Source organism: Buchnera aphidicola str. APS (Acyrthosiphon pisum), from assembly GCF_000009605.1.
In the GTDB taxonomy this organism is placed as follows: domain Bacteria; phylum Pseudomonadota; class Gammaproteobacteria; order Enterobacterales; family Enterobacteriaceae; genus Buchnera; species Buchnera aphidicola_I.
In genome coordinates this window covers 230,685-346,027 of sequence record NC_002528.1, presented here as the reverse complement: position 1 = coordinate 346,027, position 115,343 = coordinate 230,685, and the positions used below count along the sequence as shown (strand labels likewise).

Annotated in this window: 97 protein-coding genes, 3 tRNA genes, 1 rRNA gene and 5 pseudogenes (2 of these 106 cut by a window edge); 53 read left to right on the top strand and 53 right to left on the bottom strand. The window is 26.2% G+C overall.

Features of this window, described 5'->3' with window-relative positions; all coding sequences use genetic code 11:
• From serC to tpiA, 7 genes are all read left to right on the top strand, one after another.
• Positions 1 to 962 carry the 3' portion of a 3-phosphoserine/phosphohydroxythreonine transaminase gene (serC, locus tag BU_RS01655; protein ID WP_009874266.1) on the top strand. 124 nt of this gene lie to the left of the window's left edge, so the window shows 962 of its 1,086 coding nt (coding positions 125-1,086); its start codon lies off the left edge, out of view; it ends in the stop codon at positions 960 to 962.
• 66 nt (positions 963 to 1,028) lie between these two features.
• Complete coding sequence (aroA, locus tag BU_RS01650; RefSeq protein ID WP_009874265.1) at positions 1,029 to 2,312, top strand: 3-phosphoshikimate 1-carboxyvinyltransferase; 1,284 nt, start codon at positions 1,029 to 1,031, stop codon at positions 2,310 to 2,312.
• Positions 2,313 to 2,367: 55 nt separating this feature from the next.
• Complete coding sequence (locus BU_RS03225) at positions 2,368 to 2,622, top strand: (d)CMP kinase (protein ID WP_164927334.1); 255 nt, start codon at positions 2,368 to 2,370, stop codon at positions 2,620 to 2,622.
• Positions 2,623 to 2,636: 14 nt separating this feature from the next.
• The gene (locus BU_RS03220) at positions 2,637 to 3,023 is read left to right on the top strand and encodes a (d)CMP kinase (protein WP_014498899.1); all 387 of its coding nucleotides are present in this window, start codon (positions 2,637 to 2,639) and stop codon (positions 3,021 to 3,023) included.
• A gap of 127 nt (positions 3,024 to 3,150) precedes the next feature.
• On the top strand, positions 3,151 to 4,827 hold the full coding sequence (rpsA, locus tag BU_RS01635) for a 30S ribosomal protein S1 (RefSeq protein ID WP_009874262.1): 1,677 nt from the start codon (positions 3,151 to 3,153) through the stop codon (positions 4,825 to 4,827).
• Between the two features lie 95 nt (positions 4,828 to 4,922).
• Positions 4,923 to 5,207 (top strand): integration host factor subunit beta, encoded by a 285-nt coding sequence (gene ihfB, locus BU_RS01630; protein WP_009874261.1) that lies wholly within the window; start codon positions 4,923 to 4,925, stop codon positions 5,205 to 5,207.
• A gap of 98 nt (positions 5,208 to 5,305) precedes the next feature.
• Positions 5,306 to 6,073 (top strand): triose-phosphate isomerase, encoded by a 768-nt coding sequence (tpiA, locus tag BU_RS01625; protein ID WP_009874260.1) that lies wholly within the window; start codon positions 5,306 to 5,308, stop codon positions 6,071 to 6,073.
• Between the two features lie 8 nt (positions 6,074 to 6,081).
• On the opposite strand, the gene BU_RS01620 is transcribed toward tpiA, so the two are convergent.
• The 7 genes from BU_RS01620 to phrB form a co-directional block, all read right to left on the bottom strand.
• Positions 6,082 to 6,873: an MIP/aquaporin family protein gene (locus tag BU_RS01620; protein ID WP_010896060.1), complete on the bottom strand. Its 792-nt coding sequence runs from the start codon at positions 6,871 to 6,873 to the stop codon at positions 6,082 to 6,084.
• A gap of 65 nt (positions 6,874 to 6,938) precedes the next feature.
• A complete protein-coding gene (pfkA, locus tag BU_RS01615; protein ID WP_009874258.1) occupies positions 6,939 to 7,901 on the bottom strand; it encodes a 6-phosphofructokinase in 963 nt (320 codons plus the stop codon).
• Positions 7,902 to 8,084: 183 nt separating this feature from the next.
• Positions 8,085 to 8,780 (bottom strand): 2,3-diphosphoglycerate-dependent phosphoglycerate mutase, encoded by a 696-nt coding sequence (gene gpmA / locus BU_RS01610; RefSeq protein ID WP_010896059.1) that lies wholly within the window; start codon positions 8,778 to 8,780, stop codon positions 8,085 to 8,087.
• A 97-nt stretch (positions 8,781 to 8,877) separates the two neighbouring features.
• The gene (sucB, locus tag BU_RS01605) at positions 8,878 to 10,140 is read right to left on the bottom strand and encodes a dihydrolipoyllysine-residue succinyltransferase (protein WP_010896058.1); all 1,263 of its coding nucleotides are present in this window, start codon (positions 10,138 to 10,140) and stop codon (positions 8,878 to 8,880) included.
• A gap of 15 nt (positions 10,141 to 10,155) precedes the next feature.
• Complete coding sequence (locus BU_RS01600) at positions 10,156 to 12,885, bottom strand: 2-oxoglutarate dehydrogenase E1 component (RefSeq protein WP_010896057.1); 2,730 nt, start codon at positions 12,883 to 12,885, stop codon at positions 10,156 to 10,158.
• A gap of 124 nt (positions 12,886 to 13,009) precedes the next feature.
• Positions 13,010 to 13,753 (bottom strand): Nif3-like dinuclear metal center hexameric protein, encoded by a 744-nt coding sequence (locus BU_RS01595; RefSeq protein ID WP_009874254.1) that lies wholly within the window; start codon positions 13,751 to 13,753, stop codon positions 13,010 to 13,012.
• Positions 13,750 to 15,201 carry a deoxyribodipyrimidine photo-lyase gene (gene phrB, locus BU_RS01590; RefSeq protein ID WP_010896056.1) on the bottom strand — a complete coding sequence of 484 codons (1,452 nt, stop codon included), beginning with the start codon at positions 15,199 to 15,201 and terminating at the stop codon, positions 13,750 to 13,752. Before phrB ends, BU_RS01595 begins: the two co-directional genes overlap by 4 nt.
• A 206-nt stretch (positions 15,202 to 15,407) precedes the next feature.
• Here phrB and fldA point away from each other — a divergent pair, with 206 nt between their 5' ends.
• A complete protein-coding gene (fldA, locus tag BU_RS01585; RefSeq protein ID WP_009874252.1) occupies positions 15,408 to 15,923 on the top strand; it encodes a flavodoxin FldA in 516 nt (171 codons plus the stop codon).
• Between the two features lie 330 nt (positions 15,924 to 16,253).
• Here fldA and gap read toward each other — a convergent pair whose 3' ends face one another.
• The 5 genes from gap to BU_RS01565 form a co-directional block, all read right to left on the bottom strand.
• Positions 16,254 to 17,252, bottom strand: coding sequence for a type I glyceraldehyde-3-phosphate dehydrogenase (gap, locus tag BU_RS01580; protein ID WP_009874251.1), 999 nt, complete (start codon positions 17,250 to 17,252; stop codon positions 16,254 to 16,256).
• A gap of 81 nt (positions 17,253 to 17,333) precedes the next feature.
• Positions 17,334 to 17,957, bottom strand: a complete 624-nt coding sequence (locus tag BU_RS03195; protein WP_226988354.1) for an FtsX-like permease family protein — start codon at positions 17,955 to 17,957, stop codon at positions 17,334 to 17,336.
• 203 nt (positions 17,958 to 18,160) lie between these two features.
• Positions 18,161 to 18,571 (bottom strand): hypothetical protein, encoded by a 411-nt coding sequence (locus tag BU_RS03190; protein ID WP_231834384.1) that lies wholly within the window; start codon positions 18,569 to 18,571, stop codon positions 18,161 to 18,163.
• 17 nt (positions 18,572 to 18,588) lie between these two features.
• Entirely contained in the window at positions 18,589 to 19,275 is a 687-nt protein-coding gene (gene lolD, locus BU_RS01570; RefSeq protein WP_010896054.1) for a lipoprotein-releasing ABC transporter ATP-binding protein LolD, read from the bottom strand.
• Positions 19,268 to 20,467: a lipoprotein-releasing ABC transporter permease subunit gene (locus tag BU_RS01565; RefSeq protein WP_009874249.1), complete on the bottom strand. Its 1,200-nt coding sequence runs from the start codon at positions 20,465 to 20,467 to the stop codon at positions 19,268 to 19,270. Before BU_RS01565 ends, lolD begins: the two co-directional genes overlap by 8 nt.
• A gap of 474 nt (positions 20,468 to 20,941) precedes the next feature.
• On the opposite strand from BU_RS01565, the gene mfd reads away from it, so the two are divergent.
• Together mfd and pgl are read left to right on the top strand one after the other, a co-directional pair.
• Positions 20,942 to 23,380, top strand: a complete 2,439-nt coding sequence (gene mfd / locus BU_RS01560) for a transcription-repair coupling factor (RefSeq protein ID WP_010896053.1) — start codon at positions 20,942 to 20,944, stop codon at positions 23,378 to 23,380.
• Positions 23,381 to 23,503: 123 nt separating this feature from the next.
• Positions 23,504 to 24,508 (top strand): 6-phosphogluconolactonase, encoded by a 1,005-nt coding sequence (pgl, locus tag BU_RS01555; protein ID WP_010896052.1) that lies wholly within the window; start codon positions 23,504 to 23,506, stop codon positions 24,506 to 24,508.
• A gap of 8 nt (positions 24,509 to 24,516) precedes the next feature.
• Here the strand turns inward: pgl and bioA are convergent, their stop codons facing one another.
• Positions 24,517 to 25,803, bottom strand: a complete 1,287-nt coding sequence (gene bioA / locus BU_RS01550) for an adenosylmethionine--8-amino-7-oxononanoate transaminase (protein WP_009874246.1) — start codon at positions 25,801 to 25,803, stop codon at positions 24,517 to 24,519.
• A 78-nt stretch (positions 25,804 to 25,881) separates the two neighbouring features.
• On the opposite strand from bioA, the gene bioB reads away from it, so the two are divergent.
• Both bioB and bioD read left to right on the top strand, forming a co-directional pair.
• Positions 25,882 to 26,913 (top strand): biotin synthase BioB, encoded by a 1,032-nt coding sequence (gene bioB / locus BU_RS01545; RefSeq protein WP_010896051.1) that lies wholly within the window; start codon positions 25,882 to 25,884, stop codon positions 26,911 to 26,913.
• A 364-nt stretch (positions 26,914 to 27,277) separates the two neighbouring features.
• Positions 27,278 to 27,952: a dethiobiotin synthase gene (bioD, locus tag BU_RS01540; protein ID WP_010896050.1), complete on the top strand. Its 675-nt coding sequence runs from the start codon at positions 27,278 to 27,280 to the stop codon at positions 27,950 to 27,952.
• An 87-nt stretch (positions 27,953 to 28,039) separates the two neighbouring features.
• On the opposite strand, the gene glyA is transcribed toward bioD, so the two are convergent.
• The 4 genes from glyA to BU_RS01520 are packed head-to-tail and all read right to left on the bottom strand — an operon-like array spanning position 28,040 to position 32,898.
• Complete coding sequence (gene glyA / locus BU_RS01535) at positions 28,040 to 29,293, bottom strand: serine hydroxymethyltransferase (protein WP_010896049.1); 1,254 nt, start codon at positions 29,291 to 29,293, stop codon at positions 28,040 to 28,042.
• Positions 29,294 to 29,352: 59 nt separating this feature from the next.
• Positions 29,353 to 30,624, bottom strand: coding sequence for a histidine--tRNA ligase (gene hisS / locus BU_RS01530; protein ID WP_010896048.1), 1,272 nt, complete (start codon positions 30,622 to 30,624; stop codon positions 29,353 to 29,355).
• Positions 30,625 to 30,649: 25 nt separating this feature from the next.
• Positions 30,650 to 31,756 carry a flavodoxin-dependent (E)-4-hydroxy-3-methylbut-2-enyl-diphosphate synthase gene (gene ispG / locus BU_RS01525; protein ID WP_010896047.1) on the bottom strand — a complete coding sequence of 369 codons (1,107 nt, stop codon included), beginning with the start codon at positions 31,754 to 31,756 and terminating at the stop codon, positions 30,650 to 30,652.
• A gap of 50 nt (positions 31,757 to 31,806) precedes the next feature.
• Entirely contained in the window at positions 31,807 to 32,898 is a 1,092-nt protein-coding gene (locus BU_RS01520; protein WP_009874240.1) for a bifunctional tRNA (adenosine(37)-C2)-methyltransferase TrmG/ribosomal RNA large subunit methyltransferase RlmN, read from the bottom strand.
• Positions 32,899 to 33,144: 246 nt separating this feature from the next.
• Here BU_RS01520 and BU_RS01515 point away from each other — a divergent pair, with 246 nt between their 5' ends.
• A complete protein-coding gene (locus BU_RS01515; protein WP_009874239.1) occupies positions 33,145 to 33,945 on the top strand; it encodes an inositol monophosphatase family protein in 801 nt (266 codons plus the stop codon).
• Positions 33,946 to 33,997: 52 nt separating this feature from the next.
• Here BU_RS01515 and topA read toward each other — a convergent pair whose 3' ends face one another.
• The 4 genes from topA to BU_RS01495 all read right to left on the bottom strand — a co-directional run bounded on the left by topA (position 33,998) and on the right by BU_RS01495 (position 39,459).
• Positions 33,998 to 36,583 (bottom strand): type I DNA topoisomerase, encoded by a 2,586-nt coding sequence (topA, locus tag BU_RS01510; RefSeq protein ID WP_010896046.1) that lies wholly within the window; start codon positions 36,581 to 36,583, stop codon positions 33,998 to 34,000.
• An 86-nt stretch (positions 36,584 to 36,669) separates the two neighbouring features.
• Positions 36,670 to 37,680 carry a protease SohB gene (gene sohB, locus BU_RS01505; RefSeq protein ID WP_010896045.1) on the bottom strand — a complete coding sequence of 337 codons (1,011 nt, stop codon included), beginning with the start codon at positions 37,678 to 37,680 and terminating at the stop codon, positions 36,670 to 36,672.
• 74 nt (positions 37,681 to 37,754) lie between these two features.
• The gene (gene rluB, locus BU_RS01500) at positions 37,755 to 38,507 is read right to left on the bottom strand and encodes a 23S rRNA pseudouridine(2605) synthase RluB (RefSeq protein ID WP_010896044.1); all 753 of its coding nucleotides are present in this window, start codon (positions 38,505 to 38,507) and stop codon (positions 37,755 to 37,757) included.
• A 28-nt stretch (positions 38,508 to 38,535) separates the two neighbouring features.
• Entirely contained in the window at positions 38,536 to 39,459 is a 924-nt protein-coding gene (locus tag BU_RS01495; protein ID WP_010896043.1) for a DMT family transporter, read from the bottom strand.
• Positions 39,460 to 39,693: 234 nt separating this feature from the next.
• On the opposite strand from BU_RS01495, the gene trpD reads away from it, so the two are divergent.
• The 9 genes and pseudogenes from trpD to BU_RS01450 all read left to right on the top strand — a co-directional run bounded on the left by trpD (position 39,694) and on the right by BU_RS01450 (position 48,543).
• The gene (gene trpD, locus BU_RS01490) at positions 39,694 to 40,722 is read left to right on the top strand and encodes an anthranilate phosphoribosyltransferase (protein WP_009874234.1); all 1,029 of its coding nucleotides are present in this window, start codon (positions 39,694 to 39,696) and stop codon (positions 40,720 to 40,722) included.
• A complete protein-coding gene (trpCF, locus tag BU_RS01485) occupies positions 40,703 to 42,064 on the top strand; it encodes a bifunctional indole-3-glycerol-phosphate synthase TrpC/phosphoribosylanthranilate isomerase TrpF (RefSeq protein ID WP_010896042.1) in 1,362 nt (453 codons plus the stop codon). Before trpD ends, trpCF begins: the two co-directional genes overlap by 20 nt.
• Before the next feature lie 37 nt (positions 42,065 to 42,101).
• Positions 42,102 to 43,312, top strand: a pseudogene (gene trpB, locus BU_RS01480) (tryptophan synthase subunit beta).
• A complete protein-coding gene (gene trpA, locus BU_RS01475) occupies positions 43,287 to 44,096 on the top strand; it encodes a tryptophan synthase subunit alpha (protein WP_009874231.1) in 810 nt (269 codons plus the stop codon). The pseudogene trpB and the gene trpA overlap by 26 nt, the downstream one beginning before the upstream one ends.
• A gap of 104 nt (positions 44,097 to 44,200) precedes the next feature.
• Positions 44,201 to 44,944 (top strand): YciC family protein, encoded by a 744-nt coding sequence (locus BU_RS01470; protein ID WP_010896040.1) that lies wholly within the window; start codon positions 44,201 to 44,203, stop codon positions 44,942 to 44,944.
• Positions 44,945 to 44,971: 27 nt separating this feature from the next.
• Entirely contained in the window at positions 44,972 to 45,505 is a 534-nt protein-coding gene (locus tag BU_RS01465) for a septation protein A (protein WP_010896039.1), read from the top strand.
• Positions 45,506 to 45,541: 36 nt separating this feature from the next.
• A complete protein-coding gene (gene yciA / locus BU_RS01460) occupies positions 45,542 to 45,949 on the top strand; it encodes an acyl-CoA thioester hydrolase YciA (RefSeq protein WP_009874228.1) in 408 nt (135 codons plus the stop codon).
• 380 nt (positions 45,950 to 46,329) lie between these two features.
• A complete protein-coding gene (gene cls / locus BU_RS01455) occupies positions 46,330 to 47,790 on the top strand; it encodes a cardiolipin synthase (RefSeq protein WP_010896038.1) in 1,461 nt (486 codons plus the stop codon).
• Between the two features lie 345 nt (positions 47,791 to 48,135).
• Entirely contained in the window at positions 48,136 to 48,543 is a 408-nt protein-coding gene (locus BU_RS01450) for an H-NS family nucleoid-associated regulatory protein (protein ID WP_009874226.1), read from the top strand.
• 103 nt (positions 48,544 to 48,646) lie between these two features.
• Here BU_RS01450 and ribA read toward each other — a convergent pair whose 3' ends face one another.
• The 11 genes from ribA to mnmA all read right to left on the bottom strand — a co-directional run bounded on the left by ribA (position 48,647) and on the right by mnmA (position 59,520).
• On the bottom strand, positions 48,647 to 49,231 hold the full coding sequence (gene ribA / locus BU_RS01445) for a GTP cyclohydrolase II (protein ID WP_009874225.1): 585 nt from the start codon (positions 49,229 to 49,231) through the stop codon (positions 48,647 to 48,649).
• A gap of 47 nt (positions 49,232 to 49,278) precedes the next feature.
• Entirely contained in the window at positions 49,279 to 49,989 is a 711-nt protein-coding gene (gene pyrF / locus BU_RS01440) for an orotidine-5'-phosphate decarboxylase (protein WP_010896037.1), read from the bottom strand.
• A gap of 104 nt (positions 49,990 to 50,093) precedes the next feature.
• Positions 50,094 to 51,065 (bottom strand): lipoyl synthase, encoded by a 972-nt coding sequence (gene lipA / locus BU_RS01435; protein WP_010896036.1) that lies wholly within the window; start codon positions 51,063 to 51,065, stop codon positions 50,094 to 50,096.
• 118 nt (positions 51,066 to 51,183) lie between these two features.
• On the bottom strand, positions 51,184 to 51,819 hold the full coding sequence (gene lipB, locus BU_RS01430) for a lipoyl(octanoyl) transferase LipB (RefSeq protein WP_009874222.1): 636 nt from the start codon (positions 51,817 to 51,819) through the stop codon (positions 51,184 to 51,186).
• A 37-nt stretch (positions 51,820 to 51,856) separates the two neighbouring features.
• Complete coding sequence (locus tag BU_RS01425; RefSeq protein WP_010896035.1) at positions 51,857 to 52,504, bottom strand: YchE family NAAT transporter; 648 nt, start codon at positions 52,502 to 52,504, stop codon at positions 51,857 to 51,859.
• Positions 52,505 to 52,612: 108 nt separating this feature from the next.
• Positions 52,613 to 54,562 (bottom strand): exoribonuclease II, encoded by a 1,950-nt coding sequence (gene rnb, locus BU_RS01420; RefSeq protein ID WP_010896034.1) that lies wholly within the window; start codon positions 54,560 to 54,562, stop codon positions 52,613 to 52,615.
• 186 nt (positions 54,563 to 54,748) lie between these two features.
• The gene (locus BU_RS01415; protein WP_010896033.1) at positions 54,749 to 55,531 is read right to left on the bottom strand and encodes an enoyl-ACP reductase; all 783 of its coding nucleotides are present in this window, start codon (positions 55,529 to 55,531) and stop codon (positions 54,749 to 54,751) included.
• Between the two features lie 113 nt (positions 55,532 to 55,644).
• A complete protein-coding gene (locus BU_RS01410) occupies positions 55,645 to 56,235 on the bottom strand; it encodes a transglycosylase SLT domain-containing protein (protein ID WP_231834388.1) in 591 nt (196 codons plus the stop codon).
• Positions 56,236 to 56,333: 98 nt separating this feature from the next.
• Positions 56,334 to 57,704, bottom strand: coding sequence for an adenylosuccinate lyase (gene purB, locus BU_RS01405; RefSeq protein ID WP_009874217.1), 1,371 nt, complete (start codon positions 57,702 to 57,704; stop codon positions 56,334 to 56,336).
• A 38-nt stretch (positions 57,705 to 57,742) separates the two neighbouring features.
• A complete protein-coding gene (hflD, locus tag BU_RS01400) occupies positions 57,743 to 58,378 on the bottom strand; it encodes a high frequency lysogenization protein HflD (RefSeq protein ID WP_009874216.1) in 636 nt (211 codons plus the stop codon).
• A gap of 35 nt (positions 58,379 to 58,413) precedes the next feature.
• Positions 58,414 to 59,520: a tRNA 2-thiouridine(34) synthase MnmA gene (mnmA, locus tag BU_RS01395; protein ID WP_010896031.1), complete on the bottom strand. Its 1,107-nt coding sequence runs from the start codon at positions 59,518 to 59,520 to the stop codon at positions 58,414 to 58,416.
• 234 nt (positions 59,521 to 59,754) lie between these two features.
• Here mnmA and lepA point away from each other — a divergent pair, with 234 nt between their 5' ends.
• The 5 genes from lepA to acpS all read left to right on the top strand — a co-directional run bounded on the left by lepA (position 59,755) and on the right by acpS (position 64,672).
• On the top strand, positions 59,755 to 61,548 hold the full coding sequence (lepA, locus tag BU_RS01390; protein WP_164927332.1) for a translation elongation factor 4: 1,794 nt from the start codon (positions 59,755 to 59,757) through the stop codon (positions 61,546 to 61,548).
• A gap of 15 nt (positions 61,549 to 61,563) precedes the next feature.
• Positions 61,564 to 62,508: a signal peptidase I gene (lepB, locus tag BU_RS01385; RefSeq protein ID WP_009874213.1), complete on the top strand. Its 945-nt coding sequence runs from the start codon at positions 61,564 to 61,566 to the stop codon at positions 62,506 to 62,508.
• Between the two features lie 130 nt (positions 62,509 to 62,638).
• Positions 62,639 to 63,319: a ribonuclease III gene (gene rnc, locus BU_RS01380; RefSeq protein WP_009874212.1), complete on the top strand. Its 681-nt coding sequence runs from the start codon at positions 62,639 to 62,641 to the stop codon at positions 63,317 to 63,319.
• On the top strand, positions 63,316 to 64,167 hold the full coding sequence (gene era / locus BU_RS01375) for a GTPase Era (RefSeq protein ID WP_010896029.1): 852 nt from the start codon (positions 63,316 to 63,318) through the stop codon (positions 64,165 to 64,167). Before rnc ends, era begins: the two co-directional genes overlap by 4 nt.
• A gap of 124 nt (positions 64,168 to 64,291) precedes the next feature.
• The gene (gene acpS, locus BU_RS01370; protein ID WP_009874210.1) at positions 64,292 to 64,672 is read left to right on the top strand and encodes a holo-ACP synthase; all 381 of its coding nucleotides are present in this window, start codon (positions 64,292 to 64,294) and stop codon (positions 64,670 to 64,672) included.
• Here the strand turns inward: acpS and tadA are convergent, their stop codons facing one another.
• Positions 64,673 to 65,158, bottom strand: coding sequence for a tRNA adenosine(34) deaminase TadA (gene tadA, locus BU_RS01365; RefSeq protein WP_010896028.1), 486 nt, complete (start codon positions 65,156 to 65,158; stop codon positions 64,673 to 64,675).
• Positions 65,159 to 65,166: 8 nt separating this feature from the next.
• The gene (gene smpB / locus BU_RS01360) at positions 65,167 to 65,655 is read right to left on the bottom strand and encodes an SsrA-binding protein SmpB (RefSeq protein ID WP_009874208.1); all 489 of its coding nucleotides are present in this window, start codon (positions 65,653 to 65,655) and stop codon (positions 65,167 to 65,169) included.
• Between the two features lie 93 nt (positions 65,656 to 65,748).
• On the opposite strand from smpB, the gene BU_RS01355 reads away from it, so the two are divergent.
• Entirely contained in the window at positions 65,749 to 66,048 is a 300-nt protein-coding gene (locus BU_RS01355; RefSeq protein ID WP_010896027.1) for an RnfH family protein, read from the top strand.
• A gap of 78 nt (positions 66,049 to 66,126) precedes the next feature.
• Here the strand turns inward: BU_RS01355 and BU_RS01350 are convergent, their stop codons facing one another.
• The 5 genes from BU_RS01350 to dnaQ all read right to left on the bottom strand — a co-directional run bounded on the left by BU_RS01350 (position 66,127) and on the right by dnaQ (position 68,915).
• The gene (locus tag BU_RS01350) at positions 66,127 to 66,711 is read right to left on the bottom strand and encodes a nucleotide exchange factor GrpE (RefSeq protein ID WP_010896026.1); all 585 of its coding nucleotides are present in this window, start codon (positions 66,709 to 66,711) and stop codon (positions 66,127 to 66,129) included.
• A gap of 100 nt (positions 66,712 to 66,811) precedes the next feature.
• The gene (gpt, locus tag BU_RS01345; protein ID WP_009874205.1) at positions 66,812 to 67,288 is read right to left on the bottom strand and encodes a xanthine phosphoribosyltransferase; all 477 of its coding nucleotides are present in this window, start codon (positions 67,286 to 67,288) and stop codon (positions 66,812 to 66,814) included.
• A 106-nt stretch (positions 67,289 to 67,394) separates the two neighbouring features.
• Positions 67,395 to 67,976, bottom strand: coding sequence for a D-sedoheptulose 7-phosphate isomerase (gene lpcA / locus BU_RS01340; protein WP_009874204.1), 582 nt, complete (start codon positions 67,974 to 67,976; stop codon positions 67,395 to 67,397).
• An 80-nt stretch (positions 67,977 to 68,056) separates the two neighbouring features.
• Positions 68,057 to 68,130: transfer RNA gene (locus BU_RS01335), tRNA-Asp, on the bottom strand.
• A 71-nt stretch (positions 68,131 to 68,201) separates the two neighbouring features.
• Entirely contained in the window at positions 68,202 to 68,915 is a 714-nt protein-coding gene (gene dnaQ / locus BU_RS01330) for a DNA polymerase III subunit epsilon (RefSeq protein WP_010896025.1), read from the bottom strand.
• Between the two features lie 52 nt (positions 68,916 to 68,967).
• Here dnaQ and rnhA point away from each other — a divergent pair.
• Positions 68,968 to 69,437 (top strand): annotated as a pseudogene (gene rnhA, locus BU_RS03170) (ribonuclease HI).
• A gap of 40 nt (positions 69,438 to 69,477) precedes the next feature.
• Positions 69,478 to 70,233 (top strand): hydroxyacylglutathione hydrolase, encoded by a 756-nt coding sequence (gene gloB, locus BU_RS01315; RefSeq protein WP_009874200.1) that lies wholly within the window; start codon positions 69,478 to 69,480, stop codon positions 70,231 to 70,233.
• Here the strand turns inward: gloB and BU_RS01310 are convergent.
• From BU_RS01310 to BU_RS01300, 3 genes are all read right to left on the bottom strand, one after another.
• Positions 70,225 to 70,297, bottom strand: a tRNA-Ala gene (locus tag BU_RS01310). The two genes, gloB and BU_RS01310, sit on opposite strands and share 9 nt — an antisense overlap.
• A 14-nt stretch (positions 70,298 to 70,311) precedes the next feature.
• A tRNA-Ile gene (locus tag BU_RS01305) sits at positions 70,312 to 70,388 on the bottom strand.
• Between the two features lie 55 nt (positions 70,389 to 70,443).
• A 16S ribosomal RNA gene (locus tag BU_RS01300) occupies positions 70,444 to 71,991 on the bottom strand.
• Between the two features lie 424 nt (positions 71,992 to 72,415).
• Between BU_RS01300 and argS the strand changes: the two genes are divergently transcribed.
• Positions 72,416 to 74,140, top strand: a complete 1,725-nt coding sequence (gene argS, locus BU_RS01295) for an arginine--tRNA ligase (protein WP_009874199.1) — start codon at positions 72,416 to 72,418, stop codon at positions 74,138 to 74,140.
• Positions 74,141 to 74,263: 123 nt separating this feature from the next.
• On the opposite strand, the gene flhA is transcribed toward argS, so the two are convergent.
• Both flhA and flhB read right to left on the bottom strand, forming a co-directional pair.
• Positions 74,264 to 76,354: a flagellar biosynthesis protein FlhA gene (gene flhA, locus BU_RS01290; protein ID WP_010896024.1), complete on the bottom strand. Its 2,091-nt coding sequence runs from the start codon at positions 76,352 to 76,354 to the stop codon at positions 74,264 to 74,266.
• Positions 76,347 to 77,498 carry a flagellar biosynthesis protein FlhB gene (flhB, locus tag BU_RS01285; protein WP_010896023.1) on the bottom strand — a complete coding sequence of 384 codons (1,152 nt, stop codon included), beginning with the start codon at positions 77,496 to 77,498 and terminating at the stop codon, positions 76,347 to 76,349. Before flhB ends, flhA begins: the two co-directional genes overlap by 8 nt.
• Positions 77,499 to 77,837: 339 nt before the next feature.
• Between flhB and BU_RS01280 the strand changes: the two genes are divergently transcribed.
• Complete coding sequence (locus BU_RS01280; RefSeq protein ID WP_010896022.1) at positions 77,838 to 79,556, top strand: proline--tRNA ligase; 1,719 nt, start codon at positions 77,838 to 77,840, stop codon at positions 79,554 to 79,556.
• A gap of 127 nt (positions 79,557 to 79,683) precedes the next feature.
• Here BU_RS01280 and dnaE read toward each other — a convergent pair whose 3' ends face one another.
• The 8 genes from dnaE to rpsB all read right to left on the bottom strand — a co-directional run bounded on the left by dnaE (position 79,684) and on the right by rpsB (position 90,454).
• Entirely contained in the window at positions 79,684 to 83,169 is a 3,486-nt protein-coding gene (dnaE, locus tag BU_RS01275; RefSeq protein ID WP_010896021.1) for a DNA polymerase III subunit alpha, read from the bottom strand.
• Positions 83,170 to 83,205: 36 nt separating this feature from the next.
• Positions 83,206 to 85,059 (bottom strand): outer membrane protein assembly factor BamA, encoded by a 1,854-nt coding sequence (bamA, locus tag BU_RS01270; protein WP_010896020.1) that lies wholly within the window; start codon positions 85,057 to 85,059, stop codon positions 83,206 to 83,208.
• 233 nt (positions 85,060 to 85,292) lie between these two features.
• The gene (gene uppS / locus BU_RS01265; RefSeq protein WP_010896019.1) at positions 85,293 to 86,048 is read right to left on the bottom strand and encodes a polyprenyl diphosphate synthase; all 756 of its coding nucleotides are present in this window, start codon (positions 86,046 to 86,048) and stop codon (positions 85,293 to 85,295) included.
• A 92-nt stretch (positions 86,049 to 86,140) separates the two neighbouring features.
• A complete protein-coding gene (gene ispC / locus BU_RS01260) occupies positions 86,141 to 87,337 on the bottom strand; it encodes a 1-deoxy-D-xylulose-5-phosphate reductoisomerase (RefSeq protein WP_010896018.1) in 1,197 nt (398 codons plus the stop codon).
• A gap of 82 nt (positions 87,338 to 87,419) precedes the next feature.
• The gene (gene frr / locus BU_RS01255; protein ID WP_010896017.1) at positions 87,420 to 87,977 is read right to left on the bottom strand and encodes a ribosome recycling factor; all 558 of its coding nucleotides are present in this window, start codon (positions 87,975 to 87,977) and stop codon (positions 87,420 to 87,422) included.
• 80 nt (positions 87,978 to 88,057) lie between these two features.
• Positions 88,058 to 88,786, bottom strand: coding sequence for a UMP kinase (gene pyrH / locus BU_RS01250; RefSeq protein ID WP_009874189.1), 729 nt, complete (start codon positions 88,784 to 88,786; stop codon positions 88,058 to 88,060).
• Positions 88,787 to 88,836: 50 nt separating this feature from the next.
• Positions 88,837 to 89,643, bottom strand: a complete 807-nt coding sequence (tsf, locus tag BU_RS01245; protein ID WP_009874188.1) for a translation elongation factor Ts — start codon at positions 89,641 to 89,643, stop codon at positions 88,837 to 88,839.
• A gap of 76 nt (positions 89,644 to 89,719) precedes the next feature.
• On the bottom strand, positions 89,720 to 90,454 hold the full coding sequence (rpsB, locus tag BU_RS01240; RefSeq protein ID WP_009874187.1) for a 30S ribosomal protein S2: 735 nt from the start codon (positions 90,452 to 90,454) through the stop codon (positions 89,720 to 89,722).
• Between the two features lie 262 nt (positions 90,455 to 90,716).
• Here rpsB and map point away from each other — a divergent pair, with 262 nt between their 5' ends.
• Both map and dapD read left to right on the top strand, forming a co-directional pair.
• Positions 90,717 to 91,511: a type I methionyl aminopeptidase gene (gene map, locus BU_RS01235; RefSeq protein ID WP_009874186.1), complete on the top strand. Its 795-nt coding sequence runs from the start codon at positions 90,717 to 90,719 to the stop codon at positions 91,509 to 91,511.
• Between the two features lie 60 nt (positions 91,512 to 91,571).
• Positions 91,572 to 92,396: a 2,3,4,5-tetrahydropyridine-2,6-dicarboxylate N-succinyltransferase gene (gene dapD / locus BU_RS01230; protein WP_009874185.1), complete on the top strand. Its 825-nt coding sequence runs from the start codon at positions 91,572 to 91,574 to the stop codon at positions 92,394 to 92,396.
• Positions 92,397 to 92,439: 43 nt separating this feature from the next.
• Here the strand turns inward: dapD and degP are convergent, their stop codons facing one another.
• The gene (gene degP / locus BU_RS01225) at positions 92,440 to 93,876 is read right to left on the bottom strand and encodes a serine endoprotease DegP (RefSeq protein ID WP_010896016.1); all 1,437 of its coding nucleotides are present in this window, start codon (positions 93,874 to 93,876) and stop codon (positions 92,440 to 92,442) included.
• 271 nt (positions 93,877 to 94,147) lie between these two features.
• Between degP and BU_RS03245 the strand changes: the two are divergent.
• The 19 genes and pseudogenes from BU_RS03245 to speE form a co-directional block, all read left to right on the top strand.
• Positions 94,148 to 95,223, top strand: a pseudogene (locus BU_RS03245) (FAD:protein FMN transferase).
• Positions 95,224 to 95,493: 270 nt separating this feature from the next.
• A complete protein-coding gene (locus BU_RS01210) occupies positions 95,494 to 97,209 on the top strand; it encodes an acetolactate synthase 3 large subunit (RefSeq protein WP_009874182.1) in 1,716 nt (571 codons plus the stop codon).
• Positions 97,210 to 97,213: 4 nt separating this feature from the next.
• Positions 97,214 to 97,690: an acetolactate synthase small subunit gene (gene ilvN, locus BU_RS01205; RefSeq protein WP_010896015.1), complete on the top strand. Its 477-nt coding sequence runs from the start codon at positions 97,214 to 97,216 to the stop codon at positions 97,688 to 97,690.
• 121 nt (positions 97,691 to 97,811) lie between these two features.
• The gene (gene rsmH, locus BU_RS01200) at positions 97,812 to 98,750 is read left to right on the top strand and encodes a 16S rRNA (cytosine(1402)-N(4))-methyltransferase RsmH (RefSeq protein WP_009874180.1); all 939 of its coding nucleotides are present in this window, start codon (positions 97,812 to 97,814) and stop codon (positions 98,748 to 98,750) included.
• A gap of 2 nt (positions 98,751 to 98,752) precedes the next feature.
• Positions 98,753 to 99,006: pseudogene (gene ftsL / locus BU_RS01195) on the top strand (cell division protein FtsL).
• A 64-nt stretch (positions 99,007 to 99,070) separates the two neighbouring features.
• On the top strand, positions 99,071 to 100,810 hold the full coding sequence (gene ftsI / locus BU_RS01190) for a peptidoglycan glycosyltransferase FtsI (protein WP_010896013.1): 1,740 nt from the start codon (positions 99,071 to 99,073) through the stop codon (positions 100,808 to 100,810).
• On the top strand, positions 100,811 to 102,304 hold the full coding sequence (murE, locus tag BU_RS01185; protein ID WP_010896012.1) for a UDP-N-acetylmuramoyl-L-alanyl-D-glutamate--2,6-diaminopimelate ligase: 1,494 nt from the start codon (positions 100,811 to 100,813) through the stop codon (positions 102,302 to 102,304). It begins immediately after the preceding gene.
• Positions 102,301 to 103,668 (top strand): UDP-N-acetylmuramoyl-tripeptide--D-alanyl-D-alanine ligase, encoded by a 1,368-nt coding sequence (murF, locus tag BU_RS01180; RefSeq protein WP_010896011.1) that lies wholly within the window; start codon positions 102,301 to 102,303, stop codon positions 103,666 to 103,668. Before murE ends, murF begins: the two co-directional genes overlap by 4 nt.
• Complete coding sequence (gene mraY, locus BU_RS01175; protein WP_010896010.1) at positions 103,662 to 104,735, top strand: phospho-N-acetylmuramoyl-pentapeptide-transferase; 1,074 nt, start codon at positions 103,662 to 103,664, stop codon at positions 104,733 to 104,735. Before murF ends, mraY begins: the two co-directional genes overlap by 7 nt.
• Positions 104,735 to 106,057 (top strand): UDP-N-acetylmuramoyl-L-alanine--D-glutamate ligase, encoded by a 1,323-nt coding sequence (gene murD, locus BU_RS01170; RefSeq protein ID WP_010896009.1) that lies wholly within the window; start codon positions 104,735 to 104,737, stop codon positions 106,055 to 106,057. Before mraY ends, murD begins: the two co-directional genes overlap by 1 nt.
• Positions 106,058 to 106,095: 38 nt before the next feature.
• Positions 106,096 to 107,253 (top strand): cell division protein FtsW, encoded by a 1,158-nt coding sequence (gene ftsW, locus BU_RS01165; protein WP_407843036.1) that lies wholly within the window; start codon positions 106,096 to 106,098, stop codon positions 107,251 to 107,253.
• Positions 107,250 to 108,314: an undecaprenyldiphospho-muramoylpentapeptide beta-N-acetylglucosaminyltransferase gene (murG, locus tag BU_RS01160; RefSeq protein ID WP_010896008.1), complete on the top strand. Its 1,065-nt coding sequence runs from the start codon at positions 107,250 to 107,252 to the stop codon at positions 108,312 to 108,314. Before ftsW ends, murG begins: the two co-directional genes overlap by 4 nt.
• A 42-nt stretch (positions 108,315 to 108,356) precedes the next feature.
• A complete protein-coding gene (murC, locus tag BU_RS01155) occupies positions 108,357 to 109,811 on the top strand; it encodes a UDP-N-acetylmuramate--L-alanine ligase (protein ID WP_009874172.1) in 1,455 nt (484 codons plus the stop codon).
• A pseudogene (locus BU_RS01150) lies at positions 109,808 to 110,730 on the top strand (D-alanine--D-alanine ligase). The gene murC and the pseudogene BU_RS01150 overlap by 4 nt, the downstream one beginning before the upstream one ends.
• A 195-nt stretch (positions 110,731 to 110,925) precedes the next feature.
• A complete protein-coding gene (gene ftsA / locus BU_RS01145) occupies positions 110,926 to 112,182 on the top strand; it encodes a cell division protein FtsA (protein ID WP_009874171.1) in 1,257 nt (418 codons plus the stop codon).
• A 57-nt stretch (positions 112,183 to 112,239) separates the two neighbouring features.
• Entirely contained in the window at positions 112,240 to 113,394 is a 1,155-nt protein-coding gene (ftsZ, locus tag BU_RS01140; protein ID WP_010896007.1) for a cell division protein FtsZ, read from the top strand.
• Positions 113,395 to 113,627: 233 nt separating this feature from the next.
• Positions 113,628 to 113,972: an iron-sulfur cluster insertion protein ErpA gene (gene erpA, locus BU_RS01135; RefSeq protein WP_010896006.1), complete on the top strand. Its 345-nt coding sequence runs from the start codon at positions 113,628 to 113,630 to the stop codon at positions 113,970 to 113,972.
• 63 nt (positions 113,973 to 114,035) lie between these two features.
• Complete coding sequence (locus tag BU_RS01130) at positions 114,036 to 114,734, top strand: 5'-methylthioadenosine/adenosylhomocysteine nucleosidase (RefSeq protein ID WP_010896005.1); 699 nt, start codon at positions 114,036 to 114,038, stop codon at positions 114,732 to 114,734.
• 275 nt (positions 114,735 to 115,009) lie between these two features.
• A protein-coding gene (gene speE / locus BU_RS01125; RefSeq protein ID WP_009874167.1) for a polyamine aminopropyltransferase crosses the window boundary here: on the top strand, positions 115,010 to 115,343 show its 5' end (the start). 527 nt of this gene lie beyond the right edge of the window; 334 of the gene's 861 nt are visible here — the first part of the coding sequence; its start codon is at positions 115,010 to 115,012; its stop codon lies beyond the right edge, outside the window.

The window sequence follows — 115,343 nt, the reverse complement described above, 5'->3', positions numbered from 1 at the left end:
GTAGTGAAGAATTTATTCAAATGGCTTTAGAAGCTGAAAAAGACTTAAGAGATTTATTAAAAATACCAGATTCTTTTAAAGTATTGTTTTGTCAAGGCGGTGCTAGGGGCCAATTTTCCGCTATTCCAATGAATTTATTGAATAATTTACAGACAGCAGATTATATTAATAGTGGTTATTGGTCAAATTCAGCTTTCATGGAAGCTAAAAAATACTGCACTCCTCGATCTATATTTATCAGAGAAACTAATGGTGTAAAAGAATCCCTTTTACCAATGCATAAATGGAATATTAACGAAAATTCTGCATATATTCATTATTGTCCGAACGAAACAATAGATGGATTATCAATTTATGAAGAGCCGGTCTTTGAAAACAAAATTGTTGTTGGAGACTTTTCATCTTTTATATTATCGCGTTCAATTAACATAAAAAACTATGATCTCATTTATGCAGGTGCTCAAAAAAATATTGGTCCTGCAGGCATAACTATAATTATTATTCGAAAAAATATTATAGGATATTCGTCGAAGATGACTCCTTCGATTTTAGATTATAAAAAAATATCAGACCATCATTCTATGTTCAATACACCACCTACGTTTGCTTGGTATCTATCAGGATTAGTTTTTAAATGGTTAAAAAAACAAGGTGGTTTGAAAGCAATTGAAAAATTAAATAAAAAAAAATCAGATTTATTATACAAAAAAATAGATAATAGTGATTTTTATATAAATAAAATAAATAGTAAACACAGATCACAAATGAATGTTGTTTTTCATCTTGTTAATCCTAAATTAAATTATATTTTTTTAAAAGAAGCTTCTAAAACAGGTTTAAATTATTTAAGAGGGCATAGTATAGTAGGTGGAATGCGTGCATCTCTTTATAATGCTATGCCATTAGAAGGTGTTGAATCTTTAGTAAAATTTATGTCGTATTTTGAAAAGCGATATGGATGAATTATCTCTAGTTTATTTTTTAAAATACTATTTTTGAACTTTAATTAAATAGAGCGTATATTTATCATGCAAAATTCTCTTGATTTAAAACCAATCTCTCATGTAAATGGAACTGTTTGTTTGCCGGGTTCAAAAAGTATTTCGAATAGAGTTTTATTACTTTCTTCAATAGCTAAGGGCACAACATGTTTAACTAATTTACTAAATAGTCATGACACTCAACACATGTTGAATGCTTTAAAAAAACTAGGAGTTAGGTATAATTTATCTGATGATAAAAAAACATGTCATGTTCAAGGAATAGGAGGACCTTTTCATTTATCTGAAGCTATTTCATTGTATTTAGGAAATGCAGGTACTGCTATACGACCTCTTCTTTCTGTATTATCTTTACATAAAAATAACATTTTATTAAATGGCGATGATAGAATGCACGAAAGACCGATTGGAGACCTTGTCGACGCTTTAATACAAGGAGGTGCTGTTATAGAATATAAAAAAAATAAAGGATATCCTCCTATATGTACAAAAGGGGGTTTTTTAGGAGGTTCTATTTTTTTAAATGGGAATATTTCTAGTCAATTTTTAACATCATTATTAATAAGTACTCCTCTTGCTTTAAAAGATACCACAATCTTTATAAAAGGAAATTTAGTTTCTAAACCTTATATTGATATTACATTGAATTTAATTAAAATTTTTGGAGTCAATATTGAACATGATTCTTATAATGTATTCTATATTAAAGGTAAACAACAGTATAAAACACCAGGAAAATATACAATTGAAGGAGATGCTTCTTCAGCTTCTTATTTTTTAGCTGCTGCTGCTATTAAAGGTGGTTCTATTAAAGTTACTGGTGTTGGCAAAAAAAGTATTCAAGGTGATATAGAATTTGCAAATATTCTTGAAAAAATGGGAGCGACAATTTTTTGGGAAGACTATTCTATTACTTGTACCCGTAATAAATTAAACGCAATAGATTTAGATATGAACCATATTCCTGATGCAGCAATGACTGTGGCAATTTTAGCTCTTTTTTCTAAAGGCACGACGATTATTAGAAATATATATAACTGGCGAGTTAAAGAAACTGATCGTTTATCTGCCATGACTATAGAATTAAGAAAGATCGGTGCTATAGTTGAAGAGGGTAGAGACTTTTTATCTATTTCTCCACCTATTTTTTTTCAATACTCTAGTATTGAAACTTATAACGATCATCGCATGGCTATGTGTTTTTCACTTATATCTTTATCTGGAGTAGGTGTCAACATACTTAATCCTAATTGTATTTCAAAAACTTTTCCATCTTATTTTAAAGATTTTTTATCTATCAGTAAAATCTGATGAATTTTTAAAAAAAAATTTTAATACAATTTTTTAATAATAAAAAAATTAAAATATGATAAATCACATTCCTGTTGTCACCATTGACGGCCCTAGTGGTGTTGGCAAAAGCTCTCTTTCTAAAATAATAGCAAATAAATTGAATTGGTCGTTGTTAGAGTCAGGCCAATTTTATAGATTACTAGCATTTTTGGTATTAAATAAAAATATTACTATGATAGAAAAAAATATTGTTAACTTATTAGATAATCTAGATTCCGAATTAATTAAAAAAAAACTATTAATTATTTTTATAAGTCAAAAAATCTAGATATAATTAGTAAAGTGTCTTCTCAATTGTCAGTTTATCCTCGTGTTAGAAAAATTTTACTCAAAAAACAAAGGTTGATGCGATGTATGCCGGGTTTAGTAGCAGAAGGACGTGATATGGGTACAGTAGTATTTCCAGATGCTATAATTAAATTTTTTTTAAATGCTGATTTGGAAGTACGTGTTAAAAGAAGAATGTTAGAATTAAAAAAAAATGGTTATCATGTTGATTTTCAGAAATTATTTATACAAATGAAGACGCGTGATAAACGTGATCAAAATCGATTAATTTCTCCTTTATGCATACCAAAAAATGCTATAATATTAGATTCTACTTATATGAGTTTGTCGGAAGTTATTAAAACTGCCATGGGATATATTATTGAAAAGATAAAAACATGATTAAAAATTAATTTGATATTTTGATATCACACTCTTTAATAAGGATTATTATAAGATATATAAAACAGGCTCATTTTAGCATGAAGTTAAGATGAACGTTCAATAAAAATTTCTCAAAATTATTAATATGAATGAATCTTTTGCTCAATTATTTGAAGAATCGTTAAAAGAAATTAAAACTCGTCCAGGTTCTATTATTCGCGGCACCATCGTCTCTATAGAAAAAGATATGGTTTTAGTTGATGCTGGTCTTAAATCTGAATCTGCTATTCCCGTTGAACAATTTCAAAATTCTCAAGGTTTATTAGATATTCAGGTAGGAGATCAAATTGATGTTGCTTTAGATGCTATTGAAGATGGATTTGGAGAAACACTTTTATCTCGAGAAAAAGCAAAACGTCATGAAGCGTGGTTGATTTTAGAAAAAGCTCATGAAAAATCAGAAACAGTCATTGGAATTATTAATGGTAAAGTTAAAGGTGGCTTTACTGTTGAATTAAATGATATACGTGCATTTTTACCCGGTTCTTTAGTAGATGTTCGTCCAGTGAGAGATACAATACATCTTGAAGGAAAAGAGTTAGAATTTAAAGTAATAAAATTAGATCAAAAGCGTAATAATGTTGTTGTTTCACGTCGTGCTGTAATTGAATCAGAAAACAGTGCCGAAAGAGATCAATTATTAGAAAATTTACAAGAAGGGATGCACGTTAAAGGTATTGTTAAAAATTTAACTGATTATGGAGCTTTTGTAGATCTAGGTGGTGTAGATGGTCTTTTACATATTACTGATATGGCTTGGAAAAGAGTCAAACATCCTAGTGAAATAGTTAATGTAGGTGATGAAATCAATATTAAAATTTTAAAATTTGATAGAGAAAGAACACGCGTATCATTAGGATTAAAACAACTAGGCGAAGATCCATGGATAGCAATCTCTAAACGTTATCCCGAAGAAACAAAATTAAGTGGCCGTGTAACTAATTTAACAGATTATGGTTGTTTTGTAGAAATTGAAGAAGGAGTCGAAGGTCTTGTACATGTTTCTGAAATGGACTGGACTAATAAAAATATTCATCCGTCAAAAGTAGTTACAGTTAATGATGTAGTTGAAGTAATGGTGTTAGATATTGACGAAGAACGTCGTCGCATTTCTCTTGGTTTAAAACAATGTAAAATAAATCCATGGAAAGAGTTTTCTGAAACTCATAAAAAAGGGGTTCATGTTCTTGGAAAAATAAAATCCATTACAGATTTTGGTATTTTTATTGGTTTAAATGGAGGCATTGACGGATTAGTACATTTGTCTGATATTTCTTGGACAATACCTGGTGAAGAAGCAGTTGTAAAATACAAAAAGAATGATGAAATTTCTGCTGTAGTTCTTCAAGTAGATGCAGAAAGAGAACGTATATCTTTAGGGATTAAACAATTAGAAGAAGATCCTTTTAATACATATATTGCAAATCACAAAAAAGGTGCAATTATTACTGGAATAATTAAATCTTTAGATAAAAAAAACATCATTGTAAAACTACCAGAAAATTTAGAAGGTGTAATAAAATTAACTGAAATTACTCGTGTTTATTCTGAAACAATGATCAATAAATTAAAAATTGAAGATAAAATTTTAGTTAAATTATCGAGTTTTGACCGAAAAAATAGAATTATTTATCTTACAATTCATATGATAGATGAAGATGAAAAAAAAGACTTAACAGCACCTTCTAACAATAAAACAAATGACGATTCTTTTTCTAACGTAATGACAGAAGCATTCAAAGCTGCTAAAAATACTGAATAATTAATTTTTCATGGAAAATAAATTATATTATGCAATAATATTTTAAAATAATAAAAAATAAATGAATTTTTAAAATTTATAAATATAGAGGGTTTATGATAAAATCAGAACTATTCGAAAGAATTGCTGAACAAAAAATTAATATTTCAAATAAAATGATAGAGCGTGCTGCAAAAGAAATGTTAGAACACATGATAATATCATTAGCAAATGGAAAAAGAATTGAAATTCGAGGATTTGGTAGCTTTTCTTTACATTATCGATCTTCTCGCATTGGTCGTAATCCTAAGACTGGCAAATCAGTCAAACTAAATGAAAAATATGTACCTTATTTTAAACCAGGAAAAAAATTACGAGATCGAGCAAATATACATAAATAATACTTCTTAATGTATTTTATAATAGAAACTAAGTTTGATATAACTTTTTCATAAAAGAAGCTTAGTTTCTATCATTTAAAAAATCACTAAGGTGAAATATGAAAAAATTCTTCATTACAGCTAACTGGAAATTAAATGGAAATATAAAAATGATTTCTAGTTTTTTCAAATATTTAAAATTATATTCATCAAGTTATTTAGAAAAAAACACTGTTATTATTGCTCCTCCAACTATATATTTAGAACGAGTATGTAAAAATATAAGCAATATGAACATTTTTCTTGGTTCGCAAAACGTAGATATTAATTTAAACGGAGCATTTACCGGTGAAACTTCTATTTTGATGCTGCGAGATATAGGAGTAAAATATGTGATTATAGGGCATTCCGAAAGACGTTTTTTACATCATGAAACTGATGATATCATTGCAAAAAAATTTCATTTAATTAAAAAATCAAATTTAACACCTATATTGTGTGTAGGTGAAACAGAAATAGAAAAAAAACATAATCAAACCGAGCAGGTTATTCAAAGACAATTAAATTTGATATTAAAAAATTTAGGCACATCAGCATTTAAAAATATAATAATTGCCTATGAACCTATTTGGGCCATCGGAACTGGTGTATCAGCAGATCCAGAACATGTTCAACTAATACATGTATTTATAAAAAATTATATTTTAAAATATAGCTCAATCAATAGAAATGATATAATAATTCAATACGGTGGATCTATTAATCATACTAATGTAAAAAAGTTTATTGAACAACCAGACATCAATGGTTTATTAATTGGAAATTCATCTTTAAGTGCTAAAGAATTTTTAGAAATTATAAAAATAGCACACGAACACTATTCATAAAAAAATAATTAACTATTATTGATTAGAGTTTTGTGTATCCAACCACCTAAATTAGCTCCTAAAATAGGACCCATTATTGGTATAAAACAATATAAAATATTATCATTTCCTCCAGTAAAGGAAAAAAGACCCCATCCAGTTAAACTTAGAAGTATTTTCGGACCTAAATCTCGGGCTGGATTTAAACTTATATTATTTAAAGGATTTATAACTAAGTTAATCATGCAGACTAAAAAACCCGTTAAGATAGGTGCTACAGATCTATTATATAAAAAATAATTACTGTTTCTATTATTAAATTCTAATACAATCAGAATAAAAAGTGCAGTTGAAAATATTTCTATTATAAAGTCGTAAATAAAACTATTATTATAGTTCGGATAAACACAAAAAATAGAAGCTAAATTAAGACTTTCCTGAGTTCCTCTTACAACATTATTATTTCTTTCAAATGAAATTAATAAATTATTATAAAGATAATATGTTAGCATCGTAAAAAAAAAAGAACCAAGTGTTTGAGATATGATATACGGTAGGACCTTTCTTTTATTCAATTTGGAAGACAACCAAAAAAAGATAGTAACAGCTGGATTTAAATGAGCTCCAGATATTGAAGAACTAAAATAGATGGCTATAGACACTCCAAAGCCCCAAATACAACTAATTTCAAACTGAGTAAAATTAGCATTTGTTAACTTCGAAGCAGCTAAACATCCTATGCCAAAAAACATTACCAAACCTGTTCCAAAAAACTCCATAAAACATTTTTTTATGATATTTTTTTTTCTATAAATATTCATTTTTTAAAACCTATATTACCTTATTTAAAAACTAGAGCGCCGGTGAAACCGGCACTAATTTTATATTAGTATAACTTTTTAGCAGTAATCAACCAATCTTTTTTAAAAGTACGTTTCATATTTTTTAGTGCGTTTTTTATATCGTTAAAAACCATTTTTTCATTTTGTATTCCAACACATTTTCCCTGATAACCTTTTATTAATAATTCAACTGAATATGCACCCATTCTTGATGCTAATATACGATCATATACTACAGGTGCACCCCCTCTTTGGATATGTCCAAGAATTGTCGCTCTAGTTTCTCGATTAGTTTTTTTTTCAATATATTGTGCTAATTCTTCTACATCACAAATGTATTCAGTTATGGCAACAATAGCATGTTTTTTGCCCTTAGCAATGCCAGCTTGAATCTCGATAACTAGATCTTCTTTTTTATAGTCAATTTCTGGTAAAACAATAAATTCGCATCCACCAGCAATAGCTGCAGCTAATGTTAAATCTCCACAATGTCTACCCATCACCTCTACAATAGAAATACGTTGGTGAGAAGAAGAAGTGTCGCGCAATCGATCAATAGCTTCAACCACTGTTTGTAAAGCTGTAAAATAACCTATTGTATAATCAGTACCTGAAACATCATTATCGATAGTACCTGGAATGCTAATACATGGAATACCCATTTCTGTTAATTTTTGAGCTCCTATATAAGAACCATCACCTCCAATGACAACAAGAGCATCTATTTTTCTTTTTTTTATATTTTGCACTGCAATTGAGCGTATTTTGTCTTGATAAAAACTAGCAAATCTAGCTGACCCTAAAAATGTCCCACCTCTGTTAATCATGTCAGATACACTATATCTATCAAGTTGCACCATACGGTTTTCATATAGACCTAAATATCCATCATAAATTCCAAATACTTCTAATCTTTCACTAAGTGCTGTTCTAACAACCCCTCTAATTGCGGCATTCATCCCTGGAGCATCGCCACCACTAGTTAAAACTCCAATTTTTTTAATCATTAGAACCTCTTGTTTTGATTTTTATAAAATTTTATTTTTTTGTTTTTCATGGATAATGAAATTTTAAAAAATCTATTAAAAATGATTATTTTAAAAATATATTTATATTAATTCATATAAATACAACTAGATAAATTTAGTATCGAAGTATTAAGGAATGTAAAGAAATATTTTTTAATAAAATTATGTTAAATAGTGCCATTTAATTGGATTTTTTTCATTATCGAAATCTAAGATAATGGGTTGTGCAGTAGGAATATTTAAATCCAAAATAGCTTTATTGTCTATTTTATATAAGTGTTGTATCAAGGCACGTAAAGAATTTCCATGCGCTACAATAAGTATTTTTTTATTATTTTTTAATTCTGGATAAACAATTTTGTTCCAATAAGGAATAACTCGTTTTGCAGTTTTTTCTAAGCTCTCTCCTAGAGGGATGTCATGAATATTTAAATGAGAGTAGCGTGGATCGTTTCCTGGAAAGCGTTTATCTTTTATATTAATCTGAGGTGGACTAATATCAAAACTTCTTCTCCATAGAAGAACTTGTTTTTGTCCATATTTCTCAATAACTTCATCTTTATTTAACCCTTCTAATGCACCATAATGTCGTTCGTTTAAACGCCAGGATTTTTTAACTGACAACCAGGTTTGGTTTAATTCATCTAAAATATATTGCAAAGTATGAATTGCTCTTTTTAATAATGATGTATGTGCGCAATCAAAAAAAAATTTTTCTTTTTTTAATAAGATAGCAGCAAATTTAGCTTCATCTTTTCCTTTTTTATCTAATTCAGCATCATGCCAACCAGTAAATTTATTTAATGTATTCCATTCGCTTTGACCATGTCTAATTAAAACTACTTGATTAATTTTCATTTTTCCTCTTTTTTTATATAATAAAAGTACGCTAGTTTGTAAGTAATTTAATGATCGTACTTTTTAAGCGCTATATATTAATTTATTAAAAATAATTCTACACATCAATTGCAATACGATTAAAATCTTCTAATATATTTTTTATATTGATTAAAAAACCGACAGATTCTTTTCCATCTATTAAACGATGATCATAAGATAATGCTAAATACATCATTGGAAGAATTTTAATTTGTCCATTTACAACTACTGGACGTTCTTGAATTACATGCATACCTAATATGGCTGTTTGAGGAGGGTTAATAATAGGAGTCGACATTAAGGAACCAAAAACACCACCATTAGTAATGGTGAAATTGCCACCCATTAATTCTTTTATATTGATTTTATTTTGCAATCCTTTTATAGAAAAATCCTTTATTTTTTTTTCAATTTCTGCCATTGTCATTGTATCAGCATTTCTTATTACCGGAGTAATCAACCCTCTTGGCGTCGAAATAGCAATACTGATGTCGAAATTTTTATAAAAAACTATATCTGTTTGATCTATGTAAGCATTAATTTCTGGAAAATTTTTTAATGCTTGAATGACTGCTTTTACAAAAAAAGACATAAATCCAATTCTAACATTATGTTTTTTTTCAAAATCTTCACCATACTTTTTACGTAAAAGTATGATTGGTTTCATATTTACTTCATGAAAAGTAGTTAGCATAGCTGTATTATTTTTGCTATCTAGTAATCGTTCTGCAATTCTTTGTCGTAATCGAGTCATTTTTACTCGATTCGTAACCTTATTATTATTATTTTTATTATTTTCATTCGCATTAAATATATTATGATTGAATAAAATTTGATTCGATTCTTTTTTTTCTTCTTTTATAATATTTTCAAAATTAGTTTTTTTACTTGTTTCGATCACTTGATTTAAAAAACCATTATTAATATTATGTATTTTGACTGATCGTCTCATAGATGGAGTCAGATGTTTGTGATTATCTTTTAATAAATATTCTATTTCTTTTTTTTCTTCCGTAGTTATATATTTTTCTTCTTTTTTTAATAAATTATCTTCTTTTTCAATAATATGATTATTGGAAAGATGGTTATCAACCACAGTAGATTTGTTTATTTCACCAAGTGTTTGTTGAGATATAACTACTTTCCCTTCTTTTTCTAAAATTGATTGTAATATTCCATCACATGGAGAAGATACTTCTAACATGACTTTATCTGTTTCAATATCAACTATATTATCATCACAGTGAACTGTATCTCCTATTTTTTTGTGCCATTTTACAACTGTTGCATCACTAATAGATTCTGGTAAATCTGGAACAAGAATATTTATTTTTTTCATTCTTTATCCTATTATTTAATTAATATTTAATGCATTATAAATTATTTTTTCTTGTTGTTTTTTGTGGATAGAAATATAACCAACTGCAGGTGAAGCTGAAGAGGAACGACCAATATATTTTAGCGAAGCATCTAACGGTAAAATATTACTTAAACAATCTTTGATATAAAACCACGCACCTTGATTGTACGGTTCTTCTTGACACCATATAAAGTCTTTTATATAAAAATAATTTTTTAATATTTTTAATATTTCTCCTTCAGGAAATGGATATAACTGTTCAATACGAATTAAAATAATAGAATTAATTTTTTTTTCACGACGATTTCGTAATAAATCATAATATATTTTTCCAGAACAAAAAATGAGACGAATTTCTTTTTTATTAACATTATCAACTTCATCTAATATTTTCTGAAATTTACCATAGACAAGATCATCAAAAGAAGAACTAGCCATCGGATTTCTTAATAAAGATTTAGGAGTAAAAATAATTAATGGTTTTAAAATTTTATCAAATATTTGTTTTCGAAAAATATGAAATATTTGTGATGATGTAGTTGGTATACATATTTGCATATTTTCTTCTGCACAAAGCTGAAGAAATCGTTCAATTCTAGAAGATGAATGTTCAGGTCCTTGTCCCTCATAACCATGAGGTAAAAGCACAACTAAATTAGATTTTTTGTTCCATTTTTGTTCACCAGAGCTTATAAACTGATCAATTACTATTTGTGCACCATTAATAAAGTCTCCAAACTGAGCTTCCCAAATAGTAAGTGTATTAGGAGAAGATAAAGAATATCCGTATTCAAAAGCTAAAACGGCTTCTTCTGACAAAACAGAATCCCAAATTTGAAATTTTCCTTGTTTCTTACTAATATTATTCAGTGGGATATAAATAGAACCATTAATTTGATTATGAATAAAAGCATGACGATGAAAAAAAGTCCCTCTACTTACATCTTCTCCTGAAATACGACAGGAAATTCCTTCATTGAGAATTGTTGCATAAGCTAATGTTTCAGCAGCACCCCAGTCAAATAATTTTAATCTTTGAGCCATTTCTAATCTTTCTTCATAGATTTTTTTAACTCTCTGGTGCATTTTTACTGAATCAGGAATTTGGTTGATTAAACAAGCTAAATTTTTTAAATCAGAGAAATTTACATCTTTTTTTATTTTTTTTATCTTTTTTTCTTCTAAAAAAAACTCATTTTTAAAATGTATATTTTTAGATTTTGAGAAAATATAATGACCTTTTTGTAATTTAGATAAATATTGATTCATAATTTCTTGATTTTTTTCAGATGTAATTATTTTTTTAGATATTAAAACATCAGAATATATTGTTCTTGAAGTAGGATGATTTTTTATTTTTTGATACATTATAGGTTGTGTAACAGATGGTTCATCTACTTCATTATGTCCATTGCGTCTATAACACACTAAATCTATAAAAACATCTTTTTTAAATATTTTTCTAAAATGAAGAGCTAATTGAATAGCAAAAATAGATGCTTCTAAATCATCCGCATTAACATGAAATACAGGAGCTTGAATTATTTTAGCCACATCAGTGCAATATTCACTAGAACGAAGATGTTTGGGATTAGAAGTAGTAAAGCCAATTTGATTGTTAATAATAATATGAACTGTGCCTCCTACTTTATAACCTTCTGTTTGAGACATGTTTAATGTTTCTTGTACTACACCTTGACCAATTACAGAAGCATCTCCATGAATACTAATAGGTAAAACTTCATTGTCTATATTTTTCATATTATCAATATAGGATCGAGATATTCCTGAAACAACAGGATTGATTATTTCTAAATGAGATGGATTACATGCCATATGAAAAATTATTTTTTTTTCATATTGAATTTCAGCAGTACCTCCCATATGATATTTAACATCGCCACTTATTTTTTGAAATAGATTTAAATTAGAAAATTCATCAAATAAAACTTTAGGACTTTTGTTTAAAACATTTATCAGTACATTTAATCTACCTCTATGAGCCATGCCCAACACTATTTTGGAAATATTATTTTTTTTTGAAAATCTTATTACTTCATGTAATACAGGAATTAATGTTTCTGCACCTTCTAAAGAAAAACGTTTAGCTCCAGGAAATTTTTTTCCAATATATTTTTCTAAAGTTTCAGCATAAGTTAATTCTTTTAAAAAATTTATTTTTTCTTCTATAGTGAATACATTTTCATTAAAGAAAGATTCTATATGATTGGTAATCCATTGTTTTTCTAATAAATTATTGACATACATATATTCAAAACCAATAGATCCACAGTATTTTTTATATAATATCTTGTATAAACTTATAATGTTAGTTCGAAAATTAGTACAATTTTTAAAATTAATTTCGACAGTTTGCCTTGTTTCTTCTTCTGTAAAATTATAAAACGAAAGATCTAAATCATGAATTTTTGTTCGTTTTTTTAATTTAAGTGGATCAATTAAAGATTGTTGATAGCCTTCTGAACGAAATGCGTGAATCATATGATCTATTTTTTTTATAAGAAGGTATTTATTATTTTTTGTATTATTTCTTTCATAAGTATTTTTTTGTTCCTCAGAAAATTCTAAGAACGCTTTATGCCACATATCGTCAATAGACTGGGCATTTGTTAGAAAACTTTTGTATATTGTTTCTATATAATTTTGGTTTTCTCTAGATAACCAAGAGGAATTTAACCAATATTCTATTTTATTTTTGTCCATAATATTCTTTTAAAAATTATTAAATAAAATGTGATGAAAATTTTAAATAAAAAATATCAAATTAATTCTAATAATAACATTCGCTTCACTGTATTTATCATAATCGCTTTTTTATTTAATAAAATTAAGCGGGATTATAAATATCAATAAAATCAACACATAAATCATACTTTCTCTGCAACCATTCACCTAAAGATTTAACGCCATCTTTTTCGGTAGCATGATGGCCTAAAGAAAAAAAATGAATACCTAATTCTTTAGCAATATGAGTAGTTTCTTCTGAAATTTCACCGGTTAAAAAAGCATCAATTCCAAATGCACATGCTTTTTTAATAAAACCTTGTCCTCGACCACTACACCAAGCAACACGACTAATATACAATGGAGCATTTTCGTATAGATGTATAGGATATTTTTTAAATTTTCTTTCTATTTTATTAGCAAATTCAAAACCTGTCATTTTGTTTTTTGTTGTTCCCCATAAAACATAAGGCAAAATACTACCTTGAATATCAATATTTAATTTTTTAGCGATTTGAGCATTATTTCCTAATTTAGGATGCACATCTAAAGGTAAATGCCAACTGTACAAGTTAATATTATGAGATAATATAGTTTTTAATCGTTGTCTCTGCATGTTATGTATATATTTTGATTCATTTTTCCAAAAATAACCATGATGAACTATTAAAGTATCGGCATTATAAAATAATGCTTTATCTAATAAAGCCTGACAAGCAGTCACCCCTGTAATAATTTTCTTTACTATTTCTGTTCCTTCGATTTGCAAACCATTCGGAACTGTATCTTGATACTGATTAGATAATAATTTTTTATTGATAATATCTTCTAAAAGAAAATTGTTCATGAATTTTTCAGTCCATTTTTATGAAGTTTTAATCGAGCTTGTTTGAATAGCGATAAAGATGTTTTTCTGCTTTCACTATAATTAATAATAGGATTAGGATAATCTATTTTAAAATTTTTTTGTTTTGACCATTCATGTGGTTGATGGATATGATGATTAGGCACGTTTTTTAATTCTGGTATAAACTTCTTTATAAAATTACCCGATTCATCAAAAGTTTTTGATTGATGTAATGGATTAAAAATTCTTATATAAGGTACAGAATCACATCCCACTGACGCTGACCATTGCCATCCTCCATTATTCAGCGCTAAGTCTCCATCGATTAAATTAGATATAAAATGTTCCTCCCCTTCTCGCCAATTAATCAAAAGATTTTTTACTAAAAAACTAGATGTAATCATTCTTAATCTATTATGCATCCATCCTAGTTCGTTTAATTGTCTCATTCCTGCATCTATTATAGGAAAACCTGTATTTCCTTCTTTCCAGGCATTAAAATGTTTTATATTATTTATCCAATGAATTTCTTTTTCCCATGTTACTAATGATTCAGATCTACTAATTTTTGGAAATCCAATTAATAAATGGTAATAAAATTCACGCCATAATATCTGATCAAACCAAGGAGACGTAAGAAGAACATTTAATGGAAGACTGTTTTTTGTTTTTAAAAGCACTTTAAGACAATATCGAGATGATATTATTCCTGCTGATAAATATGGAGACAGCATACTAGTAGCATCTAAAAAGGGATAATCTCGTTTAAGAAAATAATCATTAAATTTATATATACAAAAATTTTTTAAACGATTAATAGCCTCTTTTTCTCCAACAGGAAAGAAATTTTTATTAAAGTTTAAATTTACATTTTTCAAAGAAATAGAAGTTAAAAAAATATCTCTATCAGATTTACGTTTAGAGGGAACAGGAAAACATTGTGGAATATTATTATGTAAATTTTGTATTACTTTTTTCTTAAAAAAAGTAAAAACTTTATATGTTTCATTTTTTTGGTTTCTGATTTGTCTATTTGAAAATAAAAGATTATCGTGAAAACCTTTTACAAGAAACCCTTTTTGAGATAGTTTTTTTTTTACTAAATAATCTCGATAACGTTCATTGATTGCATACTCATAATTATAAAATAAATTATTGACTTTATGTTTTTTGCAAAAAAAAATAAGATATTCTATAGAATTTAAAAAATCAGTAGATTCATGATAATATAAAATAATATTTAATTTTAATAGTTCTTTTTGTAAAGAAATTAAATGATAATACATAAAAGATATTTTTTTTTTAGAAACGGATTGATTATGCCATTGCTTCGGAGTAGAAATAAATAAACTTATTACTTTATCTGTATCATTTTGACATGCTTGATGTAGAGCCGTGTTGTCATATACACGAAGATCGTTACGGAACCAAATTAAATTTTTTTGCATAATATTTATATTTAATATATTAACTCAGCTGAAAAATATTGTTAGGAAATATTATTTTATAGAAGAATTTTTAGAATAGTTCTTTCTATAAATTCATTTTTTTATAAAAATAAAAATTAATTTTTACTTTGTAGTAGAAAAAAAATACACATTAATACATTAACATATATCTATATTAAAAATATATTTTATTACAAGAGACTAAAATGAAAAAAATAGGAATTTTTTTTGGTAGTGATACTGGAAACACAGAAAAGATAGCAAAATTAATTCAAAAATATATAGGTGATAATGTTTCTTGTTTATACGATATTAGTAATACTTCCCAAAAAGACATTGAAGATTTTAATTTTTTAATATTTGGAGTCCCTACTTGGTATTATGGTGAAGTTCAATGTGATTGGGATGATTTCTTGCCAACTTTAAAAAAAATCAATTTTTCAAATAAAATTGTGGCATTATTCGGATGCGGTGATCAAGAAGATTACAGTGAATATTTTTGCGATGCAATAGGTACCATTTATGATATTTTAAAAAAAAATAAAGCGAATATAATTGGAAAATGGTCTACAGAAGACTATTATTTTGAGCAATCTAAAGCTTTACTGAATAAAAAATATTTTTATGGACTAATTTTAGATGAAGATCGTCAAGCAAATAAAACTGAATATAGAATAAAGCAATGGGTAAAACAAATTATTCCTTATTTTAATACACATTAAATATAAAAAATATTATTTAGAATAATAGACTTTTTTAGTTTATTTTAAACTAAATTTTTCAATTCACATATATATATATTTATTTCGCATTGATATAAAAATTAAATTATTTTTTTATATAAAATATGTATAGAAAATAATAAATTTCAAATTATGGAAAAAAATTTTAAATATTATTAAAATATTTTTAAAAATATAATAGCAGTATTAAATTAAAAATTAATACTGCTATATATAAAAAATATACCCATCATTATTTCTAATGAAAGTATAAATATTATTTTTTAGAATAAAATATGATATTTTTATAATTATTAGTTATATGAACATCTATTTTTTAGATACTAAAGATACTAAATCAAGAACCTTACTAGAATAACCTGTTTCATTATCATACCAAGCAATTAATTTAACAAAATTTTTATTTAAAGATAAACCTGCTTTAGCATCAAAAATAGAGGTTAATTCTTCACCATTAAAATCTGTAGAAACAACCTCATCTTCCGTGTATCCCATTATGCCTTTCATTTCTTTTTGAGAAGCCTGTTGAATTTTTTGACATATTTCAGAATATGTAGCAGATTTTTTATAACGAACTGTTAAATCAACTACAGATACATTTGATACTGGGACTCGAAATGCCATACCAGTTAATTTTCCATTTAAATTTGGTAAAACTTTTCCTACAGCAATAGCTGCTCCGGTAGAAGATGGGATAATATTCTGTAATGCCCCTCTACCACCTCTCCAATCTTTATCAGAAGCTCCATCAACAATTTTTTGAGTTGCTGTACTAGCGTGTACAGTTGTCATTAAACCTTCAATAATACCAAAGTTATCATCTATTACTTTGGAAAGAGGTGCTAGACAATTAGTAGTACATGATGCATTAGATACGATACTTTCCCCTTGATATTTATGAAAATTAGCACCCCTCACAAACATTGGAATATCGTCTTTTGATGGACCTGTAACTACTACTTTTTTTGAACCAGCTAAGATATGTTTATAAGCCTGTTCTCTTTTTAAAAAAAGACCTGTTGATTCAATTACTACATCAATTGATAAATCATGCCACATTAATTTTTCAGGATCTTTTATTGAAGTAACACGGATATTTTTTCCATTAATAATAATATTATCTTTATCAAATGTAATATGTTTTTTAAAAACACCATGTGTTGAATCATATTTCAACATATAAGCTATATATTCAGGAGCCAGTAAATCATTAATAGCTATGATTTCAATATCTGAACGTTTTTGAGCGAGTCGAAATAATACACGTCCAATACGACCAAATCCATTAATACCTACTTTAATCGTCATATTTTTCACCATTGTAAAAATTATTTTTATAATAAGATGTGGAATCTTATTTTGTTTGCGTTTTATTAAAAAATGTTTTTATTAATATTCTTTTAATATTTTACTAGGATCAATTTTTGAAGCATAATATGCTGGATACCAATTTGTTATCATTCCTATTATCATAGTACTTATAAATATAATTATTACATCTAGAAAATTTATTTTTAACATAAAAAAATTATTGTAATAAATGTTATCTAACAACATATTATTTTTAAAGTTTTTTTCTAAAAAGAGTAAGATTCTCTTGAAATTTAAAATAGTCGTTATTCCTATAAAAAGACCAATTAAATTACTAATGATAATAGAGCGTAATCCATAATATAAAAAAATTATTTGAATGAGACGGTTATTAGCCCCCATGCTTCGTAAAATAGCAATTTCTTGTGTTTTTTTAAATACAGTAATTAAAGAAATAGATGCAATACTAAAACATGAAATTATTACAAGTAATAAAAGACCCAAATATACTACTGCTTTAATTTTCTTAATATCATCGTATATATATTTATAACTATCAATCCATGTATACGCTAAAAAAGGTGTGTTGATTTTCTTTGCAGCATTTAAAATGATTTTATCAGCATTTAAGGGATCAGACATATGTAGTTCGATTGTATTAATATTTTTATCTGCATTAAAAAATTTTTTAAAAAAACTCAAGGGAACGTATCCTATTTTTGAATCTAATATTCCATTGGATTCAAATACACCTGCAATCTTTAAAGAAAAATTTTGTATCTGCGAATTAAGATCATTATCTTTTTTATTTAAAAAAAATATATTAATCCAATTACCTTTTTTGATTGATAAATATTTTGATAAATAAGATGAAAGAATAATTTCACACTCGTTGCCTTTTTTTTTTAAAAAATTATCATTTTCAGATGAAAAAAAAATTTTTTTTTAAGATGTTTTATATTACTAAAGCTTTTAATTTCAATTGGTTTTACTTGGTTCTTGATAACTAATAGTCCTTTAGTAACAATATAAGGTTCAGAATAAGTAATTCCTGGTAAAATATTTATTTTTTTTATCATACTATGCCATTTGAAATATGATTGATCAGTAAATTTCATAATTCCATGAGGTAGATTCGATAAAATTGTTTTATTCAATAACACCTGAAATCCATTTAATGCACTAACGCTAACAATTAATGCAAATATACTAATGGAAACTCCTATTTTAGATAAAATAGAGGTTAAAAATATTAAATAATTTTTGTTTTTCTTAAGAGAAAATTTTTTTGCAATTAAAAAAGGTAAAGAATTCATTGAATGTTTCTTTTTAATTAACTTTCATAATTAAATATCTGATTGTTTTCTATTTTAAACAAAACAGGTATCTTTTTTATTAAAGTAGGATCATGTGTGGCAATTATGAACGAAGTATTATAATCAGAATTTAATTCTGTGATTAAATTAAAGATAATATTTGTATTGTCTTCATCTAAATTTCCAGTAGGTTCATCTGCTATTATTAAAGATGGCTTATTAATAAATGCTCTAGCAACAGCAACACGCTGTCTTTCTCCTCCAGATAATTCAGAAGGATATTTTTTTATCTTATCTTCTAAATTAAACTTTTTTAGCATGTTATATGCTATTTCTTCAGAATCTTTTTTGCTTTTATTACTAATCAGAAGAGGCATTGAAACATTTTCTAATATATTGAAATCTAACATTAAATGATGAAATTGATATATAAAACCTAATTCAATATTTCTAAATTTTGACATTTTATTAGATGACATAGAACTAAATAATCTACCATTAAATAATATGTCACCGGAAGTAGGATTCTCTAATCCTGCGAGTAAATGTAAAAAAGTTGTTTTTCCTGATCCTGATTTTCCAATAATACCTGCTATATCTCCTTTATTTAATTGAAATGATATATTTTTTAGAATTGTATAAGTAAAATCGCCGTCTTTGTAAGACTTATTCAAATTAATACATTTTATGATAATATTATTCATTGGACAAAATTCTAGATGGTTTTAATTGGATAGCCTTCCAAGATGGATAAAGTGTTGATAGTATGGTAAATAATGTAATAGTAATATTAATAAAAAAAATTTGATATGGAATAACAATTATAGGGATATTTGTTTCATCAATAAAAATGTTAATAAAAAATTTCAAAAAATCATTTTGTATTATTAATGTGAGACTAATTAGTGTACCTAATATATTACCAATAATTGCGGTGCTTGAACCAAATATAATAAATATTAACATAATTTTACAATTCAGCAATCCCTGTGTCTGTAAAATCGCAACAGCATTTTGTTTTTCTACTGTACATATAGTAAGAATAACAACTATATTTAAAATAGATACTAATAAAACTAAAAACAAAAAAAGAAACATGATATATTTTTCAATTTTCATGGCTTTAAAAAGTTCACCTTTTTGTGTCGTCCAATCCAATAAAAATAATGGATGTGTTATCTTTTTTATCTCATTAACATTTAAAGATAGTGGATTTTTCAACCATACGCGCCAACCAGTAACATAATCTTTAGAATAATTTAAAAAATTCAAACTGTCTTCTTTGTTCATTAAAATTTGATAATAATCAACTTCTTTTTTAGTTGAAAAAAAATTAATTATTTTAAATGTACGTTGTTTGAAAATTTCTCCTGAAAAAAAATTTTTTGTGTTGGATAAAAAAATTAGTTTCAGTCTATCACCGATAAATACATTAAGTTTTCTAGCTAACTGTTTTCCTATAATTATATTATAATATCCAGGCTTAAGTGTTTTTAAAACACTTTTAATATTATAGTTATGAATATTGTAATAGTTTGTATGGTCAATTCCTATTACTTCTGCCATAGAAATATCGTTTTTACTTTGTACAATGATTTCTTTACTAATTAAATCAGAAATATTTTTAATATTATTTAATTTTAAAATATTTTCAGGAAATTGATCTTTTTTAATACATTGATTTTTATTAGTTATTATTAAATGTGGAATAAATGATAAAATATTTTTTTCAAAATTTTTCTCAGATCCATTTATTATAGATGTAATAATAATTAGTGAAGCTGTCGTTATACTAATACCTATAATAGATAGAATTGTAATTATTTTTTTAAAATTTGGTAAATGAGTATTCCATAAATAACGTAAAGCAATAAAAAGAGAGATAGGTTTATACATTCTGATGTCATTTTAAATTTATAAAGTTTTTATTGAATGTTTTGAATATATTCAATTGAAAATAAAAATTTTTATTTTATCGATTCGATGCAAATTCTTTTTTTATATAAAATTAGAATAAAAAAAAAGAAATTACATCCTTATTTATTTATATTGATAATTTTTTTGTTCTTTATTTTACTTATTTTATTATATACTATAATTATCATTATAGTAATTTAAAAAAATAAAAAGAAAAAATATCAGTATTTTATTTATATAAAATGTATTTTTATTAAAATATAAAAATATTTATAGTATAAATTTTAATATAATAAAATGTAAAATAAAATAATTATTATTTATATTTTTTTAAATACACATTTAAAATATTTATTTAAGAAATATTTTTAAATTTATAAAAAATATAATATGAATAAAAATTAGTTTAATTTAAATTAAAAAATTATTACTTTATTTAAAGAAATACGTTCTATGAAAATTACAAAAAATAAAATTTTAAAAAACAAAAAAATTATTAATTTTAAATATCAAAAATTACTAGATCTATTTTATAATGTAAATAATCAAAAAAAAAATAATCAGTTATTGTCCTATTTATATTCATTTTCAGGAAAAATAATATTTTCTTTGACAGAAGAAAAATCTTTAAAAAAAATTTTAAGATTTTTAATGAGACATAAAATACACCCACAATATATTAAAAGAATTATTGATATTAAGAAAGAAATTGATTATTTTTACATGATAGAAGAGATCAAAAATGGATTTATAGATAAAAAAAATAATATTTTATTTCTTTGTACAAAAGATTTGTTGCCAATATTAATTGATGATAAATATATTGGTAATATAAAAAAGAATACTAACAATATTAATAAATTTAACTTATCTCAATTGATTTTAAATCATCCAGTTATGCATATTGAACACGGTATTGGAAGGTATAAAGGATTAACAACTATAGAAACTGCTAGCATACAATCTGAATATCTTGTTATTTCATATGCAGAAGGGGATAAATTATATGTACCGGTTTCAAATCTACATCTTGTCTCACCTTATACCGGAACATCTATAGAAAATGCTCCTCTTCACAAATTAGGTGGTGATGATTGGAATAAAGAAAAACATAAAATTAGTAAAACGGTTTACGATCATGCAGCACAATTACTACATATTTATGCAAAAAGAGAATCTAAAACAGGTTTTGCATTTAAAAAAAACATAGAAAAATATGACTTGTTTTGTAATGACTGTTCTTTTAAAACAACATCAGATCAAAATGAAGTAATGAAGTTCGTACTAAAAGACATGTCTAAACCAATTCCTATGGATCGTTTAATTTGTGGTGATGTCGGTTTCGGAAAGACTGAAATAGCGATGCGTGCTTCTTTTTTAGCTGTATCTAATAAAAAACAAGTAGCTATTTTAGTGCCAACTACTTTATTAGCACAACAACACTATAAAAATTTCAAAATTCGTTTTTCTAATTGGCCTGTTAATATTAATATATTATCTAGATTTCAAACACAAAAAGAACAAGATTTAATTTTTAAGCATACTAAAAACGGACGAATTAATATAATAATAGGTACTCATAAACTGCTATTTAAAAATATAGAATGGTGTAGTCTCGGACTATTAATTATTGATGAAGAACATAGGTTTGGCGTGAGTCATAAAGAAATTATAAAAAAAATATATTCTAATATTGATATACTGACTTTAACAGCTACGCCTATACCTCGTACTTTAAATATGGCTATGACTGGTATAAAAGATCTATCTATTATAGCAAAACCTCCAGCTCAAAGATTGGCAATTAAAACTTTTATTCAAGAATATAGTCCTATATTAATAAGAAAAACAATACTACGTGAAATATCAAGAGGCGGTCAAGTTTATTATATATATAATAAAGTTCAAAATATCATGAACATCGCTGAAAGATTATCAATATTAATTCCCGAAGCTAGTATTAAAATAGGTCATGGACAAATGAAGAATATAGATTTAAAAAAAGTCATGAATGAATTTTACAACAATAAATTCAATGTCTTGATTTGTACTACGATTATTGAAAGTGGTGTTGATATAGCAAGAGCTAATACAATTATTATTGAAAATTCTGATCATTTTGGATTATCTCAATTACATCAACTTCGCGGACGTATTGGTCGATCAAATAATCAAGCATATGCTTTATTACTTGTCAACAATTTTAATAAAATCACTTCAGATGCCAAAAAAAGATTAGAAGCAATTTCATCAGTTGATAATTTTGGAGGAGGTTTTTCTCTATCTAATCAAGATTTAGAAATTAGAGGAGTAGGTGAGATACTAGGTAAAGAACAAAGCGGACATATAAAAAATATAGGTTTTTCTTTATATATGGACTTGTTGAAAAATGCTATTGATTTACTAAAAAATGGAAAAATTTTTTCTGTTGAAAAATCATTAAAAAAACCATTAGAAATTGATTTACATGTATCTTCCCTACTACCTAGTAGTTATATATTAGACATTAATACAAGATTATTTTTTTATAAAAAACTCGCCAACGCTATACATGAAAAACAAATAGAAGAAATAAAATATGAACTAATTGATCAATTTGGTAAACTACCTGATTTTTCTAAGAATTTAATTCTAATTGCTAAAATTCGATTAATAGCAGATAAAATTGGTATTAAATATATTAAATCTAATAATAACATAGGCATAATAGAATTTAATGATTATGGTTCTATAAATACTGAATATTTACTGAAAATGTTTCAAAAAGAACCAAAAATCTGGAAAATGGAAACTTCTACAAGAATAAAATTTATTTTGCATTTAAAAAATGATTATTTGCGTCTCAAGTGGATTATTAATTTATTAAGAAATTTATTTAAAAAAAATATTTAAATTTTATTTAATAAAAAAACTTCTTAAAAATAATGATTAAATATTTTTATTCTTTTCATAATCCAGAGAAATAATTTATAAAATAATCCTTGACAATTATAGATAGAATATTAAAGGAGTTGTATGAAACAAGTTGTTTATATTGCAAATTCAGAAAGTAAAAATATAGAAGTATGGAATTTATGCAAGAGTGGCAAAATGAATTTAATACAAAAAATTGAAACAGACGGAAAAATTCAACCTATAAATATTATTCAAAAAAGAAATTTATTATATGCTGGAATTTTCCCTGATAATAAAATTATTACATATTCTATAAACCATAATGGTTTCCTTGAAAAAAAAAATGAGAGTAATATTCCAGGAAAAGCCAATTATATTTCTTTTGATAAAAAGAAAGAATTTTTATTTTGTAGTTCTTATCATTCTAATTTTATTAGTGTAAGTCCATTAAATAAATTTGGTATACCTCAGAATCCAATACAGATTATCTATAATATAGAAGGTTGTCATGCTGCAAAAATGAATTATAAATATAATATATTGTTTGTTATCTCTCTGAAAGAAGATTGTATTTACTTGTATTATCTAACTGATTTTGGAATATTAAAAAGCACTGAACAAAATATTCTTCATACTCAAAAAAAATCAGGTCCGCGTCATATCATCTTTCATCCTAATCAAGATTTTATCTATACTATAAATGAATTAAATGGAACTATAGATGTATGGAAAATATACAAAAAGAACAACGTGATAAAAGTAAAAAATATACAAAATATACATGTATTGAAAAATAGATTTCTAAAAGATTATTGGTGTTCTGACATTCATATAACATCGTGTGGTCGTTTTTTGTATGCTTGCGATCGCTTTTTTAATATTATTTCATTATTTCATATCAATCAAAATGACAATAAACTTGTTTTTTTTAAAAGTTATGATACAGAAGAACAACCTCGATCATTTAATATAAATTCTCATAATACACATTTGATCGTTGCTGGAGAAAAATCTAATACATTCATTATATATAGCATTTCTAATAGCACTGGTGAATTAAAAAAAATAAATGTATATAGTACTGGTCAAAGACCTGTATGGATACTTATACATGCATTGTGTTGAAATTAAAATTATATAAATAATTCAGTTTTATTTAAAGCATTCGAAATTACGTTCGTTAATTTTTTTAATGTGTGAGGGCTAATAATATAAGGTGGGACAATATAAATTAATTTTTTAAATGGTCTAATCCAAACACCATTTTCAACAAAAAATTTTTGTATTGAAATCATATTAATTGAACGAGAACATTCAACTACACCAATGGCTCCTAATACACGTACATCAGTAACATAAGGATGATTAATTAACGGCATTAAACTTTTAAATAATTGCTTTTCAATATTCAATACTTGTATTTTCCATTGATTAGTTTTTAATATTTTGATGTTAGCATTAGCAACTGCACATGCTAATGGATTTCCCATATAAGTCGGACCATGCATAAAACAACCGACTTTACCTTTACTAATTGTATCAGCAATATGACGTGAAGTTAGAGTTGCGGCCAAAGTTATTGTACCACCTGTAATTGATTTTCCTAAACATAGTATATCTGGCACAACATTCGCATGTTCAAAAGCAAACATTTTTCCAGTTCGACCGAATCCAGTTGCAATTTCATCAAAAATAACTGGAATAGAATAATGATTACATAAAATTTTTATTTGCTTCAAATACATAGGATGATAAAAATTCATCCCTCCGACTCCTTGCACGATAGGTTCTAATATGACCCCTGCTATTTTAAATGAATTTTTTTCTATTATTTTTTTAAAAGATAAAATATCTTCGTTGTCCCAGTTTTTATAAAAAGAAGAAACTGGTGCGTCTGCAAATAAGTGTTTTGGTAATAAGTTATGATATATTTGATGGAATGAATTTTTTGGGTCCGATACTGACATTGCAGAAAAAGTATCACCATGATAACCATTACGAATAGTCAAAAATAATTTTCTCTTTTGCCCTAATGCTTGCCAATACTGTATTAACATTTTTATTGCTACTTCAATAGCAACTGAACCGGAATCAGAAAGAAAAACACAATCTAATTTTTCTGGCGTTAGTGAAATTAATTTTCGACACAGTGAAATGGCTGGAGGATGTGTAATTCCGCCAAACATTACATGAGACATTTTTCTTATCTGTTTTTTTAATGCTTTATTTAAAACAGGATGATTATAACCATGTATTGCAGCCCACCATGAAGACATTCCATCTATCATATATTTCCTATTTTTTAATTTTAAATATACTCCCTTAGCTGATATAACAGTATAACAAGGATGAGGATTATTCATAGATGAATAAGGATGCCAAATATGCTTGTAATCAAAAATAGTATCAGATTGACTCATAATAATTTATATATAAAATATTAAATAATTCAGTATAAACGTTAACTTAAATAAAATCACAATTTTTTTGGAGATAATATGAAAAAAAAATGGACTTTAGAAGAAACAAAAATGCTTTTTAAAAAACCATTTTTTAATCTTATGTTTCAAGCTCAAGAAGAACATAGAAAAAACTTTGATCCTAATACAATACAAATAAGCACTTTGCTTTCTATAAAAACAGGATCGTGTCCAGAAGATTGTAAATATTGTCCGCAAAGTTCTAGATATAAAACAGGTTTGAAAAAAGAACCTTTATTAGAAATAGAACAAATCCTAAGTGCTGCAAAAAAAGCGAAAGATTCAGGATCTAGTCGATTCTGTATGGGTGCTGCATGGAAAAACCCAAAAGAAAAAGATATGCCTTATTTAGAAGAAATTATTAAAAAAATAAAAGAAATGGGTATGGAAACCTGTATGACTCTGGGTACATTAAATAGCACACAAGCAAAAAAACTAGCTGATGCCGGTTTAGATTTTTATAATCATAATTTAGATACATCTAAAAATTTTTACAATAATATTATTACTACTCGTACATATCAAGAACGACTTCATACATTGCATGCAGTTCGTAGTTCGGGAATGAAAGTTTGTTCTGGAGGAATCATAGGTTTAGGCGAAAAAAAACAAGATCGTATTGAATTATTAATGGAATTATCTAATTTATCTATTCAACCAGAAAGTGTACCTATTAATATGTTAGTAAAAATTCCAGGTACTCCAATGGCAGATAATAAAGATGTAGAACCATTTGATTTTATTCGTATTATTGCTGTAGCTCGCATTATGATGCCAAAATCTTATATTAGATTGTCAGCCGGACGTCATAAAATGAACGATCAAACTCAAGCAATGTGTTTTATGGCTGGAGCAAATTCTATTTTTTATGGATGTAAATTACTTACTTCAGATAATCCAGAAGAAAAACATGATTTAGAATTATTTAAGAAATTAGATTTAATTCCTGAAAATAAAACACAAACTTTATTAAAAGAAGATGAATATAAAACTATTATAAAATCGTCAAAAATTAAAAAAGATCAATATTATAATGCAGCTATAATATAATTTATTTAAAAAAAATATCCTTGAAGAAATAAAAATTATAGAAATTTTTGAATCTATTAATCATAAAAATATTTTATTTTCTTCAAATAAAATATTGGGAAATTCTTCTAAATAAGAATAATATTATCTTTTTTATTTTAGGAGTAACTCAATATTATAGTTATATGTTATTGTATCAAATAGACATAATAACTAATATTGAGTTACTCGATTTGGAGGGCAATTAATATGAATATGATTGTTAATAAAGAAACTTTTTTATATTTAAAATAATAATATAAAAATATATTAAATATGTTAATTACGATATTAAAACAATATAATTCTTTAATACTACGTCAGATTTAAAAAAAAAGATTTTATTATGATAAAAAAATTTTTCATTACTGGAACTGATACAAATGTAGGAAAAACAATAGTAAGCAGTATTTTGCTAAAAAAAGCCACTATGTCTGGATATCAGACAGCAGGATACAAACCTGTCTCTTCTGGAGGCCAAAAAAAATCATCTGGTTTTTTTAATCAAGACGCGATTCTTCTTAAGAAAAGTAGCTCTATAATATTAAGTGATAGAGAAGTTAATCCGATTGCATTTTTTGAAAATGCTCCACCTCATATCTTAAGTAAATTTCAAAAAAGGAGTATTAAAAAAGAAGAATTGTCTTTAGGTTTAAACAATATTACAAAAAAAAGCAATTGGATTTTAGTAGAAGGTGCTGGTGGATGGTATACACCACTATCTTGTAAAGATACTTTTTCAAGTTGGGTGAAACAAGAAAAATTAACTGTTATTATAATAATTGCAATCAAATTGGGATGTATTAACCATGCAATTTTAACAGAAAAAGCTATTATTTCAGATCAAATAAAATGTGGAGGCTGGATTGCTAATAATATTTTTCCAAAAGACAAATATAATATGCATTACATCCAAACTTTGTTAAATTATATTAAATCTCCATTTTTGGGCGTAGTTCCTTATTTTAAAAATAAAAATAGAATTAATTTTAAAAAAATAAAAATCAAACTACCTAAATAAAAAGTTTAAAAAATAGTTTTAGAAAGTATGATTTTTATCATTATTAATATAATGATTAACAAAGATGGACATATTCAACATTTTTGATCAAATGTACACGGGATATTTTAAACACATTTCTAATACTTTCTTTTTTATTTGAAGAACATTATTATGATCATCAACATTATTTAAAATACTAGTTATCCAATCTGATATTCTAGAGACCTCATTTTCTTTGAATCCTCTTCTAGTAACAGCGGCAGTACCAATACGTATGCCTGAAGTAATAAAAGGACTTTTTAAATCATTAGGTATCGTATTTTTATTAACAGTTATATTTGCTTTACTTAAAATAATATCAGCATCTTTTCCTGTTATTTTTTTATTGGTTAAATCAATTAGAAACAAATGATTAAAAGTATGTCCAGATATGATTTTATATCCTTTTTCTAAAAATCTTTCAACCATAACTTTAGAGTTTTTTACTATTTGTTTTTGATATGTTTTAAACTTTGGTTCTAAAGCTTCTTTAAATGCAATAGCTTTTGCTGCAATTACATGCATTAATGGTCCACCTTGTGCTCCAGGAAAAACTGATAAGTTTAATTTTTTATATAAAATATCATCTCCATTTTTAGCAAGAATAAGACCGCCTCTAGGTCCCGCTAATGTTTTATGAGTTGTACTCGTAACAACATGAGCATAATTAATTGGATTTGGATAGATTCCAGCTGCTACTAAACCAGCAACATGAGCCATATCAACAACAAAATAAGCATCCGCGTTATCTGCAATAAATCGCATTTTTTTCCAGTTACAAATGCCAGAATATGCTGAAAAACCACCAATAATCATTTTTGGTTTATACTTTTTCGTCAATCTTAATAATTCTTCATAATTAATTTCACCATTTTCATCTACTCCATAGGAAATAACATTATACATTTTACCTGAAAAATTGACAGATGATCCATGAGTCAAATGACCACCATGTGATAACTTCATACCTAATATTGTATCACCAGGATTTAACAATGCGGTATAAACAGAAAAATTAGCTTGAGAGCCAGAATGTGGTTGAACATTAGCATAATCGGCGTTAAATAATTTTTTTGCTCGTTCAATTGCTAATTCTTCTATTATATCTACATACTCACAACCACCATAATATCTTTTTCCAGGATAACCTTCTGCATATTTATTAGTCAATTGTGAACCCTGTACATCCATTACATAATTACTCGTATAATTTTCCGATGCTATTAATTCTATATGATTTTCTTGTCTTTTTTTTTCTTGTTCTATTGCAAACCATAGTTTTGGATCATATTTTGAAAAATCTATTTTATTATTTAACATTTTTTACCTAAAAGTTATTATACAAAAATATAAAAATTATTTTTATGAAATAAATAAATTTATTTAAAAATTTCTTGAATTTTTAGTATTAATTCCTTTTTTAAAAGATGATATTCTTTTTTTTCTTTTAAATCCTTAACCAAAAAAAATCCTTTTTTGATTTCATTATCACCTATTAAAATAATAATTCTTGCTAGAGAACTGATAGCGTTTTTTATTTTTTTTGTAAGATTTTGATGTAAAAAATTAATAAATATCCTCAATTTTGGGTATAAATCTCTTATTTCTTCAGATAAATTTATAGCATGACATTTATTATTATCTCCTATAAAAATAATATATACATTCGATTCTTCTATTACTTCAGAAAAAATTTTTAGTGATTTTACCAATAAAACTAAACGTTCTATTCCTATTGCAAATCCTATAGCTGGTGTTTTTCTCCCTCCCATTTCTTGAACTAAAGAGTCATATCGACCTCCTGCACAAATAGTATTTTGTGCTCCTAATTTATTGCTTTTCCATTCAAAAACAGTACTATTATAATAGTCTAATCCTCTTACTAAATGCGGATTGCATTTATATTTTATTCCATGATGGTTCATCATATTACACAAATTTTTAAAATGATTATTTTCAGAAAAACTAATATATTCACTTAGCAATGGTGCTTCTTTTAATAAATTTTGAATATCTTGATTTTTAGAATCTAAAATACGTAATGGATTAGTATATAGTCTTCTTTTACAGTCTTCATCTAATAAATATTCACGTTTTTTAAGAAAATTAACTAATTCTTTTTTATATTGCACACGATCTATTTTAGAACCAATTGAATTTACTTCTAATGTTATAAATGAATCAATACCAATTCTTTTCCATAAACGATTTGTTAAAATAATAATTTCTAAATCTATATCTTCCGTATCTAATCCGAATACTTCTGCACCTAACTGATAGAATTGACGATATCTTCCCTTCTGCGGTCTTTCATATCGAAACATAGGACCTAAATACCAAAATTTATTACTTTTTTGTAGTAAATTATTTTGTATTATAGCCCTCACACAGCCCACAGTGCCTTCTGGACGTAAAGTTAAATTATTACCTTTTCGATCATTAAAAGAGTACATTTCTTTTTCTACTACATCAGTAACGTTACCAATCGCTCTTTTAAAAATTTCAGTTTTTTCTAATATAGGTAATCTAATTTCTAAATAACAGTAACTATTCAGAACTTCTTTGAATATAATTTCTATATAATTCCATATTTTTAAATCTTTTGGAAAATAATCATACATGCCTCTAATAGATTTAATTTCTTTATTCACTATTGTCTCTTGTATTAAATATCAATTAATTATTTTTTTTTGAATTATTTAATTTGTCTATTTTTTTTCGAATTTTAATTTCCATTTTTTCTATAATTTCTTCGTTTTTTATTTTTTCTTTTTGTCTTACTCCGTCTTCATAAAATGCACTTTTCTTATGACTTCCTGCTAGACCTAAAGTTGCTATTTTAGATTCACCTATTCCATTAACAACGCAACCAATAATTGATACATCTATGGGAGTCGAGATATCTTCTAGATTTTTTTCTAGTTGATTTACTGTATTAATTACATCAAATTCTTGTCTAGAACAAGTAGGACAAGCAATAAAATTAATACCTCTTGCTCTTAAAGATAAAACTTTTAAAATGTCATAACCTACTTTTACTTCTTCAGTTGGATGTGCCGCTAATGAAACTCGTATTGTATCTCCAATGCCTTCTAATAATAATAAAGCAATACCTATAGATGATTTAACTGTTCCATTCCTTAAACCACCGGATTCAGTTATGCCAATATGCAAAGGTTGTGTAATTTTTTTTCCTAACATGCGATATGATTCAATAGCTAAAAATACATCAGACGCTTTAACACTAACTTTAAATTGATTAAAATTTAAAGCATCAAAGTATTCAATATGCCTCATAGCTGATTCTACTAATGCATCTGGAGTAGGTATTTTATATTTTTTTAATATATCTTTTTCTAAAGATCCAGCATTAACACCAATACGAATTGGAATATTTTCATCTTTTGCGTAAGAAATGATTTCTGATACTCTTCTTTTATTTCCAATATTCCCAGGATTAATTCTTAAACAATCTGCACCATATTTTATAGCTTGTAAAGCTAATCTGTAATCAAAATGTATATCTGCAATCAATGGAACATTTGTTTGTTTTTTTATTTCTTTGAATGATTCTGCAGCTTTTAAATTGGGTATAGAAATACGAACAATATCTACTCCTACTTTTTGTAACTCTAAGATTTGATTAATAGTTTCAGAGATATTAGTAGTACGAGTATTTGTCATAGATTGAACTGATATTGGCGCATTATTGCCAATAGCGACTTTTCCAACATAAATACGATCAGATTTTCTTCTATTGATAATTTTACACTTATTATTCATAAATTTTTATTTTATATGCTTATATATCATGGAAAAGAATAACAAATAAATCATTTTTTAAAATAATTTGTTATAATACCAGTTAACTGACCACATGCAGCATTAATATCTTCTCCTCTATTTTTTCTAATTGTTGTCGTAAATCCTTTTTTTCTGAGAATATTTGCAAACATATTTATTCGATCAGTATTACTACACAAAAAAGATGGACCTGAAAAAGAATTCCAGGGAATTAAATTAATTTTGCTAGGTATTTTACTTAATAAAACAGATAATTGTCGAGCATTTTCATTGGAATCATTAATTCTATCTAGCATAACGTATTCTATTGTTATTCCACCTCGATTAGCATTTGAATATTTAAAATATTTTAATGCTGAACTTAAAACAGAAGAAATATTATATTTTCTATTAATTGGCATAATAATATTTCTAATAAAATCATTTGGGGCATGTAAAGAAATTGCCAAAGAAACATCGATCATGTTTCTTAATTTATCTAATGCAGGAACTATTCCTGAAGTAGATAAGGTAACACGACGTTTCGATAAACCAAAACCATACTCATCTAAAATAATTGTTAATGCGGAAACAACATTTTTTAAATTTAACAAAGGTTCACCCATACCCATAAAGACTATATTAGTAATATTCTTTTTTATATTTTTTTCTTTTAATCTTTTATTTGCTTGCCAAATTTGAGCAATAATTTCAGAAACTTTTAAATTACGTTGAAAACCTTCTTGTCCAGTAGCACAAAAATGACATTTTAATGAACATCCTATTTGGGAGGAAACACAAAGAGTAGATCGTTTTTTTTCCGGCATATATACCGTTTCAATTTTTTGATTATTAATATCAGTGATCCATTTAATTGTACCATCATAAGAAATTTTTTCTTCTATAAATTCTGATGCAAATATATAAGATTTTTCATATAGTTTTTTTCTTGTTTTAATACTAATGTTCAGCATTTTATTGAAATCATCACAATAATAATTGTAAATCCAACTCATGACTTGTTCTGTGCAAAAATTTTTTGCACCTAAAGAAATAAGAAAATATTTCAAATTTTGACGATTTAAATCTAACAAATTAATTTTAGATATTGGAATGTTAAATATATCAATATGATTATTCATCTAAAAACCTAAAATAAATTAATACAAAATATTTGTTCATTTAAAATAATTGCCTTAGTAAGAAAAAATAATAAAATTATATTATTATTTTTTATAATTTGATTATAATAATATATTAATATAATAAATTCATTAATTTTGAGATTGTTTTCATATCTAAAAGTATATTATTAAAATTGAATGAATATTAAATATTTTTAAATAGTAACATTATTCTAAGAAACGTTAAAATTTTAGGAGATTTATATGCATCCCATGTTAAATATTGCTATTCGTGCAGTGCGAAAAGGAGGAAATTTTATTATTCAAAATTATGAAAGACGCAAATTTGTTAAAGAAGATGTAGAAAAAAACAAAGTATTTTTAAATAACATAATTTATAAGACTAATAAAATAATCAGTGAAATTATTCATAAATCTTATCCTTATCATACTATTTTAAAAAAACATGAAAATATTCTTGTTAAGAAAAATGAAAAAAATACTGTTTGGATTATTACTGAATTAGATGGAAAAACTAATTTTCTTAAATATTTCCCATATTTTTGTGTTTCTATAGCTGTTGTCGTGAAAAATAAAACAGAAATTTCTGTAATATATGATCCTATAAAAAATGATTTATTCACAGCCGTAAAAGGACAAGGTTCACAATTAAATGGATATCGAACTAGATGCAGTGCAATCAATACTTTAAATTATAGTACAGTTGCTGTAAATCCATCCAATAAAATTCATAATTTAACTTCATCCTATTTTGAAATATATAAAAAATTAATAATATCTGGAATTTCTTTTAGATGTACTGGTTCTAGTATACTTGATTCTGCTTATGTTGCAGCCGGAAAAATAGATTGTTTATTTGATTTTAATTTAGATCCTAATAAATTTGTAGCAAGTAAATTGCAAGTTCGAGAAGCTGGTTGTTTAATTAATAATTTTATGGGTGAGTATGAACATAATAATAATAATTATTCTGGAAATATCACTAGCAGCTCAAAATTTATTAGACTTATTAATGAAAAAATACGTGAATGTTATCTAATATAATCCAAGAAAAAACGAGATTTTTAAAAATATTTTATTTTATTTATTATAAATATCATTTATTTATTACACACCATTTTTGATCAATAAATACAGCTGACCAACCTGTAAATTTTCCGTCTTTTTTAGAAGCAATGTAATGCGTTTTCTTTTTTTTATCAAAACAAACAATAGTTTTATTTCCATAATTATCAATAACAGGTGCACTAGATAAATAATATATTTTTTCTGGTAATAAATGTTGAAAACGGACTAATTCTTCTACAAATGGAGATCTAGTTTCACGTGATTTAGGAAAAGTATTTGCTGCAAAAAAAATACCAGAAATGCCTTCCCGTAAAACAAACCATGCGTCAGATTGTTTGCATAATAATTCTGGAAAAGGAATCGGTTCTAATTTTGGATCAGATATTTCGCCATTAGGTAAAATTTTTCTTGTGTTTTTACATATTTTGTTTATACATGTAAAAAATTTACCAAATGGACCTATTTTTAATTTCATATTATTATAACATTTTTCACATTGAATTGTTTTAGATAAATAAATAGGACTTTTAAAAACTCCTTTTTCAAATTTATAGCCAGAACAACTGGGATTATTCGCACAAATATGCAACTTTAGTTTTTCATTAATAAAATAACTATCCATATACATATTACATATGTCACATTTTTGAATTAATTGTAGAGATATTTTTTTTTGATTATCTTGTTCTTTATTAAAATCATTTAATGTAATAAGATTAATAGTTTTTTTGCAACGTTTTTTATTGTCAGTATTGTTATATCCCAAACAACTAAGAAAAACACCAGTTATTGCAGTTTTTATACCCATTTTTTTGCAACATATTGGACAATTAAGTGAAGTTGGAACAATATTATTTAATTCCATTCCTCCTTCTTCTGGGCTTTTTTTAGCCTGTTCTAGTTGCTCAGAAAACTTTTTAAAAAAATCATCAAGCAAATATCTCCATGTAACTTTATTTTCCGCAACTTGATCAAGTTTTTTTTCCATATGTGCGGTAAAATTATAATCAATTAAATTGCTGAAACTTTTTTTTAATCGAATAGTAAGAATTTCTCCCATTTTTTCTGCGTAAAATTTGTTTTTTTTAATTTTAACATATCCTCGATCTTGTATTTTTGATGTAATAGCAGAATAGGTAGAAGGTCTTCCAATACCCTTTTTTTCTAATTCGCGAACTAAAGACGCTTCGCTAAAACGTGGTGGAGGTTTAGTGAACTTTTGACTAGGTGTAACTTTATTAATAAATAACTGACTTCCTGTTTGAAGTATTGGAAATTGAGAAAAAACATTTTTTTCTTCAATTAAAACTTTATTCCAACCCTGAAACATTACAATTCGTTCACTTTTTTGTAATTTAAACATATCAGCTAAAACTGTTACGGTTATAGATTTGTATTTAACTGATTTCATTTGAGAAGCTAAAAATTGATTCCAAATTAATTCATATAATTTTTTAGCACTAGAGTTCAAATGATCTGAATCTATATTTTTTATTTTGATATCAGAAGGCCGAATAGCCTCATGAGCCTCTTGAGAATGTTTTTCATTGGAATATATATTTGGTTCTTTAGGTAAGTAATTAGAGCCATAATTACTTTTTATATATTTTCGTACTTTTTTAATAGCATATTCACTTAAATAATTGGAATCAGTTCTCATATAAGTTATATAGCCTTCTTCATATAATTTTTGCGCTAAAAACATTGTTTTTTTTACGCTAAATCCTAAACGAAGACTGGCAGATTGCTGCAAAGTAGATGTTATAAATGGAGCAGGTGCTTTTAGATAAGATATTTTTTCTTCGTAATTTTTCACAATGCAAGATGATTTTTGAATTTTTTCAACTGCAAAAGATACTTCATTCTCATTTATCGGACGAAATTTTTTATTATTATAGTGTGTGACATCCATATTAATCTTTTTTTTATCTTGAGAAATAAGAGACACATCTAATTTCCAATATTCTTCAGGAACAAAGTTTTTTATAATACTTTCACGATCTGCTATTATACGAACGGCTACAGATTGAACTCGTCCTGCAGATAAGCCTCTTGCAATTTTTTTCCACAATAAAGGTGAAATCATATAACCTACAATTCTATCCATAAACCGACGTGCTTGTTGCGCATGCACTCGATTCATATTTATATGACCTACATTTTTAAAAGCTTTTTGTATGGAATGTTGTGTGATTTCATTAAATACTACACGACTAAATTTAGAAGAATCTCCCCCAATAACTTCCTTTAAATGCCAAGCTATAGCTTCTCCTTCTCTATCTAAATCTGTAGCAAGATATATATGTTTAACTTGATTTGCGATATATTTCAATTCAGAAATTATTTTTTCTTTGCCAGGTAAAATATGATATTCAAATTTCCAATTTTGATAAGGATCAATTCCCATTTGTTTAATTAAAATTTTATTCTCATTAGTCTTTTCAATGAAATTTTCATTTAAAAATTTTTTGTTTTTTTCTTTGTTATATAGTTTTCCTTTCGTTAAATCTCGGATGTGTCCGATGCTAGATTTAACTATGTATTCAGAACCTAAATATTGATTTATAGTTTTTGCTTTTGCTGGAGATTCGACTATTACCAGAGATTTTTGCATTTTTCTATCCAGTAAATTACATTAATTTAGATTGAAAAAAATATTGATATCGCATAAGAATATTTAAATTGTATTTATTTTGAAAACTATAAATAATTTTTATAAAAAAATATTTTTAGTAACGTTTCACTGAGATTATGTGTTACTGAAGCAGTAAAACGTTCTAATATTTTTTTTCTATAAATATATTGAATTCTTAACAAAGTGTATTCTTCCATTTTAGATATTAAGATATCATCACTTGTCCCAATTTGGTCTACTAATTTTTTTTCTAAAGCAATAGTTCCAAACCAGTGTTCTCCATTAGAAACGTCTTCAATATCTAGAGATGGCCTCATTTCTTTAATAAAACTCTTAAAAAGTTTATGTGTTGTATTTAACTCATCACAGAATTTCTTACGTGTAGATTCAGTATTGTTTCCAAACATTGTTAAAGTACGTTTATAATCTCCAGCTGTATGAAGTTCAAAATCTATATTACATTTTTTTAATAACTTATTGAAATTAGGTATTTGACCGACTACTCCAATCGAACCTATTATCGCAAATGGCGCTGAAACAATATAATCTGCAACACATGCCATCATATATCCTCCACTTGCTGCAATTTTATCTACAGAAACAATTAAACGTATTCCTTTTTGACGTAATCTATTTAACTGAGATGCTGCTAGGCCGTATCCATGAATTACACCTCCCGAGCTTTCTAGTCTCAATAATACTTCATCATGTTTGTTTGCTACTAAAAGAATAGCAGATATTTCTTCTCTCAATCCAACAACTTCGTTTGCATAAACATCGCCTTTAAAATCTAATACAAACAATTTTTTCTTGTTATTTTTAAGTAATAGTTCCTTTTTATTTTTTTCTTTTTGTTTTTTAAACCATATTTTTTTTTCAACATTTTTCATTGTAGATAATAAAATTTTATTTTTTACATTTTTATAATTATCTTGTAATAAAGTAATCTTGATTTTACTTTGAATATTTTTTTTTCTTTTTATTATAGTATAAAACAAAATTAATATGGAAATACTAATTATAATAAAAGTAATAATTTTTGCTAAGAATAATTCATAATTTAAAAGTAAATTCACACAATAAACCTTTTTAAAAAAAATAGAACAAATGTTTTTTAAAATAAAAAAATAATTTTTTATATAAAATGATTTCAAGAATCTTTTAAAGAAACTAGATTAGATAAATTATTTACTGATTCAGAACTTAATTCGCTCCAATCTCCTAATTTTAAATTTTTTGGTAAAAAAATATTGCCATATCGTATTCTAATTAACCTGCTAACTTGACATTGAACTGCTTGCCACATAGATCTAATTTCACGATTTCTTCCTTCACATAAAACACCTTTAAACCATTTATTTTTTTTTGAACATGCATGATCAATAGTCTGTATACTTTTAAATGCAGCATTACCATCTTTAATTTTAACTCCATTTTTTAAAATATTCATTGTATTTTTATTAATTTTTCCAAAAACCCTAATATAGTATTCTCTTTCTATTTTATTGCTTGGATGCATAAGTTCGTTAGCTAGATTTCCATTATTTGTAAATAACAACAATCCTCTCGTATTGATGTCTAATCTTCCAATACTTATCCATCTATGAATATTCAACAATGGTAATTTATCAAATACAATAGGTCGTTTTTTATAATCATTTCTGGTACATATTTCCCCTTCTGGTTTGTTGTAAATTATTATTTTTGTTTTAAAATCTGTTTTTTTTATAGATACTGTTTCTCCCTTAATAGTAATTACTTCAATATTTTTGTTATTTAAACGTTGTCCAATTACTATTTTTTTTCCATTAATAGATATGTCTCCAAACTTAATCATGTTTTCAATATTGCGACGTGAACCGTATCCCAAATGAGATAATATTTTTTGTATCTTTTCGCTCATTTATTAAACCCTTTATAGTGGTGTTATACTAAAATAGCAAACATGATAGTCTCGTTATTTTATTTCTTATCTTTTTTAGATAATTAACGGGGATTAAAGTTAATAATATTCCAATAATTAATGGGAAAATAAACCATATTTCACATAATAAAATAGCATTTTTATAAATATAATTTTCTAAAAATCCAGCAATCACTGGAAAAATTAAAAAAACAGTAGAAGCGTAAAATGCACTAACTTTTTGTTGTAAATAAAAATAAGATAAAATACCAAAAATACCAGAAAAATCTCCAAGATAAAATATCGCTAAAATAGATCTATTAGAAAAAGTATTAATATGAGGACTTTCTATAAACCAAGATGTAGTAGATAACAATATTCCAGATAATAATGATGGTAAAGCATTAAAAGTTATAACAGATACGTTTAAACATTTTTTTTGACATTCAGAGTAAATAAAAGCATGGCTAAATAAAGCAAACAGTAAAGCTAAAATTCCCTTCCACTGAAAAAAACATTGTGATTCTAATTCTATTAGCAAAATAGTTAACAATGTTATTAAAGAAATAAACATGCCTATTTTTTGAGTTAGAAATAATTTTTTTTTCAAGTATAAAAATGATACTGTTAATACAGCTACAGGCATACTGGAAAATATAATAGAAGCTACAGAAGAGCTAACATACATACCTCCATATAACATTAATGCAAATGGAATAGAAAAATAAAAAATTGAAATGATTAATTGAAACCATCTCTGTCCGTATGGAAATAAGAGTGGGGTTTTTGTAAAATACGCTAAAATAATTAATATAGGAGATGCAACTAAAAAACGCATTCCAGTAGCAAAAAAAGGAGGAATTGTTTCTGTTGCAATTTTCATTGCAATCCATGTGGTCCCCCAAGTAAGAGAAACTAAAGAAAATAATATTATCACTAATATTTTATTCATTTAAAAGGCCCCAAAAAATAAAAATATAACACATATAGTGTCTATAAATAATAGTTATATTTTTGTTTTTTAGTATAAATTTTGATTTTAAAAACTTTATAAAATAAAGTTTTTAAAATTTAAATTGAATTATTCACATCAATAGATTATTGTGGAAATTTAACAAAATATAAATTTTTAAATATTTTAAATATAAATAAAAACTTGTTTAAAAAATTTACTAAAAGGTAATAAATGCGAAATATTTTACTTAAAATTTATGATTCAAAATTTTTAAATCAAGAAGAAAGTTATCAATTGTTTACATTAATTTCTTCTGGAAAAATAACAGATATAAAACTAGCATCTATATTAACAGCAATGAAAATACGAGGTGAATCAATCGAAGAAATAACAGGAGCAATAAAAGCATTTTTAGACAAAATGAAATATTTTCCAAAACCTGATTATATTTTTTCTGATATCGTAGGAACAGGAGGAGATGCTAAAAACACTATCAATATTTCAACCATGAGTGCATTTGTAGCAGCAACATGTGGTTTAAAAATTATTAAACATTGCAATCAAAGAATTTCTAGTAAATCAGGCTCTTCTGATATTTTAGAAAAATTCAATATAAATCTAAATGCATCTCCAGAAAAATCTCGTAAAACTTTAGATCAATTAAACATTTGTTTTTTATTTGCACCTAAATATCATGACGGTTTTAAATATTCTAATAATGTTCGTACAGATTTAAAGACTAAAACTATTTTTAATTTTTTAGGTCCTTTTCTAAATCCTGCAACACCTCCTCTTTCTGTCATTGGTGTATATAATAAAAATCTAATAAATATTGCAGTTAATATTTTAAAAAATTTACAATATAAAAGAGCAATTGTTTTACATAGTGATAACACAGATGAAGTTACTTTATATGGAACAACATATGTTTCTGAGTTATTAAATAAAAAAATTATATCATATCAACTTCAGCCGGAAAGTTTTGGCTTAAAAATGCATCCTAAAAAAATTTTAAAAATTAATTCTTTAGAAGAAAATTATCATATTATTAAAGAAATAATGAAAGGAAAAGGCAGTAAATTATACGAAGAATTAATAGCAGTAAATGTAGCTATGTTATTAAAAGTATTCGGATACGAAAATTTAAAAGAAAATACTAAATTAGCATTAAATAAAATTAGAAGCGGAGATGTTTATAAACATATACGAAATGTTGCCAACATGTTAAAAGAAGATAATCATGCAAGACACAACACTTAAAAAAATTATACAAGATAAAAGTGAATGGATTAGATTAAGAAAAGAAAAACAGCCTTTAATTGATTTTAAAGATAAAATAAATAAAAAAACACGGGATTTTTACCATTCTTTAAAAGAAAAAAAACCATGTTTTATATTAGAATATAAAAAGAAATCTCCTTCTTTAGGTATTATTAGAAACAATTTTAATTTAATTGAAATTTCTAATGTTTACAAAAAATATGCATCTTCTGTTTCAGTCCTGACAGATGAAAAATATTTTCATGGAAATTTAAATTTTATAAATATAGTAAGAGAATGTGTTTCTCAACCTGTTTTATGCAAAGATTTTTTTATTGATCCATATCAAGTATATTTATCTAGATATTATAATGCAGATGCTATTTTATTAATGTTATCTGTTTTAAATGATATACAGTATAAAGAACTATCTATAATTGCAAAAAAATTAAATATGGGCATACTAACTGAAGTAAATAATATAGAGGAATTAAAACGTGCTCTAAAATTAAATGCTAATATTATAGGTATTAACAATCGCAATTTGCATGATTTATCAATTGATTTAAATCGTACACGTACTTTATCTTCTTTAATTAAAAAAGATACTATAATAATAAGCGAATCAGGTATAAAAAAATATAGAGAAATAAAAGAACTTAGTAAATTTGTCAATGGTTTTTTAATTGGTTCTCATTTGATGTCTCAAACTAATTTAGAGACAGCCGTTCGTTCTATAATTTTTGGTGATAATAAAGTCTGCGGATTAACTCGTAGTATAGATATAGAAGTTTCTGAAAAATACGGAGCAATTTACGGCGGACTTATTTTTGTAAAAAATTCTCCTCGTTATATTACTAAAAAAACTGCAAAAAATATTTCTATAAATAGAAAATTAAAATTGATCGGAATTTTTCAAAATGAAAATATCAATATTATCGTAGATATTGCTGAAGAACTATCACTTTATGGTGTACAACTGCATGGACAAGAAAATAAACAATATATTGATAAATTAAGGAATATACTACCTAAAAAAATCAATATTTGGAAAGCTTTTTCTATTCAATCAGAATTGCCAGATCGCAATTGGGACAATGTAAATATGTATATATTTGACTCTGATTCTGGAGGAAGTAATACATCTTTTAATTGGTCTATTTTAAACCATCATATTTTAGATAATGTTATTTTAGCTGGAGGAATTAATTTAAAGAATTGTATTACAGCTTCTAAACTAAAATGCTCAGGATTAGATTTAAATTCCGGCGTAGAAATATCTCCTGGTATTAAAGACTACAAGAAAATAAAATCAATTTTTCAAAAATTAAGATATGGTTAAATAATTTTTTAATTAATCAATCAAGGAAAATAATTATATGACTTTACTAAATCCTTATTTTGGTGAGTTTGGCGGTATGTACGTTCCACAAATATTAATGCCAGCTTTATTTGAATTGGAAAAAAATTTTGTTTCCGCGCAAAAAGATGCTGAATTTCAAAAAAAATTTTTTTATTTATTACAAAACTATGCTGGCAGACCTACTCCATTAACTCTATGTAAAAATTTAACCAAAGGAACAAAAACAAAAATTTATCTTAAAAGAGAAGATTTACTACATGGTGGAGCACATAAAACTAATCAAGTATTAGGTCAAGCTATGTTAGCAATTAGAATGAAAAAGAAAGAAATTATTGCTGAAACAGGTGCTGGACAACATGGTGTAGCTTCTGCAATTGCTTGTGCACTATTTAATTTAAAATGTAGAATTTACATGGGAATTAAAGATATTAAAAGACAAAACACAAATGTGTTTCGTATGAAATTAATGGGTGCAGAAGTCATCTCAGTTAAAAACGGTTCTGGAACACTAAAAGACGCATGTAATGAAGCTTTACGCGATTGGTCTAGTAGTTATAAAAAATCTCATTATATGATTGGTACTGCAGCTGGACCACATCCCTATCCCACTATTGTTCGTGAATTTCAAAAGATGATTGGGGAAGAAACAAAAAAACAAATTTTAGAAAAAGAAAACAAACTTCCTGATTCAATTATTGCATGTATTGGCGGTGGATCTAATGCTATTGGTATATTTTCAGATTTTATTAATGATAAAGTTAATTTAATCGGAGTAGAACCGGCTGGTTATGGGATACACACAGGAAAACATGGGGCACCATTAAAACATGGTAGAACCGGTATTTATTTTGGTATGAAATCACATTTGATGCAAAATAAACAGGGTCAGATTCAAGAATCTTGGTCAATTTCAGCAGGATTAGATTTTCCATCTGTTGGTCCTGAACATGCTTGGTTGAATAGTATTAACCGTGCGAAATATGTCTCTATTACTGATGAGGAAGCAATAAGTGCATTTCAGGTTTTATCTCGAAAAGAAGGCATTATTCCTGCTTTAGAATCTTCTCATGCATTAGCATATGCATTAAAATTAATGAAAAAAGATCCTACAATAGAACAAATTTTAATTGCTAATCTTTCTGTCGTGGAGATAAAGATATTTTTACAGTACATGATGTTTTAAAAAAGAAGGAGAGTAATCATGAATCGATATCAGGAAACATTTAAAAGATTATCTTGCTTGAAAGAAGGATGTTTTATCCCTTTTGTAGTTTTAGGTGATCCTTCTTTAGAAACATCAATAAAAATTATTGAAACTTTAATAAAAAGTGGTGCGGATGCTTTAGAAATCGGTATTCCGTTTTCAGATCCATTAGCTGATGGACCAACTGTGCAAAAATCTAATTTACGTGCTTTATCTAAAAATAATACTTTTTTTGAATATTTTAAAATATTAAAACAATTACGTAAAAAAAATAAAAAATTACCTATTGGTATTTTGATATATGCAAATCTTGTATATAATCAAGGTATTGATAATTTTTATTTTCAATGCTTTAATTCTGGTTTAGATTCTGTACTTATAGCAGATGTTCCAATTGAAGAATCAAAAATTTTTTATAATATAGCAAATAAATATAAAATTAATCCTATTTTTATCTGTCCTCCTGATGCAGACGCAGACTTTTTATATAAAATTTCTTTATATGCACAAGGATTTATTTATGTATTATCTCGTCCTGGAGTAACCGGGATTAAAAATAATACTATTGCATTACCTAGAGATTTTATAAATAAAATAAAAAAATATAATTCTGTCCCTCTATTACAAGGTTTTGGTATTTCAAATCCTAAACAAATAAAAGAAGCAATATCATCAGGCTTATCTGGTGTAATATGTGGTTCAGCAATAATAAATATTATTGAAAAATATTTAAATCAAGAAAAAAAAATGATTAAAGAAATAAAAAAATTTACTCATTTATTAAAACTTTCTACTAAATTAGAATAATATTTTTATATAATATGTAATCTTTTATGTTTTAAAAACATTCTCATATCAAATAATATGTATAATCTTTGCATCATATAAAGTTATTTATAAGGAATATACATATGCCGATTACAGTAAATAAATTACGTCATGATACGCATCATTTTTTTTACAAAAAAATAGGAGCTATTTTTTTTATATCTATATTTGCTACTTTTATGAATATATTAATAGATATGTTTATTAAACCAGATATGCATATTGTGTCTATAATGGAAAATAATAAATTTATCAACACTAGCTCATTATTAGAATTCATTCAAAATATGAATTTAAATGAAAAACATGAATTATTAAAATATTCTATTTTAAAAATTATGGAATCATTAATTAGTAAAACCACATTATTAGGAAGTATTATCATTTTAATTTCTGTTGTATCTGAACCTAAAAAAAAATCAATTGTATCATCAATAAGAACTTTTTTTTTATTTTTTCCAAGTTTATTTATATTAAATTTTTTAACTACTTTTATTATTCAGATAGGTTTTATGTTGTTAATTATCCCAGGAATATTATTATCTATAATACTATCTTTATCTCCTATTATTTTATTTTTTAAAAAGAATAGATTACTAGATTCTATTCGTCTTAGTATGTATATTTCTTGGAAATATATAAAAATAATAGGACCAGGTGTATTATTTTGGATGTGTGGTAAGTTTATTTTAACTATGTTGCTAGCTCATTTTTCTTTGATTAACAAAAACGTTCTATTTTTAATATCAAATATTAGTATGAATATACTATTTTCGATTTTAATTATATACTTATTTCGATTTTATATGATTTTCTTGCGTTCTTAAAAATTGAAAATTATTCAGGTTTATATTATGAAACAAATATTAAATATATTACCAATGTTCATATTTTTCATATTTTATAAATTTTATGATATTTTTATAGCTTCTGGTTCGCTAATTGTTATATCGGGATTAATATGTATAATCCATTGGATTTTTTATAATGAAATAGATAAAATTAGTTTATTTAGTTTTCTTTCAGTCTTTTTTTTTGGTTCTCTAACAATCTTTTTTCATAACAGTCAATTTATTAAATGGAAAATAACAATTATTTATATAATTTTTTCTTTAGTATTATTAATTAGTCAATTTTTTACAAGAAAACCAATGATACAAAGATTTTTAGAAAAAGATATAAAAATATCTAATATTTATTGGCGCAAAATTAATTTTATCTGGTCTTTATTTTTTTTATTTTGCGCTATTTTAAACATTTATATAGCATATTATTTTTCAGAAACTATATGGGTAAATTTTAAAGTTTTTGGTTTTACATCTTTAACATTTTTTTTAATTTTAATAACAAGTATCTATATCAATTGTAAAATATCAAAAAATAAATAATTTTTATAACCTAATAATAGAGTGAACATTTTAATAATGTCAGAAAAAAATAAATTACCAAAGGGAATAATAGTGTTAAAAACACTTTCAATGCCTGAAAATATTAATGCTAATGGTGATATTTTTGGTGGTTGGATTATGTCTCAAATGGATCTAGGCGGCGCAATATTGGCTAAAGAAATTTCTGGTGGCAAGGTAGCTACTGTACGTGTTGATAGTATTAATTTTCTAAAATCTGTGTCAGTTGGTGATATTGTTAATTGTTATGCAAATTGCATTAAAATTGGAAAAAGTTCTATTAAAATTAATGTAGAAATATGGATTAAAAAAATTTATTCTAAACCATTAGGTCAATACTACTGTGCTGCAGAAGCAATATTTATTTATGTAGCTATTAATAAGACGGGACAACCCCGTGAGTTATTACCTATGAGTATTATTTAAATAATATGATTTATTGTAAAATAGAAGTCATTATTTTTAATTCTTTTACATTCACTTAAAAAATTTTAAAAAATATATACTTATAAAAAATTATTGTTTTCTTATAAAAAATATTTTCAAAATATTACGTTCAACACTGGATAAAACTAATTATATTTTTATTTATTGCTAAATCGCTGTTTTTTAAAAAGTGTTGAACAAAAAAATAATTTTTTTATTAATTTTTAGAATCAGATTCATTTTTTATATTCATGAATAAGTTTTAATATATATACATTATTCTACTACTTTAAATATTATATATACTTTTCTAAAAAAATAAAAAATATTTAATTAAATAGAAGATCTTTTGACAAAATCATAAATAGGACCTTCAATGGATGGATATTTTCTATAATTTAATCAAATGTTTAATTTTTTCAACATATTGGTTACTAATTGCTAATATTACCTTTCGAGTCTTAATTAAACGCCGCAATATACCTTATTCCATGTCTTGGTTACTAACAATTTATATTATTCCTTTTATTGGTATTTCTATTTGGTTTTTTTTTGGTGAGCTTTATTTAGGGAAAAGACAAAAAAAAATTGCAAATAGAATATGGTCCATTTCTAATAAATGGCTTCATGAATTAAAGTCTTGTACATATATTTTTCAAATAAAAAATAGTGAAGTAGCTACTTCTATATTTCAGTTATGTAAAAATAGACAAGGTCTACACGGAATTAAAAGCAAGAAAATTAAATTATTAACTAATACCAAGAAAATTATGCAAATATTAATACGTGATATTTATTTAGCACGTAAAAATATTGAAATGGTTTTTTATATTTGGAAACCAGGTGGGATGGCAGATGATGTGGCAATAGCTCTGATTGATTCTGCAAAACGTGGAATACATTGTAGATTAATGCTTGATTCAGCAGGAAGTATTGAATTTTTTCAGAGCCCCTGGGTTGAAATTATGAGAAAATCTGGAATTCAAGTAGTAGAAGCTTTAAAAGTGAATTTATTACGAGTTTTTTTAAGACGTGTTGATGTTAGACAACACAGAAAAATTATATTAATTGATAATTATATTGCATATTCTGGTAGCATGAATCTTGTAGATCCTTATTTATTTAAAAAATCTTCTGAAATTGGACAATGGATTGATCTAATGACAAGAATAGAAGGGCCTATTGCTACAACAATGGGTATAATTTACTCTTGTGATTGGGAAATTGAAACAGGTTTAAAAATCTTGCCTCAATTACCAAATAAAAAAATGTTAGAAAATCAATCTAATAAAAACGCTAGTATTCAAGTAATTGCATCCGGACCGGGTTTTCTTAAAAATATGATTCATCAAGCGTTATTGACAGCTATTTATTCAGCTAAACGTGAATTAATCATAACTACCCCTTATTTAGTTCCTAGTGAAGATTTATTAGAAGCTATTTGTACTGCAGCTCAAAGAGGAGTAGAAGTTAGCATCATTATACCTTTATATAATGATTCTATTTTAGTAAAATGGGCCAGTAGAGTTTTTTTTAGTGAGTTATTAGAAGCAGGTGTAAAAATTTTTCAATTTCAAAAAGGATTATTACATAGTAAAAGTATATTAGTAGATCAACAACTAAGTTTAATTGGGACTGTTAATCTAGATATGAGAAGTCTTTGGTTAAATTTCGAAATAACTTTGGTTATTGATGATAGTGATTTTGGACGTAATTTGTTTTGTATACAAAATAAATATATTTCTGATTCCCAGTTAATAGATAAAAAAGCTTGGTCTATGCGCGCATATTGGAAAAGAATTCTTGAAAAAATATTTTACTTTTTAAGTCCATTATTGTAATAATAACAATTTTTAAAAAATTTTAATCAATAATAAATTTTATTTTATCAATAGAATATTTCACTATAATAAATATATATATTTATATTTTATGAAATCATTATATTGTACGTACAACAAAACCATGTTATATATTTATATAAAAACGTAGTATTTTGTTTAATTTTTATATATTTTAAGTGCCAAAGTGTAAAAATTTTTTATATAATATTTTATAAGAAAAATTTTTATAGTTTTAATAAATCAGTTCTTTTAAATATATTAAAATTATTAATTTCTCATTTTTGATATTAATTTTTAAGTAAAAAAATTTTTACCTTGAACGGATATAATGAGAACATGATGATGAATGAAATACTAAAAATTCTAAATAATATTCGTACACTTCGTGTACATTCACGAGAATGTTCTTTAGAAATTCTAGAGGAAATATTAGAAAAATTTAAAGTTGTTATTAATGAAAGAAAAAAAGAAGAAAAGAAAATAAAAGAAGAAATAGCACAGAGGGCAATAAAATTAAAAAAATATAGAGAAATGTTGATTGCTGATGGTATTAACCCTAACGAATTACTAACAAAAACTAATTCTATTAAATCATCAGAAAAACGCAAAAGACCTAAAAGACCAGCAAAATATAAATATATTAATAAAAACGGAGATTTTAAAACATGGACTGGTCAAGGTCGCACTCCATCAGTTATTAAAAATGCTATTTTAGAGCGTAAAAAAATATTAGAAGATTTTTTGTTATAATTTTAATCCGGGGGTTCATCAAAAAAACCCCTACTCCTTAAACAGTAAAATTTATTTTTACAAATTCAAAATTAAATTTATATTATTAAATAATTAATCGTACTTATTCAGACAACAAGTGACCCATTTTTTCAGCTTTAGTTTTTAAATAATAAGCATTTTTAGGATTTTTTTTTACAATAAGAGGAACACGTTCTACAATATTTATTCCGGCATCACTCAGCATCTGCACTTTAAATGGATTATTTGTTAATAAACGAATTTTTTTAATATTTAATATATTAAATATATCAGCGCATAATGAAAAATCTCTCTCATCTGCAGAAAAACCAAGTTTTTGATTTGCTTGAACCGTGTCTAAGCCTCTATCTTGTAAAGCGTATGCTTTTATTTTGTTAAGAAGACCAATATTCCTCCCTTCCTGACGATGATAAATTAATACACCACTGCCTTCCTGAGAAATTCTTTTCATAGACATTTCTAGTTGACTACCGCAATCACAACGTAAACTAAAAAAAGCATCTCCTGTTAGACATTCTGAATGTACTCTAGAAAGAGTAGGAGTGTTTGTTTTTATATCACCATATACAAGAGCAACATGATTTTTCCCATTTTTCTTTTCTTCAAAACCAAAGATAAGAAAATTTCCCCAAGGAGTAGGTAACATGGCTTTTTCTATTAATTGCATAAATTCTCCTAATTTACAATTAAATAAATATTTTTTAAAATTGTTATTTATTGCATCGATTTTATTATTAAATCTAATTTTTTAATTGGATTTTTTGACATAGTAATAGAACGTCCTATTACTATGTAATCTATTTTATATTCTTTTGCTTCTTTAGGAGTAATAATGTTATTTTGATCATATAGTAAATCTTTAGCAATTCTAATACCTGGCGTAATAATTTTATATTTATTTCCAAATAAAAACTTGATTTTCTTTGCTTCTTTACCTGGACATACAATACCATCTAATCCACAATCATTAGATAATTTTGATAATTTTAAAATATATTCAGTTAATGAAATATTAATTCCAATTTCTTTTAATGCTTCTTCTTTAAAACTAGTTAATGCTGTAACGGCTATCAATAAAGGAGCTTTTTTAAAAGATTTTAATGCTTTTTTTGCCGAGATTAGCATTTCTTTACCACCAGAAGCATGAACACTTAACATCCATATCCCTAAATCAGCTGCCGCCTTTGTAGCGTTAAATACAGTATTCGGAATATCATGAAATTTTAAATCAAGAAATATATTAAATCCTAGTTGGTGTAATTCTTTGACAAATTTGCAACCTAGAATTGTAAACATTTCTTTTCCAATTTTTAAATAAAAAATTGATGGATTAAGAAGATTTACTAATTTCATAGCGGACTTTTTATTACAGAAATCTAACGCAATGATTATTTTCGGCATGTGAAAAATATTAGGATTCAACACTATAGACCTCTAGTATAAAAAATATATATAATTAAAAAAATATTATTTTCTATATATTTTTCGATGTAAAATATTCTAATTACATTACATATAAAAGTTAACTGTTAAATATTATTAATATCATTATTTTTAATAGGTAAATGCGATTGAAAACTAGCATGATATGATGAACGAATAAAAGGACCACAAAAAGCATTAGTAAACCCAATCGATAAAGCTTCTTTTTTTATATTTTCAAATTCTGAAAGAGGTATATACCGTTTTACTGGTAAATGATGAATACTAGGTTGAAGATATTGACCTACCGTTAATAACGTTACACCACTTGAATAAAGATCTTTCATTACTTGAATAATTTCTACATCTTTTTCACCCAGACCCAACATTAAACCTGATTTAGTTAATACACTGCAATATTTTTTTTTAAACGACTCTAATAATAATAATGATCTTTGATAATTTGCTCCTGGACGAATTTTTTTAAACAGTCTAGGAACATTTTCTATATTATGATTAAAAATATCAGGCAATGCCTTATTAAAAATATTTAAAATTAATTCTATTCTTCCTCGAAAGTCTGGAACTAATATTTCAATTTTTACTTGATTTTTATTTTTAATAGCCTTGATACAATTAACGAAATGTTCAGCTCCCCCATCATATAAGTCATCACGTACTACTGAGGTAATTACTACATAATTAATCCCCATATCAAAAATAGTATCAGATAATTTTTGAGGTTCTTCTACATTTACAGGATTAGGTCTTCCGTGAAAAACAGCGCAAAAAGGACAGTTTCGTGTGCATATAGATCCTAGAATCATGAATGTTGCAGTACCATTATTAAAACATTCAGATAAATTTGGACAATGAGCTTCTTCACAAACAGAATATAGATTATTTTTACGTAAAGCATTTTTTATTTGATATATACGAGACGTATTAACGGGTATTTTAATTTTTATCCAATCAGGTTTTTTTAATTTTTCTTTAATGTTATCAAGATTTTTAATATTGATAATATTTAATTTTTTTAATATTTTATTTTTTAATAAAACATCTTTATTTTTTTTCATACAATTTATTATCTCAATTACAAAGATGAAAATATATGTTGAAAATTAACTTTAAAATAATTCTTATACGGAGAAATTTAAGATAAAAAAACAAAATTTATTTAGTGAATTTTTTATTTTAATTACTGTTGATTATAAAAATTTCTAAAAATTTAGATAACTCTTTAATTAAAATAAACCTTACATCTTTTAATTTAACATTTGAATTAAAATCTTTTATTTGTGTCATCTTCATATTTTTATCTCCGCAAGGATGAATGTAGTTAAATGGTGTTAAATTCATATTAACATTTAATGCTAAACCATGAAGAGTAAACCCTTTTTTTATGCGCAATCCTAAAGAACATATTTTTTTTTCATTAATATATACACCTGGCATTTTTTTTTTAGTGTATGCTTGAATAGAAAAATTGTTTAAAGTTTCAATTACTGTTTGTTCCATTATATTTATTAATTGACGAATATTCATTTTTCTACGTTTTAGATCAATTAAAAAATATAATATCTGTTGTCCGGGTCCGTGATATGTAATTTGACCGCCTCTGTTAGTTTGTACTACTGGAATATCATTAGAAACAATTAAATTTTTTTGTTCATTCGATTGCCCTTGAGTAAAAATAGGATAATGTTCTACAAACCAAATTTCATCGTAAGTACAAGGATTGCGTGATATAATAAAATTATTCATTTTATTAAATGTTGTTAACCAATGTTCTATTCCTAAATTACGCAAAAAAATAATTTTTTTTTTCAAGAATCATCCGGTAAAAATTTAAATATAAAAAAATAGATCAATGTAATAATCCTGGGAAAATAGCACCTATACCAGTACTAATAAACTCTATTCCAAGAGACATTAATAATAAACCCATAATACGAGTAATGATATTAATTCCTGTGTTTCCTAGAATTTGCACAACATATGGAGCAGCTTCAAAACATAACCAACAAACAAAAGAAAATAAGAAAATTACTAAACTACATAAAAATAAATTAGCCCAACTTGAATAATAAGTACTCCAAACAATAGTAGAACTAATTGCCCCTGGACCAGCAATTAAAGGCATTGCCAAGGGAACAACACTAATATTATCTATTTTATTTTCTTCTTTTGTTTCTTTTTTAGTTTTTATTGTTTTAATGAATTGACCGCTAATCATAGAAAAAGCTATGCTAATAATTAGAATTCCACCAGCAATACGAAAAGAATTAATAGATATACCAAAAATATTTAAAATATTACTACCAAAAAATAATGATATTAATAAAATTAATGATACTGAAAAATTAGCTACTATATTAGTCTTCTTTCTTTCTAAAAAAGATTGATTATTTGTCATAGTTGTAAAGATAGGAATCATTCCAATTGGATTAACTAAAGCACATAAACCTATAAAAAATTTTATATATATAGATAAATCAAAAATTGAAATATTCATATTATACTCCTAATTTATATTTAATTTTCATAACTTATTGAAAAAATTTTTATTATGTTTCAGGTAGTCTTCTGATTTTTATACTGAATAAAATAGCATATTTATTTCTTATTTAAATTTTTCAAATACAGGTTTGGCAATAATACTACGAGTTTTCAAACGAATATCTGATAAAGTGACTTGAATCAAATCAGATATTTTATAATGCATAATACCATTAATAAAAACTTTTCCTGATTCTTGATTAAAATTTAATTCTTCTCTAATAGGATGTATTAGAGTTCCAGGAATAAAAACATTAGCACCATTTTCTATTAATCTGGCTCTTATTCCACTCCTAGAAATATCAGTTATTTCCGCGTTAAATTTTTGGTTTTGATATTTTTTTTTCTGTAAAAATATAGTATAAAGCCAATCTAAAACATCTCTTTCAGCCATTCTATTACGTCGTCTTTGTTCACTTATTTTTATTTTAATATCTTCACCAGGTTTAATTGACTTTTCTTTTTTTATAATAGATTTTAATAAACGATGATTAATCATATCACTATATTTACGAATAGGAGAAGTCCAGGTTGCATATTCTGAAAAACCAAGTGCAAAATGTGGTCCTGGTATAGTACTGAAATCTCCAAAAGATTGAAAACGACGGATACGACTATCGATGTAATTATTAGATATAATATTCAATACACGTCTTAGATTACAAAAACCTTTCAATGTAGTTATTTCTTTCACAGTAAAGTTTAAATTGTAACTTCTCAAAAAGGATACTGCATTTTCAGCATTAACAAGATCAAAACCAGAATGAACATTATATATACCAAAACCAATATTTTTAGATAAAAAATTAGCAGCAGATATATTTGCTACTATCATAGATTCTTCAATAATTTTATGAGCAATACGCCTTTTTTCAATTAACACATCTATGATTTTTCCATGTTCTGATACATGGAAGCGATATTCTATGCTATCCTTAAATAACACTGCATTTTTTTTGCGCCATTTTATACGTAATAAACATAGACGATGTAAAATTAATATTTGATTTGCAATAGATTTTGTTGGTGGTATCCATGACCCTATTTTTTCAATCCAATCTGAAACATGATCGTAAGATAATTTTGATTTTGATTTAATCCAGGCTAAAAAAAACTCAATTTTATTAGAGATATTTCCATTTTTTAAAACCGTAATATGACATGCCAATACAGGGCGACGTTTGTTAGGATTTAATGAACATATATCTTCTGATAAATTACGGGGTAACATAGGAATGTTAAAACCTGGTAAATAATTTGTAAATATTCTTTTAGATGCTATAACATCTAATTTACTACCATGTTTAATATAAGCGGTTGGATCTGCAATAGCGACAATTAAAGAAATATCTCCATTATTTTTTTCACTTACAAAAAGAGCATCATCAATATCTTTTGTATTTGTATTATCGATAGTAATAAAATCTAAATCTGTTAAATCTTTTCTATTATCGCTTTCTTTTAATATAAGATCATCGTCTTCTGCTAAAGGTTCTTTCCTGTCAAGATCGTGACGTGCTAGAGTTACCCACCATGGTATTAATGGATCATCTTCTTGAGTAATTTTTTCAGTTAACTCAGCATAAAAAAGATGATCTCCTTTGAGTTTATGTTTTTTTAATTGAGCTACAGCCCAATCTCCGTTTTGAAAAATATTGATACAATTTTTGTTAGGTTGACATGTTATAAGATCTTTTAAAAACGGATAATCTGGAACAATAAATAAGCGATTGTCTTTTTTCTCTATTTTTCCAACAAATCTATTTAGAAAAGGTTCAATTAATTTTTCAGGTTCAACTATTTCTCGATCTTTTTCTGTTGTTAATAATGCAATTATTTTATCTCCATGCATAACATTTTTCATATTTTTTGGAGGTATAAAATAACTTTTTTGCGGATCAACTTCTAAAAATCCAAATCCTCTTTCAGTGCTTTTTACTATGCCTTCAACACGTGGTGATTTAGCATGTAGGTTTTTTTTTAACTGTGTAAGTAATGGATTATTTTGAAACATAATAATACGACCCAATTGTCATTGTAAAAAATTAAGAATCTCATAAATGTAAAAAATTAATTTAAATGTATAATTCATTTATGAAATAACATAGATAATTACTTTTTAGTTTTTAAAATTAGCATGTATATTGTATGTAAATTATTTTTATGTATAAATAATCCTTCTAAATTTTGAATAATAATATTATTGAATATTATTCATGCTGCTGACATTAAAACCATTGTCAACATAAATAACTGAACCAGTAATACCTAAAGACAAATCAGACAATAAAAAGGATGCTACATTTCCTATATTTTCACTGGTAACAGAATTTTTTAAAAAAGAAGATGCATAAGAACAATTTCGTATTTTATTAAAATTTGTAATTTTATAAGAGGAAATAGTCTTAATGGGACTAGACGAAATAGCGTTGACACGAATATTTTCTTTTCCTAATGAACTAGCCATATAACGGACACTTGCTTCTAATGAAGCTTTAGCTAAACCCATAACATTATAATTAGGTACGACACGTTGTGAACCTAAATAAGATAAAGTCAATAAAGAAGAAAAATTGTTTAACATTGTTCTGCAGGCTTTAACCAATCCTATAAAACTATAAGAACTAATTTCATGAGAAATATTAAAACCTTCTCTGGTAATATTATCAATAAAATCTCCATTAAAATATTGCTTTGGACAATAAGCAATTGCATGAACTAATCCGTCAAATTTCTTCCATACCTGACCTAAATCTATAAATAATTTTTTAATATTTTTATCATTAGAAACGTCACAACATAGTACGATACAAGATTTCATTGGTTCTACTAGTTTTTTTATTTTTTTTCTGATTTTTTCATTTTGGCATACAAATCCTAATTCAGCTTTCTGATTATATAAAGATTTTGCTATACCAAAAGCAATTGATCGTACACTTGAAATGCCAATTATTAAAAATTTTTTACCTTTTAAAAATCCCATTTTTATATCTCAAGATATAGATATTATTAAGAATAATCTTTAATTTTTTAAAAAATTATTAATTGTTTAAAAATAATATTTTTATATTAGATTATAAACCGTAATTATTTTCATTAAATAACGAAATGCTTGCACTGCCGGGTGTTTTTTTTTATGTGTGTACAAAAAGATTTTTTTGTCATAGTATTTATTATGTTTATTGCTTCTTTTCTACTTTTAGAAAATGTTTTAAGAAGTGCACTAGTTCCATTGACATATGCGACAATTATAGCATATCTCATGACATCTTTGTTTTTTATACTGATGAATTTTTTTTGTAAAAAACTGATATAAGAAGTTCCTATATCTATATTCGTTTTTGGATCATATAATTCTTGAATAGAAGGTCTGCCTTTTTTTCCATTTAAACGATATACTTCTGCTCCGGCTGAGGAAGGTTTGATTTGCATTAATCCGATAGCATTAGATTGACTTTTAGCATAAGGATTACCAGAAGATTCTACGTAAACAATGGACTTAATTAATTTCTCATCAACTTTATATTTATTAGCTGTAGTTGCAATGATATCATTCCAATTCTTTAAAGTATTTTTTATACTTTTTTGATTTAAAAAATAATTTTTTTTTAAAGTTGGTTTTGTATTTAAAAACTGATTAAATCCAGTTAATAACAGAATGGAAATAGCTAATATTCCTAATGTCACAGCATATTCTCCTTGATATTTTAAATTTTTTAAAAATTTCTTGTAATTTTTATTATAAATAGAAGATTGAAACAAAAGTTTTAAAATTATTGTTTTTTTTATTCTATTTCATTGATAATTTGACTCGCTGCTCCAATATAGTTGAAAGGAGTCATATTTTTTAAACGTTTTTTTTCTTCTTCAGGAATATTTAAACTAGAAATAAATGTATGTATGACATTTCTATTTATTTCTTTTCCTCGAGTCAATTTTTTTAATTTTTCATATGCGTTTTTAATTCCATAACGACGCATAATAGTCTGAATAGGTTCCGATAAAATAGACCAATTTTTATCCAAATTTTTTAATAATTCAGATTCATTAATTTCTAATTTATTAATTCCTGATAATACAGAATTATATGCAATTATTGCATAAGAAATAGCCACACCTATATTTCTTAATACCGTAGAATCACTTAAATCACGCTGCCATCTAGAAATAGGTAATTTTGTAATCATATGATTCATAAGAGCATTAGAAAGTCCTAAATTACCTTCAGAATTTTCAAAATCAATAGGATTGACTTTGTGGGGCATTATTGAAGAACCTATTTCATAATCTATTGTTCTTTGTTTAAAATAATTAAGTGAAATATAACCCCACATGTCGCGATTAAAATTAATTAATATTGTATTAAATAGAGACATGCAACTAAAAAATTCTGCAATATAATCATGAGGTTCGATCTGAGTAGTATATGGGTTCCAATTAATACCAAATGACGTGATGAAATCTTTACTTATCTTATGCCAGTTAATATCAGGATATGCTGCTAAATGTGCATTATAATTACCAGTACTTCCATTAATTTTTCCTAATATTTCTATTTTTTTGAGTATGATATACTGCCGTTTCATTCGGTAATAAAAATTAGCAATCTCTTTTCCCATAGTTGATGGAGTAGCGGGTTGTCCATGAGTTAAAGATAATAAAGGATAGTGTTGATATTTAAAAACCATTTTTTTTAAAGTACTTATAATTTTATACCATAATGGTAAAATTATTTTATCACGAGCATCTTTAATCATTAATGAGTATGCTATATTGTTAATGTCTTCCGAAGTACATCCAAAATGTACGAACTCTGAAATAGTTAAAAGATTTTTAGATTGAGCGATCTTGTTTTTTAAAAAATACTCTAAAGCCTTAATGTCATGATTGGTTTCTTTTTCTATATTCTTAATAAGAATTGCATCTTTTTCATTAAATTCTTCAACAATACTATCAAGAAATAATATTTCTTTATATTCAATATTATTAATATCTAATATTTGAGACATACTAATGATTTTTTTTAGCCACTGAACTTCAATGTTCAAACGATATTTTAAAAAACCAAATTCACTAAAAATATTTCTTAATAATATTGTTAAATTGCTGTATCGACCATCAACAGGAGAGATGGCTGTTAAAGAGGTTAATTCCATGCCTTATATCCTAATTTTTTAACAATTTTTTATAAGAATTAAGTTGCATCTTTTAAATGATACAATATTTTTTTTGCTTTTTTAATAATAAAATATCTAAAATATATCAATTGCAGTTGGTTTCCTCCATATTGCTTCCACAAAACTATTGCACGAATACCTGAAAATAACAAACATCGAATTTTTTCTTGTATTTGATGATCTTGTAAAAAATCTTTTATTCCTTTTATTACAATACGCGAACCTAAAGAACTAATAATTTCAAGATATAGTTCTCCTAGTTTGCGAGTTAAATTTTTTATGTTGTAATTTAAATAGTATTCACTAGATATAACTGATATTTTATTTTTTAAAGAATAAATTGCCGTACGACTTTTTTTTAACTTTTTTTCAATAATCATCATATTAGAAATGTATTTAATTAGTTCAATATATGAATAAGAAAAACTAGAAAAAGTTAAAGTAGATAACAATATTTCCAATCCTATGATGAGGTTTTTTTCATGATTACCATATATTGCAATGAAAGAAGTTGGATTAATTTCTAAAATACTTTTTAAACATATACTGAATGCATTACTGTCGCATTTTCCTGAATAAGCTAATTGCTGTACTAAATGAGCTGACTGACATATACCTGCAAGTGATAACGTAATTAAGTGTATTTTTTTCATCACAATTATCTCCTTACTATTCAAAATAATTAAAATTATAACAATGGTAATCTAGATTCAATAATCCCACCACCTATACAAATATCTGATACATAAAAAACTACTGATTGTCCAGGTGTGACGGCGGCAACTGGACAATCAAATAATATTTTTATATGATGATTATTAATATATTCTATTTTACATATAATATCTTTCTGACGATATCTTGTTTTTGCCATACAAGACAAAGGAAAAGACAACTGATCATAATTAATCCAATTAATATTTTTAGCAATTAATCCTATGGACATAAGGTGTTTATTATAAGAACCTTGAGCAACAATTAATATGTTTTTTTCAATATTTTTTTCTACAACATACCAGGGTATGTTGTATTCTCCTTTTATTCCGCCTATACCTAATCCCTGCCGTTGACCTATAGTATAATAAAACACTCCACTATGTTTGCCAATAACTCGTCCAGAAATTGTAACTATATCACCTTTTTTTTCAGAAATATAAAGGCTTAAAAAATTTTTTAATTTTTTAGGACCAATAAAACAAATACCCGTAGAATCTTTTTTTTTAGCGATTTTTAAATCTATTTTTTTAGCTATATTCCTTACTTTATTTTTTTTTAAATGTCCGATAGGAAATAGAATTTTTCTAAGCTGAATACTATTTAAAGTATATAAAAAATAACTTTGATCTTTATTAGTATCAATTCCTTTTAAAAGTAAATATTTACCATTTATCTTTTTTATACGAGCGTAATGACCTGTAGCAATATAATCGGCTTTAAGTTCTTGAATAGAATAATTCAAAAACATATTAAATTTAATTTCTTTGTTACATAATATATCTGGATTAGGTGTGTTTCCTTTTTTATATTCCTTTAGAAAGTTTTCAAAAACATATTCCCAATATTCTGAGGAAAAATTCATCTTATGAAGATATATATTTAATTTTTTACAGATGTTTTCTGCATCTAATAAATCTTTAGTAGAACTGCAATATCCTTCTTGGTCGTCTTCTTCCCAATTTTTCATGAATAAACCTTCTACTTGATAATTTTGTTTCTTTAAAATCCACGCACAAACAGATGAATCTACCCCTCCAGACATAGCAACAATAATTTTTTTATTTTTTTTTATTATCATAATTAAAGGTATTAATTTTAATATTTTCTTGTAGATATTTTTTAATATATTTAATATTACATTATATATCATAAACAAGAAGAATAAATAAATTATCTTTTATATTTCTAAAACATATTATTTTTAAACAAACTTTTATCCTAGTATATTTTTTATTAAAAATTTATAAAAATAATAAAAAATATTTTTTACTGCATGTTAAAATGTATTAAACATGAATATGGTATAAAAAACATGAAAAGTATAAGAAATTTTTCGATTATAGCTCATATTGATCATGGAAAATCAACTTTATCTGATCGATTAATACAATTATGTGGCGGTTTATCTGAAAGAGAAATGTCTAATCAAGTATTAGATTCAATGGATTTAGAAAAAGAACGAGGCATTACTATTAAAGCTCAAAGCGTTATGATTGATTACAAAAATAAATCAGGAAATATTTTTAATTTAAATTTTATTGACACTCCAGGTCATGTTGATTTTTCTTATGAAGTATCTCGATCGTTAGCTGCATGCGAAGGAGCATTATTAGTTGTAGATTCCACTCAAGGGGTTGAAGCACAGACCTTAGCTAATTGTTATACTGCAATAGATATGAATGTAGAAATTGTTCCTGTATTAAATAAAATAGATTTACCTAATTCAAATGCAGACAAAGTAGCTAAAGAAATTGAAGATATTATAGGAATACCTGCATTGGATGCAATTAGATGTTCAGCTAAAACTGGAGAAGGCATCGAAGATCTAATAGAACGTATTATTAACGATATTCCTTATCCTAAAGGTTCAATAAATTCCCCTCTTCAAGCATTAATTATTGATTCCTGGTTTGATAATTATCTAGGTGTAGTATCTTTGATAAGAATTAAAAATGGCATATTATTTGAAAGAGATAAAATTCAAGTAATGAGCACAGGAAAAAATTATTATGTTGATCAAATAGGTGTTTTTACACCTAAAAAATTAAATAAAAACCAATTAAGATGTGGTGAAGTAGGTTGGATTATTTGTGGTATAAAAAATATCATTGCTGCTCCTGTTGGAGATACGTTAACAACAGCTAAAAATCCAGCCAAAAATATGATAATAGGTTTTAAAAAAATTAAACCTCAAATATATGCTGGTCTATTTCCCCTTACATCAGATCAATATGAAATGTTTAGAGATGCATTAGGAAAATTAAGTTTAAATGACGCTTCTTTATTTTATGAACCAGAAAATTCAGTAGCGCTTGGTTTTGGATTTAGATGTGGATTTTTAGGTGTATTGCATATGGAAATCATTCAAGCACGCTTGGAAAGAGAATATTCTATTGATTTAATTACTACAATACCTACAGTTATTTATGAAATAGAACTTATTAATGGGAAAATAATTTATTTAGATACTCCTTCTAATTTTCCTAATATGAATGATATAAAAATAATTAAAGAACCGATCGTAGAATGCAGTATTCTATCACCTCCTCAATTTCTTGGATCAATAATAAAATTATGTATAAAAAAAAGAGGTGTTCAAATTAATATGGTTTATCATTCACATCAAGTATTATTGAAATATAATATACCTATGAATGAAGTTATATTAAATTTTTTTGATGAACTAAAATCTGTATCTAGTGGATATGCTTCATTGGAATATGATTTTAAATATTTTCAATCTGTGAAAATGGTACGAATAGATATATTAATTAACTCAGAAAAGGTAGATGCTCTAACAATACTATCCTACCATAAAAATGCACAATCTCGTTCTCGTGAAATAGTTGATAAAATGAAAAAATTAATACCTCGACATCAATTTGACATTTCAATTCAAGCTGTAATTAACAATTCTGTTATCGCACGATCTACTATTAAGCAATTGAGGAAAAATGTATTATCAAAGTGTTATGGTGGTGATGTTAGTAGAAAAAAGAAATTGTTACAAAAGCAAAAAGACGGAAAAAAAAGAATGAAAAAAATAGGTAATGTTAATGTGCCTAAAACAGTATTTCTTTCGATTTTAAATTCTAGAGAAAGTTAAAAAAAGGAAAATACCATGGCAAATATATTAACTATTTTTTTGTTAATTAGTACATTAGTAACTGGAATATTTTGGAGTTTTTATTGTATCAAAAGCTTTAAAAATTATTTAATTAATAAAAAAATAATTAACAATAATAATTTTCATCAAGAAAAAATAGAAAAATCAAAAAATAAAACATATTTCTTAAAATCTTTAGCGTCATTTTTCCCAATTTTTTTAGCAATATTTATTATACGTTCATTTATTTATGAGCCTTTTCAAATTCCTTCAGGTTCTATGATGCCTACTCTTTTAGTGGGTGATTTTATTTTAGTAGAAAAGTTTTCATATGGTATTAAAGAACCCATTACACATAAAATATTAATACGTACCAAAAAACCTAATCGTGGTGATATTGCAGTATTTCAACATCCTACTGATCATAATATAAATTATATTAAACGTATAATAGGATTACCTGGAGATAAAATTAGATATGATCTTCACGATAAACACATACATATATGTACGAATTATTCAGACCAGAGAGGATGTGAAAAGAAGATATCAATTAATTATTCCCAATCTCGATCTAGTAATTTTATTCAAAAAATATACTTCTCTAATAAGAACAATATCAAAGAAGATAAAAACATATATAACTCATTATATTTTGATATTGTTGAAGAAATAATCGAGGATGTCAAACATAGTATATTACTATTAAATAGTATTAAAAATACAAAAGAAAATTATTTTCAACAAAAAAATATGCCTAAATTAACTTGGATTGTACCTAAAGGTGAATATTTCATGATGGGAGATAATCGTGATAATAGTTTAGATAGTCGTTATTGGGGGTTTGTACCTGAAAAAAACTTAGTGGGAAAAGCCATTAAAATATGGATGAGTTTTGATAAAAATGAAAATGAATGGCCTACTGGTATACGTATAAATAGAATTGGAAGTATACATTAGAAAAGACTAATCTAATAGAAATATAATAAGAGTCAATATTTATATTAGCGTATACCTTCAATTTTATCAAAATTTCTATTTTCCTTGTTATATGTACAATCAATTAAAATATTATTGAAATTGGTATAACATGAATCATATTGTGACAAAAAAAATACAAAAAGTATTAGGATATACTTTTACTCATAAGGATCTTTTAAAACAAGCATTAACACATCGTAGTGCGAGTAGTAAACATAATGAACGACTGGAGTTTTTAGGCGATTCTATTCTAAGTTTCGTTATCGCCAATGCTTTATATCAACATTTTCCATATATCGATGAGGGTGATATGAGTCGAATGAGAGCAACTTTAGTTCGAGGAAATACTTTAGCAGAAATCGCATATGAATTTGATTTAGGAGAATATTTAAAATTAGGACAGGGAGAATTAAAAAGTGGAGGTTTTCGTCGTGAATCTATTTTAGCCAATACTGTAGAAGCTTTAATTGGAAGTATTTATTTAGATAGTAACATTAAAACAGTAGAAGAATTAATATTAAAATGGTATGAAAAACGTTTAGAAAAAATTAGTCCTGGAGACACACAAAAAGATCCTAAAACACGGTTGCAAGAGTATTTACAATCAAAGCATTTATCTTTGCCTTTATATTTTATAGTTGAAGTATATGGTGAAGCTCATAATCAACTATTTACCATTCATTGTAAAATTAGTACCATTTCAGAATATTTGATTGGAACAGGTTCTAGTAGAAGAAAAGCTGAACAAGATGCAGCTCAAAAAGCATTAATTAAATTAGGTGTAGAGTGAAAATAAAAAAAAAATATTGTGGACATGTAATAATTGTTGGAAAAGCAAATGTTGGTAAATCAACATTACTCAATAATATAATTGGTAAAAAAATTTCTATTGTTTCAAGAAAAAAAAATACTACACAGAGTAATATTACCGGTATTAAAACAGAAGATAATTATCAATCAATTTATATAGATACTCCCGGAGTAGTTTTTGACAAAAATAACAATCAAATGAAACATCATAAAAACAATTTTTATCAAACAACACAAATCGCAACATTAATCATTTTTATTATTGATCGGATTGATTGGACAATACATGATGAAATAATTTTAAATGAAATAAAGAAAACTAAAATACCAATTTTAATTATTATTAATAAAATTGATAAAATAAGTAACAAAATTATTTTGTTGCCTTTTATCAATTTTCTCAAAAAAAAAATTGATTTTATAGAAATTCTTCCCATTTCTGCAAAAAAAATAAGTAATTTAATATTATTAAAAAATATAATTAAATCTTATTTGCCAGAAAACTGTCATATATATCCTGAATGTTATATTACAACTAATTCCGATTTTTTTACAGTCTCTGAAATTATTCGAGAACAATTAATATTATTTTTAGGAGATGAATTGCCTTCCATAATTAAAGTAGAAATAGAATCTTTTAAAAAGAAAGAAAAAATAGCACTTTATATAAAAGCCATAATTTGGGTAAAAAATGTAAGGCAAAAAAGTATTGTAATTGGTCATAATGGAGAGAAAATAAAAAAAATTAGTATGATTTCAAGAAATAATATAGAAAAGAAATTTTATATAAAAACTCATCTTGTCTTATGGGTTAAAGACAAAAATTGAAATTAATAGAATAATATAACTAATTTTTTAAAATTAGTTAAAAGTTCAAATTTTTAACTGATTTTAAAAAAATCAATAATTTTTAAATATAAAAAATTATATTTACATAAGGTGTATCTTTATAATGTCAATTATAGGTATAGGAATAGATTTTGTAGAAATATTACGTATTAAAAATATTTTTTTAAAGTATGGAGATAAATTTGCAAGAAAAATTTTATCTACAGAAGAATGGAAGAAATACATTCTTATCGATGATAGTATTAGTTTTCTTGCAAAAAAATTCGTTGCTAAAGAGGCTGCTTCTAAAGCGTTAGGAACAGGTATAAATCATCAAATAACATTCAATCAACTGGAATTTTATAAAAATAAATCGGGCAAACCAAAATTGCGCTTTTTAAAACATGCTCTAAAAAAATCTAAAGAAATCCAATGTAAATCGATACATGTAAGTATTTCTGATCAAAAATTATACGCTTATGCTTTAGTTATTTTGGAAAATTAATTAAATTTTCTTGCAAATATGGATTTTATTTTTTCTCTTTTTTTGGAAGAAATTTATTAAAATATCGGAACATTCACGTTGCATAACATTTTTTTTAATATCTAATTTGTAATCTTTTTGTGGGTCGCAAAACAGATTTTTTAATGAGAATCGATGATCTGATGAATTACAATTAGCACCAAATACCAAACGTTTAATACGACTCTGTATAATCGCACCACAACACATAATACACGGTTGCAAAGTAACATATAATGTAGTATTTAATAATCGATAATTTTTTATTTTTTTTCCTGCACCACGTAATGCTATAATCTCCGCGTGTGCAGTTGGATCGTTTTTAGAAATAGAACTATTCCAGCCTATTCCGATTATACGTTCCTTAAAAACTAATATTGCACCTATGGGAATTTCCCCTTTTTCTTTAGCATAATATGCGTATTTTAAAGCAATTTTCATCCAATTTTTATCTTTTTCATATTTCATAAAATATTTTAGTATGTTTCTTTAGTTTTTTTAAGTATTTTTAATTTTTCTTGTTCCCATTCTCTTTTTTTTAAATTTATTCTTTTATCTTGTGCAGTTTTTCCTTTAGCTAATCCAAATTCTAACTTACACCAAGATTTTTTCCAAAATAGAGATAATGATACCATTGTGTATCCTGTATTTTTTTTTTTAAGAGATAAAAAATCAATTTCATTTTTATGCAATAATAATTTTTTCTTTCTTGTCGGATCACAAGAAAAACGATTTGAAGACATTTGCAAAGGTTCAATTAAGCAATTACAAAGATACATCTCATTACGATCATTTATTATATAACTTTCCGAAATATTTACTTTACCTGATCTAATAGATTTGATTTCCCAGCCTTCTAAAACTAAACCGGATTGAAATACTTTTTCTATGAAATAATTATAATATGCTTTTTTATTAATTATAATTTTAGATGATTTTTTTTGATATTTTTTTTTTTGCAACATAATTTAATTTATTCCAAAAGTAAAATAAGTTAAAATAAAAACAATCTTTTTATATAAAATTAAAAAATAAAAAATAAAAAAATTTATAAAAATATGAAGATCATAAAAGTAACCGTTGTCTATGCTTTACCAAAAATTCAATATATTTGTCAGGTTGATATTGCATTAGGATCTACTGTAAAAGATGCTATTTTAAAATCAAATTTGTTAAATTTAACAAATGACGTTTCATTTCATCACAACAGAATAGGAATATACAATAAGACCGTACATTTAAAATTCAAAATCAAAGATGGAGATAGAATTGAAATTTATAGAAATTTAACTATAGATCCAAAAGAATGGAGAAGAAATAATGTTTTTTTATCAAAAAAATTAAAAAAAATATATTAATATTTTTAATAAAATTTTTAGATTTAATAACAATTAAAATACTTTACAATATTATTAAACCTAAAAAACATATTATTTTTATATTTTTTCTTTAGACACTACAACCATAGCAGGACGTAACAAACGAGATTTATGTAAAATATAACCTGACTGCATAACTGTGACTATTTGATTAGATATTATGTCATTAGTATAATGAATAGACATTGCTTGATGAATAGACGGATTAAACAATACATTTGTATCATTAATTTTTTTAATATTAAATAAATAAAAAAATTTTTCTAACAGATTACAAATAAATTGCAATTTTTTTAAAATTTCTGTGTACTTTTCTTGTTTTAAATTAATTGTTTCTATTAAGTTTAATGCACGTTCAATATTATCAATAATAGGAAGGAAGTCTATAATTATTTTTTCTAAAGAAAATTTTATAGATTTTTCAATCTCTTTATTAAATCTATTATGTATTAATACTATTTCTTTTTCAACTATTTCTTCTTTTTCTATTATTTTTTCTTCAGATTCTTTTAGTTGTATTTCTAAAAATTGAATTAAATTTTTTTTTATTAAATTATCACTGTCATATTTTTTATGATTTATTTTTGGATCTTGATTTTTTTCAATTTTTTTTTCTAATTGTTCTTCTTCGTTATGTATCATAAAAACATCCTTTTTTGCAGTATGTATTTATTTTGGAAAATTTTATTTTCATTAACAATCATTATATTAAAGATTTCTTAAGAGAAATAATATTATTTTTTTATTTGATTTTATAATTTTGAATAAGAGGGGGAATATAAGAAATGGACATATCCCATGGTTGTTCGATCCATACGTTTTGAGGAATATCTATAATATAATTATCTACTAATGAACGACCCATTGGTTTTGCAAAAATAGTTACAAAGCATGCTTTTGGATATAATTTTCTAATAATTTTTGCAGTGCCACCAGTATCTACTAGATCGTCTATTACAATAATTTTTTCTCCATTACCTTCTGCTTTTTTAATGATTTTTCTATTTTCTTTTAAACAATCATAATTATAACTTTCAATGCACACAGTATCGACGCATCTTAGACCTAACTCTCTTGCTAACAAAGCTGATGGAACAAGACCTCCTCTACTTACAGCAATGATTCCATTCCAAGAATGAATTTTTTTAACTAATCGGTTAGCTAGTTTTCTAGTATGAATTTGAAGCATATCCCAGGTGACAATGTATTTCTCACTCATGAAAAGAAATTCCGAAACTATAAAATAGTATTTATTAAAAAGCGGAAATTACTTGAAAATTATTATAGGATTTTAATGTAGTAACGATTAATTATTGAATAATTCGTTAATTTTTTTGCATTTCTTTTTCGATAATTAATATTAATATATGAATAATTTTAATATGCATTTCTTGTATCCGATCTGAATACCCGCAATGAGGAATACAAATTTCTATATCAGATAAGTTTTTAATTTTACCTGCATTGTTTCCTGTTAAAACGATTACTTTCATTTTCTTTTTCTTTGCTTCTTCTATTGCTCTTACTATATTTAAAGAATTTCCGGAAGTAGAAATAGCTAATAATATATCTCCTAAATGACCAACACTTTGAATAAATCGTGAAAATATTTGATCGTATCCAAAATCATTCCCTACTGCAGAAATATAACTACTATCTGAAATGGAGATTGCGGGATATCCGGATCTTTTTTTTCTATATACACTAGTTAATTCTTCTGAAAAATGTACTGCATCACAATGTGAACCTCCGTTTCCACAAGAAATTACTTTTTTTTCGTTTTTAAATGATTGAGCAATTAGAATAGCTGCTTTTTGAATATTTTCTATTTGTTTTTTATCTTCTAAAAAATTTTTTAATATTTTTGACGCAGAGTTAAATTCAGAAAAAATTATTTTTTTATACATAATTTTAAATTTTTCAACTTTTTAATGGAAAATAAGTAAATATTTAGTATTAAAATAACATATTTATATAATATTTTTTTCGGTGCGGACGGGACTCGAACCCGCGACCCCCGGCGTGACAGGCCGGTATTCTAACCAACTGAACTACCACACCTTGTTTGTATCTTTATATTGTACATATTTTAAAAAAATCAGTCAATGATCTTTTTTATATTTATTTTATAATTAATTCCATAAACATGTACTTTTATCTTTCATGTATTGTAGATATTTTTCATGTAAATCATTTTCTTTTAGTGTAGGATGTAATATCCTTAAAGTATTATTTTTTAATTGAATATTTTTTTTCAATTTTTTAAAATTTTCTTTATAATTAATTGTATTATCAGAAAACAAAGAATCTTGACCGCCAGTCATTAAAAGATACAATTTACCTAAAAGATAAGAGTCTACTATCGCACTATGTAGATTTCTATGAGATTTATTTATCTTATAACGTGTACATAAAGCATCTAATGTATTTTTTTTTCCAGGAAATAATTCCCGGGCAATTTTTAATGTATCAATAATAGAACAAAATGTATTAATTTTGATTTTCTTATTTAATATTTCTAGTTCTTGATTTATAAATCCTACATCGAACGAAGCATTATGAATAACTAATATAGAATTTTTAATATAATTTAAAAATGAATCAGCAATATCTTTAAAAATAGGTTTATCTAATAAAAATTTATTAGTAATACCATGAACTTTTAATGCTCCAGACTCTATTGATCTGCCGGGTTGAATATATACATGAAAATTATTTCCTGTGAAACAACGATCAATGATTTCAACAGCTCCTATTTCTATAATTCTATGGTTTATATGAGGAAGACTTGTTTGATTTATACCTGTTGTTTCTGTATCTAATATAATTGTTCTTTTTCTATTCATAATATTTTCAATGACGTAAATATAATTAAAATTATTTGGAATTACTATTATTATGTTAAAAATAGTTAAAATGTTTACAGATGGGTCCTGTTTAGGTAATCCTGGTGCAGGAGGATATGGCACAATTTTACGCTACAAAAAGCATGAAAAAATATTAACTTCAGGATTTCATTTAACTACTAATAATCGCATGGAATTAATGGCCGTAATATCAGGATTAGAGTTTCTTAATCAATCATGTCATGTTGAAATTACAACAGATAGTTTATATGTAAAAAAAGGAATTATTGATTGGATGCCTATATGGAAAAAAAAAAATGGAAAACTGCCAAAAAAAAATCTGTAAAAAATATAGACTTATGGTTACGTATTAATACTGCTCTTAAAAAACATTTAGTCACTTGGTTTTGGGTTAAAGCTCATATCGGGCACTTAGAAAATGAAAGATGCGATATGATAGCACGGCAGTCTGCTAAAAATCCTTCAATAAAAGATACTTACTATGAAAATAGTAAATTATAATTTTTAATTTTTTCGAATAAAAATAAAATATAAAAAAATTATGATATTAAAAAAAATATCGATTTTATCAGATAACTATGTTTGGGTTCTTTTAAATACCAGCGGTTCCTGCATAATTATAGATCCTGGATTATCTGAGCCTATTATACAAGAAATAGAGAGAAAAAAATGGCGCCTAAGAGCTATTTTATTAACTCATAATCATATTGACCATACGGGAGGAACAAGAAAAATTATTGAATATTTTCCAAAAATAAGCGTTTTTGGACCAAAAGAAACAAGACAGCACGGTGTCAATAAAATTGTATCTCATGGAGATAGGATTATCTTATTAGATAAGATATTTTATGTTTTTTTTACTCCAGGTCATACATCAGGTCACGTTTCTTATTATAGTCAACCATATATTTTTTGCGGAGATACTTTATTTTCGGCAGGTTGCGGACGTGTTTTTAAAAATAAACATTTAGAAATGTATCGTTCTATAAAAATTATTTCGTCTCTTCCAGATAGCACTCTTTTGTGCTGTTCTCATGAATACACATTATCTAATTTACAGTTTTCTATGTTTATTTTGCCTAATGATAATTTTATTAAATTATATTTAAAAAAAATTGAAATAAAATTGAAACTAGGTCAGTCTAGCTTGCCTTCTTATATTTTTTTCGAAAAAAAAATTAATTTATTTTTAAGAACAAATGATAATTATGTTAAGAAATCAATTGGATTAAAAAGTACGTGCACTGATTTTGAAGTTTTTAAAAGATTAAGATTAAAAAAAGATTTTTGGAGCTAAGCGGGATTGAACCGCTGACCTCCTGCGTGCAAGGCAGGCGCTCTCCCAGCTGAGCTATAGCCCCAGATGATTTTTTATTGGTAGGCCTGAGTGGAATTGAACCACCGACCTCACCCTTATCAGGGGTGCGCTCTAACCATCTGAGCTACAAGCCTTCTAATTTTTTTATTAGATAATTTGTGTGGGCACTTTCAAAAAAGTATATATTTTTAAGGAGGTGATCCAACCGCAGGTTCCCCTACGGTTACCTTGTTACGACTTCACCCCAGTCATGAATCACAAAGTGGTAAGCGCCTTCCTTTTAAAGGGTTAGGATACCTGCTTCTTTTGCAACCCACTCCCATGGTGTGACGGGCGGTGTGTACAAGGCCCGGGAACGTATTCACCGTGGCATTCTGATCCACGATTACTAGCGATTCCGACTTCGTGGAGTCGAGTTGCAGACTCCAGTCCGGACTACGATTTACTTTATGAGGTTTGCTTGTCTTTGCAGATTTGCTTCTCTTTGTATAAACCATTGTAGCACGTGTGTAGCCCTGGTCGTAAGGGCCATGATGACTTGACGTCGTCCCCACCTTCCTCCGGTTTATAACCGGCAGTCTCCTCTGAGTTCCCGGCCGAACCGCTGGCAACAGGGGATAAGGGTTGCGCTCGTTGCGGGACTTAACCCAACATTTCACAACACGAGCTGACGACAGCCATGCAGCACCTGTCTCACAGCTCCCGAAGGCACTTCTTTATTTCTAAAGAATTCTGTGGATGTCAAGACCAGGTAAGGTTTTTCGCGTTGCATCGAATTAAACCACATGCTCCACCGCTTGTGCGGGCCCCCGTCAATTCATTTGAGTTTTAGCCTTGCGGCCGTACTCCCCAGGCGGTCGACTTAATGCGTTAGCTTCGGAAGTCACTTCTCTTGGAAACAACCTCCAAGTCGACATCGTTTACGGCATGGACTACCAGGGTATCTAATCCTGTTTGCTCCCCACGCTTTCGCGCCTCAGTGTCAGTTTTCGTTTAGGAGGCCGCTTTCGCCACGGGTATTCCTCCAGATATCTACGCATTTCACCGCTACACCTAGAATTCTACCTCCCTCTACGAAACTCTAGTTTTCCAGTTTCAAATGCAGTTCCTAGGTTGAGCCTAGGGATTTCACACCTGACTTAAAAAACCACCTACGCGCTCTTTACGCCCAGTAATTCTGATTAACGCTTGCACCCTCCGTATTACCGCGGCTGCTGGCACGGAGTTAGCCGGTGCTTCTTCTGCGGGTAACGTCACGAAATAAAATTATTAGTTTTATTTTTTTCCTCCCCGCTGAAAGTACTTTACAACCCTAAGGCCTTCTTCATACACGCGGCATAGCTGCATCAGGCTTTCGCCCATTGTGCAATATTCCCCACTGCTGCCTCCCGTAGGAGTCTGGACCGTGTCTCAGTTCCAGTGTGGCTGGTTATCCTCTCAGACCAGCTAGAGATCGTTGCCTTGGTAGGCTATTACTCTACCAACAAGCTAATCTCGTCTGGGTTCATCCAAAAGCATGAGGCCAAAAGGTCCCCCACTTTGGTTTTTCAACATTATGCGGTATTAGCTACCATTTCTAGTAGTTATCCCCCTCTTTTGGGTAGATCCCCAGATATTACTCACCCGTTTGCCGCTTGCCGACAAAGAGAGCAAGCTCTCTTCTCGCTGCCGCTCGACTTGCATGTGTTAGGCTTGCCGCCAGCGTTCAATCTGAGCCATGATCAAACTCTTCAATTGAAAAACTTTTTTAATCTTAAAGAAAAAATCTTTAAGATATTTTAAATAAAAAAATAAATTTTTTGTACTTAATTGTCTGTGCCCACACAGATTATCTAATATATTTTTAAAGAGCGTTTTTATATTTAAAACTTTAGATTAAGAGATTACATTTTTTTTATTCTACTGTCAACCTTTTTATGAAAAAATTTTTAATTTTTACATTTATTTGTAGAAGAAGATTGTTTTTATATTTAATACAAGAAAAATTTTCTAAAATAATAATTAATAAATAATTAAAAATTAATAAAATAGAACATATATGATAAATTAATTTAAATTATAGCTCAATTAAATAAGTAATTATTTAAACATATATTTTATTATTTTTTAGAGAATAAGGTTAATATGTTTCATTTAATATCATACAAAACAAGGTTTTATTATGAACTTGAAAAATACAATCAAAGAAGATATCCAAGATGCTTTAATTAAAATTGCTATCATAAACTGCGATCCCGTTATTACATTAAATAAAAAAACAAAAATAGGGCATTACCAACTTAACAATCTAATAAAAATAGCTAATATATCAAACTTAAAACCATTTGAATTAGCTAATAGAATAATTCTCAATATTAAAAAAAAATACATGTATAAAGAAATAACATTCTCTCAACCAGGTTTTATTAATTTTCTTATTAATCCATATTGGATATCTGAACAATTAGAAAAAATTTTTCTTTCACCTCGTCTTGGCATAAATCACGTAAATGCACAAAATATTGTAATAGATTATTCTTCGCCAAATATTGCAAAAGAAATGCATATTGGACATTTACGTTCAACAATAATTGGCGATGTTATGGCTAGAATATTAGATTTTTTAGGTCATAATGTAATTAGAGCAAATCATATTGGTGACTGGGGTACTCAATTTGGTATGTTGATTGCATATTTAGAAGTTAAAAAACTCGTAAATAGTCCTTTATCCCTTATGAAATTAGAGGAATACTACTGCAAGGCGAAAAAAAAATATGATATTGATCAATTATTTGCAGAAAAATCTAGAGAATACGTAGTAAAATTACAAAATGGTGATCAATATTGTTATTCTATTTGGAAAAAATTAGTATCCATCACAATGTTAGAAAATTGTAAAATATATAAAAGGCTACATGTTACTTTAAAAAAAAAACATACAATGGGAGAGAGTATATACAATAAAATGCTTCCTAATATTATTGAAGATCTTAAGAATAAAAAAATAGCAATAGAAAAAAACGGTTCTACAATTGTTTTTTTAAAAGAATTCAAGAATAGATTAGGAGAACCCATGGGTGTTGTTATTCAGAAAAAAGACAAAGGGTTTTTATATTCTACTACTGATATCGCTTGTTTAAAATATAGATATCAAGTATTACATGCCGATCGTATTATATATTACACTGATTCTCGACAGCACCAGCATTTACTACAAGCGTGGACTATAGCCAAAAAAGCTCTTTATATATCTCAAAATTTATTATTAGAACATCATATCTTTGGAATGATGCTATCAAAAGATAAACGTCCATTTAAAACTCGTGATGGTGATACTATAAAACTTTCTGCACTTCTTGATGAAGCTACAGAAAGGGCGATGCGTTTAATTAAAAATAAACAACCTAACTTATCTAAAAAAAAACTAAATCAATTATCTAATATCATCGGTGTCGGCGCAGTCAAATACGCAGATTTATCTAAAAATAGAAATACTAATTATATATTTGATTGGAACGAAATGTTAAGCTTTGAGGGTAATACAGCGCCCTATATACAGTATGCTTATACAAGAATTGTTTCTATTTTAAAAAAATCTAATATGCCTATAAAGAAACTAAAAGAAAAGATTTTTTTAACAAAAGAAAGCGAAATTAATCTAGCAATTAAAATATTAGAATTTGAAGAAATCATTTTATTAATTTCTCAAAAAGGAACCCCTCATATTTTATGTAAGTATCTTTATCATCTTGCAACTAGTTTTTCTCATTTTTATGAGAATTGTTCTATACTTTTTCCCAAAAAAATAAAAACTTGTAAAAGTAGACTTAAATTATCTATTTTAACAGCTAAAACATTAAAAAAAGGACTTAATATGCTTGGTATTAGAGTAGTAAAAAAAATGTAAAAATATTAATTTATATGACATCTATTTGTCCTAAAAAACCAGCAAGGTGAGGAAATAATGTAGCACTAACATGGTACTACTTATCACCGCACCAATCTGTATACAAAAAACTAATTTTATCTATCATGAAGTACCAATAATATTAGTCATTTTTATTTCTTTTACATCTATAATCTCAAATTGAGACAAAACAGTTAGTTCTGGAAAATTTTGACGTAAAAATTTTGATAAAAAATATCGTAAAGAATGACGGACTAATAACACTAGAGGAGAACCTATTAACAATTGTTTTTTGATCGCTTCTTTTGTTTGTATTAACAAATTTTCAGATAAATTAGGTTCTATAGTATCAGTTCCAGATTTTAAACTATTTAGTAATAATCGTTCTAAATTAGGTTCTAGTCCTATTATTTCGATAATATTGTTTTGATTAAATAATTTTTGTATAATAATTTTTCTTAATGCAATACGCACGATACTAGTTAATTCATTAGGATCTTTTTGAGTATCCGCATGTTCAGATAATGTTTCTAAAATAGTTCTCATATCACGTATTGGAACATGTTCTAATAATAAATTTCTAAGAATTTTATGAAAAATGGTTAAATTAATTGTATTTGGAATTAAATCTTCAGTTAATTTTGGATGGTCTATCGTAACGCGTTCTAACAATTGTTGAGCTTCTTGACGACCAAATAAATCATCAATATGATTAGTAATTAAAAAATTTAAATGTGTTGAAAGTACAACGCTAGATTCTATAACAGAATAACCCTTTTTTTGAGCTTTATTTTTAAATTCTTCATCAATCCAATAGCCAGATAAACCAAAAGTAGGTTCATATACTTTTTCAAAAGGCAAAGATTCTGTTTCACGGCCTGAATGAATCGCCATAAAACGTCCATAAAAACACTTTCCTTGACCTACTTCAACACCTTTAATAAAAATACGATAAGAATTTCCAGATAAATGCATATTGTTTTTAATACGTACTAATGGAGGTAAAAAACCAATTTCTTGAGCAACTTTTTTACGAACTATACGAATTCTATCTAATAAGTCACCTTTTTTATTAATATCAGTCATTGGTGTTAACTTGTAACCTATTTCTATTCGAATTGGATCTTCTAATTCAACATCATTCCAAGATGCTTCTGAGATGGCATCATGTATAAATTTATATTTTTTATTAGATTTTATAAAATCATTTTCTAGATCATATTTTTTTTCATACAACCACCAAGAAAGAATAAATAATAAAACTGTAAATACTAAAAAGATAATATTTGGCATTCCTGGAACTAAACCAAGAACTCCTAATACTATCGCACTTAATAAAATAACTTGAGGATTATAAAATAATTGACTTGCCATTTGTTCTCCAACGTTTTGATTGCTACTTACACGTGTTACAATCACACCTGCTGCAGTAGAAATAACTAAAGCTGGAATTTGAGCAACTAAACCATCTCCGATAGTTAATAAAGTATAGACTTCTACTGCCTTGTTTAAGAACATATGATGTTGTATTAAGCCAATAATTAAACCTCCAAAAATATTAATGACCATTATTAAAATGCCAGCAATTGCATCTCCACGTACAAACTTACTAGCACCATCCATAGAACCGTAAAAATCAGCTTCTTGTGTAATTTTTATACGACGTTTTTTAGCTTTTTCTTCCCCAATCAAACCTGCATTTAAATCTGCATCTATTGCCATTTGTTTCCCTGGCATAGCATCTAATATAAATCGAGCACCAACTTCCGCGATTCTGCTAGCACCTTTTGTAATAACAATAAAATTAATAATAACTAAGATTATAAATACCACTATTCCAATAGCAAAATTACCACCTACTAAAAAATGACCAAACGATTCAATTACTCTTCCTGCTGAATTGGTGCCTGTGTGACCTCTTAAAAAAATAACACGAGTAGAAGCCACATTTAAAGCTAAACGCAACAATGTAGAAAAAAGCAAAATTGTTGGAAAAGCAGTGAACTCTAAAGTATGACGCGTAAACATAGAAACAAGTAAAATTATTATTGACAAAGCAATGTTAAAAGTAAAAAAAACATCTAAAACAAAGGGGGCTAATGGTAAAACCATCATTGATAAGATCATTAAAATAAGTATTGGACCAGCAAGTATTTGCCATTGAGTTGTTTTTAAACTTTTTACAATACGTAAAAGAGAAGAAAAATTAATCATTAGTTTCATGTTCTCCTGTGAACGTTAATTCTGATGGGACTGATATATTGATAGGTTTTTCAGGGAAAATACCTCCTTCTTTTTTCCATTTGCGCACTTTCCAAACCCATGCTAAAACTTCTGCAACAGCTTTATAAAGAGGACCTGGAATATACTGTCCTATTTCGGAATAACGGTATAATGAACGAGCTAATGATGGTACAGAGATAATAGAAATATTATGTTTAAGAGCTAAATTTTGTATTTTGATGGCAGCCTCTCCTATACCTTTAGCTATAACTTTAGGTGCATTCATGTTTTTTTCATCATATTTTAATGCAACAGAATAATGTATAGGATTAGTGATAATTACATCAGCTTTAGGAGTATTGATAATCATTCTTCTGCGCATAACAGCTTTCATTGCTTGACGAATCCGCATTTTTATATTTGGATTTCCTTCTTTTTCTTTTAATTCATCCCTCATTTCTTGACGAGTCATTTTTAATTTTTTATAGTAGTTAAATTGCTGCCAAGCTATATCAAAAAAAACAATAGGAAATAAGCCTAGTATAACTAAAAAACAACAAGAAAAAATTATATTATATCCATGTGATAATGAAGATACATAATTTGCATTAACTAAAAATAAAATTTCAGAAAAAGAAAACTGTAAATACCAAAAAGATATAATACTCACTATAAATAATTTTAGTATTATCTTAAAAAATTCCACTATTATTTGAAAAGAAAAAAGTCTCTTAAAACCATGAAATGGATTTAACTTGGAAAAATTTAAGGTTAATGATCTGAAATTTAGACTGATTCCACTAAAAAGTATAGGAGGTATGATAATTACAATTAATAAAGATATTAAAAATGGAAAAAAAGAAAATAGTATCTCTTTTAGAGACATTAATATTTTTAATAAATTATTGTTGTTATTTAAAAAATCATTACTTTCAAAAAGAAAACTATCGGACATTATTTTACTAAAATTTAAAACAATTAAATCTCTATACCACCATAAATTTATAAAACCAACTAACAAAATAAATAAAGAACTCAATTCCCTAGAATATCTTGTTTTTCCTTTTTTACGAAATTTTCTGATGCGATGCTCTGTGGGATGTTCTGTTTTTTCTTCATTTGTATTATGATTCATTGTAAATATTTTTAACCACTATTTATACATAAAAAATTCATTAAACCTCTGTACTAAAAAAAAAACAAGTTAATTTTGCTAAAGAAACAACCAGACTTGATCTATTTTTTAAAAATATTAACATAATATATTGATCTTTATTTTTTTAAAAAAATATCATTTTTATGATAATTGAAAATTCTATATATTTATATTTTTGATATATATTAACTTTAAATAAATTATTTAAGAAAAGATCTTATCATATAGTAAAATTAAATTTACTATGCAAAAACAAATTTTTTTAAACATACAATTCTATTTTTAATAAAAAAATTTTTATTTTTGAGAGTTTAAAAGATGCTTACAAGTCAATATTTATTATCAACTTCAAAAGACATACCCTACGACGCAAAAATTATTAGTCATCAACTAATGATAAGAAGCGGTATGATTAGAAAAACATCTTCAGGTTTATATGTTTGGCTGCCAACTGGAATGAGAGTCCTAAAAAAAATAAAAAATATTATTACGACAGAAATGGAAAAAATAAATGCATTAGAAATATTGATGCCTATTATACAACCTGAATATTTATGGAAAGAAAGCCGACGTTTAAATCTATATGGAGAAGAACTATTAAGATTTCTTGATCGGCGTAAAAACCAATTTATTTTAGGTCCCACCAATGAAGAAGTTGTTACTAATTTTATTGGTTCTGAAATTCATTCATATAAACAACTTCCCTTAACTGTATATCAAATACAAACAAAATTTAGAGATGAAATACGACCGCGTTTTGGAATTATTAGAACACGTGAATTTACTATGAAAGATGCTTATTCTTTTCATATTAATCAAAGCTGTTTAGAAAATACTTATAATAAATTTTATGATAGTTATATAAATATATTTAAAAAAATGAATTTAAATTTTTGTGCAGTAAAAGCTGATTCAGGTTCTATGGGAGGCAATATTTCACATGAATTTCAAGCTTTCTCTCAAAATGGAGAAGATGAAATAGTGTTTTCTAATGATAAGTTATATTCTTCAAACATGAATATGGCTGAATCTATAGAAACAATTGATTTTTTTAAAAAAAAATATTCATCCTGTTTGATTAAAAATAAAACAAACACCAAAAAATCTATAATAATGTCTGAAAAATTAAACACACCATTAATTAATCAAATTCAAACTTTTTTAATTCAAACCAAAATAAATGATATTACTTCAATAGCTGCATTATTAATACGAGGAGATCATGAATTGAATTTTTTTAAAGTAGAAAAAATTGATATAATTAATAAACCTTTAGTATTTCTTAATGAAAAAGAAGTCATTTCACTAATTGGAGTAAAAAAAGAATTCTTAGGACCTTTGGGATTAAAAGTTCCCATTATTGCTGATATTTCTACTTTTAATATGAAAAATTTTACTATTGGTTCAAATATTAATAAACATTTTTTTATCAACGTAAATTGGAATATTGATTTGCCGATGCCTATATTTAAAGATATTAGAAAAGTAACAAAAAATGATTTGAGTCCTAATGGTTCAGGATATTTAAATATAAAACAAAGCATTGAAATTGGTCATATATTTCAACTTGGACAAAAATATTCTAGAAAAATACAACAGTCTGTAAAGATAAAAAATGGTAATCTAAAAAATCTATATATGGGATGTTATGGAATAGGCATAACGCGCATCGCAGCTGCTGTTATCGAACAACATCACGATAAAAATGGTATTATTTGGCCAGATTCTATCGCACCTTTTGAAGTAGTTATTTTACCTATAAATATGAAAAAAGATAATAAAATCAAAATAATAGCACACTTTTTATATAAAAAGTTTAAAAAAACTGGTATAGACGTTATATTAGACGATAGAGATGAAAGACCGGGAGTTATGTTTAATGAAGTCGATTTAATTGGTATTCCACATCAAATTATTATAAGCAAACGTTCAATTAACTACGATAATGTTGAATATCGCGAAAGAAAAAATAAGGAAAATATTTTAATTAATATAAAAGATATAAAAAATTTTATTATCCAAAAACTTAAAAAGTAAAGGTGCAAAACTATTGAATCTAAAAAATAACTAGTTAAAAACCGTATTTCTACTTGACAATATTATTGATCAAATTTTTTTAAAAAATTTGATTAAAATTTTATTTTATAATATCAAAAATTTTTTATTAATTAAATTTTAATTCTATGTTTTTAGATCCTACTAAAAATTTTAATTTATTTAAAAAATCATCAGTAATTACAACAAACCATTTTTTATTTAATTTTTTATTTAAACATACTTCTTTATTATCGAAAAAAATAAAAACAGGAATATTACCTTTAGATTGTTTATCTAAACATTCGTATAAATTATTTAAAAAAAATATGTTTGTTTTCTCTTTATTTAATATAATTATTAGTTTATTTATGTATTTTTTTCTCAAAACACTTAAATCTATAAGTGCATAGGCCGTCATTTTAATATTTTTATCAATGAAACTGACATTTAACATACCGTGAACAAACAATAGTTTGTTTAATTTTACAAGAGACTCATATGCATTTAATAATTCTGTAAAAATCACAACTTCTAAACGGCTAGTATTATCGTCCAATACCAAAATAGCTATACGATTCTTATTTTTTGTTATTTTTATTTTGATAGAAACAATTATTCCTGCTACTAAAATTTTCTTGTTTCTTTTGATGAATTTTAACTGTGATAATTTTACACCATTTACATAACATTCTAATTCTTTCTTATATTGATTGATAGGATGTCCTGTAAGATAAAATCCCAATACTTGATATTCGTTTTGTAATTTATTTTTTTCAGGGCAGACTAAATTAACAAGATTATTTTTTTTTACTTGATTTAACTCATTTTGAAAAATACCAAAAAGACTATCTTGTTTAAAAGACTTTATTCTAAAAGATTCTTTTGACGCATTTATAGCATCATCAATTGATTGAAGTAAATAATTTCTATTTTTATCAAAACAATCACAACTACCAGACATAATTAATTTTTCTAAAACTCTACGGGTTATCTTTTGAGAATCAATTCGCATACAAAGATCAAATAAGTCATGAAAAAATTTATTTTCTTCACGTTCTTTAATAAGAACTTGCACTGAATTTTTGCCTATACCCTTGATAGCACCAAGACCATAAACTATATCACCTTGATCATTTACATAAAATTCATATTTACTTAAATTAATGTTTGGAGGGATAATTTTTACCCCCATATTTAGAGATTCATTAATTAAAATAACAATTTTTTCTGTATTATCTATATCAGATGTCATAGCTGCAGCTATAAATTCCGCAGGATAATGTGATTTCAACCATAAAGTTTGATAGGAAACTAGAGCATAAGCTACAGAATGAGATTTATTAAATCCATATCCTGCAAATTTTTCTAGTAAATCAAAAATTTTTATAGATAATTTTTTATCGATACCATTATTTGAGGCTCCTTCTTCAAATATAGCACGTTGTTCTGACATATCTTTTAAATTTTTCTTGCTCATAGCTCGTCTTAAAATGTCTGCACTACCTAATGTATAACCTGACAAAACTTGAGCTATTTCCATTACTTGTTCTTGGTATAATATAATTCCATATGTTGATTCTAATATAGGTTTTAATAATATATGTTGCCATTTATGATCGGGATATGAAATGTTCTCACGTCCATGTTTTCGATTAATAAAATTATCGACCATTCCAGATTGTAGAGGACCTGGTCTAAAAAGTGCAACCAAAGCGATCATGTCTTCAAAACAATCAGGTTGTAATCTTTTAATTAAATCTTTCATCCCATAAGATTCTAATTGAAACACACCAGTAGTTTCAGAATTTTTTAATAATTTAAAACATTTAGCGTCATCAAGAGGAATTGAATTAATATTTATTGTTCTTTTTTTATTCAGATTTAATTTTGTATTAATCATTTCTACCGCATAGCTAATAATAGTTAGTGTGCGTAAACCAAGAAAATCAAATTTTACTAATCCTATATATTCTATATCATTTTTATCAAATTGAGTTACTGGATTATTTCCCTTTTCATCACAGTATAATGGACAAAAATCAGTAATTTTAGTAGGTGAAATAACCACTCCCCCTGCGTGTTTGCCAATATTTCTATTTGTACCCTCTAATTTTTTAGCAATATCAATTAAATTTTTAACATCTTCATTATTTTTATATAAATTGAATAATTCAGATTCCTTGGAAAAAGCTTCTTTTAAAGTTATCCCGGGATCTAAAGGTACTAACTTAGATAGTTTATTAATAAATCCATATGGATATCCTAAAACTCGACCTACATCTCTAATAACAGCTTTTGCAGTTAATGTTCCAAAGGTAATAATTTGTGCTACTGCATTTTTACCATATATCTCTGAAACATGATCAATTACTTGATCACGTTTTTCCATACAAAAATCAATATCAAAATCAGGCATAGAAATACGTTCTGGATTTAAAAACCTTTCAAATAAAAGATTAAAAGATAATGGATCTACTTCTGTGATATTTAAAGCATATGCTACAAGAGAACCTGCACCAGAACCTCGTCCTGGTCCTACTGGTATATTATTATCTTTTGCCCATTGTATAAATTCCATAACAATTAAAAAATATCCAGGAAAACCCATTTTGTTAATTACAGTTAATTCCATATCTAAACGGTTGATATACTGACTGTAAATATCTTTATATTTTTCAATATCTAGATATCTTGAGTTTAATCTTTTTTTTATACCTTTATAAGCTTCTTTAATTAAATATTTTTCAACACTTATTTTTCCAGTTCGAAACTGAGGTAAAAAATATTTTCCGGAATGTATAAATACATTGCAGCGTTTTGCAATTTCTACACTATTTATAAGTGCTTCTGGAATATCTGAAAAAAGATCAGACATTTCTTCCGTAGTTTTTAAAAATTGCTGGTTGCTATAATTATTTTGAATTTTAGAATGTTGTAATATTTCACCTTCATTGATAGCAATTCTAATTTTATGAATTTTAAAATCTTCTTGACTTAAAAAACAAACATCATTAGTAGCAACAATAGGAACTCCTGTAGATAAAGATAAATCTACAGCTAAATGTAAATATGTCTCTTCATTATCTCGGTTTGTACGAAATAATTCTAAATAGTAAGAATCCGGAAAATACTTTTGATAAAATGACAAACAAATAGATATCAATGATGATTGACCATTAAGCAAAACTTTTCCAAGTTCACCCTGAGGGCCACCAGAAAGTAATATTAATCCTTTGTTAATTTCTGAAAACCATTTTTTTTCAATAGTAACATGATTATTATGAACATATCCCTTTTGATATGCACGAGAAATTAATAAAATTAAATTTTTATATCCTTCCTGAGTGGAGGCTAATAAAGTTAATTTTGTTAATTGATTATTTATCAAATCAGAAAAAAAATTTACTGTAATACCAATAATAGGTTTTAAACCTAGTTTATGAGCCATATTATAAAATTTAATTACACCATATAAATTATTGTAATCAGTTATAGCTATAGCCGGCATATTTAAAGATGCTGCTTTTTTAACTAAATCTTCAGGTTTTGATAATCCATCAATCATTGAGTAATCACTATGTACATGAAGATGAATAAATTTTGGTTCATTCATATATTTTTCCGGAAATTTATATGTAAATATATGTTTTTAAAATAAGTATTTTTTAGCAAAAACAATTTTAGATTTACAAATAATATCATTATTTACTACAGCTATATTTTTAAAAATTAAAATATTTTTATTAGATTTTAAAATAGTTACTTTTATAAATATTTGATCACCTGGTATTGCGATTTTTTTAAAACGAGTATCGTCTACACCTACAAAATAATACAATTTATTTATATTTAATTCACCTGTAAACTTACCATGTATTTTTTTCTCTTCATTATTAATACTATTATGTGTATATCCAAATCCAAAATTTACCTTATTATAATTATTAATTAAAAATCCCAAATTACCTTCAAAACCATATGTATTTTTTATAATATTCGAAATATTGTCAAAATTATATTTAAAATCATTGTAAAAAAATCTGGCATTTAAATCTGCATTATTATAAAAAAAATATGGATAACTTGTTGATATATCAAGGTATTTTTGATAATCATTTTTAATAATATCGACTTTTAAAGAATTTCCAGAACCAAATATATTATCTTGAGAAAAAGCAAGATTAAAACTGGTACCACTATCTACTCCATATCCTAAACCAAAATTTATAGAACCAGTAGTCTGTTCTTTAACTTGATAGGTAATATCAATTTGATTAGAATCATAAGAATTTAATTTTTGAATGATTTTTACATCACTAAAATATTTTGTTTTTTCTAATAGTTTTTTACCTAATTCTACTAATTTTGTATTAAAATATTTACCTTCCATTTGTTTAATTTTACGACGTAAAACTCTATCTTGAGTTATTTCATTCCCTGTAAAATAAATTCTTTTTACAAAATAACGTTTTTTCATATCAATATTAAAATTTAAGGCTATTGTTTTCTTTTTATGATCAATTTGCGGGTCAACTATAACTTTAGTATTAACATATCCATATTCAGATAAAAATCTTGTTATTTTATTTACTATAATATCAATTTTGTCTCGATTATAAAATTCATTAGGATTAATATTAATTAAATTTGTAATTAATTTTTGATATGGGAATAAATTTCCATTGACAAAAAAATTGGAAATTTTGTATTTCTTTCCTTCAGAAACACCTATTGTGATATCCACCTGTTTTTTATCTTGCAAAAAATCTACTTTTTTAGTGTTTACATTAAAATAATAATACCCATTACTCAAATAAAAATTTTTTAAATGTTCTAAATCATTATTTAATTCTTTTGGAGAATAAGTAGATTTACTTAATAAATTCCACCAAGAATGATAATCTTGCAATTTGAATAATGAAAGAATTTTTTCTTTAGAAAAGGCTTGAACGCCGAGTATTTTAATACTATTAATTTTTATTTCTGTTCCTTCATTAATGAGTATTTTTATACTAACACTGTTGTTTTTAGAAAAAATTTTTAATATTTTTATATCGGGTTTGCATCTCCCAATATCAAGATAGAAATCTTTTATCGTTTTAGTTAATACATTAGTAAAAAAATTATTAAATGATTTTCCTGTTTCAATATTTAATTTTTTTAGATACGGATCTAAAACAGAACTGGCAATAATATGGTTACCAGAAACAATGACGTTAGAAATAATCGGTCTTTCTCTAATATTAAAGACAATAGTTTTTCCTAAAAATGACACTTTAATATCTTCAAATTTTCCCGTTTTAAACAAAGATTTGATACTATTTTTTACATCATATTGAGATATTGTACTTCCAATCCTAAAAGGAATGTTTTTTAATGCTTCATTTTGCGAAAAATTTTTTAATCCTTTGAACTGAATATCCTTTACAATAAATTTATTTTCCGCATGAACTAAAATACTAAAAAACATCAAAAAAGCTATAAAAAAATTTTTTATTAACATTATTATTATAATTTTCCCTACAATAAATCTCTTTTTTTATAAAGTTTTTTAAAATACTTGCAAGTTAAGAGATACTATTAAGTAACAATAAAATTCAAAAATACACTTATTTTCTTATACTTTTTATAAACTTATTTAGTAAAAAAAAATATTTTTTTAATGGATTAATAATGTTATTATTTGATATACATTTAAATTTTATTTATATAAAAATATTCATGGTATAAAATTTTCTATTTTTTATTTTTTTTAAATCCTCCGAAACGACGTTCACGAGATACAAAAGAATCTATAGCATGTTGAAAAATATGACAATTAAAATCAGGCCATAAAACATCAGTAAAATATAGTTCAGAATAAGCTATTTGCCATAATAAAAAATTACTGATTCTTTTTTCTCCTCCTGTTCTAATAACTAAATCTACTGGAAGAAGTTCACTAGTAGATAAATATTGAGAAATAGTATTTTCGTGAATTTTATTTACATCTAAGATTCCTCTCTGCACTCGATTAATAATTTTTTTAACGCTTTCAATTATGTCCCATCTTCCACCATAATTTGCTGCTATATTTAAAATTAAACCGGTATTGTCAAAAGTAATTTGTTCTGCATAATGAATACTATTTTGTAATTTTTTATCGAAACATGTTATATCACCAATAACTTTAAATCTGATATTATGTTTTTTTAAATTTTTAATTTCAGTATCTAACGCAAATAAAAATAATTCCATTAGTGCTTTAATTTCAAATAATGGACGATTCCAGTTTTCACTACTAAAAGCATATAAAGTTAATATTTTTAAATTATTTGCAATAGAAAATTTGATTGCTTCTTTTACTGCTCTAAAACCTTCTTTATGACCCATAATACGAATTTTTCCTTGTCTAGTAGCCCATCGCCCATTTCCATCCATAATAATTGCTACATGACAAGGATTACATTCATGATTTTTTTTGTTGTATTCTAATAAATATTTATACTGCATAGTACGTATATGTTTCTCTCAAAAACAAAATTTTATTAAAAAAAGTTTTGAATTAAATAATTGATGAATTAGTACATTAACATAATGTACGTTTAAAAAATTAAAGATGATACTTTATTTTTTGCTAATATTCTTACTTTTCTGTCAATTTCTAGAATGTCTTGAATACACTTTGGTTCGGAAAAACAGGAAGACATTAATATTTCCATATTTATTTCATAAATTTTAGTAAAAGAAATTTTAGAATCGAGAAAAGATGACACGGCAATTTCATTAGCGGCATTCAAAACTGTCATAGAAGCCTGCCCTTGAGAAAAAGCATCAATAGCTAACTTTAGACATGGAAACTGAGTAAAATCAGGTTCGAAAAAAGTTAGATTATTTATTTTATAAAAATTTAAATAATCAACTTCTGTGCAAATACGGTCAGGCCAAGACATTGCATATGAAATAGATGTTCTTATATCAGGTACTGATAATTGTGCTAATAAAGAACCATCATAATACTGCACCATAGAATGAATAATTGATTCAGGATGAATTAAAATTTTAATTTCTGATTCCAAAGCATTAAATAACCATCTTGCTTCAGCATATTCTAAACCTTTATTCATCATAGTAGCTGAATCTACAGAAATTTTTTTTCCCATCAACCAATTGGGATGAGAACAAGCTTGATCTGGAGTCACATTAGATAAATCAGATGAAGAAAATTTATAAAACGGACCTCCAGAACCAGTTAAAACAAGATGCTTGATACTATTTTTCTCTAGAGTAGTTTTACCTAAGTTTTTTTGAATTTCTAAAGGTAACACTTGAAAAATAGCATTATGTTCGCTATCAATAGGAATAATTTTCGCGCCACTTGAAGAAAGTGCTTTCATAAAAAAATAACCACTTGTAATTAAAGATTCTTTATTAGCTAATAATATTGTTTTGCCAGCATGTATTGCAGATAACGTCGGTAACAAACCAGCCATTCCAACAATTGCAGATATAACGTGATCTGTTTCTTCTAATGCAGCTAACGCACAAATATCTTTTTCTCCAGTAAGAACTTGAGTATTGATTTTACTATGTTTTAATTTTTTTCTTAATATATGAGCAGATTTCTCGTCTCTCATAGCCACCCAATCAGGAGAAAATAACTCACATTGACGTAACATAATAGAAAAATTTTTATTAGCTACTAAAGCAATTACCTTAAATAAATCTGGATTTTTTTGAATAATAGATAGCGCGTTAATACCAATGGAACCAGTAGATCCTAAAATAGTGATTTTCTTCATAAATATTCTTAATTATAAAAAATTAATAATTTTTTAATGTATGTTTTATTATATCAAATATGTATATTTTAAGTATCAAATATTAAAATTTCATAAGTTCTTTTTCTTTTTTTTCTAAAATACAGTCTATTTTTTTAATATATTCATTTGTCATTATTTGTATTTTTGATTGTGAAGTATGCTCATTATCTTCACTAATAATTTTATCTTTAAGTAATCTCTTAACTTTATCATTTGCGTCTCTGCGAATGTTGCGAATCTGAATGCGACTACTTTCAGCATCACCACGGATTACTTTAATTAATTGTTTTCTTCTTTCTTCTGTTAGTCTAGGAATCGGAATAATTATATCTTTCCCTTGTAAAACTGGATTCAAATCAAGATTTGAATTTAAAATAGATTTTCTAATTAAAGATGTAATCGAATCATCAAAAACATTGATTTTAAGAGTATGAGAATCTTCAACTATTATATTAGACACTTGACGTAAAGGAGTTTTAGATCCAAAATATTCAATATAAATATTATGAAGCAATGTCGGTGATGCTCTGCCCGTTTTAATATTGGTAATATTATTATGAAACGTTTGAATACATGCTTCCATTCGTTCACGAGTTTTTATATCAATCTGATTAATCACATGATTACCTATATAATATTTTTTTTAATCTAATAAAATGTTTTATTTTAAAATGAATTTTTCTAAATTTTTTTCAAAATTTATCTCGTAATAAGAGTACCTTCATCATCTCCCATGATGATGCGATATAAAGAACCGGGAGTATGTATATTAAAAACTCGAATTGGCATATGATAGTCTCTAGCAAGTGTAAAAGCGGCTAAATCCATAATTTTTAGCTCTTTTTTTAAGACATCTTTGTATGTCAGTCTTCTATATAGAAAAGCATGAGAATCTTTATTTGGATCTTTTGAATATACCCCATCAACTTTGGTTCCTTTTAAAATAATATCAGATTCTGTCTCAATACCACGCAAACAAGCCGCTGAATCCGTTGTAAAAAAAGGGTTTCCTGTTCCAGCTGAAAAAATTACAACAACATGATTAGATAATAAATTCATTGCTTTTTCATAATTGTATATTTCACAAATACCATTTAATGGTATTGCAGACATTAGACAAGTTTTAATAGAAGAGATGGAATTAATTGTATCTCTCATGGCTAAACTATTAATAACTGTTGATAATATACCTATATGATCTGAAGCTACTCGATTAAGACCTAATTTAGATAATTTTGCACCACGAAATAAATTACCACTTCCGATAACTAAACCGACTTGTACACCAATTTTTACTATAAATTCAATTTCTTTTGCTATTCTTTTTAAAGAATTTATATCAATACCAAATTTATTAACTCCTTGTAATACCTCTCCACTTATCTTTAATAAAATACGTCGGTATATGAATTTCTTATCAGTAGACATATTTCTCAACCTAAATATATTTTATATTAATATGTTTTTAAATCTATATTTTATTTAGATACTAATTCACCTAATTCAAATCTAATAAATGATTCAATATGTGCATGATTTTCATTTAAAATATCTCCTACTGTTTTTATAGGGTTCATAATAAAGCTCTGACTAGTTAAAGAGATATTGTTAACGAATTTTTCCATTCTCCCGTCTATAATTTTTTTCAATAAATTTGAAGGCTTATTTAAATTCTTAGCTAATTCTAGTTGAATTTGATATTCCCGTTGAAAAACCTCACTAGATACATTTTTTGGATGTAAATATTCTGGTTTGCTTGCAGCTATATGCATTGCAATATTTTTTAATATTGTTTTATTTAGCGAACTAGAACTAACTAAAACTCCAATACGAACCCCATGAAGATAGGAAAAAATATTTTCACCTTCTATTAAATGAAAACGACGGATATTAATGTTCTCGCCTACTTTTGATACCAACTCCGTTCTTCTTGATTCAAAAATAACTTTTAATTGATTGATATCTTTTATTCTTTTTTCTAATGCTTCTACTAGAATATCTTCGCCTAGACAAATAAACAAGTTGTCTTTAGACACAAAATCAGTTTCACAATTTAACTCAAGCATGACGCCAATGTTATTTTTAATCTTAGAAAAAATCGCACCTTGATTGGTAATATTATTAATTTTTTTTTCAGCAGTTAATTTTCCTGATTTTCGTAAATTATCAATTGCCGATTCGATATCTCCATTTTCTTCTAATAACGCTCGTTTACATGCTAAAAAACCCGCTCCTGTACGAGACCTTAGTTCTTTAATAAGACCAGTATCAACATTGGTTTTCACTATATTAGTTTCCTTTTTTATAAATAGTTTATTATGACTTTATTAAATTAATATTTAAAATATTAATAAATATTTTCTATTCAATATTAGTACTGTTTTTAGTATCAATAAAAACTTTATCTAACGAATTTTGATTATTTATTTTAGAAATTGTAAGCATTATAGATTTTAAATAAAGATTCACAGATCTAATGGCATCATCATTACCAGGTATGATGTAATCTACACCATCAGGATTAGAATTAGTATCAACTATAGAAAATACAGGAATACCTAAGTTATTAGCTTCTGTTATTGCAATATTTTCATGTGCAGCATCAATAACAAATAAGCAATCGGGCAATCCTCCCATATTTTTAATACCTCCTAAACTATTTTCTAATTTAAATAATTCTCTTGATCTTATTAAAGCTTCTTTTTTAGTCAATTTAGAAAAAGTACCATCTTTAGATTCTATTTCTAGATCTTTTAAACGTTTTATAGATTGTCGAACAGTTTTCCAATTTGTTAACATACCACCTAGCCAACGATGATTTACATAAAATTGTTCGCAATTAATAGCGACTTCTTTTATTCCTTTGCTTGCAGCTTTCTTAGTACCTACAAACAATATTCTACCTTTCTTCAAAGCAATTTTTTTTAATTCTGATAGAGCGAAATGAAACATTGGTAGGGTCTTTTCTAAATTAATAATATGTACTCTATTACGAATACCAAAAATAAAAGGTTTCATTTTCGGATTCCAATAACGTGTTTGGTGACCGAAATGAACTCCTGCTTTTAACATCTCGCGCATTGATACAATTTCCATGATTACCTCTAAAATTTTTTAAAATATGAAATTTTTTGTAAATATTATCTTAAATAAAAAATAAAGATTAATATATTAATTTTTAATTTTAATTGATATACCATATAAAGTAATTTATATCATTTTTTATGCTAATAAAACCAATAATTATTGATGTTTCATATAATTTATAATTAATTTTTTTAAAATATATATATTTTTACAGTATAATTTAAATATATCTTAAATCTGAGAAATTGATATAAAAAAACGGCTAAATATTATGAGTTGCATAATTAAAACAGAATCAGAAATTAAAAAAATGCGCATATCTGGAAAATTAGCGGCTGAAGTATTAGAAATGATAAAAGAACATCTTCAGCCAAAAATTAGTACAGAAGATATCAACCAAATTTGTCATGATTATATTGTTTATAAAAAAAAAGCTATTTCGGCATGTTTAGGATATCATGGATTTCCAAAATCAATCTGCATTTCCATTAATGATGTAGTATGTCATGGTATTCCAAGTAAAAATCAAGTATTTAAAGAAGGAGATATAGTTAATATAGATATTGCGATCATTAAAGATGGTTATCATGGTGATACTTCAAAAATGTTTTATATAGGAAAAACTAGTATTTTATCTAAACGTTTATGTCAAGTTGCTCGAGAAAGCTTATATCTGTCTTTAAAACTAGTAAAACCAGGTATACCGTTATATAAAATTGGCGAAATTATTCAAAATTATGTTGAAAGCAACAATTTTTCTGTTGTAAAAGAATATTGTGGACATGGAATTGGACGTAATTTCCACGAAGAACCTCATGTATTACATTATAAAAATAAAAAAAACAATATTATTCTAAAGAAAGGAATGATTTTTACTATTGAACCAATGATTAATTCTGGAAATCCAGAAGTAAAATGTATGAAAGATGGATGGACTGTGAAAACTAAAGATCGTTCTTTATCAGCTCAATATGAACATACTGTATTAGTAACGGAATATGGATGTGATATTTTAACATGGCAAAAGGATGAAGATATTTCTCAAAAATTAGTTAATATAAATTAAATTATTGATAATTTAACAATTTTTCTTATTCATTAATAATAAATTAGGTCACATTAAAATATGAAAGAACTTAAAAAAATAATTGAAGAAACTTATGAAAATAAAAATAAAATTAACCTAAATAACCTTGATTATGAAATCTTACAAACTATTTTTCGTGTTATTAAATTATTAAATAATGGCATAATTAGAATTTCAGAAAAAAAAGATAATACTTGGATTACACACGAATGGTTAAAAAAAGCAGTTCTATTATATATATATATTAAAGAAAATAAATTTATAGAAGGTAGTTACACTAGTTACTATGATAAAGTTCCATTAAAATATGAAAAATATAATGAAAAACAATTTAAAAAAGAAAAAGTCAGAATAGTACCACCAGCAACAATAAGATATGGTGCATTCATTAATTATAATACAATAATTATGCCTTCTTATATAAATATAGGTGCATATATTGATCAAGGTACTATGATAGATACTTGGGCTACCATAGGATCTTGTGCTCAAATAGGTAAAAATGTGCATATATCTGGAGGTGTAGGTATAGGTGGCGTTCTAGAACCTCTTCAAAATAATCCTACAATTATTGAAGATAATTGTTTTATTGGTGCCCGTTCTGAAATTGTAGAAGGAGTTGTTATAGAAAAAGGATGTGTGATTTCTATGGGCGTTTTTATTGGGCAAAGCACAAAAATTTATGACAGAGAGAACGGAAAAATTTTTTACGGAAGAGTACCTGCCCATTCTGTAGTAGTTTCTGGAACTTTGCCATCCGAAAATAGAAATTACAACCTTTATGCTGCTATTATTGTAAAAAAAGTAGATGCAAAAACATTAGGAAAAACAGAAATTAATCAATTATTACGAAATATAAAATAAGAAAAAAGCCGCCCGTATTTGTTCGGGCGGAACTATAAAATTATTATTCGCTTACTAAATATATAGTATCATTTCCTCTTTTTATATTAAAAACTAAAATTTTAGGTTTGCTATGTAAAAATTTCTTTAATTCGTCCACATTACTTATTAATTTCTGATTTACGTTAAGAATAATATCATCTTTTTTAAAACCAATTTTTGATGCAGGAGTATGTGGTTTTACATTATCTACTTTTATAACTTTTTGTTCATTAAATATATAATCACTTAAATCTACACCTTCAATTCCTATATAATCATTTTCTGAATTTAAATTGTGTTTTACGGAATGTTTTAATTCTACAGTAATATTTTTAATTCTTCCCTCGCGAAATACTCCTAATTCCATTTTAGTTGCAACTGGCAAAGATCCTATTTCAGCACGTAATGATGAAAAACTAGAAATTGGTTTTCTATTTAAAGAAATTATAATGTCACCAGCTTTAATACCTGCTTCAAATGCAGAAGAATTAGGTAAAACTCGACTAACAAATGCTCCTTTTTGTGAATTTATTTTCATAATTTGTGCTAAATCTGAATTAAGTTCCATGCCCATTATACCTAATTCTCCTCGTCTTACCTGTCCAAATTGAACCATTTGTGCTGTTAAATTTTTTACCATATTGCAAGGAATAGCGAATCCTATTCCAATATTTCCGCCATCTGGAGCTAAAATAGCAGTATTAATACCTATTAGCTCACCCTTTAAATTAACTAAGGCTCCACCAGAATTTCCTCTATTAATTGCCGCATCAGTTTGAATAAAATTTTCATAATGCTCAATATTTAAACCACTTCGTCCTAGAGCAGAAATAATACCTGAGGTTACAGTTTCTCCAAGACCATATGGATTTCCAATAGCTACAGTATAGTCTCCTACTCTTAAATTATCGGAATCAGCAATTTTTATCTCACTTAAATTATTTGCATTTTTTAATTGTATTAAAGCAATATCAGAACGAGAGTCTTTCCCAATTACTCGTGCTTCATATCGACGTCCATCACTTAGTTGAACCTGAATTTTATTTGCATTTTCAACAACATGATTATTTGTTACTGCATATCCTTTGTCAGCATTAATAATAACACCTGAACCTAATGCCCGAAATTTTTCTTTTTTATCATCAGAGTCAGGATTAATATGACAAAAAGGTGAGTGTCGAAATGGTGAATTTCCTTGACAAAAAGGGGAATTATCACCAAAAAATGGTTGAAATTGATGAGGTAAACGAGAAGTACGTGTAATTGCACTTCCTTCAATATTAATACTAATTACTGAAGGCATAACTTTTTCTAACATTGGCGCTAAACTAGGAGAAATTTCTCTGGAAACAATACTATTTTTTGTGTTAGAGAAAACATTATTCCAAGACATTCCAAAACTTAGTAATAGCGTCAAAATCAGTATTATTTTACTTAATATTATAGCTGATTTTTTCATTATTTCTTTCTCATAATTACAATCTAATCTGTAAACAAAGATATTATTATAATGCATTACACAATAGAATAAATGTTTATTATACACTCCATCGATATTTAACTCCATTTCTGGTTAATATCTATATAAAATTTTTAAAAAGATTGAAAATTAGAAAACAAACTACAAAATAATAAATATTTATATTTGAAAACTCAAAAAAATCTATAACTTTATTTTTTTATTTATCAGATAAAATTTATTTTTGTTAATTAGGAGAATAATATTATTTATGTTCTTAAAAATTATTTACAGTGTTTTTATTTTTTTTATATTTATAGTCGTTAATTTTTATAATAGATATTTAGATAGAGAAAAACAAAATATTGCAACATTAACAGGAAAAACTATGGGTACATATTGGCAAGTCAAGATCCCTAATTTAAAAAATAAAAAATACATAAAAAATTTAATACAACAAAATTTAGATGAAGATGAAAAAATGCTTTCTTCTTGGAAGAAAAATTCTCTTGTATCTCAATTTAATAGACTAAAAAAACATCAGCGTCAAATAATCAATCAAGATTTTTTTAAAATTATTTCAACCGCCCTAAAAATTAATCGAAAAACTAATGGGAAATTAGATATTACAATTAGTCGATTAATTAATATGTGGGGATTTGGCACTAAAGAAAAACTCACTCATTATCCTTCTAAAAAAAAAATAAAAGAAAAAATTTTCCTTTCCGGAAGTCAACATTTAAAACTTATTAAAAATTCTTTTGGGATGTTTCTAGAAAAAGATATAGATGGGATAGAAATTAATCTTTCCACTCTTGGTGAAGGCTTTGCTGTAGATCATTTGTCACGTATACTTACAAAAAAAAAATAAAAAATTATACTATCTCAGTAGGAGGAGCTGTATTAGTCAAAGTAGAAAAAAATACAAGAAAAGATAAAATTATCGCAATTCAAAAACCTGTTGATAGAAGAAAATCAATACACTTACTTGTATATTTAAAGAATAATGCAATCAGTACAGCAGGCAGTTATCGTAATTATTATTCTCTTGAAGGAAAACATATTTCGCACTTAATTGATCCTCATAGCGGCAAACCTATACATCATAATTTAGTTTCAGTTAGTGTAATTTCCTCAACAGCTTTAGAATCAGACGCTTGGGATACAGGATTATTAATACTAGGTTTTAGAAAAGCTCAAAAGTTAGCATTAAAAGAGAAATTAGCGGTATGTCTTATTACTCAAAAAAAAAATGTTTTTTCAACATGGATCTCACCTAAATTTAAAAGATTTTTAGTTGAAAAAAATATTCCAATCATTCAACATATAAAAACTAAATTACATTAAATAATACTTAATACTTTCTATTAATTGATAATATCTGATATATTTGCAATAATAAAAATCAAAATTAATTTTTCATTTAATAGTAATAAAACATGACATCATTTAAAATGACTTCTTAAATAAAACATAACATTAAAAATAAATTTTTTGAATTTTTTATAATCTTTTAAACTAAATAGTGCTAATTTTATCTAGATGAACTACAGGATAAACTGATAGATAGAGATCTAGGAAATACAACCTAATAAATTAGTATCCTGGAGGAAAAAAATGGAAATATTATCAGGAGCCGAAATGGTCGTTCGATCATTAATTGATCAGGGAATACAGCATATATTTGGTTATCCTGGTGGTGCTGTACTAGATATTTATGATGCTCTAAAAACCGTTGGTGGAATCGAACATATTCTAGTGAGACACGAACAGGCTGCAACTCACATGGCTGACGGTTATTCTCGTTCTACTGGAAAAACTGGAGTAGTATTAGTTACTTCTGGACCCGGTGCAACTAATGCTATTACTGGTATTGCAACAGCATACATGGATTCTATTCCAATGGTTGTTATTTCAGGACAAGTCGCTTCTTCATTAATCGGTTATGATGCTTTTCAAGAATGTGATATGATCGGAATTTCTCGTCCAATAGTAAAACACAGTTTCTTAGTTAAAAAAACTGAAGATATACCAATTGTTTTTAAAAAAGCTTTTTGGTTAGCATCTAGTGGCCGTCCAGGACCTATAGTAATTGATTTACCGAAAGATATTTTAAAAAAAGACAATAAATATCTCTATAAATGGCCAGATAATATTAATATACGTTCATATAATCCAACAACTAAAGGTCATATAGGGCAAATTAAAAAAGCTCTGCATACATTATTAAAAGCTCAAAGACCAGTGATTTATGCAGGGGGCGGAATTATTAGTTCTAACAGTAGTGAAGAATTAAGAATTTTTGCAGAAAAGATCAACTGTCCTGTTACGACTTCTTTAATGGGATTAGGTAGTTTTCCAGGCACTCATGATCAAAATATTTCCATGTTAGGAATGCATGGTACGTATGAAGCTAACATGACCATGCATCATGCCGATGTTATTTTTGCAATCGGTGTAAGATTCGATGATCGCACAACAAATAATTTAAATAAATACTGTCCAAATGCGATTGTTTTACATGTTGATATTGATCCGACTTCTATTTCTAAAACTGTATCTGCCAATATACCTATTGTAGGAGATGCTAAACATGTCTTGCAAAAAATGATAGAATTACTAAAAAAAGAAAAGAAAATTTCACTGTTAGAAGATTGGTGGAATACTATTAAAAAATGGAAAAAAATAAATAGTCTACAATACAATCAACTAAGTAATAAGATAAAACCTCAAACAGTTATTAAAACTCTTTTTAAACTCACAAAAGGAACGTCTTATATCACATCAGATGTTGGACAGCATCAAATGTTTACTGCATTATATTATCCATTTAACAAACCTAGACGTTGGATTAATTCAGGTGGATTAGGTACCATGGGATTTGGATTACCCGCGGCATTAGGAGTTAAATTAGCCCTGCCCAAAGAAACTGTTATCTGTATTACAGGAGATGGCAGTATTCAAATGAATATTCAAGAATTATCTACAGCACGACAATATAATTTAGCAGTATTAATATTAAATCTCAACAATTCTTCTTTAGGAATGGTCAAACAATGGCAAGATATGATTTATTCAGGACGACATTCCCATTCTTATATGGACTCACTTCCTGATTTTGTAAAATTATCAGAATCCTATGGCCACTTTGGTATCCAAATTACTGAACCTATAGAATTAGAAGAGAAATTAATGCTTGCATTAAGTAAATTGTCTGATGGTCATTTGGTGTTCGTAGACGTTCAAATAGATAATTCTGAGCATGTTTATCCTATGCAGATTCAAGGGGGTGGCATGAATGAAATGCGGCTAAGGAAAAAAGAGGTTGCCTAAAAATATGCGAAGAATTTTATCTATTTTATTGGAAAATGAATCAGGTGCACTATCAAGAGTAATAGGACTCTTTTCACAAAGAGGATATAATATAGAAACTATTACGCTAGCACCTACTGAAGATCCTACTTTATCTAAAATGACTATACAAACAGTAGGAAATGAAAAAGCTATTGAACAAATTGAAAAACAACTGCATAAATTAATAGATGTATTAAGAGTTGTACAAATTGGACAATCTTCTCATATAGAACGGGAAATCGTATTATTAAAAGTTCAGATAAACAATCATAGAAGAGATGATATAAAACATATTACTGAAGTATTTCGAGGGCAAATTGTAGACATAACATCTGCAACATATATATTGCAATTGTCTGGTACTACGAAAAAAATTGATGCTTTTTTAAAAATAATACGTAATTTTTCAGAAATTATCGAGGTAACTCGTTCTGGAATTGTTGGTATTTCTCGGGGATAAATGTTTTAAATTTAAATTAATAACATTTCACATTCTTCTTTCTAAAAAATATTAAACATGGTTATTTAAATAGAAATGACCATGTACTATATTCTTACTTTATATCGTCTATATTTAAAAAATGAATCACATATTTAAACATATTCCAGTAATGAAAAAAGAACTAATTGATTCTTTAAAAATAAAAAAAAACGGTATTTATATTGACAGTACATTTGGAACAGGTGGACATTCAAATGAAATTTTGAAAAAATTAGGACAAAATGGTCGATTATATTCTATTGACAGAGACCCCATTGCTTTCTCCATAGGAAGTGAAATCAAAGATTCACGTTTTCATATAATTAATGAAAATTTTTCAAAATTATTAGATTTTGCAAAAAATGAAAAAATTATAGGGAAAGTAAATGGAATTATATTTGATTTAGGAGTTTCTTCAATACAAATTGACGATTATAGAAGAGGTTTTTCATTTAAAAATGACGGCCCTTTAGATATGCGAATGAATCCTAATTATGGAATTTCTGCTTCCGAATGGCTTTTTGAAAGTAATGTTAAAGAAATTTCTTTTGTTTTAAAAAATTTCGGAGAAGAACGTTTTTCAAGAAAAATAGCTTATGCTATCAAACGTAGAAGTCAAATAAAAAAAATAACCAGTACTCTAGAATTAGCCAACATTATTAAAAAAACTATACCAACAAAAAATAAATTTAAACATCCAGCAAGAAGGAGTTTTCAAGCAATTAGAATTTATATCAATCAAGAGTTAGAAGAAATTCAAAAAGCTTTAGAAAGCACGCTAAAAATACTTAAGCCAGGAGGACGTATATCTATTATTAGTTTTCATTCTTTAGAAGACAGATTAGTAAAAAAATTCATGATTAAAAACAGCACAAAAGCAATTATTCCATACGGAATGCCTATTACGGAAGAACAATTAAATAGGTTAACAACATGTAAATTAAAAATTATAAATCGTATATTACCTACACAAAATGAAATAAATAATAATCCTAGAGCTCGCAGCTCCGTACTTCGTATCGCAGAAATACAAGAATAAATATGAAAATTCAACGTTATGATTTACCTAAAATCATCAAAAATGATTTTCTTTTATATGGGAAAATTCATTTAACTTTATTAATAGCTATTATATTATCAGCTAGCTTAGTCATCATTACAGTTTATAATACTCGATTATTAATTACAGAAGAAGAAGATGTTATTCAAAAAAAAAAAAAAAAAATGATGAATGGAGAAATTTAATAATTGAAAAAAATTCTTTATCTATTCATTCTACAGTTCAAAAAAAATAATTTTAGCATAAAAAAATTTTTATTTTATAAAAATAAATGTACATTGATGGATATTATTTAGAAAATGTATAAAAAAGAAAAAAATAGATTTTTAAAATCAAAACAAATAAATTATATAAATTGGCGTTTTTTTTTATTATATGGCTTTATTTTTTTGTCCCTGTTTATTTTAACACTTCGCGTAATTTTTTTACAAATTATCAGTTCTAATCGATTAATAACAGAAGGAGATCGTCGAACATTAAGAACACAATCTTTACTTAGTACAAGAGGTGCAATTAAGGATCGAAGAGGTTATCCGTTAGCAGTTACTGTATTAGTAAACGCAATTTGTGCAGATCCATCAGTAATTCTAAAAACAAAAAATATTAAAAACCATAAACGTTGGCAAGCTTTATCAGAAATTCTTTCTATTCCTTTAAAAAAAATGTTTCTACGTATAAATTCTCATAAAAAATCAAAATTTATTTACTTAGCTCGTCAAATTAATCCTGAAATTTCAGAATATATTAAAAAATTACAGTTACCTGGCATTTTTTTATTAGAAGAATCAAAAAGATACTATCCATTTAAAGAAATTTCAGCTCAACTAGTAGGTTTTACTAATATAGATGGAATAGGGATTGAAGGAATAGAAAAAAGCTTCGATTTATTATTAACAGGAAAACCAGGAAAAAGAAAAATAAGACAAGATAATAAAGGACATGTTATTGAAAAAATATCTTTAGTTCATAAACGAGCATCTAATAACTTAAATCTTAGCATTGATACAAAATTACAAACTATTGTATATAATGAATTACAAGAAGGGGTTAAAAAAAGCCAATCTGATTCTGGAACTGCAATTTTAATTAACATTAAATCAGGAGAGGTTCTAGCTATGGCAAATAGTCCTTCATATAATCCTAATAATATACGACATATCATACAAAAAAATGTTCGTAATAAAGCAATTACAGATCTTTTTGAACCTGGCTCAACAGTAAAACCAATAGTCATTATAGAAGCGTTAAAACTTGGAATAATACAAGAAAATTCAATTATTGATACAAAACCTTTTTTAATTCAAAAACATCAAATAAAAGATGTATCCTATCATGAAAAACTTACGATAACTGGTATATTGCAAAAATCAAGTAACGTGGGTGTGTCAAAAATTGCACTATCCATGCCAACTTTAAAATTACTCGATAGTTATATTAAATTTGGATTAGGTAAACCTACTCAACTAGGATTAATAGGAGAAAAACATGGTTTTTTCCCTCCTAAAAAAAGGTGGTCTAATTTAGATAAAGCTACTTTGTCTTTTGGATACGGACTTATGGTAACTCCACTTCAGTTAGCAAGATTATATTCTACTATTGCTAGTTATGGAATATATCGTCCACTTTCAATTATAAAAACTGACCGTCCAACAGGCGGAAAACAAATTTTCCCCCCAAAATATGTCAAAAAAGTAATTAATATGATGGAAAGTGTTTCTCAACCAGGTGGAGGAGGTCTTCAAGCGGCAGTCCGAGGATATCGTGTTGCTGTAAAAACAGGGACTGCAAAAAAAGTAGGAATTCATGGGCGTTATATTAAAAAATACACAGCTTATACAGCAGGAATTGCACCAGCTAGCGATCCAAGATTTTCATTGATAATTATTCTCGATAATCCTCAAGGAAAAAAATATTATGGAGGAGCGGTTTCTGCTCCAGTTTTTAGTAATATAATGAAACTAATATTAAAAAAAATGAATATAAAACCAGATAACTTGTCAAATCAAAAAATGATTTTAAAATCAAATAAAAGGAACTGAATGAATAAAATTTGCTTAAAATATTTATTATTACCATGGATTAAAAATATTCCAAAAAAATATATTTCAAATTTGAAGATGGATAGCAGAACTTTAACTCCAGGAGATTTGTTTATAGCAGTTCCGGGGATAAAAAAAGATGGCCGTCATTTCATTGTTCAAGCTATTAATAAAAAAGCAGCAGCTATTCTATGTGAAACTAAAAAAAAAGATAAGCATGGAATATTTAAATATATCAAGAATGTTATTCTAATATACTTTTTTAAACTATCTGAAAATGTATCATTGTTAGCAAATCGTTTTTATAAAGAACCAGGAAAGAGATTAAAAATCATTGGCATAACTGGTACTAATGGAAAAACTACGGTAACACAATTAATCAATCAGTGGAGTACAATTTTAGGTACAAAAACAGCAACTATGGGAACTTTAGGAAATGGTTTTTATAATTCTTTGCAACCTACAAATAATACAACTTCCTCGCCTATTTTTATTCAACTATTCTTATCTAAAGTCTTAGAAAAACAAGCTGAATTAGTGACTATGGAAGTTTCTTCACATGGTTTGATACAACATCGCGTTAAAGAAGTTCCTTTTTATATTGCAATTTTCACTAATCTAACTCAAGATCACTTAGATTATCATGAAAATTTGGAAAAATATGAATCCGCAAAATGGTTATTATTTAGTACACATAAGGTAAAAAAAATTATATTAAATGCTGATGATCAATATGGGAAAATATGGTTAAAAAAACTACTTAATTTCTACACAGTAGCTGTTACTATTCAAAACAGAAAACAAAAAAAATATTCTACAAAATGGATTAATGCCACTAATATTGAACAGAATAATAATTCCATTTATATTACATTTGAATCTAGTTGGGGAACAGGAAGAATATCCTCTTGTTTAATTGGACGTTTTAATGTCACTAATCTCCTGTTGTCATTAGCTTGTCTTTTAGAACTAGGCTATAGTTTATCAGACTTAATCCATACGTCTGAAAAAATAATACCAGTACAGGGTCGAATGGAATTATTTTCTTATGTCAAAAAACCAACTTTTATTATCGATTACGCTCATACACCTGATGCACTAAAAAAAACACTTAATGCCATTCATTCACATTACCAAAGATATATATGGTGTATATTTGGATGCGGAGGAGAAAGAGATCAAAAAAAACGCCCTATTATGGGTGCTATTGCAGAAAAAATGTCAGATAAAGTGATCATTACTAATGACAACCCCAGAAATGAAAAAGAAAAAAAAATTATTCAAGATATTTTAAATGGTTGTAAAAATAAGGAAAAAATATTAATTATCCCTGATAGAAAAAAAGCAATATCTTATGCTTATTTCGGAGCAAAATATCATCATATAATTTTAATAGCTGGAAAAGGACACGAAGAAAAACAAATAATTCAAAATAGATCTATAAACTATTCAGATAAAAAAATAGTATTAAATTTATTAGGAAAAAATATATGATTTCTTTATCATTAAAAAAAATTGCTTTAATAACGAACGGAACGCTATATGGAGCAGATTTGTTAATAAATGAAATTGTCATAGACACTAAAAAAATTATTCCAGGTTGTCTTTTTATTGCTTTAATAGGTAGAAAATTTGATGCTCATATTTTTATACACGATGCCTTAAAAAAAAAGTGTGCTGCATTTGTTACACAAAAAAATATAAAACCCCATGTTCCATATATTATAGTGGAAAATACTTCTATTGCGTTAGGTCAAATTGCTGGCTGGGTTCGCAAAAAAACTAAGGCAAAAATATTAGCTATTACCGGTTCTTGTGGAAAAACCTCAGTAAAAGAAATGACGGCCTCTATACTTAGGAAAAATGGGAATACAATATCTACTATTGATAATTTAAACAATAATATTGGTGTTCCAATGACTTTACTTCAATTAAAACAAGAACATAAATATGGTGTGATTGAATTAGGTGCGAGTAAACCGGGCGAAATTGCTTATACTAGTAATATCAGTCAACCAGATATTATACTAATTAATAATATTCATTGTGCTCATTTACAAGGATTTAAATCATTATTAGGAGTATCTAAAGCAAAATCAGAAATATTTTCTGGTTTAAAACCTAATAGTACAGTTATTATTAATTTAGATAGTCATCATTTTTCACAATGGAAAAAAGACATAAAGAACAGTAATATTTTGTTCTTTTCTATTAAAAAAAAAAAATATAGTAATTTTTTTTGTAGTAATATTAAAATTCATATACATGGCACATCTTTTACGATGCATACACCGTGTGGAAAAATAAATATTTCATTACCGTTTTTAGGTTACCAAAACATATCTAATGCATTAGCAGCTAGTGCCTTTTCATTTGCGCTTAAAATACCTTTAAAAAAAATAAAAATAGGACTATTGGACACACCTATTGTTTCAAAAAGATTAGAGTCTATTATACTAGAACCCAATAAAATTTTAATTGATGATACCTACAATTCTAACGTTTCATCTATGATTTCAGCAATAAAAGTTTTAGAAAGAATGCCAGGTTATAAAATATTAGTAACTGGAGATATGGCCGAATTAGGAGAAAACAGTATGATGTATCATCAAATGATAGGAAATACTGCTAATTCATCTGCAATTAATAAAATTTTTAGCATTGGTGATATGAGTAGTGAAATCACTAAAATTTTTAATAATGGCAAACATTTTTTAAATAAAAAAAAATTAAGCGAATATTTAAAAAATGTTTTTTTAAAGAAAAAAAAAATAACCATATTAGTTAAAGGATCTCGTAGTACAAAAATGGAAAAAGTAGTAGAAGATCTTATTAAGGAGAGCAAAAAAAAATGCTAATTTTTTTTAATAAATATTTACATATAAATTTAAATATTCTTTCTTATATTCCATATCGTGCAATATTTAGCTTATTAACTTCTTTTTTTATCAATCTATATATTGGGCCATATTTTATATATTACTTTAAAAAATTACAAACATATCAAATTATACGAAATAATGGGCCAAAAACACATTATTCAAAAAAAAACACACCTACCATGGGTGGAATTTTTATAATTTTTTCTATATTGTTTTCGACAATACTATACTGTAATTTATCCAATATTTATATTTGGTACGTCATAAGTATTTTAATAGGATATGGCTTAATAGGTTTTATAGATGATTATAAAAAAATAAAGTATAAAAATAGTCAAGGATTAAAACTAAAATGGAAATATTTTTTTTTATCTATTATTGCTTTCATATTCATCTGTATGATTAAGATAAACAATAAAGATATTATTTCTACTGAATTAATAATTCCCTTTTGTATAAAGAATGATTTTGAAATAAACTATTTATATATATTTCTTTCTTATTTTGTACTAGTTGGCACTAGTAATGCAGTTAATCTAACAGATGGATTAGATGGTTTAGCTATTATGCCAGTTATTTTTTTAACTTGTGGTTTGACATTAATATCTTTATTTAGCGACAATATAAATATCTCACATTATCTACATGTTCAATATGTAAAAAATTCAACAGAACTAGCTATATTATGTATGGCAATTGTTGGTTCAGGATTAGGTTTTTTATGGTTTAATAGCTATCCAGCAAAAGTGTTCATGGGAGATGTTGGATCACTAGCATTAGGTGGTTCTTTAGGAGCTATAGCAATATTATTACATCAAGAATTACTACTAATTATCATGGGTGGTATTTTTGTTTTTGAAACAATATCTGTGATATTACAAATTATATCGTTTAAAATAAGAAAAAAAAGAATTTTTCAAATGGCACCAGTTCACCACCATTATGAAGTCAAAGGAATATTAGAACCTTTGATTATCGTAAGATTTTGGATTGTGTCACTAATATTGTTACTCATAAGTCTCATTTCTTTAAAGGTATGTTGATGTCATATAATTATTTTGGTAAAAAAATATTAATTTTAGGAATGGGTTTAACAGGAATATCTTGCATTAATTTTTTTTTAAAAAAAGGAATAAAACCTAAAATTATTGATGAATCTAAACATCCTTCAAATTTTATTAAAATTCCTCAAAATATTGAATATAGTTTAGGAAGTTTAGACCATCAGTGGATTCTAGAATCAGACTTAATTGTTATAAGTCCGGGTATTTCTTCATTTAAACCTATTTTAATTAAAGCACGTTTGCTAGGTATTGAGATTATTAGTGATATTGAACTATTTTCTAGAGAAGTGACCTGTCCTATTATTTCAATAACAGGGACTAATGGAAAAAGTACTGTAGCTACCATGATTGAAAAAATTGCAAAAAAATCAGGATATAAAGCTTTTCTAGGTGGTAATATAGGTGTTCCCGTACTAGAAATACTTGATAAAGAAGCAGATTTATACATAATAGAACTGTCTAGTTTTCAACTAGAAAATACATTTAATTTAAAATCTAAGATAGCAGTTATTCTTAATATTAGCGAAGATCATATCAATCGATACCCAAATGGATTCCAACAATATAAAAACACTAAATTGTCTGTTTATAATCAAGCAGAAATTTGTATAATTAACTCTAATGATAAGATAGAAAAAAGTCTTATTCATAGTAAGAATAAAAAATGGATTAGTTTTGGAACAAATAGAAGTGATTATCGTATTTGTTCTAAAAGCAATGACCCTATTTTATTTTTTAAAAATAAAAAAATATTAAATACTAGTGAAATATTATTATATGGATATCATAATTACAATAATATATTAGTCTCTTTAGCTATTTCAGATGCAATGCAATTCCCTAGAAATGACGCAATAAATGTACTTAAAAGTTTCTCGAATTTACCACATCGATTTCAAATAATAAAAAATGAAAAAGGAGTACGTTGGATAAACGATTCTAAATCCACAAATGTAAATAGTACTCAAGTTGCTTTAAATTCTATAAAAACAACTGGAACAATAAGATTATTATTAGGCGGCGATAGTAAATCTGCAAATTTTAATATATTAAAAAATATTTTTAGAACTTTAAAAATAAAAATTTACTGTTTTGGAAGAGATGGCATTAAATTGTCAAAAATATGTGAAAAAAAATCTATTTATGTTGAAAATTTAAAAAAAGCAGTAATTTTAATTTCAAAACAAGTCAAATCAGGTGATACCGTTCTTTTGTCTCCTGGGTGCAGCAGCTTAGGTCAATTTTCTAACTTTGAAGAGAGAGGTAATCTTTTTATAAAATTAATAAAGGAAATAACTTGAAACACTTACAAAAAAAAAATTCAAAAAATCCAAAAAAGATTGAAGAAAAATATAACACACGAAATTCTTATTTTATACTATATGATCGTGCATTAGTATGGTTGACTCTAGGTTTATTTTCTGTCGGATTAATTATGGTGATCTCTACATCAATTCCTATAAGTCAAAAGATATATCATAATCCATTATTTTTTATAAAAAGAGAAATTTTTTATTTTTTTTTAATATTTTTATTATCTTTTATTTTTTTACGAACACCGATCATTTTTTGGGAAAAAAATAGCAATATTATACTAATTATTTCAATTGTATTGCTAGTATTAGTATTACTTATCGGTCATTCAATACATGGATCTTTTCGATGGATCAATATAGGGTTTTTACATATCCAACCTTCTGAAATATGTAAAATTTCTTCTTTTTGTTATCTTGCTAGTTATTTATCACGAAAATCTAATGAAGTACGCAATAATTTCTGGGGTTTTTTTAAACCCATGAGTGTTATTATAACACAGTCAATGCTTCTATTAGCAGAGCCTGATTTAGGTACTGTTGTCGTTCTTTTTTTTACTACTATATCAGTTTTATTTCTTTCTGGAGCTAAAATAGGACAATTTTTTATAATTATTACTGTTAGTATATTAACTATAATTTTATTAATATTATTAGAACCTTATCGAATTAAAAGAGTTTTATCTTTTTGGAATCCTTGGGAAGATCCGTTTGGTAATGGATATCAACTAACACAATCATTAATAGCATTAGGACGTGGAAATTTTTTAGGTCAAGGTTTGGGAAATTCAATACAAAAGCTAGATTATTTACCTGACGCACATAGTGATTTTATATTTTCTATTATAGGTGAAGAATTAGGTTATATCGGCTCTTTTTTAATATTATTAATAATTTTTACTATTTCTTTCCGAGCAATGTATATTGGACAAAAAGCGCTAGAAAAAAAACAAATTTTTTCAGGATTTTTAGCATGTTCTATTGGTATTTGGCTTAGTTTTCAAACATCAATTAATGTTGGTTCTGTTACCGGTATTTTACCGACTAAAGGACTAACTTTGCCATTTATCAGCTATGGAGGTTCAAGTTTAATTATTAATTCAATAGCTATTTTTTTTCTTTTAAGAATTGATTTTGAAACAAGATTAAAAACATCGCAAGCATTTCCTAGAGGTCCCAAATGATTCCTAAAAAAATAATAATTATGGCAGGTGGAAGTGGTGGTCATGTTTTTCCGGGGCTTACTATAGCACGTTATTTAATTGAAAAAGGATGGCTTGTTAATTGGATAGGTACAAAAAATAGCATAGAATCTAGAATTATACCTAAATATGGTATTAAAATTCATTATATTTCGATCAAAGGATTGCGCAATACTAGTCTCAAAAATTTAATTATTTCTCCAATATATATACTGCGAGCTTATTATGCTGTAAAAAAAATAATAAAAACTTGGTCTCCAGACATTGTTCTTGGAATGGGAGGGTACGTATCTGGTCCAGGAGGGGTAGCTTCTTGGAACTGTAATATTCCGTTACTTTTACATGAACAAAATAAAATTGCAGGTATTACAAATAAATGGCTGTCTAGAATATCTACAAAAAATATGCAAGCGTCTCCTGGAGTTTTAAGAAATGCGGAAGTGGTTGGAAATCCAGTATGCCAAAGTATTATAAAAGTTCCTAATCCCATTAATCGTTTTAAAAATAGAACAGGTCTTTTACGAGTACTCGTTATTGGTGGAAGTCAAGGTTCTTCTATTTTAAATCGTATTTTACCAGAAGTATCATTTTTATTGAAAGAAAAAATTATTTTTTGGCATCAAACAGGAAATTATGAATTAGAAAAAACTAAAAAAAAATATAATAAACTTAGATTAAATCAAAATTTAATAACCTCTTTTATAAAAAATATAGCTTCTGCATATGAATGGGCTGATTTAATTATTTGCCGTTCTGGAGCCTTAACTGTAAGTGAAATATCTATAGTAGGATTAGGCGCTATCTTTATACCTTATCCACATAAAGACAAACAACAGCATAGAAATGCAGAAGATTTAGAATTAATTGGTGCTGCAAAAATTATTGATCAGTCAAATCTTAATACGAAATTAATAGTTAATATACTTAATTCATTAGATAGAGATAAGCTTTTTATTATGGCAAAAAAAGCTCATTCTCTTGGTGTTCGAGATGCAATATTTAATATTTTTAATGTTATCAACAAAATCTCTAAAAAAACTTAAATATTGTACATTTAAATCAATAAAAATTAAAAAGATGAAAGTATGAATATAAAAGATATAAAAAAAATTAATTTTTTTATTTCTGAAAAAAAAAATAAAAATATTCATCTTATCGGCATCGGCGGTGCAGGTATGATGGGAATTGCTTTGATTTTATTAAAATTAGGATATAAAGTTAGTGGCTCTGATTTATTAGAAAGTTTAATGATAAAGAAATTAATTAATCTAGGGGCGACTATATATTTGCAACATTCCGAAAAAAATATTAAAAATGTTGATTTTATTATTAAATCTAGCGCTATCTCTTCAAACAATAAAGAAATTCTTGCTGCTAAAAAACGTAATATTCCTATATTACTAAGAGCAGAAATGATCGAAATACTTATGTCCTTTAAAAAAGGAATAGCTGTTTCTGGTACACATGGAAAAACTACAACGACATCGATGATTGCAGATATTTTTATTGATAGTGGTCTAGATCCAACTGTAATTAACGGTGGTTTAATAAAATCAATTAATTCATATGCAAAATTAGGATCTTCTAGTTATTTTATTACAGAAGCAGATGAAAGTGATGCTTCTTTTTTATATTTAAATCCTAATATAATAATTGTAACTAATATTGAACCTGATCATATAGATCATTATGATAATAGTTTTAAAAAATTAAAACAAACCTTTTTAATTTTTTTAAAAAAAATTACATTATACGGAACAGCTATAGTATGTATAGACAACAATGCTATTTGCGATATTTTAACTAATTTAAAATGTAAAATAATAACATATGGATTTAATAAAAATGCTGATGTGCGAATTTTTTTATATAAACAAAACAATTTTATTGGACATTTTTATATAATTTTAAAAAATAATAAAAAATTAAATATTATATTAAACATCCCTGGTAAACATAATGCATTGAATGCAGCAGCAGCTATTGCTCTAGCAATACATGAAGGTATTAATAATGATCTTATGATTGCATCATTAAAAAACTTTCAAGGTACTTGTAGAAGATTTGAATTCCTTGGATTTCTTTCAATTGATCAAGGTTTTGATAAACGTGCTAATTGTATGTTGATAGATGATTACGGGCATCATCCTACAGAATTATCTGAAACCATTAAAACAATACGAATTAGTTGGCCCAATAAGAACTTAATAATGATATTTCAACCTCACCGATACACTAGGACATATAACTTATATCATGACTTTGTTCAAACTTTATCTCAAGTAGATGTTCTTCTAATACTGCATGTCTACTCTGCAAATGAAAAATTTATTGTTGGAGCTGATAGTCTTTCACTATTTAATGATATAAAAAAACTAGGAAAAAATTATGTAACTTTAATTTCTAATCATAATATGATATTAGATACTCTAATACAGACATTACAGGGAAATGATATTATTTTAATACAAGGTGCTGGAAATATAGATACTATAGCACATAAAATATTAATTAAAAAAACTAAAAAAGTGATAAAATGAACAAAAAAATAGCAGTTTTATTAGGTGGTGTATCTTCTGAAAGAAAAATTTCAATCAAATCAGGATATGCCGTACTTAATAGTTTACTAAAATCTAGATTAAATGCATATCCTATTGACACACGTGATTATTCTATTATGAAATTAAAACAAGAAGGTTTTGATAAAGCATATATTTCTTTACATGGGAAAGGTGGTGAAGATGGAAGTATTCAAGGAGTTCTACAATATTTAAACATTCCTTATACTGGCAGTGGAATTATGGCTTCTGCAATATCTATAGATAAATTTAGAACTAAATTATTATGGAAATCTCGTGGTCTTGCAACTCCGCCTGATATTTACCTTTCAAAAAAAAAAATATTATATCTTTAGATAATGATCTTATAATAAAAAAAATATTGAAATTAGGTCTGCCTGTTCTAATTAAACCAAACAATCAAGGGTCAAGTATAGGTATAACTATAGTATCCCATCTCACACAACTTAATGATGCTATAAAAACAGCATTTAATTATGACAATCATATTCTTATTGAAAAGTTTATAGTAGGAAAAGAATACACAGTATCGATTTTAGGTCAAAAAGCACTACCTGCTATTCATATTACAACCAAGAATAATTTTTATGATTATGATGCTAAATATACATCCTCTTCTACTAAATACTCATGTCCAAGTGGATTAAATGCAATCCAAGAAAAAGAATTACAAAAAATAGCAATTCTAGCATGGAGTACACTAGGATGTAGTGGATGTGGAAGAATTGACGCTATATTAGATAATGAAAATAAATTTTGGTTGTTAGAAGTAAATACAATACCTGGTATGACAAATAGAAGTTTAGTGCCAATGTCTGCAAAAGAAACAGGACTATCATTTGATGAACTAGTTTTATTAATTTTGAATACGAATAATTAGAGTGTATTTTAATATATAGTCACTTCGAATAGTTTATATTTTTTAATAAGATATTTATCTTATATGTTATATTTTTTTATATATACACAATAAGAAAAAAAATTTCTGTCTTTAAATTTAAAAATAGCATAAATATAAAAAATTAGTTTATCAAAAAAAGAAATATTTAAAGAAATAAAGTATGGGCTAAAAATAATGATTATATCAAAAGACAGAAAATTAGTAGTCGGATTAGAAATTGGTACTACTAAAGTCGTGACTTTGGTAGGAGAAGTATTAATAGATGATAATATTAAAATAATTGGATTTGGTACTTGTTTATCTAAAGGCATAGACAAGGGAAAGATTAATAATTTAGATTTAATAGTTTCATGTATACAAGAATCTATTAATAAAGCTGAAATTATGGCAGATTGTCAAATTACTTCCGTATATCTATCTCTATCTAACAAATATATTAATTGTCAAAATGAAATTGGAATAATACCAATTTCTGATGATGAAGTGACAAAAGAAGATATAGAACATGTAATACATATAGCACAATCAGTTCAAATTCTAAATGAACATCATATATTGCATGTTATACCTCAAGAATACTCAATTGATCAACAATATGGAATAAAAAACCCTATAGGTTTATCCGGAGTACGTATGCAAGTAAAAGTTCATTTGATTACGTGCCATCAAAATATGGCTAGAAATATTATTAAAGCCGTAGAAAAATGTGATGTAAAAGTTGATCAAGTAATTTTTTCAGGTCTTGCTTCTAGCAAAGCTGTTTTAACTGAAGATGAGTGTAATCTTGGTGTATGCATGATTGATATAGGTGGAGGTACAATAGATTTTACTATTTATATTGATGGTTCTATAAAATACAGTCAAGTTATTCCATATGCTGGAAATATTGTAACTAGTGATATCTCATATGCTTTTAGTACTTCTCGCGATAATGCTGAAAATATAAAAATCAAATATGGATCAGTCAAAAAGCCACCTTTAGGATCATCAAAAAATATTGATTTTTCTGATATTAACTGTAATTTTCAACAAAATTTACAACAGGATGCATTAATAGACGTAATTGAATCAAGATATGTTGAATTATTATCTTTAGTACAAGATCAAATTGTTCATCTACAAAAAAAACTTCATAAAAAAGGAGAAAAATATGAATTATTAAGTGGCATAGTACTTACTGGAGGTGGATCTAATATTTCATGCTTGACTGACTGTGCAGAAAAAGTTTTTCAAAAAAAAGTACGTGTTGCTAAACCATTTAATATTTCTGGATTAATAGAAAAAATCACTGAACCATGTTACTCAACTGTAATTGGTTTATTACATTATGGAAAAGAATCTTATATCAATATTGATAAGAAAAAAAAAGAACATTCTTTTTTTGAAATAATTTTTAAACGAATTAATAATTGGTTTAAAAAAGAATTTTAAAAACATATTATACTTAAAACTTTATAAAAAAATATAGATATATAATGGAAATAAATCATGTTTGAACCTTCAGAATTAAGTAATAACGCAATAATTAAAGTAATCGGTGTCGGGGGTGGAGGTAGTAATGCAGTAGAACACATGGTTCGAGAGCGTATTGAAGGTGTTGAATTCTTTGCAATTAATACTGATGCACAAGCATTAAGAAAAATAGAAGTCGGACAAACGATACAAATAGGAAACAATATAACTAAAGGATTAGGAGCTGGAGCTAATCCAGAAATTGGACGCACTTCAGCAGAAGAAGATAAAGAACTGTTAAAATCTGCATTAGACGGTTCTGATATGGTTTTTATAGCAGCTGGAATGGGAGGAGGAACTGGAACTGGAGCTGCTCCTGTAGTTGCAGAAATTGCAAAAGAATTAGGAATTTTGACAGTGGCTGTAGTGACAAAACCTTTTAATTTTGAAGGTAAAAAAAGAATGATTGTAGCAGAACAAGGTATAATTGAATTGTCAAAATATGTAGATTCCCTAATTATAATTCCTAATGATAAACTGTTAAAAGTACTCAGCCGAGGTATTTCCTTACTTGACGCTTTCAGCGCAGCTAATAATGTATTAAAAGGCGCCGTACAAGGAATTGCTGAATTAATTACAAGACCTGGTTTAATGAATGTAGATTTTGCTGATGTGCGTACTGTAATGTTAGAGATGGGATATGCGATGATGGGAACAGGGATATCTTCTGGAGAAAATCGTGCAGAAGAAGCTTCAGAAATAGCTATATCTAGTCCTTTACTAGAAGATATAGATTTATCTGGCGCACGTGGTGTTTTGGTTAATATTACTGCTGGTTTTGATTTAAAATTAGATGAATTTGAAACTGTCGGTAATACTATTAGATCTTTTTCTTCAGATCACGCAACAGTGGTTATAGGTACTTCTTTAGATCCTGATATGAATGATACACTTCGTGTAACAGTTGTTGCTACTGGTATCGGGATGGAAAAAAATTTAGATGTTAATCAAATAAAAAACAAATCTTCTAGAGAAGTGTTAATGGATTATCGTTATCAATATTTAAATATATCTCCAAAAAAGACAGATAAAAAAATAATAAAAAAAGAAATAAAAAATACCAAAGAAAAAATTAACAAAGAACCAGAATATTTAGACATCCCCTCTTTTCTTCGCAAAAGAGCAGATTAATTTTTAAAATTATCAATATATTTTTTAAAAAATATTGAATCAAGTACTGATTGATAATATCATTATCTTTGATAACCTGCGCCAATAAAGACTAAATAACTTGTCGGCGCAAGGAATACTAATAAATACAAAACACACATATAAAATATTTAAAAAATATTTATTTATGATAAAATTAAAATAGAAGGTTTGTATTCGAAAAACATATAAAACATTGCGAGAACAAAATAAATATGGAAAACGCTTTTAAAAGTCATCTTCAATTTACTGAAAAAGCAATTAAAAAAATAAAAAATCTTATTGAAATAGAAAAAAATCATGATTTAAAATTAAGAATTTATATAAATGGTGGTGGATGCAGCGGTTTTCAATATCAATTTATTTTTGATACTTCAATCAATGAAGACGATATCATAATCACCCAATCAGAGGTATCCTTAATCATTGACCCCATTAGTTTACAATACTTATATGGTGGTCAAATAGATTATTTAGAAAACCTAGAAGGTTCTAAATTTATTGTTTACAATCCAAACGCAAAAAATACATGTGGATGCGGCTCATCATTCAGCATTTAAAAAATATAAGATATGTCAAAAAATCTTATGTGATTTTAAAAATTCATTATAAGTCATATCAAAATGAAAATTGGAATAATAGGTGCTATAAATCAAGAAACTGAAAGATTAAAAAAAATAATACATTTTTATATAGAAAAAAAAATTAACACTTACAAAATTTATATAGGAAAATTTAAAAGTCATGATGTTTTTCTAATAAAATCAGGAATAGGGAAAGTTTCTGCTAGTGTTGCAACTATGATTTTAATTGATTTATATAAACCTGATACTATTATTAATAGTGGTTCTGCTGGAAGCTTACAATCATTTTTAAAAATTGGCGATATCATCATACCTAAAAAAACATGTTATTATGATGTAGACCTAACAAACTTTGGATATACTCGAGGACAAATTCCTGGGTATCCGAAAGAATTTACAGTTAATGAGAAAATATGCAATTTTTTTAAAAAGAATGCGGATAAATATCAATTAAAATATATAAAAGGACTTATTTTGAGTGGTGATACATTTGTCAGAGAAAATGAAAGTATAAAAATCTTAAAGAAACAATTTCCTTCTGCAATAGCAGTTGAAATGGAATCTTCTGCAATAGCACAAGTTTGCTATAAATTTAATATTCCTCTTATTATCATAAAATCTATCTCTGATGAATCAGATAATAATGCTACTGTTAATTTTAAAGAAAATATTGATTTTGTATCATATCAACTTTCTAAATTTGTAAAAATAATTTTAGAGAATTTAATTGATATGTAAATATCATAGAATCTGATTAATAAAAAATAGCATTCTTATATTATTTTTGATAACCTTTATTAAGGAAATTTTTTATTTTTTTAAAATTTTTTTATAAAAAACGTCTAGATATAATTAATAAAGTTTTTTTAAAAAATCATTTATTTTTTCAAGAATCATTATCCTTCTTTTAAAAAATCTGAAAATAAAGTCTACTATTTCACAATACTCGTAGTTTTTTATTAATCCCAAAATAATCTATAACGTTACATTTTATAGGATATATAAATATAACCATGGATCACAAAAAAACATGGCATGAAAAGCTTTATTGTCATCTTGGACAATACTTTTTAATTGAAAAAATGCTGTATAAAAAAAAAACCCCTCATCATCAAGTAATGATTTTTAAGAATTCTGTTTTTGGTAAAATCATGGTAATAGATGATATTGTTCAAACAACTGAACGCGATGAATTTATATATCATGAAATGCTAACTCATGTTCCTATAATCGCTCATGGTTCAATAAAAAGTGTATTAATAATAGGAGGAGGTGACGGAGGCATACTACGTGAAGTATGTAGATATAAAATGATTGAAAATATCACTATGGTTGAAATAGACGTAA

Coding starts and splice junctions, on each gene's coding strand:
- phrB (WP_010896056.1), bottom strand. CDS start 15,201: ATGCAAAAAAATTTAATTTGGTTCCGTAACGATCTTCGTGTATATGAC.
- BU_RS01350 (WP_010896026.1), bottom strand. CDS start 66,711: ATGATACATAACGAAGAAGAACAATTAGAAAAAAAAATTGAAAAAAAT.
- BU_RS01515 (WP_009874239.1), top strand. CDS start 33,145: ATGCATCCCATGTTAAATATTGCTATTCGTGCAGTGCGAAAAGGAGGA.
- map (WP_009874186.1), top strand. CDS start 90,717: ATGAGTTGCATAATTAAAACAGAATCAGAAATTAAAAAAATGCGCATA.
- pfkA (WP_009874258.1), bottom strand. CDS start 7,901: ATGATTAAAAAAATTGGAGTTTTAACTAGTGGTGGCGATGCTCCAGGG.
- argS (WP_009874199.1), top strand. CDS start 72,416: ATGAACTTGAAAAATACAATCAAAGAAGATATCCAAGATGCTTTAATT.
- sucB (WP_010896058.1), bottom strand. CDS start 10,140: ATGAAAAAAATAAATATTCTTGTTCCAGATTTACCAGAATCTATTAGT.
- ftsI (WP_010896013.1), top strand. CDS start 99,071: ATGTATAAAAAAGAAAAAAATAGATTTTTAAAATCAAAACAAATAAAT.
- murC (WP_009874172.1), top strand. CDS start 108,357: ATGAATATAAAAGATATAAAAAAAATTAATTTTTTTATTTCTGAAAAA.
- erpA (WP_010896006.1), top strand. CDS start 113,628: ATGGAAAACGCTTTTAAAAGTCATCTTCAATTTACTGAAAAAGCAATT.
- BU_RS01280 (WP_010896022.1), top strand. CDS start 77,838: ATGCTTACAAGTCAATATTTATTATCAACTTCAAAAGACATACCCTAC.
- degP (WP_010896016.1), bottom strand. CDS start 93,876: ATGAAAAAATCAGCTATAATATTAAGTAAAATAATACTGATTTTGACG.
- murG (WP_010896008.1), top strand. CDS start 107,250: ATGATTCCTAAAAAAATAATAATTATGGCAGGTGGAAGTGGTGGTCAT.
- bioD (WP_010896050.1), top strand. CDS start 27,278: ATGATAAAAAAATTTTTCATTACTGGAACTGATACAAATGTAGGAAAA.
- BU_RS01355 (WP_010896027.1), top strand. CDS start 65,749: ATGAAGATCATAAAAGTAACCGTTGTCTATGCTTTACCAAAAATTCAA.
- lolD (WP_010896054.1), bottom strand. CDS start 19,275: ATGAATAATATTATCATAAAATGTATTAATTTGAATAAGTCTTACAAA.
- dnaQ (WP_010896025.1), bottom strand. CDS start 68,915: ATGAATAGAAAAAGAACAATTATATTAGATACAGAAACAACAGGTATA.
- BU_RS01565 (WP_009874249.1), bottom strand. CDS start 20,467: ATGTATAAACCTATCTCTCTTTTTATTGCTTTACGTTATTTATGGAAT.
- BU_RS01620 (WP_010896060.1), bottom strand. CDS start 6,873: ATGAATATTTATAGAAAAAAAAATATCATAAAAAAATGTTTTATGGAG.
- BU_RS01520 (WP_009874240.1), bottom strand. CDS start 32,898: ATGAATAATCATATTGATATATTTAACATTCCAATATCTAAAATTAAT.
- tadA (WP_010896028.1), bottom strand. CDS start 65,158: ATGAAATATGAAAAAGATAAAAATTGGATGAAAATTGCTTTAAAATAC.
- rsmH (WP_009874180.1), top strand. CDS start 97,812: ATGAATCACATATTTAAACATATTCCAGTAATGAAAAAAGAACTAATT.
- bamA (WP_010896020.1), bottom strand. CDS start 85,059: ATGTTAATAAAAAATTTTTTTATAGCTTTTTTGATGTTTTTTAGTATT.
- BU_RS01600 (WP_010896057.1), bottom strand. CDS start 12,885: ATGGACAAAAATAAAATAGAATATTGGTTAAATTCCTCTTGGTTATCT.
- lepA (WP_164927332.1), top strand. CDS start 59,755: ATGAAAAGTATAAGAAATTTTTCGATTATAGCTCATATTGATCATGGA.
- BU_RS01450 (WP_009874226.1), top strand. CDS start 48,136: ATGAATGAAATACTAAAAATTCTAAATAATATTCGTACACTTCGTGTA.
- ispC (WP_010896018.1), bottom strand. CDS start 87,337: ATGAAGAAAATCACTATTTTAGGATCTACTGGTTCCATTGGTATTAAC.
- BU_RS01595 (WP_009874254.1), bottom strand. CDS start 13,753: ATGAACAATTTTCTTTTAGAAGATATTATCAATAAAAAATTATTATCT.
- ihfB (WP_009874261.1), top strand. CDS start 4,923: ATGATAAAATCAGAACTATTCGAAAGAATTGCTGAACAAAAAATTAAT.
- gpmA (WP_010896059.1), bottom strand. CDS start 8,780: ATGAAAATTAATCAAGTAGTTTTAATTAGACATGGTCAAAGCGAATGG.
- BU_RS01470 (WP_010896040.1), top strand. CDS start 44,201: ATGCCGATTACAGTAAATAAATTACGTCATGATACGCATCATTTTTTT.
- lpcA (WP_009874204.1), bottom strand. CDS start 67,976: ATGTATAAAAAAATAATTTTTTCTGAATTTAACTCTGCGTCAAAAATA.
- BU_RS03225 (WP_164927334.1), top strand. CDS start 2,368: ATGATAAATCACATTCCTGTTGTCACCATTGACGGCCCTAGTGGTGTT.
- dapD (WP_009874185.1), top strand. CDS start 91,572: ATGAAAGAACTTAAAAAAATAATTGAAGAAACTTATGAAAATAAAAAT.
- BU_RS01495 (WP_010896043.1), bottom strand. CDS start 39,459: ATGAATAAAATATTAGTGATAATATTATTTTCTTTAGTTTCTCTTACT.
- BU_RS01130 (WP_010896005.1), top strand. CDS start 114,036: ATGAAAATTGGAATAATAGGTGCTATAAATCAAGAAACTGAAAGATTA.
- yciA (WP_009874228.1), top strand. CDS start 45,542: ATGTCAGAAAAAAATAAATTACCAAAGGGAATAATAGTGTTAAAAACA.
- BU_RS01425 (WP_010896035.1), bottom strand. CDS start 52,504: ATGAATATTTCAATTTTTGATTTATCTATATATATAAAATTTTTTATA.
- bioA (WP_009874246.1), bottom strand. CDS start 25,803: ATGAGTCAATCTGATACTATTTTTGATTACAAGCATATTTGGCATCCT.
- flhB (WP_010896023.1), bottom strand. CDS start 77,498: ATGAATCATAATACAAATGAAGAAAAAACAGAACATCCCACAGAGCAT.
- trpA (WP_009874231.1), top strand. CDS start 43,287: ATGAATCGATATCAGGAAACATTTAAAAGATTATCTTGCTTGAAAGAA.
- glyA (WP_010896049.1), bottom strand. CDS start 29,293: ATGTTAAATAATAAAATAGATTTTTCAAAATATGATCCAAAACTATGG.
- BU_RS03190 (WP_231834384.1), bottom strand. CDS start 18,571: ATGAATTCTTTACCTTTTTTAATTGCAAAAAAATTTTCTCTTAAGAAA.
- ftsZ (WP_010896007.1), top strand. CDS start 112,240: ATGTTTGAACCTTCAGAATTAAGTAATAACGCAATAATTAAAGTAATC.
- hflD (WP_009874216.1), bottom strand. CDS start 58,378: ATGAAAAAAATACACTTAATTACGTTATCACTTGCAGGTATATGTCAG.
- tpiA (WP_009874260.1), top strand. CDS start 5,306: ATGAAAAAATTCTTCATTACAGCTAACTGGAAATTAAATGGAAATATA.
- lepB (WP_009874213.1), top strand. CDS start 61,564: ATGGCAAATATATTAACTATTTTTTTGTTAATTAGTACATTAGTAACT.
- pgl (WP_010896052.1), top strand. CDS start 23,504: ATGAAACAAGTTGTTTATATTGCAAATTCAGAAAGTAAAAATATAGAA.
- aroA (WP_009874265.1), top strand. CDS start 1,029: ATGCAAAATTCTCTTGATTTAAAACCAATCTCTCATGTAAATGGAACT.
- ftsA (WP_009874171.1), top strand. CDS start 110,926: ATGATTATATCAAAAGACAGAAAATTAGTAGTCGGATTAGAAATTGGT.
- bioB (WP_010896051.1), top strand. CDS start 25,882: ATGAAAAAAAAATGGACTTTAGAAGAAACAAAAATGCTTTTTAAAAAA.
- smpB (WP_009874208.1), bottom strand. CDS start 65,655: ATGTTGCAAAAAAAAAAATATCAAAAAAAATCATCTAAAATTATAATT.
- mfd (WP_010896053.1), top strand. CDS start 20,942: ATGAAAATTACAAAAAATAAAATTTTAAAAAACAAAAAAATTATTAAT.
- BU_RS01210 (WP_009874182.1), top strand. CDS start 95,494: ATGGAAATATTATCAGGAGCCGAAATGGTCGTTCGATCATTAATTGAT.
- BU_RS01415 (WP_010896033.1), bottom strand. CDS start 55,531: ATGGGATTTTTAAAAGGTAAAAAATTTTTAATAATTGGCATTTCAAGT.
- gap (WP_009874251.1), bottom strand. CDS start 17,252: ATGACGATTAAAGTAGGTATTAATGGATTTGGTCGTATTGGACGTGTA.
- mnmA (WP_010896031.1), bottom strand. CDS start 59,520: ATGATAATAAAAAAAAATAAAAAAATTATTGTTGCTATGTCTGGAGGG.
- lipA (WP_010896036.1), bottom strand. CDS start 51,065: ATGAAAAAAAATAAAGATGTTTTATTAAAAAATAAAATATTAAAAAAA.
- uppS (WP_010896019.1), bottom strand. CDS start 86,048: ATGCAGTATAAATATTTATTAGAATACAACAAAAAAAATCATGAATGT.
- gpt (WP_009874205.1), bottom strand. CDS start 67,288: ATGAGTGAGAAATACATTGTCACCTGGGATATGCTTCAAATTCATACT.
- mraY (WP_010896010.1), top strand. CDS start 103,662: ATGCTAATTTTTTTTAATAAATATTTACATATAAATTTAAATATTCTT.
- murF (WP_010896011.1), top strand. CDS start 102,301: ATGATTTCTTTATCATTAAAAAAAATTGCTTTAATAACGAACGGAACG.
- acpS (WP_009874210.1), top strand. CDS start 64,292: ATGTCAATTATAGGTATAGGAATAGATTTTGTAGAAATATTACGTATT.
- trpD (WP_009874234.1), top strand. CDS start 39,694: ATGCGAAATATTTTACTTAAAATTTATGATTCAAAATTTTTAAATCAA.
- BU_RS01465 (WP_010896039.1), top strand. CDS start 44,972: ATGAAACAAATATTAAATATATTACCAATGTTCATATTTTTCATATTT.
- murE (WP_010896012.1), top strand. CDS start 100,811: ATGAATAAAATTTGCTTAAAATATTTATTATTACCATGGATTAAAAAT.
- rnb (WP_010896034.1), bottom strand. CDS start 54,562: ATGTTTCAAAATAATCCATTACTTACACAGTTAAAAAAAAACCTACAT.
- topA (WP_010896046.1), bottom strand. CDS start 36,583: ATGCAAAAATCTCTGGTAATAGTCGAATCTCCAGCAAAAGCAAAAACT.
- dnaE (WP_010896021.1), bottom strand. CDS start 83,169: ATGAATGAACCAAAATTTATTCATCTTCATGTACATAGTGATTACTCA.
- ribA (WP_009874225.1), bottom strand. CDS start 49,231: ATGCAATTAATAGAAAAAGCCATGTTACCTACTCCTTGGGGAAATTTT.
- purB (WP_009874217.1), bottom strand. CDS start 57,704: ATGGAATTAACCTCTTTAACAGCCATCTCTCCTGTTGATGGTCGATAC.
- trpCF (WP_010896042.1), top strand. CDS start 40,703: ATGCAAGACACAACACTTAAAAAAATTATACAAGATAAAAGTGAATGG.
- rpsA (WP_009874262.1), top strand. CDS start 3,151: ATGAATGAATCTTTTGCTCAATTATTTGAAGAATCGTTAAAAGAAATT.
- flhA (WP_010896024.1), bottom strand. CDS start 76,354: ATGATTAATTTTTCTTCTCTTTTACGTATTGTAAAAAGTTTAAAAACA.
- ispG (WP_010896047.1), bottom strand. CDS start 31,756: ATGAATAATAAGTGTAAAATTATCAATAGAAGAAAATCTGATCGTATT.
- fldA (WP_009874252.1), top strand. CDS start 15,408: ATGAAAAAAATAGGAATTTTTTTTGGTAGTGATACTGGAAACACAGAA.
- rnc (WP_009874212.1), top strand. CDS start 62,639: ATGAATCATATTGTGACAAAAAAAATACAAAAAGTATTAGGATATACT.
- gloB (WP_009874200.1), top strand. CDS start 69,478: ATGATATTAAAAAAAATATCGATTTTATCAGATAACTATGTTTGGGTT.
- ilvN (WP_010896015.1), top strand. CDS start 97,214: ATGCGAAGAATTTTATCTATTTTATTGGAAAATGAATCAGGTGCACTA.
- cls (WP_010896038.1), top strand. CDS start 46,330: ATGGATATTTTCTATAATTTAATCAAATGTTTAATTTTTTCAACATAT.
- rpsB (WP_009874187.1), bottom strand. CDS start 90,454: ATGGAAATTGTATCAATGCGCGAGATGTTAAAAGCAGGAGTTCATTTC.
- pyrH (WP_009874189.1), bottom strand. CDS start 88,786: ATGTCTACTGATAAGAAATTCATATACCGACGTATTTTATTAAAGATA.
- murD (WP_010896009.1), top strand. CDS start 104,735: ATGTCATATAATTATTTTGGTAAAAAAATATTAATTTTAGGAATGGGT.
- rluB (WP_010896044.1), bottom strand. CDS start 38,507: ATGAGCGAAAAGATACAAAAAATATTATCTCATTTGGGATACGGTTCA.